Raw genomic sequence first — 115,343 nt, 5'->3', positions numbered from 1 at the left:
CGTATTTTATGTACCGGAATGCGCTTGCAGTGCGGCTAGCCTACCAAAAGAAGTGAAGAACCAAATTAGCCATCGCGCCAAGGCTTTGAAACAGCTATTCGCATCCTTTCAACAATCCTCTTTTTCACAACTAGGTAAGCCATTTTGAGCACTCAGTTACCACCGCTAAGTTTGTATATTCATTTACCTTGGTGCGTGCGTAAGTGTCCTTATTGCGACTTCAATTCTCATCAAGCAGACCGTTTTGAAGCCAATGGCAAACTGCCAGAAGACGCCTATTTGGCACAGCTTCTGGCTGATCTAGACGCCGATTTACCTTATGTCGCTGGACGAGAAATCCAAACCGCTTTTATTGGCGGTGGTACGCCAAGCTTGATGAGCGAAAACTTCTATTATCGTTTAATGGATGCCCTGCGCGAAAAGCTAACGTGGGCAGACAATGCCGAAATCACCATGGAAGCCAATCCAGGAACGTTTGAACAAGAAAAGTTTCGCCACTTTCGTCAGGCTGGCATTAATCGTTTGTCCATCGGTATCCAAAGTTTCCAGCCAAACCTGTTGAAAACCCTAGGAAGAATCCACAACCGTGAGGAAGCGATACACGCTGTGGATAAGTCTAGAGCCGCTGGCTTTGACAATATCAACCTCGATTTAATGCATGGCTTACCAGATCAGAGCCTAGAAATGGCGCTAGAAGACTTGTCTCTTGCCATCGAACTGAACCCTGAGCACTTGTCTTGGTATCAACTGACTATCGAGCCAAATACTGAGTTTTATCGTCGTCCACCAACGCTACCCGAAGACAACACCTTGTGGGGAATTCAAGACGCAGGACAAGAGCTGTTGACCAAACATGGTTATGCTCAGTACGAAGTTTCGGCTAATTCAAAAGAGAACCGTCGCGCGGCACACAACCTTAATTATTGGCGTTTCGGCGATTACATAGGAATTGGCGCTGGCGCTCATGGCAAGATCACATTGGTTAATGGTCAAATATTTCGTACACGAAAGACTCGCCATCCAAATCATTACTTAAACAACCTACCTGAAGCCTTGGTCATCAAAGAGGCCATCGAGCAAGAAGACCTACCGCTTGAATTCATGATGAACCGTCTACGCTTGTTCGAAACCTTTGATTTAAAGGATTACGAGCGCTTCACTTATCAAAGCGTGCCAAGTTCTCTGGTCAAAGCCTGTGAAATAGCACTAAAACAGGGTCTATTAGATACCGATGAATGGAAGAATCAGCGCGTCAAAACCACCGAAAAAGGAAAATTATTCCTCAACGAATTGCTTGAATTATTCCTCCCGTAGCACGCCATTTTATTTACTATAATTTGACATCTAAGCATTTAGATGTAACTCTTATTAGGTTAAGAACAAAAAAGGCCATCTTTGATGGCCTTTTTTGTTCTATTAGCAACATACAAACTAGTGGCTTTTTTAACAAAAACTATCTTTTTAAACGAAAGAAATAGCCCATCGTTTCGTTCTATTTCAACAATTTACGGCGCTCTATCCTCTCGCTCTCTTTGTTACTGAGATGCTAGAAGACTTTTATCTCGTCAGCATAACTGCCAACACGAGATTAAGCATAAATTGTGAAAACAGAACAAAATACGTCGTATTAAGAACAATCTAATAATGAGAATTCTTTTAGGGTGAAGTAGCGGAATTGTGTAAAAAAAAGCTCATGTTGATTTTCGTTTAAAAAGATTTGCACAGACCTTTATAAGTTCAGTTATCCAACAAAGGTCTTGGGGAAGTTTTCACTAATTCAGGAGAATGTTTATGAGTAATAAAGTACCTGACAGTGGTCGGGCAGAATACAACACGTCATACAAAGTAGGACAAGATAACATTCAGTTTCTTGGCCTTGACGTATTAAACCCAGTGTTTAGTACAAGCGCGCTTATTATTTTTGCATTCATCATTGGCAGTATCTTATTCCCTGCTGATGCGAGTTCCATTTTATCAGGTGCAAAGAACTGGTCGATCAATAATTTTGATTGGTTCTTTATGGTTGCTGGTAATATTTTCGTACTCTTTTGTTTGCTACTAATTCTCCTTCCTCTAGGCAGGATCCGCCTTGGTGGTACCGAAGCAAGAGCAGAACACTCCACTATTACTTGGTTTTCAATGCTCTTCGCAGCGGGCATGGGTATTGGTTTGATGTTCTGGAGTGTTGCTGAACCTGTTGGTTATTACACAGGTTGGTATGGCACGCCATTTGATGTGGTTAAAAACACGCCTGAAGCTCGTGATCTAGCGATGGGCGCAACCATGTTCCATTGGGGTCTTCATCCTTGGGCGATTTACGCGGTTGTTGGTCTGTCTTTGGCGTTCTTTGCATATAACAAAGGTTTACCTCTTACTATTCGTTCTGCTTTTTACCCATTATTTGGTGAGAAAGTCTGGGGCGGAATTGGTCACGTAATTGACGTTATTTCAGTTATTGCGACTATCTTTGGTTTGGCAACATCGCTTGGCTTTGGCGCACTGCAAGCAACAAGTGGTCTTAACTTCCTGTTTGATATTCCAAATACGCTAACCACACAAATCTTTGTGATCTGTGGTGTAACAGCCGTTGCCATCATATCGGTAGCACGTGGCCTAGAAGGTGGTGTGAAACTGCTGTCTAACGTCAACATGATCATCGCGGCTGTATTGGCAATCTTCATCGTAGTCGTTGGTAACACTGGCGCTATCTTTGCTGCAATGGGTTCTTACTTGTTGAACTACGTTGAAAACATCATTCCATTAAGTAACTGGATTGGTCGTGACGATACTACCTTCTACCACGGTTGGACTGTATTCTACTGGGCTTGGTGGATTTCTTGGTCACCATTTGTAGGTATGTTTATCGCTCGCGTTTCTCGTGGTCGTACTGTTCGTGAATTCCTAGTAGCAGTTCTATTAGTACCAACGGTTGTCTCTCTTGTATGGATGTCTATTTTTGGCGGATCGGCTTTAGATCAGTCAGCTAACGGTGTTGGTGCATTGGCAAACGGTATTACTGATTCTTCATTGGCTATGTTCCAAATGTTTGCGAGCCTACCATTGACGTCTTTGATCTCCTTCATTGGTATCATTCTTGTATTGGTATTCTTTGTAACGTCTTCTGACTCAGGCTCTTTGGTTATCGATGGTATTACCGCTGGCGGTAAAACTGATGCACCAATGATTCAACGTGTTTTCTGGGCGGTTCTAGAAGGTATCATCGCGATTGCTTTGCTTGTTGGTGGTGGTTCTGAAGCACTTGGTGCAATTCAAGCGGCTGCAATCACTATTGGCTTACCATTCACATTGCTCATGTTGATCATGTGTGTGAGCTTGTGGAAAGGTTTGCATAGCGATATGCATCTTTATAAAAAAGCATAGCGTTATAGCGACTTTATAGAGATTCATTGCTACTAAAAAACAACGCGAATGGCCGTAACTGGACGTTCGCGTTGTTTTCTTTTTGTAAATACTCTATTATCGGCGTCCTCTTAGGGGAGTAATCTTCTTTGCACTACACATATGTACTGCAAAGATTCTTTGTCAACATAATTGAGCCTCAAGCTCGTGGCAAAGAAGTCCTGATCCGATACAGTATCGACAGGGTTGATGAGACTTAAGACAATGACTTGGCTCAGGTGGGCTCAGGTTTGTTGTCTTTCGTTTATTGCCCACCTAGGACCTGTCAAATGGAAGCACTACTCACTTCTATCTCTACTGTTGCTCTTGCTGAAATGGGCGATAAAACCCAACTTTTAGCCTTATTCCTTGCTACTCGTTTCGCGTCTAAATCCTCTATTGTGCTTGGTATTCTTGCTGCGACATTGCTCAATCATGCGCTATCAGCATGGCTTGGCGTAGAAATCGCACAATGGATTCCAGAAAGTGCAATCAGTTGGATTGTTGGTCTAAGCTTTATCGCCGTAGGTTTATGGTTATTGATCCCAGATAAAGACGACAGTGAAGACAATAGTATGCTGAAGTATGGTGCGTTTGGTGCGACGTTTATTTTGTTTTTCCTTGCCGAAATTGGTGACAAAACTCAAATCGCAACCGTCTTATTAGGCGCTCACTATGGCAGTGTCTGGATGGTCTTGCTAGGCTCAACTATCGGTATGATGCTGGCGAACGTACCTGTTGTGTTTGCAGGTAACTGGATAATGGACAGAATCAATGCCGACCGCACACGTCAGCTTGCTTGTTTGCTTTTCCTCATTATGGGAATCGTGACAATAGCGGCGCCGCTGCTTAAATAAAGAGGCGGTTAACCAACCGGTTCGAAAAACTGCTTTTTAATAAACAGGAACAGAACAATGGATGTCGAATTAACCGAAATACTCGAAGCACTTTGTCAGCACGCGCCATTCAATGAGATTGCCGACGATCCGCAACTCAATGATATGACCAAAGAAATAGAGATTCAGTATGTTCGTGCTGGCGAGTGGGTTATCGCTCCAAGCGCACTGAACAATACCTTGTTCTTTATTCGCAGTGGTGCGATTGAAGTGCTTAGCAAAGAGGAAAAGTTAATTCGACGTATGAATGAAGGCGAGCTATTTGGCTACTTTTCTCTATTGCGAGGTGGCAAGTCTTCACAATCCATGCGAACCATCGAAGACAGCTTGCTGTATCGCATTCCGGCGCGCTGGTTTCTAAAGCTCTACGAAGAAAACGACAATTTTTCTGACTTCTTTGAACTCGCTCGCGAAGTGCGTTTGCGCGTTGCGATGGATTCACAAAACTCAGATGTATCGTTAATGACTTGTCCTGTTGTCAGCTTGTTGAGACGACCACCGATTAGCGCAGACATCAGCTCAGACATTCTGACTTCTGCGCAAATCATGGCGGAGCATCGTGTTTCAAGCTTGCTTATTACTGAAAATGACGAACTGATTGGCATTGTCACAGACCGAGATTTACGTACTCGTGCGGTTGCCAAAGGTCTTGCCTACAGCACCTCTATCGCAGATATAATGACCCGCGATCCCATTGTTATGGACAGCGGTGATTATGCATCTGAAGCCGTTTTAAAAATGATGGAGCGTAACGTTCACCATATTCCCATTGTCAAAAATGGTCGCCCTATCGGCGTGGTGAGCACCGGAGATATTATTCAAAAAGAAAGCCACGGCAGCGTCTATCTGATAAGCGATATTTATAAGCAAACCAGCATCGAAGGCTTGAAAAGTATCAGCCGCAAGATGACACATACGTTTACTCAGCTTGTGGTTGCAGATGCTAATACACAAATGATTGGTAACGCCATGTCCCACATAGGTACTGCCTTTGTGAAACGACTGCTGCAACTTGGTGAAGAGAAGTTCGGGCCACCACCTGTGCCATATTGTTTTATCGCGCTTGGTTCACAGGCAAGAGAAGAGCAAACCATTAAAACCGATCAAGATAATGCACTTGTCTTGAGTGACAAGTACGATAAAAAACTTCACGGCGAATATTTCGAAGCGCTGACAGATTGGGTTTGCCGTCATCTGGATGACTGCGGCTACACACTTTGTACTGGCGACATCATGGCATCCAATCCACGCTGGCGTCAGCCGCTAAGAGTTTGGAAAGAAAACTTCAGTGAGTGGATACAAAAACCCAAAGCCGAAGCTCTGCTACGACTGTCTATCTTCTTTGATTTACGCGGTATCTACGGCGATAAAACACTCGCCAAACAACTAAACCAACACATACGCCAAGAAGCTCTGCAGCACTCAGGCTTTCTAACCTTTATGGCGAGAAATGCCAATCAGCGTAAACCGCCATTGGGATTTTTTCGACAATTTGTTTTAGATGGCGAAGGTGAACAGTCACGCACTTTCAATCTCAAAGAGCGAGGAATCGCTCCGATTATCGATATCGTTCGTGTCCACGCCCTTGCCTGTGGCAGTGACAAACTCAACACTCTTGAGCGCATCGAAGACATTGAAGCGGCAGGATTATTACCGGAAGGCCGAGCTAAAGATCTTGCGCTGGCATTGGAAATGATAGGTATGGTGCGGATCAAACATCAGAAAGACCAGATCGAAGCAGGCGAAGATCCGAATAACCACGTTAACCCTGAGCACTTGTCGTCCTTTGAAAAACGCCATCTACGAGATGCTTTTCATATCGTTACTCGCCAACAGGAGTTCATTAAATTCCGTTACGCAGGGAAACGCAGCTAAATGGCAAAGTTATTATTGAAAAATAAATCCAAAGAAGGCATTCAAGATTGGCAAGCCATGTTTTCAGAATGGGCAGAAGAAGCGCCAGAAGGTCCTCTGAAACGCTATTATCAAGCGGGAATGATTGCACCGCAAACAGCATTGAAAGATACACCGTTGCTGGCCTTGGATCTAGAAACCACAGGACTTGACTCAAGCCAAGATGAAATAATCAGCCTCGGTTTAATCCCCCTCAGCCACAAAACCATTCGTTGCCAAGGTGCGCAATATTGGATGGCAAAACCAGAACGGTCGCTGAATGCAGAATCTGTCACTATCCATGAAATCACCCATTCGGAATTGGCTGAAGCACCGCGACTTCATGCCATTTTGGATGAGATTTTACTGGCACTCACACATCAAGTCATCGTTGTGCATTGTGTTGCCATCGAGCGTCAGTTTTTACTCGAAGCGTCGATGAAAATATATGGTTTCCCACTGTATTTTCCCGTGCTCGACACCATGGATATTGAGCGCCAAGCGACCTTTAAACCTTGGTGGAAACGCTTTGGCAGACAGCCTTCTTTACGCTTAGACGCTTGCCGTCAACGCTATAAACTACCGCGCTATAAAGCACACCATGCACTCACCGACGCGTTGTCATCGGCCGAATTATTGCAAGCGCAAATTTCCTATCATATGGACCCAAACGCAGATATATCAAACTATTGGGTGTGATGCTTTGCGGCCTGCTTCTGTCTTTTTTGCTGCTAACTCTTAAGCAAGTGCAGACTCGGCAAGAGCTGGTTCAGCATGCTCAGAAACTGAAGGGCAACTTTCGCGAATAACCAATTCGGTTTCTAACACCACGTCTTTGGCTTCTCGAAGCCCTAAAAACACTTCTGCAGCAACACGGCCTTTTTCCACTGTATGTTGATGTATGGTGGTGATCGAAGGGTGAATATTGGCACTTTCAGGGATGCCATCAAAACCAACCACTTGCAAATCTTCCGGCACACGCAAGCCTAAATGCAAGGCCGCTTGCACCGCCGCAATCGCTATACAATCACTCATGCACAATAATAATTGCGGACGCTTAGCCATAGTTAGAGCTTCACGAGCAGCCTGATAAGCCAGTTTATGATTGTTCTCGGGGATATTCCAAATATGCTCGGATGCGACCGACAACTGATGTTCTTCCAATGCTTGAAAGTAACCATACAAACGTTGGATCGAAATAGACGCCGCACGATCAAACAATTCGTCTTCGCGTATACGACACACTCGATCTGTCGCCAATAGACTCAAACCTAAAATAGCCACGGCGTCAGGCTTATGCTTTAAAGCGTGGCTGGCAATTCGATATGCGCCACTGTGGTTTTCGATGTTGACCGATGTGGTACCAGGAATGAAGCTATCCACTGTGATGATGTTCTTATTCGGCATCAACCAAGGCGCATTAATACATTGCTGTGGTTTATGACCATAAACGATAAAACCATCTACCATGGAAGATTGCATACGGCTTTGTGCATCTTGCTCAACTTGATCTGAAGACAGCAGCAGCATGTTGTATTCGTTGGCTTCAAAGACTTCCGCCATGCCTTTTAGAAACTGATTAGCTACAGGATCAGTTAAGCTGTAACTGAGGTCATCAGACAACACAATGCCAACGATTCCCGTGCGACCAGTGCGTAAACTACGAGCAGCTGCATTAGGGCCAAAATAACCCATTTTTTCGCATTCGCTCAGAATATTTTCACGCAATGTTGCCGACAATTGATCGGGGCGATTAAAGGCGTTTGAGATGGTTGCCGTGGAGACTTCTAATCGCTCAGCAACGTCTTTTAAAGTCAGTTTTTTTATGTTTTTTGTCATACTAACTACTCGCAAACCAAAAGAACTTCGACAAACAAGCCGATTCACGCAAAACGCAAATCGGCTTGAAGTGACAAAAGCTCAATTAAAAACTCAATTAACTACTTAATACGACTTAAGACAACTTAGCGTAGAACGCTTGATAAGCAGGTAAGGTCAACACCTCACCATCCAAAGTCGATTCAAAACCATGACCTTGCAATACTTCTGCAACATTCGCATTTAACGTCGCTTGCTGCTCTTCACTTGTCATGTTTAATACAACTAACAAACGCTCACCATCGTATTCACGAACCAAAGCAATCAATTGCTCATTATCCAAATTAAGCTGAGACAATTCGCCATTCACCAAAACAGGTTGTTGCTGACGCCAATGAATCAGCTGACGAACCTTATGCAACAAGGCATCAGGATTCGCTTCTTGCTCAGCAACACTTAGCGGTAAGTGATTTTTATCGACTGGCAACCAAGGTTCGATTGTTGAAAATCCGCCTAATGTCGACTTATCCCACACCATCGGTGTACGGCAGCCATCACGGCCTTTGAAAACTGGCCATAGCGGAATGCCATAAGGGTCTTGAATACGCTCAAACGGTACCTCAGCTTCAGGTAAGCCAAGTTCTTCACCTTGATACAAACAAACACTACCACGTAGAGACAAGATCAACGCCAAAGCAATCAGTGGATAAGCTTTGCCATCTTCGTCTGCGCCCCAACGAGTGCGAGAACGCACCACATCATGATTCGATAATGCCCAGCAAGGCCAACCATCACCCACGATGCTATTCATGTCCGCCAAGGTTTTGCGAATGTATTCTGGAGAATGAGGCGTGTTCAAAAAGTCGAAGGTGTAAGCCATATGCAACTTATCGCCACCAGACGTGTATTCCGCCATGCGTTTCAGAGGGAAATCGTCACCAATTTCACCCACCATGGTGCTGCCTGGAAACTCATTCATCATAACGCGTAAATCTTTTAAGAAATCCAAGTTTTCTGGACGGCTAAGATCGTACACATGACGCTGATAAGTATAAGGGTTATCGTGTGGCGCACCCATAGTTTTTGGCTCGCCAGCTGGTACAGGTGGGTTGTCTTCCAAGCCTTCGCTGTGGAAATAGAAGTTCACCGTATCCAAACGGAAACCATCCACACCAAGCTCTAGCCAAAAGCGCATATTATCCAAATGCGCCTGACGAACTTCAGGGTTATGGAAATTAAAATCTGGCTGAGACTCTAAGAAGTTATGCAAATAATACTGCAAACGACGGCTATCCCATTTCCAAGCACTGCCACCAAAAATAGACAACCAGTTATTTGGCGGTGAACCATCCGGCTTTGGATCAGACCAAACATACCAATCTGCTTTAGGGTTGATTTTGTCTTGACGGCTTTCTTCAAACCAAGGATGGACATCAGCCGAGTGACTAATCACCTGATCGATCATGACTTTCAGTCCCAGTTCATGGGAGCGGTCAACCAAGACTTTAAAATCCGCCAATGAACCGAACATAGGATCAATATCACAATAATCGGACACATCGTAGCCAAAATCTTTCATTGGGGAAGTAAAGATAGGCGAGAGCCAAATAGCATCTACACCAAGCGATGCAACGTAATCTAACTTACTTGTAATACCAGCTAAATCGCCAACGCCATCGCCATTTGCATCCATAAAACTACGTGGGTAAATTTGATAAATAATCCCACCTTTCCACCAATTCAGATTGGTTGTCATCAGACTCTCCAAAAAAGATAAAACGTGGGACAACGCCAAAGCATTGCCCCATTTAAATAACAATATTACTAACTGCTCATTAACATACTAGCCAGTTAGCCTTTGCGTAAGTAAGACTGCTCATGTTCATCAAACAAATGCATTTTTTCAGCCGGTGCGGACAAATACACTTTATCCCCACGCTTAATATTCAAGGTGCCAGCTTGCTTCGCAATCACCATCTCGTCTGCGCCAGGGATTTTCACATACAGTAAAGTCGCTTCGCCGAGAGATTCCACGAAGGATACTTCACCAGAGAAAAGGCTTTCTTGTTCCGCAGACACAACCACCAAATCTTCTGGACGAATGCCAAAGAAAGCAGGTTTCGCTTGTTCACTTGATTCCGTCACGATAGGCGTTTGAATGGAGGCAGAAGCCGACAAAGACACCAAGGTTTGTGCGCCAGTTTGCTCAATTCGGCAAGGCACAATATTCATCGCTGGCGAACCAATAAATTTCGCCACAAATACGTTCGCAGGATGCTCATAAAGATCCAATGGTGAACCCACTTGCTCAATATCACCACCAGATAACAACACAATGCGATCAGCCAACGTCATGGCTTCCACCTGATCATGGGTCACATAAATCATCGTAGAATCAGGCATGCTGTCTTTCAGGTTGGCAATTTCCATGCGTGTCGCAACACGAAGTGCCGCATCCAAGTTAGACAAAGGTTCATCAAACAAGAATACTTTAGGACGACGTACAATCGCACGACCAATCGCCACACGTTGACGTTGACCGCCAGAAAGCGCCTTTGGCAAACGATCTAAATACGGTGTTAGTTGCAGCATATCCGCGGCTTTACGAACTTGTTGATCGATATCTGCTTTGCTCACCTTAGCGATTTGTAAGCTGAACGCCATGTTGTCATACACCGTCATGTGCGGGTACAAAGCGTAGCTTTGGAACACCATAGCAATACCACGCAATGCAGGCGGCACGTCATTTACCACAACACCATCGATCTCTAACGTACCAGCGGAGATTTCCTCTAAACCAGAAATCATGCGCAATAACGTGGACTTACCACAACCGGATGGACCGACGAAAACAATGAATTCGCCCTGCTTGATATCTAGATTAATGTCTTTCAATACTTCAACATTATTCGAATAAATTTTCTTAACATTGGTGAGTTTTACATCAGCCATGATTTTACTGCCTCAATCTAAATTCATACCTTAGGTGAGGAGCAAACGCTCAACTCACCTGCCTAGGTTTTGTTATTTCACCGAGCCTGCTAGCAAACCGCGCACTAAATAGCGCTGTAGGCCAAAGAAGACACATAAAGGAATAATGATGGTAATAAACGCCGATGCCGTCAGAATTTCCCAGTTACCACCGCGAGAGCCAAGCAATTCACGAAGCTGACCTGTTAGCACCATGTGATCAGCATCATTACCTAGGAACACCATGGCAATCAGCAAATCATTCCATACCCAAAGGAACTGGAAGATGGCAAATGACGCTAATGCAGGGAAAGACAAAGGCAATACAATTTTACGGAAAATATCAAAATCTGAAGCGCCATCCACACGGGCGGATTCGATGATTTCTCTAGGCAATCCAACAATATAGTTGCGCAGCAAATAAATAGCCAACGGCAAACCAAACCCAGTATGCGCTAACCAAATCCCCACATAAGTTTTCGATCCGACACCAAAAAACTCGCCAATCATGTTGTAGCTTTTTAGCAACGGAATCAGTGACATTTGTAACGGAACGACTAACAAACCAACCACCGCAGCGACCAGCAATGCACGTCCAGGAAAACGCATCCAAGCCAGAGCATAAGCGGCAAACGCGGCCACTAGAATAGGAATAATGGTCGCAGGTATGGTCACGGTTAAAGAGTTAATAAAAGACTTACCCAAACCTTCCGCACTCAATACTTCACGATAGTTTTCTAAGGTGAAGCGTGGTGGAATCTCGGCTGTATAGAAAATACGGTCGCCACGGGAGCCCTTCCATTCCACAGGAGAAGAAAACGCATAATCGCCGTTTTCCATGACTTGCAAGGTCTCGCCTTTATTAAGTTCGGCCACTGTGCCTACTTCGAATTCATCGGGTCTTAATGAACTAGAACCAAACTTGGTAATTTCCCCCGCTGAACCTTCGAATAGGTTACCGCGAATAACAAAGCGATTACCCTCTTGAACTTGTTTTTTCGGTTCATGGGCTCGCGCCACGAGACGCTGCTCTGAGGTCGCTAATGCTGTCCACCAGCCAGACGTAGAAAGCTGATTTTTATCTCGAATAGAAGAGATAAACAAACCCGCTGTCGGGATCGTCCAAATGATCACAAGAAACAAGACAGTCGCATGTACCAAATAAGTTAACGGAGTGCGTTTAGATGACGTAATCATATTAACGCCCCTCCATTTCGGCATTAGCGCGGCGAATATTCCACACCATGATTGGGATAACCAGAACCATAATAACCAACGCAATCACCGCGCCACGACCAAAGTCGCCACCGCCATTAAACATCCAACTAAACATCTGATTGGCCAACACTTGTGTGCCCCATTGGGCATTCGTCATTGCCAATACGATATCGAATACTTTCAATACCAAGATGGTAATCGTGGTCCAAACCACCGCAATGGTTCCCCAAATTTGTGGCACCATAATTTTGTAGAAGATTTGAAAGCCATTGGCACCATCTAACACTGCTGCTTCAATGGTTTCATCTGGAATACCACGTAGCGCAGCAGACAAAATGACCATAGCAAAACCGGTTTGAATCCAAATCAGGATGACCATCAAGAAGAAATTGTTCCAAATTGGAATCGTCAGCCATGTCTGAGGTTCGCCACCGAAGAAGACAACCAAGGCATTCAGCAAGCCGATTTGGTCTTCACCGCCGGTACGAAAATCGTAAATGAATTTCCAAATAACCGACGCACCTACAAAGGAAATCGCCATCGGCATGAAGATTAGACTTTTTGCGATATTGCCCCACCAAATACGATCGGTCATAGTCGCGATAATCAAACCAAAAAATGTTGCCGCTGTTGGTACAACAATCAACCACAGCATGTTATTGCGGAAAGATTCATAGAACTCATCACTGCTAAATAGCCATTTGTAGTTCGCAAGACCAACAAAGTCTTCACCGCTGCGGCCATAAAAAGACAAGCGGATGGAATCAATAACAGGATAGAAAAGATAAAATGTCAGTAATAAAACTGCTGGCCCCAAAAACAGCCAAGGGCGAATATTGTTCGCCACACGTAAATTACGAGCAACTTCAGCAGCTGCGCCACTTTTGGTTGGAAAAATTTTATCTAAAAGGAAATTTGAGCCGTAGAAATACGCGGCACACCCCATAACACCTAGAATCATGGTAACTAACGCCGAGGCAAGCTGTCCCATAGAATCTCCAAAATATATCAATGCAGTGACAATTAAAACGGCAACCGCTTTACTTATAAAACAAATACAAAAAGCCCCAGAGTGAACAGTCACTCTAGGGCTTTACAAAGAATTACTTCAAGGCATCCCATGTTTTTTGGATGTCGTGAGCAACTTCTTTGGCATCTTTACCGCCAGTGTAGTCAACCATTCCTGTCCAGAAAGAACCGGCGCCGATTTTACCAGGCATCAAGTCAGATCCGTCAAAGCGGAAGGTTGTCGCGTAGCGTAAAATCTCGCCTTGTTTTTTCGCTGCTTCACTTGAGTAAACTTCAGGGTTTGCTTTCAAGTGAGCAGAGATAAAGCCAGTTTGCGCCATCCACAACTCATGAGCGATTGGCGAGCGAATGAAATCAATAAACGCACGAGCACCTTTAGAGTCATTCGTCACACTCATCAAGGTTCCAGCACCCAATACTGGGTTACCTAAATCTTTAGATGCATAAGATGGGAAGTAGAAGAAATCAGCGTCTAGACCCAACTTCGTTCCTTCAGGGAAGAAAGCAGGAATAAACGAAGCTTGACGATGTAAGTAACATTTAGGTGGAGACTGGAACAAGCCTTTTGGGCTGTCACGGAAATCGGTAGACGCTACAGCACCTGCGCCGCCATCAACGAACTTGTCATTACGAGCAAACCAACCAAACTCTTCGATGGCACCAACAATGCGTGGATCATCAAACTTAATTTCGTTAGTTACCCATTTATCGTAAACCGCTGCTGGCTGTGTACGAAGTAGTAAATCTTCAACCCAATCAGTTGCTGGCCAACCTGTAGCCGCACCGGAACCTAAACCGATACACCAAGGCGTACCACCATCAGCAACGATTTGCTTGGTTAAGGCTTTTAGATCTTCCATAGTTTCAGGAACTTCATAGCCTGCGTCTTCAAAGTTCTCTGGTGAGTACCAAACTAGTGACTTCAAATCTGCACGGTAAAAAACACCGTAGAATTCTTTCTGACCTTTTTGATCTTTAAACGTAGCTAGATCAACCCAAGACTGACCTGCTGCGTAATCCTTTTTCACGCCATCTTTTACAGTATCGCTAAGCGGTGTTAAAAAGCCCTTAGCGGCTAAATCTGCTGCCAAACCAGGTTGAGGGAAAACAGAAATATTTGGCGCGCTGCCAGCTTGAGTATCAATAACGATTTGCTGTTCAAAAGAATCAGAACCCGCGTATTTCACTTTAGCGCCAGTGGCTTGTTCAAAGTAAGCAGCAACTCGTTCGAAGTTGGTTTTTTCATCACCAGTCCAAGGACCAAAAATAGAGATGGTTTCACCAGATAGCTTATTCGATTTCAGAGCCTCATAGCTGCTCCAACTAAAACGAGAATCTTCACCAGGCTTAAACAAGAGGTCTGCTGCATGAACAGCATTTGCGGAAAGTGTCAGGGCGACTGCCATAGACAAAAGAGATTTTTTCATCATTGCTCCTTACAGGCCCGCTTGGGAAACCCCTAGCACGCCTTTGTTTTTATTATCGTAGGTCGAAACAAGGTAAACATGTCTTCTATAAGGATTAAGAAGGAATCCGATTATTAACAAACAAAACCCGCGCTTCAAGCACCTCGCTCCCTTAATATTGACTTAATTATTTTTTAAATTTAGTAGATCCTTCTAAAAATGCGAATCTTATTTATTCCACCGCATCTGTATAAAAAACCAACAATATAGGGTTTTTATCGTAAATTCAGCAAGTTAATGAACAATTTTCAATCATTAATTGTTCATTTTGTTCTCTATTTTTACTCATTTAGACCGCTTTTTTTAGGCATAAAAAAAGCGTGATCTAGCACGCTTTTCATTCTAACAAACAGGCTTAATACTTTCTTAACCGTTTAACAAAAGTATATTCTAAAAGTAAAATCATATTCTTAGAGCCTAAAACTGGCTTAACTGCGCCTCAGCTTCGCTCAACGAAGGCAAAGAAGGATAGGCACCCAACTTTGTCACAGAATCTGCGCCGCAAGCCGCAGCAAAGCGCACAATATCCACTAGCTGTTGTTGAGATAAAGCCGCTAACGCTGCGCGATCGCCACCTTGTTCTGCCAATTTATAAAGCAAGCCGCCAACAAACGCATCGCCTGCTGCTGTAGTGTCTTTTACCTCAACTTTTGGTGTAATCACTTCACTTACGCCATGAGTCGCCGTATAAAAACGAATCGGGTTGCCACCATCAGTTAATACAAACAAGGTCACGCCCGCAGTAAGAGACTGTTCGATAAGAGCAAATGGATCTTCTGCTAACACAGCCAATTCTTCTAGACTGGCTTTCACTACATCACCACTTTGCATCCAATCAATAACGCGCTTTGTATCCACTTGCCCATTCGGCCAAAGGTTCATACGCAAGTTCACATCAATACTAACGATCCAATTAGCCTTACGAGCCATGCTCACACCGGCCAAGGTGGCTTTGGTAATATCCGCATCGGTCAATGTATTTGAACAGGTATGGAACACACCTTGGCTATCAGCAAACCAGGTTGCATCAAAATCACTTTCGCGGAACAAAATATCCGCAGAAGGGCTACGGTAAAATTCAAAGCTACGCTCGCCAGTTTGATCCAAGCTTACAAACGCCAAGGCTGTTTTGGCTTCCTTGGTCATCAGCATATTGCTCGTATTCACGCCGTAACCATCAAGAGACTCTTTCAAAAAATGACCAAACGCATCGTCACCTACTTGGCCGACAAAATGACTATTGCCTCCTAAGCGGGCCACAGCCACAGCAACGTTTGCTGGCGCACCGCCAGGGAACTTAGTAAAAGATTCAAGCTCTCCTGCTTTGGTTGCTCCATTAGAAAGGAAATCGATCAAGGCTTCGCCGAACGCCATTACTTTTGTTGTCATTATTGTGTTCTCTTTTTGGTTTGCAGACATAATCTGCGCAGATCTAAATAAGGGTAGATGAAAAATTATGCAGGGGAGAAAGCATTAAATCAATTTAATTTATTTAAAGACTGTTCGTATCAAGCCTATATGAGCAATTGGTTCACTGTAAGTTTCTTGCTAGACTCGAAACCTACATAACAATTTTATAATAACTTTTTATAATAACTAACAGACCTCAACCTTCCACTGAGCAAGATAATGACCAACGCAAAATGTATCTATGTTGTAGACGATGACGACGAGATTCGCACCCTGCTCAAAACTTACCTAGAAAAGCACCAATTCACAGTGTTAACCGCTGATTCAGGTGAAGCGTTTTTAGCAAATTTCCGAGCAGAGCAAGAAGTTGATCTGGTGATTTTAGACATCATGCTTCCGGGACAAGATGGCTTTGCAGTTTGTCGTTCCCTACGAACGCAATCACAAGTTCCGGTGATTATGCTAACGGCAAACTCTGACGAAATGGATCGTATCATCGGTTTGGAAATTGGCGCTGATGATTATCTTGCGAAGCCCTTTAACCCGCGAGAGTTACTGGCGAGAATCAAAGCTATTTTGCGCCGTATGGAACACACAGAAGTTATAGAAATTGCACCGGTTGCCCATCGCTTCTATCGTTTTGCGCAATTTACTCTGGATACGCTGTCGCGTGAATTGCACTTTAAAGACGAAAAAGAGTCGTTATCCGGCGCAGATTACAATCTTTTAATGTTGTTCTTAACTCATCCTGGCGCTGTGCTCACTCGCGAACTTATCGCCGAAAATACGCGTGGACGCGATAGCGCTCCACTTGATCGTTTTATTGATGTGCATGTGAGCCGCTTACGCCAGCGTTTGCGCGAGGATGCTCGCCAGCCACAGTTGATCAAAACCATTCGTGGTCAAGGTTATATATTAACCGCTAGCGTCGAAGCCATTAGTGATGCCCGTTAATACACCGATCAGTAAACGCTCACGAATCAAGCGCTGGTCCCAGTCTCTGACAGGACAAATTCTGATCATTATGGCACTGGGCGTGGCCAGCGCTCAGTTCATTAGTTCATCCATTTGGTTGCGTCAACTCGAATCCGATACCGAAGAAAACGTACGTGAAGTGTCTAAACACATGGCGTTTCGTATTGCCGCCACTGTTAGCTACTTCACTTCTTTGCCAACCAATTATCGCCATATCGTCATTGATCAATTACAAGACATGGGCGGAACACGCTTCTTTGTGACGCTCAATAAAGAAGAAATTCTCATCAACAATATTCCCGACTCGCCGCTCAAAGACATTGTCAAAAACGAGGTTCAGTCGACGCTGATCAAACAGCTAGGCATTCACAACGCCAAGATTGCATTTTCCAGCCCAAGCGATTTGCACGTGATCAACAACCATACTCGCCTTGTGGATTTGCCCGAGCGCTGGGGACATCACAGCTTATTGGTGAAACCTCTTACACCACCGATTATCGTGATTCAAATCCCTATTAATGACAAAGACTGGCTGTATCTTGCCAGCTTGATGCCTGATCCGTACTTTTTGGATGGCACCACGGCACTCAGTGGGGATCGTTTGTTTTCCATGGCGATGTCGGTGATTACCGTGTTGCTGCTGAGCATTCTTATTTTGAGACGCGTAACACGACCACTGGCAACCTTGGCTCGTGCGGCGGAACGTTTTGGGCAAGGCGATTGGCAACCAATAAAAGAAGTCGGCAGTGTCGAAGTACGCAATACAGCCAAAGCTTTTAACGATATGCAGCGCCGCATTCAGCGTTATCTCAACGACCGAGAGAGGCTTTTTGCTTCCATCTCTCACGATTTAAAAACGCCTATCACGCGCTTACGATTACGCGCTGAGATGCTAGACGAAGATGATATCCGCGACGCCATGATCCGCGATTTAGAAGATCTAGATATGTTGCTAAAAGGCGCCTTACAAAGCGTAAAAGAAACCGATATTCATGAAAACCGTGTCGAAGTGAATATTTCAAGAATGCTCAGAGACATGCAATCTACCGCCAACTTACATGGTGTGAAACTGACTGTTGTCGGCGAATTACAACATCCGTTTATTGGTAAACCATTCGCCATAAAACGCTGCCTTGGCAACCTTGTCGATAACGCGTTGTATTATGGAAAAACTGCTATTGTGTACATCGAAGATGATGAAGACGAAGTCTGTATTCGTGTTTGTGACCAAGGCCCAGGTATTCCAATAGATAAAATGGATAAAGTTTTTCAGCCTTACACTCGTCTTACACCCGACCATTCCGGTCATCCTGGCGGCATGGGGTTAGGCTTGAGTATTGCGCGGAATATTGCACGTGCTCATGGTGGTGAAGTCACCTTAAGTAACCATATACAACAAGGCTTAGAAGCCAAACTCTGGCTGCCAAGACATTAATTTTTAGTGAGCTAAAGGTCTCTTTTAAACCCACTATAAAATGAAATAAATCGTCAATTAAAAAGCAAACAAAGGTCATTTCAAAACATCTTTTGCAAGACTTCGTTACAATAGGTTGCTCTACTTTACCCTCCCTTGTCAGATCCTTTGCTAAATTCTATAACTCGAATGTTCGCTTAAGCTGATCTTCAGATAGCGAAGTCGATACAAAAATAACGCAACATCAAAGTCTATAAAATGTCTTTGATTGGATGATATAACAATAACAAAGGTTCCTATCATGAAAAAAATTGCTTTCGGTTTAACCACAGTTGCACTTTCTCTAGCCGCGGCTACGGCTCACGCTGGTGAAGTAGAAGTTCTACATTGGTGGACATCAGGTGGCGAAGCCGCTGCGATCAATGTACTTAAAGAAGAAATGGTAGACGCTGGCCACACCTGGAAAGACTTCGCAGTCGCTGGTGGCGGTGGTGAATCTGCTATGACCGTTCTAAAATCTCGTGCCATTTCTGGCAACCCACCATCTGCAGCTCAAATCAAAGGCCCAACCATTCAAGAATGGGGTGACCTTGGCTTCCTAACAAATCTTGATGATGTTGCTAAAGCGGGCGAATGGGACGTTATCCTTCCTCAAGTTGTTAGTAACGTAATGAAGTACGACGGCCACTACGTAGCGGCTCCAGTAAACGTTCACCGTGTAAACTGGATGTGGGCTAACCCTGAAGTATTCCGTAAATCAGGCGCGTCTATCCCGACTACTTGGGAACAATTCATTGTTGAAGCGAAAAAGATCAAAGCAGCTGGTTTCACACCACTCGCTCATGGTGGTCAAAACTGGCAAGACGCAACCCTATTCGAAGCAATCGCTTTGGCTAAAGGCGCTAAATTCTACAACAGCGCGTTCATCGGCTTGTCTGACAAAACACTACGTAGCCAAGACATGATCGACGTATTTGATACTTTCAAACAAATGCGCGAATTCGTTGATCCAGGTTTCTCTGGTCGCGATTGGAACATCGCAACGTCTATGGTTATCAATGGTGATGCAGCTATGCAAATCATGGGTGACTGGGCGAAAGGCGAGTTTACAGCTGCAGGCAAAAAAGCAGGCATCGATTACGTTTGCTACCCAGCACCAGGCACAAGCGGTTCTTTCACTTTCAACATCGACTCTCTAGCAATGTTTAAAGTGGATGGCAAAGACAAACAAGCAGCTCAAAAAGATCTTGCTCGTTTGATTCTTGAACCTAAATTCCAAGAAACATTCAACTTGAATAAAGGCTCTATTCCAGTTCGCTTGAATATGCCTCGCGAGAAATTTGATACTTGTGCACATTCTTCAATGGATGCGTTCCTAGCAAGCTCAACGACTGGCAACCTAGTACCAAGTATGGCTCACGGCATGGCTGTGAACTCTATGGTTCAAGGCGCTATCTTTGACGTCGTGACTAACTTCTTCAATGACGAGTCTATGACGTCTAAAGAAGCGGTAGACAAGCTAGCTCGTGCTGTTAAAGCAAGTATGTAAGATCTAAATCTGCAAAGTCCTAATTTGCAGTAAACATAAGAGGCTGGTCACCTAGCCAGCCTCGTCTTAATACCTCCGAATAGTGAAGCATCAACTATGAATACTAAAGCCGCCAATTCTGGGTCAGGACAGACTCAGTCAGGACGTCCTGCGCGCCTAAGCTTGGCCGATTGGATGCCTAAAATCGTCATGGCACCAACGGTACTGGTTACCTTGGTGTGCATCTACGGCTATATGATTTGGACAGCCGTACTCTCTTTCACTGGTTCTCGCATGTTGCCGTCGTACAATTTTGTCGGCTTCGAACAATACGAGCGCCTATTCAATAACGACCGCTGGATGGTAGCCCTAACCAACCTTGGTATTTTCGGCGGCCTGTTTATTGGTATCTGTTTGTTCCTTGGCGTTACCTTGGCCATTTTCTTGGATCAAAAAATTCGTGCTGAAGGCGCGATCCGTACTATTTATCTTTACCCGATGGCGATTTCCTTCATAGTTACAGGTACCGCTTGGAAATGGTTACTTAACCCAACCAACGGTCTAGAAAAAATGATGGTCGACTTTGGTTTTGTAAACTTCAAATTCGATTGGTTGATTAACCCAGACATGGTTATTTACTGTTTGGTTATCGCGGCTGTTTGGCAAGCATCTGGTTTCGTCATGGCGCTATTTTTAGCTGGCCTGCGTGGGGTTGATGGTGATCTTATCAAAGCGGCACACCTTGATGGCGCGAGCACGTTTACCACTTACCGTCGTATTATTCTACCTTCTTTGAAGCCAGTATTCTTTAGTGCCTTGGTTGTTCTTTCGCACATTGCGATTAAGAGTTTCGACTTGGTCGCGGCTTTGACCAATGGCGGACCGGGTTATGCGTCTGATTTGCCAGCTAACTTCATGTACACCTACACCTTTACTCGTAGCCAAATCGGCTTAGGTTCGGCGTCTGCTATGGTGATGCTCGGCTGTGTGTTGGCGATTTTGGTTCCTTATTTGTACTCTGAATTGCGAGGTAAACGCCATGAGTAACCTTAATTCTACAAGTAAAAAAGCTGTTGGCCGTAAAACGTCTGGCCTAGACAAAGTATTGCGCGTTGCCTTGTACACAGTATTAATCGTCGTTGCAGCGTTTTATCTGATGCCGTTTATTGTCATGTTGATTACATCGCTAAAAGACGTTGAAGAAATTCGTACTGGTACGCTACTTTCTTTGCCTGCTTCCTTGCATTTCGACTCTTGGTCAAAAGCTTGGTCAAGCGCATGTACGGGTAGTAGTTGTGGTGGTATCTCACCTTACTTCATGAACTCGTTTCAAATCGTGTTACCGGCTGTGGCGATTTCTACTCTGGTAGGTGCTATTAACGGTTATGTTATTTCTCTATGGAAATTCCGTGGCAGTGACTTTTTCTTTGCGGCGATGCTAGTTGGCTGTTTCATTCCGTTCCAAGTGATCTTGTTGCCAATGGCGCAAACACTCGGCTGGTTAGGCATCGCCAATACCACCTCTGGTTTGGTCTTCGTGCACGTGGTTTACGGTGTGGCATTTACAACCTTGTTCTTCCGTAATTTCTACCAGTCCATTCCTGGCGAATTGGTAAAAGCGGCTCGCCTAGATGGCGCTGGCTTCTTTACGATTTTCTACCGCATCATTTTGCCCGTTTCTACACCTATTATCGTGGTAACGGTGATTTGGCAGTTTACGCAGATTTGGAATGACTTCTTATTTGGTGTGGCCTTCTCTGGTTTTGATACTCAGCCAGTAACGGTTGCCTTGAACAACTTGGTAAACACCAGCTTCGGCGGTAAGGAATACAACGTTGATATGGCCGCTGCCATTATCGCAGCTCTACCAACACTGGCGGTTTACGTGTTTGCAGGAAAATACTTCGTCCGTGGCTTAACAGCTGGTGCTGTAAAAGGCTAACAACGCTGCTAAGCAACCTAGCGAACATCGATAAAGACAAAATGCACTCGTGCCTTTTTACCTAACACAGCACGAGTGAACTAAAAAATTCGGAGTAATAACATGGCAAACCTAGTCATTGATAATGTTAAAAAACGCTACGGCGAGACTGAAATTTTAAAAGGCATCAATATTTCTATCAAAGCAGGTGAATTCCTGATTTTGGTTGGGCCATCTGGTTGTGGTAAATCCACGCTAATGAATTCAATTGCGGGTCTTGAAGACGTAACCGAAGGTCGCATTCTCATCGCCGACAAAGACGTGACTTACACTAGCCCAAAAGATCGTGATATCGCGATGGTGTTCCAGTCTTACGCCTTGTATCCAAATATGACCGTAGAACAAAACATCTCTTTCGGTTTGGAAATGCGCAAAGTACCAAAAGCAGAGCGTGACGTTGAAGTACAGCGCGTAGCGGAACTATTACAAATTAGTCATCTACTTGACCGTAAACCAGCGCAATTGTCTGGTGGTCAGCGTCAACGTGTTGCCATGGGTCGTGCCTTAGCGCGTCGCCCTCAGCTTTACTTGTTTGATGAGCCATTGTCTAACTTAGACGCCAAATTACGCGTAGAGATGCGTACAGAGATCAAGAAGCTGCATAAAAAGCTGGGCACAACCATTGTTTATGTAACGCACGATCAGATCGAAGCCATGACCTTGGCAGATCGCATCGCCGTAATGAAAGATGGACAAGTTCAACAGCTTGGTACACCACAAGAAATCTACGACAACCCAGCAAATTTGTTCGTTGCAGGTTTCATGGGTTCTCCAGCAATGAACTTCATTCCAACTAAGGTCGTCGAACAAGATGGCGTCCCTATGTTGGAACTGGCCACCAGCACAACCGTTGCTTTGCCATTCCCAAAACCAGAAGCATTAAAAGACTACATTGGTAAAACCATCCTACTTGGCTTGCGCCCTGAAATGATCACTGAACCTCAGCCGCACAAAGAAGGGCAGCCTTTTGTGACAACGACAGATGTCGAAGTCGAAGTGACTGAACCAATGGGTGCCGACACCATGATTCTGACTCGTGTTAACGATGCCGAGATCAACTGTCGTTCTAACCCAATGTACCCAGCTGACGCAGGTTCCATCATCAAAATGATGTTTGATACCTCCAAAGCAGTTGCTTTTGATAAAGAAACGGGACGACGTCTAGATCTCTAATTATTTATATTGCTAATGGTGTAACCGTTTAAGCAGCCTGCACAGAGTCTATCTCTCTGTCGCAGGCTTTTTTTTGGGAAAAACGTCAAGTTTTTGCACAAATGGTCAAAATTACTGCACAGTCTCTCGAACTTGTCACAAATTTGAGATACATTTTAGAACCGTAATCAAAAAAGCAACTCCATAGTGGCATTTGGTTATCTCGAATCGAAGAACTGCCGACTAATATCATGTAAAGGAATCAAACCATGAATTTTACCAAGCGTTTTATCACGCAACTGGCCATTACTGGTGTCGCATTATCTGTGACTGCGTGTTCTATGATGGGACCGCAAAAACCAGATTGGCAAGAAGACAAAGAATATCGAGTCACTATTTTGCACACTAATGACCATCACGGTCGTTTCTGGCAAAACGGCAATGGCGAATACGGCATGGCCGCTCGTAAAACCTTGATCGACAACATTCGTGAAGAAGTAGCGCTAGACGATGGTAATTCCCTATTGCTATCCGGAGGTGATATCAACACAGGTGTACCAGAATCAGATCTACAAGACGCGGAGCCAGATTTCCGCGGAATGAATATGCTGAAGTACGATGCGATGGCGCTGGGTAACCACGAATTCGACAACCCGCTTTCTGTACTGAAGAAGCAACAAGAATGGGCGGGCTTCCCTTTCCTTTCTGCGAACATTTTAGATGCAAAAACTGGCAAACCTTTGTTTGAAGCCTATAAAATCTTCCAAGTAAATGATCTTAAAATCGCTGTCGTTGGTTTCACTACAGACGATACAGCGAAACTGGGCAACCCTGAGTTCCTAGATGGCATCAAGATCGAATCACCTATTACTGTTGCTAAAAAATTGATCCCTGAACTGCGTAAAAAAGCTGACTTAGTCGTTGCGGTTACTCACATGGGTCACTACCAAGATGGTAACTACGGTGGCAATGCACCTGGCGATGTAACGCTAGCACGTACAGTTCCTGGTATTGATGTAATTGTGGGTGGCCATTCTCAAAACCCACTTTTCCAACCTGATGAGCAAAACGGTACGCTGATTCTGCAAGCGCATGAATGGGGTAAATACGTAGGTCGCCTAGACTTTGTCTACAAAAATGGCGCGATTGTTTGGTCTCAATACAAACTTATTCCGGTTAACTTGAAGAAAAAAGTCACTAATGCAGATGGCAAGTCTGAACGTGTTTTCATTGAAGACGAAATCGCCCAAGATCCAACCATGCTTGATATGTTAACGCCGTTCCAAGAAAAAGGTCAGAAAGAGCTTAATATCGAGATTGGCTTCTCTGACACAGACTTCGTTGGTGACCGCGATGTCGTTCGTAACCAAGAAACCAACTTAGGTAACTTGATTGCTCTAGCAATGAAGCAAAAAGTGAATGCGGATATCGGCGTTATGAACTCTGGTGGTATCCGTGACAACTTAGAAAAAGGTGTCGTTACTTATAAAAGCGTTTTGAAAGTTCAGCCTTTCGGCAACATGGTGTCGTATGTTGATTTCACTGCCAATGAGCTAACAGATTACCTTTCTGCAGCAGCAGCGAAACAAGCGGGAACTGGTGCATTTGCTCAATTCAGCGGTGTATCTTTGACACTTAAAGATGGCAAAGCGACTAACATCATGGTCAACGGTAAAGCGCTGGACGTTAGCAAAACTTACCGCATCGCGATGAACAACTACTCTGCTTCAGGTGGTGATGGTTACCCTAAAATCGTTGATCATCCAAACTACGTTAACTCAGGTTATGTAGATGCAGACGTTCTAGTGGAATACATTCAGAAGAACTCACCACTTGATGGCGCTAAATTTGCTCCAACAGGTGCCGTTAAGCGTTAATACCATTGATTTTTCACTAAAGTAACCAAGTAATTGGCTACTACTAAAAAGCCTCAATAGACATCAACCTATTGGGGCTTTTTCATGAATAAAATTCGCAGTGAATATTACTTCCCAGTAATGCTTATCTTTTATAAGTCAAAGACCAGGTCAAAGGCGTCGGTAGCTTTTCAGATTCTAATTTAACGGTGAACAGCAGCTCGTTCTCGCCAACTTGTTTCCAAGTATTAGTGCGCTTGCCTCGCTCAGATTCAAGCACTACAACCACTGCATCGCTAGTTTGCTGATACGTGCCAGAGATCTCAACGCCTTCTTCGTCTTTCTTGATCACTTCGCCATTAGCAGTAAGCGGTATGGTATCGGCTTTAGCATCGTCACACTGGAACTGGAACTGTGTGGCTTGCCAATCCAATAACCATTGCTGACAAATTTGCGTTTGCTTTTTCAATACAGGTCGCGCCAAAGCACGAATAAAAAAGTTCATCTCTTGCGCCACGTTTTCAACCGCCACGTCTAACTTGGCCTGAGTGCTATCTGCATCTTGCAACATCCACTTACCTGCTAAAACATCGCCTGATGCTTGCGCGCCAGAACTAAACACCATAGCGGCAACGATTCCAACACCAATCAGTTTCTTCACCTTGCTTCTCCTTATTTTTATTGTGAATAGATAATGGCAAAGAAGCACAATATTGTAAGGCGCAAAAACGCGCACAATGACTGACATTTAACGCCATTCTTGCTATTAAGCGTTTTGGTACTGCAATGGAAACGTGATATCGCCAGAGAGATATTGAGTTGCTGTGTCGGCTTTTACAGGTTTAGAGAAGAAATAACCCTGATATTTCGCGCAGCCCATGTTTTCTAGAATATATTTTTCTACCTCATGCTCTACGCCTTCAGCGAGTACTGACAAGTTCATGTGAGTCGCCATAGACACGATTGTATTAATGATGACATGACTCTGTGGATCACTAGTCAGATCTCGCACAAACGACTGATCAATTTTTAGCTGGTTAATAGGGAAATGCTGTAAATAACGCAGCGACGAATACCCAGTTCCAAAGTCATCGATAGAAAAACGAATATTATGCTCTTTGAGTCGCCACATTTTTTCAGCAACAGAAGCAATATTTTCGACCAACATACCTTCGGTGATTTCTAAATCGAGCAAGCTTGAATCAACTTGAGTCCGGCCGATCACATCGCAGACGCTTTCAACAAAGCTCTCCTTAGCAAACTGATACGGACTGATGTTTATCGCCACGCCTTTAAAAGTCGGCGGAAGGCCAATATCTTGCCACGCCTTTAATTGCTGACAGACATTTTCTAGAACCCAGTTTCCGACGTCGTAAATTAAACCAATTTCTTCCGCTATTGGGATAAAACGATTTGGTGGCACTAATCCTAGCTCTTCATTACTCCAGCGAATGAGCGCTTCAAAGCCTATCAATTGGCCATGCTCATTCACTTGAGGCTGATAAACTAAATAAAACTCATCGTTGCTAATCGCACGGTGTAGAGCTTTTTCTAACGCAGCTCGCTCGGCAACTTGCTGCTGCATTTCTTGTCGATAAAAACGGTATGCATTACGGCCGCTTTCTTTCGCTTCGTACATGGCAGTATCAGCTTGACGTAATATCTGCGCATCATTCGCACCATCAAAAGGAAACAAGCTAATACCAATACTCGCAGAGATAAATAAATCCGTTTGCTCTAAACGAAACACCTGGCATAGCTGTGACAGCAAGGTTTCTGCCAGTAAAGTGACTCTGCTTTGAGCTTCTTCGCCGTTACCTCCCAATACAGGAATCAATAACACAAATTCATCACCGCCCATGCGGACCGCAATATCAGCTTGTGACAAACAGGCTAGAATACGTTTTGAGGCTTCCACCAAAAGCGCATCACCAACGTGATGCCCCATGGAATCATTGATATTTTTAAAGCGATCCAAATCGATAAACAACAAACCACCAATATGGCCATTATTCTGTGCGGTGGTGATGACTTTTTCGATGTTCTGATTTAAAAATCGTCGATTAGGCAAATTGGTCAAAGCATCATAATAGGCCAAAAACTTAACTTGCTCTTGGTCTAATTTACGTTGCGTAATATCCCGAAAAGACGCCAAAAAATGCGCTTCATGGTCCAAAGTAATGATGTTCCCACACACCTCAACCGGAAAACTTACACCACTACTGCGACGATACTGCGCTTCGAATATTTTAGGGTCGCCCTGTGAATTATTCGTCCACTCTCTAAGTAAACTAGGTGTTTGCTCAGGATCAATTTCTTGAATGGTTAGCGTTAATAAAGTGGGCTTATCATAAGCTAATAAACGGCACGTCTCGCTGTTACAATCTAATATCTGGCCTTTCAAGTTCGTCAGCAACATACACTCACTGGACTGATGCAAAACCGCTTTAAAGTACGCCTCACTTTTTGCCAGCTCAGTTTCGACCTTCTTCCGTTTATGCCAAAGCGCGGTAATAGTGCGCGCTAAAATTCCTAATTCGTCTTCTCGAGCCGTTTGTTTAAATTTCAACTGGGCGGGATCATTATCTTCTCTTTCTAACTGGCCCAATTGATCAATTAGTCGTGATAGTGGATGCGATATCTGCACATAAAACAGCATAAACATCGCTGCACCTAGCAAAAAAGCCGACATTAGGGACGTAGTGATTAAACGAATATTTCGACGGATAAAACCATTGGTTACCGTACCACTGTCAATGGCTACCATAAGAGTTCCAACAGACAAATGGTTGTTACGCATTAACGGCAAACTAAAATGTTGTGGCAAGCCGCTAAACACCTTTTCAGATAACCAACGTAACGACAAAGGTTCTAAAGAACGATACGAGCTTGCTAATTCAGTACCTAAATCGTCTTCCAAGCGCGCCTTGTAAAAACTATTTGAACGCATTAAGCCTGTCAGTACTTTTTTAGCTAGCTCTTCATCTAAAGAATATGCCGCTTCCGTCGCGGCATTTTCGACAATATGTAAGGTCGACATGACTTGATTCTGAATAGTGGCTTTTTCATCCTGCCAATCAATAACAATTTGAAAAGTACTCATCGACAGACTAAGCAACAATATCAGCACTAATGCCCATTTAGCTTGTTTGTAAGATAGACGCTTGTGCAGTGGTAGCATAATCCCTCGCGGTGTATAGGCTGCTAATTAGGCAAGGAAGAAAATCCATATCGCTTGAATATTTCATCCCTTTTGCCGTTTTCATCCAACTCTTTCAAACCCTTATTTAATACATCACGCCATTTTTCAGCATCTGGATATTTTTTACTAAAACAGCCAGAGTAATAATCCAGTCCCAACTCAGCAACATCATAAAAACTAAGCTGATCTATTACACCCATGCGCTGGGCTGCAAAAATAGCACTGTCGCGTTCTGTCATGAAAATATCTTGGTTGCGTCGCAACACCAGATTAATCCCCTGATCCAATCCAGAGACTGAAGAATAAGGTATTTTTGCGCTGTCCAAGATATCGGTCTGAGACCAACCATTTACGGCAGATACATGGAATTTTTTTAAAACAGCCAAGGTCGAAACATCATCATCCAAGAAAGAACGACGAGTCACAAAGGCATTAGCAGAATCACTGAGAGGTGTTGAGAAAAAAGCGAATTTTTCGCGTATAGGGAGCGGTCTACAAGACACTGCGCCCAATATTAAACCCTCCTCAACGTCTCGCATAATACGCTTCCAAGGTGTTAACTCAATTCGTACCGTAACGCCTTGTGTTGCATAAGCTGCGCGCAACACATCCACATCAAAACCATATACAGCCTCCACTTTCCCAAAATCTGATGGCGGTGGTAATTCAGCAGAATCAATAATATGAGGCGGTAAATGTATAGTATGTAAAACAATTTCTTCGGCATAAATAGATGTGGCAGGCATTAACAAACAGCCCAAAGTACAAGAGATTAAAAAATGATTAGCTCCTTTCATTAAACTCTATTATCCTCTCTACTCTAGGGAAAGTTAGGCTGTCACAGCCTATTTTTTTATCGTTCAAATATGCAGCAGAATACAAAGTGACTCAAGCTTTATACATCGTCCAGCTTGCTTCGTTGCAAATTGTTACATTGCAAAAAACTAACCACCAAACCATATAACAGACAAAAAAAATCTAGCCGATGCTAGATTTTAGAAAACCGGAATATACGAGTCTCGATTTTTATTTATCGAACTCTTCTTTGTCCGTTCTTATTTATCAACTTTTATTTGTCGAACAAGGCCGCACGCTGTGCTTCCATAATTTCTGCAATGCCTTTACGAGCAACTGCCAACATGCCCATCATATGCTCGTCGCTGAATGCTTCGCCTTCTGCTGTACCTTGGATCTCAATGAAGCCACCTTTGTCGTTCATGATGACGTTCATGTCCGTTTCGGCATTAGAATCTTCTGGGTAATCCAAATCCAATACTGGAACGCCTTTGTAGACACCCACAGAAATCGCAGCAATTTGTGACACGATTGGATTCTCTTTTACTTTTTTGTTCTCAACCAATACACGCATAGCATCAGCCAAAGCAACAAAGCCGCCAGTTATAGATGCTGTACGAGTACCGCCGTCGGCTTGAATCACGTCACAGTCAATAGTGATCGTGTTCTCGCCCAATTTTTTAAGATCCACCGCCGCGCGTAAAGAGCGGCCAATCAAACGCTGAATCTCAACCGTACGGCCGCCTTGCTTACCGCGAGCCGCTTCACGATCCATACGGCTGTGTGTAGAACGAGGCAACATACCGTATTCCGCTGTGATCCAACCTTGGCCCTTGCCTTTCAAAAAACGCGGCACACCAGAAACCACAGTCGCAGTACAAATAACTTTCGTGTCGCCACATTCGATCAGCACCGAGCCTTCGGCATGTTTGGTAAAATTACGTGTGATTTTAAGTGGACGTAATTGATCTGCTTCTCTTCCGCTTGGACGCATACTTGCTCTCTCTGTCGATAAACCATCATAAAGGCGCAATTATAACGAACCCACACAAAATTGCGCCCCCAGCGACGGGAAAACATGACATTTAGCAAACCTGTCGAACACAGTCTCGTTAGGCTACAATATCGCCTTTGTTTTTCTCTCTCTATTTATTTTTTACTTAGGTATCCAACATGACAGCAAGCATGACAGCCTTCTCTCGCCAAGAAGCCGTATACGATTGGGGAACCATCAGCTGGGAAGTTCGCTCGGTGAATCAGCGCTACCTAGAACCTAGCTTTCGTCTACCAGAAAACTTCCGCGAGCTTGAATTTGCTTTTCGTGACGTGCTGCGCAAAAAAATAAACCGCGGCAAACTGGAATGCCAACTGCGTTTTCAAGGCGTAGACAAAGCGGCTACCAACTTAACCATTAATCCAAGCAACGCCCAAGCTTTGGCAAACGCCATCGATACACTCGGCACTTGGTTTAAAGATCTAGACCCGGCTAACCCACTCGACATTCTCAAATGGCCAGGCATTCTCAGTGACGAAGGCAGCGACTTTGAAATGATGAAAAAAGCCGTCGTAGAGCTCTTTAATAAATCTGTCGACGAAATGATCCAAGTTCGCCTACGTGAGGGCGCGCAGCTGAAAGATATCATCGAACAGCGCTTAGATGCCATCGATGCCATCGTCGTAGAAGTACAAGCAAAACTGCCTGAAATCATCGCCGCGCAGAAACAAAACTTACTCGATAAACTCGAAGCCGCCAAAGTCGACCTAGACCCAATGCGCGTCGAAGCCGAAATCGTCCTACTGGCACAAAAAGCCGACGTTGCCGAAGAACTGGATCGCCTAGCGACACACACCAAAGAAGTGCGCCGTCAGCTACAACAAAACGGTCCAATCGGCCGCCGCCTCGATTTCTTAATGCAAGAACTCAACCGTGAAGCCAACACGCTTTCATCTAAATCCATCGTCGTGGAAACTACACAAAGCGCCGTGGAATTGAAAGTTCTGATTGAACAAATGAGAGAACAGATCCAAAACATCGAATAATCATGCTCTGGGGAATATCATCTGAAATGCAGATATTCCCCATACCCTTCTTATTATCTTCTTAATAACAGCGCTACAAATCCAAACAATTCACACACGATCTTTTTTTGATCAATCGGTTAGAATGCATTTCTCAACGAACAATGCAAAACACAGCTCTCGTTACGGAAGATGATTCATGATGTTTAATCGCCCACTACTTTTTACTCGTTTATTTATAATGCTGTGGTGCGTTTTAGTCTCTGCTGTGGCTCTGGCTGATATTCCCACGCAAGTCATTCAAGGTTCATCTGTAAAATTAGAGCAATTTCAGATGGGATACTTTGTTGATAAAACAGAGAAAATGCTTTTCTCGGATGTACAAAAACAAGAGTTCCAGTTATCTCCAAATGGCGTGTCATTAGGCACAACATCAAGGATGACGTGGGCGAAAATCGAAATTGAGAACGAAAATACGACGCCAATTAAAGTGTATCTTCACCATCCTTATGCGTATCACAATCACAAAGTAGAACTTTATGAAGTAGTAAATGGCACGCTAACCCGTGAACGCGTGCTTGATATGGATAGAAAAGAAACACAACAGTGGATGTATCGTGGTAGCGCTGTGTTTGATATCACATTAGAGCCGAACCAGCACAAAACATTGTTTGTCAAAAGCCAGTCTTTTTCGCATCAATGGTTCACTCTTAATCTATACGATGAAGACCAGTCAAAAAGAGCCTTATTGGGTTTATACACAGACATCGCCTTGCTTGCCGGTATGTTATTGGCACTGATAATCTACAACTTCCTGCTATTCTTTTCTTCGCGTTTAAGAGAGCACTTCTTTTACGCCTGCTATCTAGTTGCTGGTGGTTTTTGGGTTGCGCTCTCTTATGGATTACTCGCTGACCTTTTTAATGTGTACGGCTCGATCACCTTAAAATGGCATTTATCGCTAGTGGCTATGCCTATATTCTTACTGCTTTTCATGATCAATATTTTTGAAACTAAGAAGAAATACCCCATAGAGCATTGGGCACTGCTTTCAATTCTTACCTTACTAATCTGTGACTTTGTTTATGGCCTGTTTGATATGATAACGGCCCTTAACTATTCCAGTACTTTGGCAGCTATCATGATGGTCGTCAGTATTTCTGTGACTATTTCTATGCTGATCCGAAAGCATCCTATCGCACCTTTCTTTTTGCTGGGTCACGGTCTATTCGCCATATTTAGCACCATGGCCGTGTTATTTTACAAAGGCAAAGCCGAATTTACTTATATCAATAGCCACGGCGTTGGCATCGGTATCATGCTTGAGGCGCTGGTATTATCTCTCATCATTGCGTATCGCATTCGTTCATTGGAAACCATGAAGGCCGCGCAAGATGAGCTGAAATTATTAGCGTCGACAGATTCACTCACTCAACTATTTAATCGACGTCACTTCAATACAGAAGCAGAATATCTATTGCAGCAAGCCAAACAGCTCCAGCAACCCGCAGCCATAGCGATGCTTGATATTGACCACTTTAAGAAAGTCAATGACACACATGGGCACAGCTTTGGTGACAAGGTCATTATTCAAGTGGCCAATACCTTAATGGCGGAATGTCGCCAACAAGATGTCTTAGCGCGTTATGGCGGCGAGGAATTTATTATCTTAATGACCAATACATCAATAGGTGAAGCATTCAACTTGGTTGAACAGATACGACAAGAACTAGCAAAAGCAACTGTAATACTAAATAACACTCAATCCGTTAACTTCACCATTAGCGCGGGTATTGCAGCTATAGATTTAGAAAACCCCATTCTAAAAAACAGCATAAACCAAGCTGACAAAGCCCTTTATCAAGCTAAAGAAAACGGCCGAAATCAATCTCTAGTATATGAGGTTTAGAGCCCCAACACGTTGAGAAAAGCGGCCTTACATCAAACATCCAATAAGTAGTAATAGCCTATAGGTTTAATTTGGCTCGCCTTCTTATTCCTGCGGTTTATTAATGTCTCGACGTAATGCCTTTAATTCGAGTTGGAGTTGTTGCATTTGCTCCAATAACTGCTGCTGTGTCGCTTTTTCAGCATCTAGCTCGTCTTTGATATCATCGTCATGCATAGTCTGAACAGCGTTGACGATGACGGCGATGAAAAGGTTGAGCATGGTAAAAGTGGCAATAAGTATAAAAGGAATAAAGAACGCCCAAGCGTAAGGGAAGGCTTCCATCACTGGTCGTGCAATACCCATGGACCAGCTTTCTAAGGTCATGACTTGGAACAGTGTATACAGTGAAGCGCCTAAGCTGCCAAACCACTCTGGAAAAGCCTCACCAAATAGCTTGGTTACCATCACCGCAGCCACGTAATACACAAGTCCCAACACCATGGCGATGGACAACATGCCATTCAGGGATTTGATTAAAGCACCGACAATTTTTCTCATTGATGGCACGAAAGTAAGTACGCGTAATACACGTAATACTCTGAGCGCGCGCAACACAGCAAAAGGACCGCTGGCTGGGACTAATGCGATCCCCACGACAATAAAATCAAATACATTCCAACCGTCTTTGAAAAAAGCAAAACGGTGCACAAGCAAACGAATAGTGAGCTCAATAACAAACACCGCCAATATGGCTTTATCCAATGCCATCAAAAACGAGCCCGCTGTTGTCATCACATCAGGCGAGGTTTCTAATCCGAGAATAACGGCATTGATTAAAATCAACGCCAATAAAATACGTTGTATTGTCGAGTTCTCAATAAACGTCTTTAAACGCTGACGCATGGAATTCGTTACAACCGCTGTTGAACTGGGCATCTATTACCTCAATACTAAATCATCCCCAAATAGGGCTAAATTGACGTCATTCTATGCTAGAGCCCAATAAGATCAATCTATTTTGATGTCAATAATTTTTCCTATAAGGTTTACAGTAAGCAGGGAATAGAAAACAGTCTGTAAAAAAACATATGTTCTAAGTTAAATCAAAATAGTGGACCATTCTTTACAAAACTTTTTGCTAATCTGTAATGACTCATATTAAAGAGAGGTTTAAACATGAAGCTTCCATTATTAGCAATTGCGGTAACACTGGTACTAGCTGGCTGCTCCAATACTTGGGAAGGTGTGAAAGAAGATTCCTCAAAAGCCTACGAAAGCACAAAAGAAACGATTCATGACGCCACTGAATAAGTCGTTCTTTTAAGTAAAGTCCCAAATTGAAAAGCCCGCTTCTACGCATAATAGTAGAAGCGGGCTTTTTCATCATCTACAGCACCAGCATGGTTTCATAAAGCAGCGGCTCAATGCTTTGTCGACTGTCCATCAAAGCAATCAGTACAACCTTGTTAGCCTCTTCATCGACTCGATAGATAATAAGATTTAAATGTCGTTTTAAACATTGGCGTGGCGATAACTTGGAAAGGCTTAGGCGTCAAATGCTTCGTCCAAGGACAGCTCGCCCTTTTGGTTCAAACTACGCTCAGAAAGGTTGATCAGCTTAAGTAAAGCAATGGTTTCTTGCGGCTCATAGTAAGCCTGCGAGGCCTGCACAACATACACCTCTTTGCCGTTCTGAGAGACGTGCAAAGGATCATCTAAAGAGAGATTATTCGCGTTTGCTTTTAGGTATGACACAGTTTGAATATTCATAAAAAGCTCCATAAGACTAATATATAAATCATTTATAGACCGATAATTTGCTTAAGCCTACACCACGTTTTCTCTAGCACTCTGGCAAAAATAGAATAACTCGCCTTTATATAGTCTAAGATTATAAATTTTATAAAATTAATAGCTTATATCGAATTTAAAGTTACCAAAATGATCACTATTATAAGTCTTACGACTCAGCCTTGTACGCAGCGATTAAGTTACGCTGGCCGTTAAGGTGAAAAAACCGGCTTTAGCCGGTTTTTTCACATCTAGGCTTAGGCGTCATGTTTTACTTATCCCCCGATCCTTCACTCTCAACCTTTTTGATCATCTTATCGAAGTCACTTTCAAATAAACGATCCTGTACGACTCGATACTTCTCAAATTCTGATTCCGCAAAGTCTTTGGCGATTTTTGCGCTGATTGATCCGGCATTAGTCAAAATATCTCTATCGTCAAACTCTAAGAACATATTCAACCGCTTCGACCAATCTTCCATCGTCATGGGAATATTGCGTCTTGCACGACTTTCCGCTAAATCAAGATACGTGTTGACGATCAGCCCTAACGACTGGAGCTCATCCTGACTGAGATAGTTTTTAGCTACGCCCACATCGGTTTTTAACACCTTTCCTTCTGGCCCTTTCGCCCAATGAGTCAGCCCCATATTTGGCTTACTGCTATCGGCTCTCGCTTTGATCAACTCGGCGGCAGTCTGTCCATGAATCGCAAAATGCAGTTTGTTTTGCACTGTCGCAAAAAAGGATTGAGTGGTTGGCGCATTTTTATTGTAATCAACACTGGTTGCGTAAATATCGGTGATCTTCTGATAAAAACGTCGTTCAGAAAGGCGAATTTCACGAATTTCTTCCAGCAAGCGCTCAAAGTAATCTTCACCCAGAAAGCTTCCGTTCTCCATGCGCTCTTTATCGATCACATAACCCTTGATAGAAAAATCTCGCAACACCTGAGTCGCCCACTGACGGAACTGAGTCGCTCGCACAGAATTCACGCGATAACCGACAGAGATAATGGCGTCTAGATTGTAATGCTGCGTATTATAATTTTTACCGTCAGAAGCAGTTATCCGGAATTTCCGGATAACTGCTTCTTCATTGAGTTCGGCTGATTGAAATATATTTTTGAAATGCTCACTGACCGTTCGGACATCAACATCGAACAGCTCAGCAATCAGCTTTTGGGAAAGCCAAATAGTGTCTTCTTCATAACGGGCCTCAATGCTCTGCTCACCAGATTGACCAGTAAAAATCAAAAACTCAGCCGTGCTATTGCGGATTAATTTGGTGATCATGGCTTTTCACTCTCTTACATTGCGTTTCAAAAACACTTTCTACCCCACAGCCAGTTTAGCCGCTTGTTTCCACATAAAGTTTGGTATGGCTTGCTGTAATCGCCATGTGATACTCATTGGTTGAGAACCCGTATGAGCAATATAATTCACTTCGCCAAAATTCACGAAACTCATTGTACGGCCATTTTCATCTTTGCTTTGTTCACGTACAAATAAGAAAACACGCTTGCTATTTTCATTCTGTTCGACATAGCCAAGTCCTTTTCCTTTATCTGGTCGCGCACTGTTTTGCGACTGCCAATGAAATAAGTGCTCGTTAATTGCGTAGTCGTGATACATGGTAGTAGGAGAAAATTGCTTTTCACTTTTATTCAGTGTGACAAATAAAATCTCTACATTATCTTCTTTGATTTCTAACACACCTTCACGAGCAGGCGAACGTTTTTCAAATGTTGACGCGCCAAAGCCGACCAAAATTTGCTCCCGAGTGTAGCGAGCATGTGACATTAGCGGATTAGATATCATATCTAACATAGGTAATTCTTGATGCTGAATACGGTTTATTAAAATCGTTAATACATCAACAAGCTCAGCTCGTAAATGCACATTATCAAGCGCTTTCAGACTCGCTTGCAGCGAAGAAAAACCCAACTCAATACCACTTTTTTGCCAAAAGTCATAATGGCACATGAGCGCCATTCGTTGATCCATATCGTCGCTCAATACAAACTTGCTCAAGCATAAGTCACGCAAAAAACTCAAATAGCTATAAGAGTCACAAACTAGAAATCGAGTATCAATTGCCCGTTTATAAATGTTTTGTAACTCAACATTATCGATCTCTCGAACTTCATTCGTATTGGTAGCATTGACTAGAGCACTCCAACTATCCGCTTTATAAATATCCTCTAAACTCACCTGCGGATAAATTTTAAGAAAATTAGACAGCGATAAATCTAATGTAGAATGCTGATCGAATCGACGAATCAGTCCTAACAATCGAGTACGAGTTACACTGGCTTGACGAATATTCTGCAGTACCATGTCTTGCGTGCGCCTTGTCAATTCAATACGACAACCAAGTGGTGCTTGAGGGAAGCCCTGTTTAACTTCATCACTAATCGCTCGATTACTTTTGCCGACTAACGCTCTGAACTTACTGGCAAAATCGTATTCTGGACGAGAGTTACCGACAAAATCCAAAACGGTGCAACATTCTTTACCATTAGCCAAGCGTAAACCACGGCCTAACTGCTGTAAAAAAATGGTTAGACTTTCCGTCGGTCGTAAAAACAACAAGGTATCGACTTCTGGGATATCAACTCCCTCATTAAAGATATCGACGACACACAACACATTAATTTCACCGGACCGAATTGCCTGTTGCTTCTGCTGACGCTCATTACTGTTATCACTGGTAAGTACGTCAGCCTTAACGCCTTTTAACAGCAATTGTCGCACCATGTAATTCGCATGATCACGGCTCACACAAAAGGCCAATGCCTTCATTTGGTTAAGATCCGTTACGATCTCCTGCAAACTCAGCAATATTTTATCAAAACGTGCTTGGTTATGTGTGTATAGGTTTGTCAGCTGAGCAATATCATAACGACCACGGCTCCACGAGATATTACGCAGATCAGTCTCGTCATCTATCCCAAAGTATTGAAAAGGAGAAAGGTGACGTTGATTAATCGCTTCTGGTAAGCGCAGCTCAGCGGCAATGACACCACCAAAATCAGCAAGAATATCACCGCCGTCATGACGTTCCGGCGTCGCTGTCAGACCTAATAGAATATCCGACTGAAAATAGTTTAATACTTTACGATAACTGCTCGCCGCAATGTGATGGACTTCATCAATCACAATGTAGTCATAAAAATCTGCGGTTAAGTTTGACTGCTCTAACTGACTGTTAAGAGTCTGAATAGAGACAAACAGTTGGCGGTAATGTTCCGGCGTGTGGCTGCCGACCCATAGTTCACCAAACGATCCATTTCGCAACACACCTCTATAAGCCGAACGCGCTTGTTTTAATATTTCCTCACGATGGGCAATAAATAGAAAGTTAGCGTTAGGTTTAGTCTTTAAAAACTGGGCAAAATCAAACGCAGAAATAAGCGTTTTTCCTGTTCCCGTAGCGGCTACAACAAGATTTCTAAAACGTTGATGAACACTACGCTCAACGGCTAACTGCTCTAAAATTTCGAGTTGATGTGGAAAAGGGGTGATGTCGAAAAAATGCGACTGACTAGTATCACTATCACCTCGCTGTTGCCTCAAAGCCCGTTTCAATTTCTCAGAACTGGTAGCATCACCATTAAACTCTTCAAACTCATTCGATGCCCAATAGGTTTCAAACGTACTCAGTGATTTATTGATAATGTGTGGGATTTCTTGCGACGTGATTTTTAAATTCCATTCAAGGCCATTGGTAAGTGCAGAATGAGACAGATTGGATGAGCCGATATAACCTGTATGAAAGCCTGTATCACGCAAGAACAGATAACTCTTAGCATGAAGCCGTTCTCGCTCGGTGTTATAGCTTAACTTTACTTCGGTATTAGGGAGACTAGCTAAATACTCTACCGCTTTAGCATCGGTGGCGCCCATGTATGAGGTCGTAATAATTTTTAACTCTCGACCACTTCGAGTAAATTCTTCAAGCTCTCGTCGAAAGATTCGAATACCAGCCCATTTTATAAAGGACACCAACCAGTAAATTTTATCGGCGGAAAGAATTTCTCTTTTCAGCTCAGACTCAAGCGATAAACCCGCATTGCTGCCACAAAAAAGCTCACTTTGAGTTAATCCAGTCAGAGGAAAAATATCTTTTACATATTGCTTTAAGTTCGCAGCAACAGGATTTTCTAACTCATACAACGCAGTAAGTATTCTACCTTGGCAATCCAGTAGGTTTTCATCAATAAAATCATCATCTTGCAGTCGCTCTTTGAGCCATAGCATTAGCTGGTTCGCAAAGTGGATTTGCTCTTGTAGCTGATCATCTCCAGACGGAATAGAGTTCACGGCAAACTCTAAAATACGACTCAAGAATCGGGAAAGCCAAACACCGGCTTCACTTGCCTCAAGCTGGCGCTCACCAATATAAAAAGATTGTTTATCTAATCGCGAAGAAATCAGTTGAGTAATCAACTGCTCGTAGATGCCAACTTGCTGCATGAGTGATTCATAATCCTTTGAATGAGGTGAGTATATCTAAACTATTAGACCAGGCAGACTTACAAAAGGAAACCATACATCCTTAAATGATCATCCGTATTAAAAGCCGCGGTGTTAATCACCATTATTCGCCATAGTTAAGCAAAAGCAGCTTTATATTAAACGTCCGATATGTATAAACTTTTATAAGACATATGCCGATGCCATCGACGTAACAAGCTTTCATGTCGAAATTATTCAATTTTTTCGACATGAAAGAACCAAATTCTTATGACATGTCTATTTTTCATGCTTTTTATATATAACCTAAAATCAGCCCAATAAACCTTTATTGTCTTGCCAGCAGGCATCCAGTTGTTTCTCTATCAGACGCACAGTATCGGCTTTCACACCTAGTGATAAAGCGGTATCACGAAAACCCGAAAGAGACTCTACCATTTCTTCTATTGCTTGTTGGGCTTGGTGCCAGTTCGCGAAGCTGGCGGTGGTGGCGAGTTTTTGAATGGCTTTTAACGGTGGTTTCTTTCCATAACCCATAAATGACGTGGCTTGTTCACTAAACGGATGTGGGCTGAAGGTAACGTCATAGAAAGGCGCCGGCTGCCAATTGCCAGCGTCATCTTGTAAGAAGGCCCAGTTTTTACTGTGGTCGTCTTGGTTACAGGCAAACAAGTTAAACATGGCTCGACGAAATTGCATTTGTCCGATCATAGGCGACTTACAAAGATGTCGACTCAGTTTGATTAAGTCTTCGTAGTCTAAACTTGGTACTCGAAAGTCAGCGTCTAATAAGCCACAAGCACTGTGCATATGTAAACGCCCCAAAGTCCCTTGTTTGTTTAGCACTCTGTCGAAGCGTTTTAAAGCCAGCCAATGGCTCGCTCCGGATTTCGCGGGCGCTTCTATTAGTTTCCATTCCTGCGGTTGAAGCCCTGCTTTTTCCGCCAAAGAAAGATAAGCGGCTTCACATAAGCCTTCTTCATGACCCAGTGCTAGGTTTTTTGAGGTGAACTTAACGAGCCAAGCTTCATCATTTTTTTGAGCTTGAGTCCGCCAATGAGCTGGGTTATTTGAATCAAGATACACTTGGGCTTTTGGTCTTGCGCCACCTGAGCTACCAGCAGCGACTAAAGCCATCAACACATCTTCTGCTTGTCCATCAAACACACTCTGTGCTTCCAAGCCTAGCGTATGAATATCTATATCAACGTCGTCATACTGTTTGAAATTCGATTCAGGGCTAAAAGAGAGCGCGCCCACCGCAGAATCGCCGACAAACGCTAGCCGATCCATTGCGGTAATTTGCGCAGGTAAAATATCATTCTGACGAAATATTCTATCTTGTAACAGCAACCCCCAACCATCAGGTAAGCTATCGCCAAATACTCCATGAATTCCGTGATGAGGCGCTTTTGGTGCCCGTTGTAAGTCTGTATTAGGCTTAAGAGTAATCGGAGATAAGTTACCAAATTGCTGAAGATAATCAGTGTTGTACTGAAAAAAAACGCCTTGTTGATTTTGCGCTAACATACCAACATCCATACTTTCTCCAGTTGAAAGTGTGCGTTGAACAAGCAATTTTTGGATCGGTTTAAAAGCCATTTTTCAACACCTCTTCAATAGACGTTGGCATACTAGATTGATTATTTGCTGTATTTTGAGTCAACGCAAAGAGCCGAGATAGATCATCGAGACTTTGCCAGAGCAGTAATAGCTGACGAAAGGAAATCTGCCCTGTCAGTTCGAACTTTTTGATGGTTGGAGCGGGGACGCCACTACGAGCGGCTAATGCATCGCGAGACAATTTCTCTTGTTCTCGCAAGCGACGTAGATGAGCGGCAAAGGCTTGCTGTACATCGCTATCATCAAGCAATAGGAAATGACTCATAGAAACACCTCTTCGCACAAATACAGATATAATAGTATCTAATTTAGACTAAAATAGGAATTTTTGGATATTATTATGTCTATTTTTAAAACTTCACTCCTTCCCCCATCTCTCTATCCGATATTGTCTTGGGGATTTGCCCAGTGCTTTTTTGAAGAAGGTGATGAAGGCGCTGACGGAGTCGTAGCCGAGTTCTTCGGAGATGGTTTGGATGGGCAGGTTGATGGCGAGCTTTTGCAAGGCCAAGACTATGTGCAGCTGACTGCGCCATTGACCAAAGGTAAGTTGTACGTGGCGTTTGATCATACGGGCTAAAGTGCGTTCGCTCATGGCGAAGTCGCTGGCCCATTCACCTAAGGTACGTTTTTCATTGGGCCTGGCGATGAGTTCCAACGCCAAGCGATTGAGGGTGGGTTCATCGGGAATGGGAAAATCAAACTCTTCGCGTTCTAGCTGAATAAGTTGATCGAGCAAGACATCGACCAGTCGATCGGTTGCCGGATCGGTTTTTTCGTAATCTTGTTGCGTATGCAGGTGGAGTATTAGCTCGCGTACAAAGGGTGTGATCGTCAAGGTACAAGCGATCTCTGGCAACGCTAAATCGGTGCTGTCGACAAAGAGCATACAGACATCGGCATGAGGCGAGATCTGGTTACGATGCATGACATTGCTGGGAATCCAAACTGCGCAACGCGGCGGCACGAGCCACATTTTGTCATCGATAAAACTGGTCACTACGCCAGTTAAAGGCAAGACAAGCTGGCCTTTTTGATGATGATGCCAAGGCGTTTCTTCACTGTGCGGTACCGATTGGGAACGCAATACCAAAACTCGATGCGGATAGTGATCAGCAAAGCAAAGGTCGGTCAGGGATTCAAAAATGGTTTTGTCTGTATTTCGCAATTTATTGTCCAAGTCTCTAAATTCAGCAAGCAGAGTAACTCATATAATAGCGAATCGACAATCTCTCCCGACATCACTCTTTTTCTGAATGGACACCATGAAACGATTACATAAACTAGCGCAACACGACGCAGCATTTTTACTTCTGTTTATTTTTTTGGTGGCATTGAGCTTACGCGGTCCAGTCACGGGCTTGCCGCCATTATTGGATCGAATCAGTACCGATCTGAATTTAAGCAGCTCACAATCCGGTTTGCTCACCAGCTTGCCCTTGTTAGCATTTGGTTTTTTTGCACCTGTGGCGTCTTGGCTGACTCGTCATTTTCGCATTGAGCGTATTTTGGCTTCGGGCGTAGGCTTGATCGCCATTGGTATGGTGATTCGTGCTTTTGGCTCGATCAGTACCTTGTATATTGGCGCTATTTTTATTGGCGCTGGGATTGCCATCGGTAACGTGTTGTTACCCAGTTTGCTGAAACGCGAGTTTCCTAATTACGTTGTTCAACTCACTGCGATTTATGTGCTGATGATGAGCATCGGCGGCTTTTTAATGTCGAGCCTTGCGGTGCCATTAAGCCTGTATGCGGAACAGCCCTCTTTTAACTTGCCGATGAGTGGTTGGTCGTTTGCTCTGGCTTGCCAAAGTGTGTTGATTTTGTTGCCTTTAGTGGTCTGGTTTAGCTGCAAAATAACTCAACATCAACCGCCGCAAACCGGCAATGTCGAGATATCTACATCCGTTTGGCGTTCCATCACTGCATGGCAAGTAGCAGGATTTCTAGCAGTCAACTCATTGATTAATTACATTGTGGTTGCTTGGGTGCCGGCCATTTTAATGAGCAATGGCTATACCGATTCAACAGCTGGTTTATACCAAGGATATTTGCAATTAGCTGGTGCGATGCCTTCATTGATTTTAGCGCCATTTATCAACCGTTTAGGAAGCCACAGACGATTATGTTTGTTTGCTACCGGACTAACTTCCTTGAGTTTAGCTGGCTTTTTGTTCATTCCAAGCTGGTCTGGGGTTTGGTCGGTGTCGTTTGGTTTTGGTGTCAGTATGGGCTTTATCTTGGGCTTGTCTTTTGTCAGCTTGCGAACCAATAACCCAAAACAAGCGGCCGCGCTATCCGGTATGGCACAGTTGATCGGTTATACGCTCGCAGCTATTGGTCCTGTGTTGATTGGTGCCCTTTACGATTGGCAGCAATCATGGACGGCATCGCTCTATGTCATGTTAAGCATTGGTTTAATCTGGATGGCATTGGGCTGGATGGCGAGCCCAAAGCCAGACCGTTAACGGCTTAAGGTGAAGAGTAAGCTTGAGTCGGACGGCTCAAGCGCCATAGCCTAACACTACGAGCAGCAAACACTCCGCTGAATACGCCATAAAGTAATGACAATCCATCAACAACGGATGACATAGTAAGAAAAGAGCTTTGCATTCCTTCCATCACGCCAACGGTGTATTTAATAGTAAAAATTCCCAAAATAAGAAACAGTGGTCGCCAGCTACCTTTTATAAAATAACATTGTATCGACTCATCAAAACGTGTCTGTTGCGATGGAAAAATTAATACGCCAACCAATAACGTCGCAATAAAGCTGACACTCCAAAACAGTAACGAATCAAAAGCGCCACCAAAGCTTGATATCACTCCATGCAATGAAAATACGATCATCACGATAGGTAGAATAAAGGCTTTGTTTTTCGGAACTTTGCGATCACGACTTTGTTTTACGCCCAAATAGAGCAGAAAGCTTAACAGCAACCAAACCCATATTGGGGTATGCGTAACAATGTCTAACATCTTTGACTCCTATGAAAAGTTCATTTTAGAGGTAAGTAAACATCCGTAATGAGTTCATGCTCTGCCACTTCGGGAAAATGGTTGTGATATTGAAAAAAGCATGGCGCATCTCTCGGCTCTTCTCCACTCTCTGGTAACCATTCCCCATAAAGGAAGTACAAACAGCGACTGATACTGTCATAAGGACCAAAGTGGCGAACTACGGCGTAGCGACCACCAGCTAAGGTACTGTTAATGACGCCGTACTCATTGTCGTCCACGTCGATCATCACTTCTGCTGCAATGTCACAGCGAAAATCTTCTGGGGCCACCACGGCGGGATCTTCATAAACAATGTTGAAAGTTCGACTTCTCGATATAGGCAATAAACCAGATGCTTTGCGCCATTTTCTAAATATTGCGACCGATTCCATGATTCGGCTCGGTGCCCCTCGGTGCTTTAGCAGTGCGATCTTTGTCGTATCGAAATGCACGACATCAACTGTCATGTCAGACTCTAGCTGCCTATCTAGCTTATGAAAGTGCAAACCTAATTTTTCTAAGTCTGGATGGCGACGAAAGTCACTTGGAGATTGTGAATAGGCTTTTTTGAAAGCCCTTGAGAAAGATTCTGGGTGATCGAATTTCGCGCTCATTGCAATATCAATGATGCGTTTTTCTTTAGTAAACACCAATTCATAAGAAGCCCGTTTCAAGCGTAAGATCTGCACAAATTTAAATACGCCAACACCCATGAAATGTGTGAACTGCCGATGAAAATGGTATTTAGAAAAACAGGCAACATCACATAAAGCTTCGACTGTTAAGTCTTCATCCAAATGCTTATAAATGTAATCACATACTGCTAGCATGCGTTTTTCGTAGTACTTTATCGATGCCACGCTCTTTGCTCGTTCCGTCAATTCATTAAGTATCGACAGAATAACCTGTTTACAACAAACGATGCATGACAGAAGTTGCTAAAATTCGTCAGCTCGCTGACTCATCATCTTCATGTTGTTTTAGGGGAATCGTTAGGGTAAATGTCGTTCCAACGCCTAGCTCGGACACAACATCTATCCGTCCATTCATTAATTTATTAATCCACTGACTAACTAGGTGTAACCCTAATCCCGTATGTTGCTTAGTTCTACCTGTAGTAAAAAAGGGTTCAAAAATATGCGCTTTAATTTCTGGAGAGAGACCTCTGCCATTGTCACTAATAACAAGTATGAGGTTCTCTTGTTCTTTTTTAGCCGTAAGGGTAATAACGCCTTTATCCAATCGCTGGAAAGCATGATCTAGTGCATTATCGATAAGGTTCTGAATGATCTGAGACATGGCTCCAGGGTAGCCCAGCATATCAATGTCTTCTGGGCATTCAACGTCAATACAAATACTAGGACGTTTTTTTAATATAGGTTTATAGGTAAATAAGATGTCATTGACGACATTATGAAAGAAAAAGGCCTGAACCTCCTGAGCGGTCCTATCAGACACAATACGCTTAAAACTAGAAACTACATCTAAAGCACGAACCAAATTTTTTTCCGCTATTAACAAGGAGTTCTGCATTTTTTCAAGCCCTTCGGAAGGCTGTTGCTTGGCTTCTTTATCTAACAAAACCTTACATGAAGATAAAGCCATTCTGACGCCACCAAGCGGCGTATGCATTTCATGAGCTAAACCAGCCACCATAAGTCCTAGTGAAGATAATTTACTGGTTTCTACTAACTCATCCTGAAGATCCACTAATCGCTTATTCGTTAGATTCAGTTTACGGTTAACCTGCTCTGCTTGTGCTTTTTCTTGCTGAACCAGTTGCAGTAATCGATAGGTCTCAAATTGAGCTGTAATTTGCCGCCAAACTAGCCACGCAATCACAAAAAAACTAATAACAGCGATACTAGCAATGGACAAGATCAAATTGGTCCGCCATGCCATAAAAGCATCAGAATTTGAGCGCGCAACAAAATACAGAGATGGTGTTTGTGAATTCTGGATATCCGTTTCTTCATCTATATACAGATTCAAGAGGCTCCATAAACGACGGCCATCAAAGACTCGTTCTAATCCATCCGCCGCATCCATTTGTCGCCAAATAGCAGGGAAATGCGTTTTGATATTAAAATTCAAGTCATCAGAATGTAGAATCCCGCCCCATTCAAGACTTCTATCCGCAGCCAACAACCAACTCCCATTAGTATCTAATATTTCTAAATATACGCCGTCACTACTAAAAGTACGCACTAGTTCAAACAACTTGCTCAAATCGTAATTCACCACCAAAAACCCAGGCATCTCACCATCAACTCTGACGACACCACGCACTGTTGGCTGAAAAGGACGGACAATTTCTTTATTTTCTATGTTCAAATCTAAAGAGGAGATGTATACATCATTGCTGTTAGTAGGTGCATTTTGTACATAATGCCTATCCGATTTGTTTTGCAGTTGTTCCTCTGGTACACGAGTAATGACACCAGCCTGAGAGTTGATTCGAATGTGCTCTTGGCCATCTGGCATAATCCAGCGAACTTGGGAAATAAGGCTAGATGTTCGAGCAAATTGATTAAATTCATCCACCACCTGAGCCTCCCAATCAGCGGGAATTGATTTTTCGTTCTGTGGTAATAACAAGCCTTGAACCGGGGCTGAGTTTTGAGAAGCGGCATTCTGAGAAGATAGGCGAGCATTAATGCTGTTGCGTAGCAGCAAAGTAACTCGCTTTATATGCCCCATCTCACGACTAAAAACGCTGGCACTACGAGACAATACTTCTGATTCATTCCATGCTAACTGACTAATTTTATTGTCTAAAAAGAATCGATAACTGCCCCAACTAAGCAAAGCTATAAAAATCAAAATACCCGACAAATAAATGCAAAATAATGATTTTTGTGACATCCGTTTACCAACAGCCATATTATTACAAACCTGCTTTAACCCAGCTGATCGTATCGTCTAATGACATAGGTTTGGCGAATAAATAACCTTGACCATCCTCACACCCCAGAGCTAGCAAATGCGTTTTTTGTTGCTCAGTCTCAATACCTTCAGCAATAACACTTAACCCCAAGAAATTTCCTAGTTCGATGATCATCTTCAATATTTCCCAATCTTTCTCGGATTCTTCCATGCGCCACACAAAGCTGTGATCAATTTTAATGGTTGAAACCGATAAAGTAGATAAATACGCTAAGGAAGAATAGCCCGTCCCAAAATCATCAATATTGACTCGTATACCTAATGTTTTGAGATTCGATAAATGCTTGTTAATATTAGTTTTTTCTTCAATGATTTGGGACTCAGTAATTTCTAACTCAATCATTTCATTCGAAACTCCTTCTTCCGCGAGCAGTCGTTTAAAGTTTTCGAAGTAGTTAGGACGAATAATTTCATTACCTGCAACGTTCACAGAAATAGGCACGTTAATACCTAAATTTTTAAGTGTATTAATCGCTTTACAAGACTGCCGCAACATTTGCTGATCCAATTTATCAATCAGACCACTGCTCTCAGCTAGTGCAATAAATTGATCAGGCGGAATAAACTGCCCATTTTTATGCACCCATCGCGCCAAGGCTTCAAATCCAATCAGCGTGTTATCTTTTAAGCTAAATTTAGGCTGGAAATAAGCGAGGATCTGATTATCTAAAATGGCTTCTCGTAGATCTTTTAATAACTCATAACGCCCAAACATCTCCGACGCAAGGGTTTCAGAAAAGGCCAAGTATGAAACACTTTCGTATTTTGCTCTTTCTAAGGTACTTTTTCCGACACTGACTAATTGCTCTGGTTCATAATTAGGAAAGTCTGAAAATTTCACCAAACTTACAGTCAAATCAAGAGAATGTAAGGAGTTTTCCACTTCAATGCTGGTATGAATAATGTTCTCGAGCGACGCTTCGTTGTAATCCTGATCGTCATACACAATCAACACCAGAGTATCTCTCTCAAGCAAGGCTATATCGACCGTTTTGTCAAAGAAGTGGTTCAAATAATCGTACAGAGAAAGCGTTAGTTGATCGCAATATTTAGACCCTAAAACAGACTCTGTATAAGCTAAATCTTCCACGTAAAGCATCAGCAAGGTAGCTTTTTCACGCTCCCACGAAAACATATTGCGTATTTCACGAACCAGCCAGTTTTTATTATGTATCCCTAAAGTAGGCTCAACATAAGCCAGTTCGGTTAGCTTATTATGCAAAGCGACATTGCGGAAACCGGCACTAATATTTTCACAAAATACCTGAAGTAAATTAATTTCATTGCCGGCAAGGTTTCGATCAAGCTTTACCACTACCATGTATTCTCGATCTTCCAACTCTTTATTCGAAAAATACAACACCGAAAAGCCATCCTGGAACACATGACTTTTCTGCGTATTAGCCAACTCTACAGCTTCTCTTAAAATACCGTCTTGAATTGCCGATAAAAAATATTGATGGATATGAGACGAGAACTCGCCACAAGCTGCCACAATTAAAGCTTTTTCTAGATGTTCTTCTTCTGGGTGAAAAAAGCACACAATTCCGCCACTGCTCATTTTTAGCAGCAACCCAATTTCTTCTAAAATAGAGTGTGTATAGTCAGTAATGTCGCTCTTTGAGGCGATTCGTTGACTTGAAGCCAACAACAGTTGCATACCATGACGGGCTTCTTTCATATCAGAAAGATGCTCCCAAGTACGCAAGTTACTTAGAACTATGGTTTGTAGGTGTGCCTGAGTAAGATCAGATTTACACCAATAGTCGTCGATATCGTATTGGCCAATAAGGTCATCCACTGGTGCCATACCCGGTTGACCAGTTAACAAGACAATACGCACCAAATCATTACCAATAACGTCACGAATAGTACGAATTAAGCGCAACCCTGCAACATCGGTTTCCATGACAACATCAAGAAAAATAACCGATATATCAGGATTGGCGGCGATAACTGTCGCCGCTTCACTAGCGGATGATGCAGTCAGAAACTCCACCTGTTTACCATCATAATTGAGCGCACTAAGGCCGTTCATTAGCGCTTCTTGGTAATCAGGGTCATCTTCAACGGATAAGACTTTGCAGTAGTTTCTTTTTTTGGAGATTGCTTTCAGTGATTTCTTTTCGTAGGGTAAATCCATTGCATTTCCCTTCCTTGTCTTCCATCATTTATCTGTTGAATGCTTATAATTAAAGCTTAGTCTTGTTTAAAAAAAATGCATCTAGAACAAAGAAAAACTTTGTAACGAATTATTACTATTCATCAAATCAATAGAATATTGTCAGTTAAATTCAAAACTCGGCTTGAACATTCAATAACATACCTGTCAAAAAACACTAATATCGACAATAATATCCAACTAATTAACAGGCATTTTGTTTGTGATATAGTAAAACGCAACAAAGTCAAAAAAGGCGGATTAAAAGAACCCCATGGACAAACATAAAGGCAATTTATTCATCTTATCAGCCCCTTCTGGTGCTGGTAAATCAACCTTATATAAGGCACTTCTAAGCCAAGACAATAACGTGCGGATTTCTATTTCTCATACCACACGTACGCCACGAACTGGCGAAGAACATGGCCGAGAATACTATTTTATCGATGATGAATCCTTCTTGGACATGATTGCTGAAGACGCTTTTTTCGAGCACGCTCAAGTTTTTGATAATTATTACGGCACATCAAAAGAGTCCATTTTTGGTATGCTAGAACAAGGCTTAGATGTGATTTTAGAAATAGACTGGCAAGGCGCTCGCCAAATACGTCAACTCTACCCTGAAGCCATCGGAATATTCATTTTACCGCCGTCATTACAAGCGCTAGAAGAACGTTTAAGAAAACGCGCCACAGACTCAGATGAAGTCATTCAGCGTCGTATGGCAAAGGCGGTTAATGAGATGTCGCATTATCACGAATATGATTTTGTTATTGTAAATGACGATTTTGATGAAGCACTTTCACAAATCTCGTCGGTTTTTACCGCAATGCGCTCCAAAACACCTGTTATGCAGGAAAAATATGGCAATCTTATAAATGATCTCTTGTCATTGTGAGAAGCCGTTAAGTAGAATTACCCTTGGAAAAATAGATAACCGAATACAGAGGTCAAAATGGCTCGAGTTACCGTAGAAGATTGTTTAGAAAACGTTGATAACCGCTTTGAATTAGTTATGGTCGCTTCAAAACGCGCCCGTCAACTTGCTACTGGTGGTGAAGACGCAAAAGTGCCTTTAGAAGGCGACAAAGTTACTGTAGTTGCACTACGTGAAATCGCGGAAAATTTGATCAACGCAAAAAATGTTGATCAGCAAAAACGCCCATTGCACGAGTTTTAATCTTTATGGTGTCGCTCATAGCACAGCTGTCGCGCTTCCTTTTTGCCTTAGTGAGGTGAGCGATGTATACCATTGAAGATTTAGCCCTGACCTTGAGTCAGTATTTACCTTATGAGCAAATTGCTAAGGTAAAACGCGCTTACTATTACGCCGAGCAAGCCCACGATGGGCAGCGACGTAAAAGTGGCGAGCCCTATGTCACCCATCCTCTCGCTGTCGCCGAAATTCTGTCGGAACTTCGAATGGATTGTGATGGATTGACAGCGGCACTTCTGCACGACGTTATTGAAGACACAGGCATTAGCCGTGAAGCGCTTACCGAACAATTTGGTGAAGGCGTTGCGGGACTTGTGGATGGTGTGAGTAAATTAACGCACCTTGAATTCAATAGCCAAATAGAAAAACAAGCCCATAACTTCCAAAAAATGGCCATGGCCATGGCCGATGATATTCGTGTCATCTTGGTTAAGTTAGCGGACAGATTGCATAACATGCGCACATTAGATGCCATGCCTGCCCACAAGAAACGCCGTATTGCCCGTGAAACATTAGACATTTATGCACCTATCGCAAACCGTCTAGGTATGTACAAGGTTCGGGTAGATTTAGAATCCCTCGCTTTTCAAGCTTATTACCCAATGCGCGCGCGTATGCTGCAACGAGCCATCCATAAAAAATATGGCCAGCAGCGCATTAAAGACACTCAAAAGCTTGAAGATACGATTCGATCGGAACTGGCTGCCGATTACATTGAAGCCAGCATCAGCGTTCGAGAAAAACACATTTACAGCATTTATCAAAAGATGGACAAAAAGCGCCGTTCTTTAGATGAAATCATGGACGTAATGGGCGTACGTATTGTTACGGACCGCCATGACAGCTGTTATCGTATTCTTGGCGTTATTCACGCTCTGTTTAAACCAATCGAAGGTCGTTTCAAAGATTACATCGCGGTTCCTAAATCCAATGGCTACCAATCTCTTCATACAACGGTATTAGGCACCAACGGCATTCCAATGGAAGTCCAAATACGCACTGAAGAAATGGATTTGGTTGCCAACAATGGTATTGCGGCTCATTGGGCTTACAAGGTCAGCGGCACTTCTAATATGCCAAGCAACCATGACCGCGCGACAAAATGGGTAAAAAGCTTATTAGAAATTCAACAAAAAGCACGCAACCCCGTGGAATTTGTTGATAACGTGAAAAGTGATTTGTTCCCTGATGAGGTGTATGTCTTTACGCCAAATGGCCAAATCATTGAATTGCCTTCTGGTGCGACGCCAGTCGATTTTGCTTATGGTGTCCACACAGAAATCGGCAACACCTGTATCTCTTGTCGAATTAACCGTCGTCTTGCACCACTAAGCACACAGCTAGAAAGCGGACAAACGGTTGAAATCATTACTGCGAAAAATGCACAACCAAATGTTGCTTGGTTAAGTTTTGCGATTACAGGTAAAGCACGTACCAACATTCGCCATTATTTGAAAGACAAACAACGCGAAAATGCGATATCTATCGGCCATCGTCTGTTAACTCGTTCATTAAATGCATTTAAAACCAACGTCGAAGAGCTGACTGCAGAGCAAATCGCACAAGTATTAGCAAACCACCAGCTAGAATCCATGGATGATTTATTAGAATCTATCGGCAAAGGCCGTCATGTTGGTTATCTGGTTGCTCGCGAGCTTTTCCCGAACATTGATGAAGATACCTTGGTTACGCCAAAATCTTTTAAGGTGAATGGCTCAGAAGGTATGCTTATTTCTTATGCTAAATGTTGTGCTCCAATTCCTGGCGACCCAATTGTTGGTTATGTTCAGGTTGATAAAGGAATCATCATTCACCACCTCAACTGCCCTAACGTTCAAGATCATTTATCTAACCCTGAACGCTTTATCCATATGGCATGGGGCAAAGAGATCGAAGAAGAGCTAAATATTAGCCTTATCGTCACCTACATCAACGAGCGTGGCGCTGTGGCGAAAATTGCCAGTTCTATCAGTGATACCGATTTCCAAGTGTCGAACCTCGATATCATTGAGCGAGGCCGAGTCAGTCGTTTACGGTTAAGCATTACTATTTCTAGTCGTATAGGGTTGGCTGATGTTATGCGCCGCATTAAAGCGGTTCGTTGTGTGGAAAAAGTCTCACGCGAAACCATTGTTGGGCGCTAATCAATTTTCACTTACCTATTTAACTTACTACTTCCAAGATAAAGGATACTTATTATGTCAAAGCAAGTGATTCACACTGAAAACGCACCAGCAGCGATTGGTCCATACTCACAAGCAGTACGCGCCGGCAACACTGTGTATTTGTCTGGTCAAATTCCTTTGGTTCCTGAAACCATGGAAGTTATCAGCGAAGACATCGTTGAACAAACAACACAAGTATTCAAAAACCTACAAGCAGTTTGCGAAGCGGCTGGCGGTTCTCTAGAGAACGTCGTTAAATTCAACATCTTCATGACTGACTTGGGCAACTTTGCCACAGTCAACGAAGTGATGATGCAATTCGTTAAACAGCCTTACCCAGCTCGTGCAGCAATGGGCGTTCGAGCATTGCCAAAAGGCGTTCAAGTAGAAATCGAAGGTATCATGGTACTAGAAGACTAATCTCTTCACTGTCATCTATACCCCATGAAAAAAGAGGCTGCGGCCTCTTTTTTCATGTCTATTTTTTATTTAGCGTTTATCGCTCAGCTGATTTATCGCAAAGCCTTAAACTCACGCAACAGCTCATGATAACCCGGCACATAACTTGGATACTGCAAACGCCAACCTTGTGACAACAAGTATTGTCCTTGAATGCGTTTCCCAGAAGTGGGAACAAAGCCTTCACCGCCACTCACAGCGACTTTGGCTTCAAGGCAAGTTGCCAGCCAAAGCTTTACTTCCCACATGGAAACAGGCGTTTGATCCGTCACGATCACATGTGCTGGTATGGCTTTCTTACTTAAAGCGCAGTTTGCCAGTAATACCAAAGCAGAAACAACGTCGTCTCGATGAATGCGATTAGTCCAGCTATTAGCTTCCCAATCTTTGCCACTTAAAACCGTTTCCAATAATCTATAACGCCCAGAGCCATAGATACCCGAGCAACGCACTGCCACACTGGAAAATGCAGCCGCTAATGATTGTTCTGTTTCCAGTAAAATATTGGCGGTGGCTGAGGTCGGTTGTGCTGGTGTGTTTTCATCAATCCACTCGCCTTGGCTTTGACCATAAACACTGGTGCTTGATACAAAAAATACTTTTGGCTGCTTAGCTATGTCTTTGTATCGACGAATTAACACCTGCGCCGTATCAAAGTATGCCGTGCGATACGCTTCTTCATTGCGGCCATTCGGCGTCATGATTAAAAACACCACATCTGCATCAGGCAAGGTGTCGTCGCTAATTTCAACAAGATCACCTGTTATGCCCATTACGCCATTCGGGAAATCATTTTTTGTGCGACGAATACCCGTGACCATATGGCCTTGCGCGACTAACTCGGTTGCCAAACCAGAACCCAAGTCACCACAACCAGCGATTAGAATCTTTGCCATTTATCCTCCCCAAATAACCTAAGACATTCTCAGTAACTAAAGAACGAGTATACTTTATCAAATTATGTATTATCATAGTTATTAACAATGAATCAGCCTAAGTAAAAGGTGTGCTATGACATTAACGGAATTGAAATACATTGTAATGCTAGCCGAAGAGAAACATTTTGGCCGAGCAGCAGATCGCTGCTATGTATCGCAACCAACGCTCAGTGTCGCTGTGAAGAAGCTAGAAGAAGAGCTTGGCACGGCCATTTTTGAGCGCAGCAAAAGCTCTGTTTATATCACACCACTAGGCGAGCAAATCATCACTCAGGCCAAGCGGGTGCTGGATCAAGCCAACATGATTAAAGAGCTGGCGACCTCTGGTAAAAATCAATTAAAAGGCCCTCTAAAGGTCGGTGCGATCTATACCATCGCCCCGTATTTGTTCCCTTTTATGATTCCTGCCTTGCATAGTGCAACATCTGGCATGCCATTGATCATTGAAGAAGATCTAACTGAAAACTTACGCCCTAAACTGCGTAACGGCGAGCTAGACGCCATCATTGTAGCGCTTCCGTTCCGTGAACCAGACGTGGTGACACAGCCGATTTACGAAGAAGAATTTGTGGTTCTTATGCCAAAGAATCATCCATGGACGAAGCTAACGCACATAGAAACCGACCAGCTTTCTACTGATAATCTGTTGTTACTTGGCAAAGGCCATTGCTTCAGTGAGCAAGTATTAGAAGCCTGCCCTCTGGTAACAGAAGGCGAATTTGGTGATGGTCGTACTATAGTCAATGGCAGTTCGTTAGAAACCATCCGTTATATGGTGGCATCTGGTTTAGGTGTGACAGTATTACCGAAATCCGCCGTAACCAATATTAATCACGATATGTTGGAAGTGCGCCCTTTCACCGAACCTGCACCCAAACGCACAGTGGCTTTAGCATGGCGAGCAAGCTTCCCGCGCCCAAAAGCCATTGAAGCCGTGAGCCAATCTATCCGTGATGCTTGCAAGCATCTGAATTTATAGAGAACAGTATGATCGACGGATTAGACACTCAGGATGTTCGTGAGCTAAAAGGTGTTGGTGATGCGATGGCCGAAAAGCTGGCCAAGCTCCATTTAAATACAGTACAAGATTTGCTGTTTCATTTGCCGATTCGCTATCAGGACAGAACGCGCGTTGTTCCAATCGGAATGCTGCGCTTTGGTGACGAAGCCGTTATCGAAGGCCAAGTCACGGGTGCTGAAATCAAAATGGGCAAACGTCGTAGTTTACTGTGTCGTATCAAAGATCACACTGGCACCTTGTGTTTACGCTTCTTTCATTTTTCAGCTGCGCAAAAGAAGCAGCTGGAATCAGGTAAGCGCGTTCGCTGTTTTGGTGAAATCCGTCGTGGCAGTACTGGGTTTGAAATATATCACCCAGAATACAAAGTTATTGGTGAAGACGAAACACAAGAAGAAACAGCGCAACTTACGCCCATTTATCCGCTGACTGATGGATTAACGCAAACCAAGATTCGACAACTGTGCGAACAAGCATTAGAGCGTTTAACACCCTACAATCTGCAAGAGTGGCTACCGGATGAAATCCGCACCCAATTCAGTTTGCCACCGCTGAGCGATGCCATTCATTTTCTGCATCACCCATCGCGAGAGGCCAATCTCGAATTACTAAGATCAGGTACTCACCCGGCGCAATATCGTTTATCTTTTGAAGAGCTTATGGCGCATCAGCTTTCGCTAATTGGTAAACGCATGAAGGCCAAGCAGGATGCCGCGATCAAAGTTCAAGCCGCCGGCGAATTAAGCCAACGACTCTTACAACAATTGCCATTTTCACCAACCAATGCGCAAAGTCGAGTGTTTCAGGAAATCCTTAACGATCTCGGCACAGGTCACCCTATGCTACGTTTAGTGCAAGGTGACGTAGGATCAGGAAAAACCTTGGTTGCGGCGTTAGCTGCGGCGTCTGTCGTACAGGCTGGCTATCAAGTTGCCATCATGGCACCGACCGAAATCCTCGCCGAGCAGCATTATATTAACTTCACCCAATGGTTTGAGCCGCTTGGCTTAAAAGTCGCATGGATGATCGGCAAACTTAAAGGTAAAACCCGCGAGAAAGAGCTTGCTGATATAGCTTCTGGCGCCGCGAATATTGTCGTCGGCACCCATGCATTATTTCAGGACACTGTTGAGTTTGATCGTTTAGCGCTCGCCATTATCGACGAGCAACATCGCTTTGGTGTGCATCAGCGTATGGCGTTGCGTGAAAAAGGCATGAAGCACGGTTTCCAGCCCCATCAGCTCATTATGACTGCTACACCAATTCCCCGAACCTTAGCCATGTCTGCCTATGCAGATTTGGATTGCTCCGTCATTGACGAGCTACCACCAGGTCGAACGCCAGTTAATACTATTGTGGTATCGGATCAGCGCCGACAAGAAGTGATTGATCGAGTGAAAAGCGCCTGTGAAGAAGGCAAACAAGCCTACTGGGTCTGTACCTTGATTGAAGAGTCTGAGGCTTTACAGTGCCAAGCCGCAGAAGACACGGCAATATTACTACAAGAGCAATTGGGTAATTTATCCATTGGTTTAGTGCATGGTCGACTTAAAGCTCAAGAAAAAGCCGACATTATGGCCAGATTTAAAGCCGGTGAGATTCAGCTCTTGGTCGCCACAACCGTCATCGAAGTCGGTGTAGATGTGCCAAACTCCAGTTTAATGGTGATAGAAAACCCAGAGCGTCTTGGTCTTGCTCAGCTTCACCAGTTACGTGGTCGTGTCGGGCGAGGCCAAACCGCCAGTCATTGTGTGCTGCTTTATAAAGCCCCATTAGGACAACAAGGCAAAGAACGACTTTCTACCATGCGAGAAACCAGCGATGGTTTTAAAATTGCTGAGAAAGATCTCGAATTACGGGGTCCTGGTGAGCTACTCGGCACCAGACAAACCGGCCTTTGGGAATTCAAAGTAGCAGATTTACAGCGCGATAAAAACTTGCTGGATGATGTTCAAAAAGCCGCTTCGCTGCTGCACAGTCGTTATCCTGATCGTGTATCGCCTCTTTTATCTCGATGGCTGCCTAATCACGATCAATATTTAAACGTCTAAATACTCTTTTCATCTAAATAAACGGTATTTGCTTGCACATGTGCAAAATTTAATCAAAAATTCCATAAGCTAAAACGCCCTACTTAATCGATTCGCAAGAAGGAACTGACATGAATGCTTCCAATCAAGCACATCTAACGATCCAAGGCTGCGGCTACCGAATCGAAAATGACAGAGTCATCATTTCCATTCAGCGCATTGCTAATGATAGAGACGAAGGAAATCTAAGTGGCACGTTGCAACTACAGTTGTGTGCATTTCATCAAGGTATTGGGGATTCAGAAAAAATAGTCCTCGCGTCAACTATTATTGGTGAAATGAAAGGGCAGCATTTTCTTTCCGATTGCTACTACGATTTGTTTTTTCAACCACCACAGGTTGGCTCTTGGCAATTAGCATTGCAACTTAGCGAATGGAACGTAGTAGATTACACCTTGTGTGACTCAGCTTATTTCGACACAGCTTATCAAGTTGAAGCACCATCCAATCCCTCTGTCCCAGCGATGCAAGTTGACGAACTAGAGAACGAAAAAGCAGCATCTACGCCGAAAATAGCAACAGAGCACCCCACCGTAAAAAAGCCGAAAGAAGTAAAAAAAAACGCCACTGGTTACGCCGATGGCTATCTCGCCATTAATAAATCAAAAGTGGACAAGCTTCTAAAGGTGAAAGGCGTACCGAAAAAAGTACTAGAAAAGTTGATAGCAGAGCGTCCTTTTCAATCAGAAAAAGCCGTTCTTAATATCAAAGGGATGGGGCCGGTTATGATGGAAAAAATACTTGCTGAATTAACAAAATAAGTAGCATTAAGCCTGCGTAAGCAGGCCATTCACTAACCTTATTCTTTAAGGGATATTAACCACAGTAGTATTCTTCACCTCTTCCATAGCTACATAAGTACGAGATTCTCGAACATGTGGCAGCGTCAGTAGGGTTTCTCCAAGCAAAAGGCGGTAAGAGTCCATGTTGGATACGCGTGCTTTTAGCAGGTACTCAAAATCACCAGCTATCAAGTGACACTCCAAAATTTCAGGGATTTCAGTAACCGCTGTTTTGAATTCATTAAAACCTTCTGGAGACGTTGTCTTTAGACGAATCTCGACAAAAACAAGCAATCCTGCGTCCACTTTCTTTGGATTAACCAAAGCACAATAGCCCGTAATGTAACCATTACGTTCCAAGCGGCGCACTCGCTCCAAACAAGGAGTAGCACTTAGCCCTACTCGACTAGCCAACTCTACATTCGATAAACGGCCATTAATCTGCAGTTCTCGAAGAATTTTTTTGTCTAAGCGATCAAGCGGTTTTGCTGAGTTATCCATCTGATGTGGATCTCCTTACATGGCTTCAATTGATGCTTAAGTCTACCATGCAGATTACAAATTATGGAAAGCGCTTTATTCAATATATTGCGTATGGGTATTCAAATTAAGCACAACAAAGCACATGAAAGCACCAAAATGATGCAAAAATTTCATCTAGCACAAAATAGATCCATCACCTTTGTGTTATGCCCTATATTTGTGCAAAAAAATAGACCCTATTATCTCACAGAGCCTTGTTTTCTCTAGCTTTAATAAAAGAGGATATTCAACTAAGCTGATTAGAAAGTATCTCGTTTCAAACTCAAAAAGTGCAAAAAACTAGCATTCCACACATCTTTCCTGACATTTTATCCTTGACTACTCCTCAAAAGAGTAATTCTATAGGGGTATGTGATGATCTTTTAGAGGAATCGTCTACATATACCTAACAACAAGAATAATTAAATGTTGGCACTAACTTTGCTAGTTTCAAAACACGGATTTTAAAATCTGAAATATAGAATCAAGCAAGATAACAACATATATAAAAACGCCTGGGAGGCTCAATATAATGAAATCGAATGTTTGTAAATTACTTTCGACCGCTGCAATCGCCGCAACTATCAGCGCTGGCGCTGCTGCGTCAACACTTGAAGATGTTAAAGCAAAAGGCTTCGTTCAATGTGGTGTCAGTACTGGTGTTCCAGGTTTCTCCAATGCTGATGATAAAGGCAACTGGACTGGCATAGACGTTGATGCTTGTCGCGCTGTTGCTTCCGCTATTTTTGGCGATGCTCAAAAAGTTAAATTCACTCCCCTTTCTGCGAAAGAACGTTTCACTGCTCTACAATCTGGTGAAATCGATATCCTTGCTCGTAACACAACTTGGACTTACACCCGTGACGCGTCTTTGGGTCTAGACTTCACTGCAGTTAACTTTTACGACGGTCAAGGCTTCATGGTTCGTAAAGACCTAGGCGTAAAATCTGCGATGGATCTTGATGGTGCAACGGTTTGTACTGAGCAAGGCACAACGACAGAATTGAACATGGCGGATTTCTTCCGTAAAAACAAACTGTCTTACGTTCCAGTTGTAGTACAAAAAGCAGACGAAGCGTTAGCAGCTTACGACTCAGGCCGTTGTGACGTATACACTACGGATAAATCAGGTCTAGCGGCTCACCGTACTAAACTAGCTGATCCATCTGCTCACGTTATTCTTCCAGAAACGATTTCTAAAGAACCACTAGGTCCAGTTGTTCGCCATGGCGACAACCAATGGAAAGATATCGTAACTTGGTCTATGTATGTTCAAGTTAACGCGGAAGAAATGGATATTTCATCTAAAAACGTTGCTAAGATCAAAAGTGAAACCAATGATCCAGGCATCAAACGTCTACTAGGTGTTGAAGGTGATATGGGTGCTCAACTAGAGCTTCCTGCTGATTGGGCTTACAACATCATCGCTAACGTAGGTAACTACGGTGAAGTGTTTGAGCGTAACGTTGGTCCATCTACTCCTGTTGATCTACCACGTGGTCTTAATGCTCTATGGACTGAAGCTGGCGGCATCATGTACGCGCCACCAGTTCGTTAATACCTAAAGCAAAAAAACTGCTTGGGTATTTACCCAGCGACTAGAGAGTCGCTGGGTTTCTCCCCCCTTTCTTACACATCTGACGAGCATTTCATTGCCTGAACCAAGATGAGCGATAAAACAACTCCGAGCAATAACAGCTTTTTGAACGACGCGGGTAATCGTGCCTTAATTTTTCAAATTTTGCTGCTAGCGATGGTGGTCTTTGCGGGTTATTACTTATTTAGTAACCTTCAAGCCAACCTCGATAACCGAGGGATTTCCACTGGTTTCTCATTTTTTAATGAGCCTGCTGGTTTTCCAATTCTTATTCACCTTATTGAATACACCGAAGCTAATACTTACGGACGAGCGTTTGTTGTTGCTTTAATCAACACCTTCGTAATCTCTCTATTAGGTATAATATTAGCCACTATTATTGGTGTAATAATGGGCCTAGCCCGTTTATCAAAAAACTGGTTAGTGGCACGTTTAGCAACTGTCTATATTGAAACATTGCGTAACATTCCATTATTGTTGCAGATGTTCTTTTGGTATTTTGCGGTACTTGCTGCGCTACCAGCACCTGCTCAAAGTTATGAGTTTGCCGATTTTTTACTTAACAAACGCGGCATCTACTCACCAAACCCAATAACCCAAGATGGCTTTGGATTGGTAATCGTCGGTTTCATCCTATCGATTGTCGCATCTATCGGCGTCATCGTTTGGGCCAAAAAACGCCAAACTAGAACAGGATTATGGTTTCCTGCTTATTGGGCTTCATTGGGTGTCATTGTTGGTATTACCTTTATCTTTCTTGCCATGGCAGGGTTTCCAATAGAGTTTGATTTACCAACAAAAAGTCGCTTTAACGTGACTGGTGGTATGGTGCTACCGCCTGAATTTGTTGCGGTATTAGTTGCCCTATCAACTTACACTGGCGCTTTTATTGCCGAGATCGTTCGCGCTGGTATTTTGTCCGTAAACTGGGGACAAACCGAGGCAGCTCGCTCTTTAGGCTTACGTGATAGCATGACACAGCGTCTAATTGTCTTGCCTCAAGCGTTGCGCGTTATTATTCCGCCACTAACAAGCCAATACCTTAACTTAGCGAAAAACTCTTCTTTAGGGGCTGCTATTGCATACCCTGAATTGGTAGCTGTCGTGATGGGTACAACGCTGAACCAAACAGGTCAAGCGATTGAAACCATTGGTCTTTGTATGTTGGTTTACGGTTCATTGAGTCTATCGATTTCGGTATTCATGAACTGGTACAACAACAAAATGTCATTAATTGAGCGCTAGGAGGCAGATCATGGCTATTATCTTTAAACCATCACCAAGCCTCCCACCACCGGTTACATCGGTTGGTGCCGTGGCATGGGTACGTCAGAATTTATTTTCGTCCCCGCTTAATATTTTTCTAACGTTCTTTAGTATCTACATATTGTATTTACTACTTCCACCCGTTGTTGAGTGGGCTTTAATTAATGCTACTTGGGAAGGTTCATCTAAAGCGGCCTGTACTGCTGGCGGTGCTTGTTGGGCTTTCATCGGTGTGTATTTTGATCAGTTCATGTACGGTTTGTATCCAGAAGCAGAAACATGGCGTATTAATTTAGCCGTGATTCTATTAGTGGTTATGGTTGGTGCTTTTGCCATTAAGACGATTAACAAACTGTATCTTTCTATCGCTATTATCGTTGCTTACCCCATTGTGGCTTACTTCTTGTTTGCGGGTGGTGTATTTGGTCTAGAAGTAGTAGAAACCTCTTTATGGGGTGGCCTTTTCCTTACTGTATTACTTGGTGTTATCGGTATTGTGGCATCTTTCCCATTAGGGATAGTGCTGGCTCTTGGTAGACGCTCAGAGATGCCAATTGCGAAGTCTGTTTGTGTGGTCTTTATCGAAACCATTCGGGCTGTACCACTAATCACTATCTTGTTCATGGCATCTGTAATGATTCCATTGTTCTTGCCGGAAGGTTTGAACTTCAACAAGTTATTACGTGTTCTGATTGGTATTACTTTATTCTCTGCAGCCTATATGGCCGAAGTGGTTCGTGGTGGTCTACAGGCAATTCCTAAAGGCCAATATGAAGCTGCTGACGCAATGGGTTTAACCTACTGGCAGTCAATGATTCTGGTTATTTTGCCACAGGCACTAAAACTAGTTATTCCAGGCATAGTGAACTCCTTTATAGCTTTGTTTAAAGACACAACCTTGGTGTATATCGTTGGTATGTTTGACTTCTTGGGTCGAATTCAGGCCGCTAACCATGATTCAAACTGGTTAGGAACTACCATTGAAGGTTATGCCTTCGCAGCCTTGATTTATTGGGTTATCTGCTTTGGTATGTCACGTTATAGTATGGCACTAGAGCGTAAGTTAGAAACTGGGCACAAGCGAAATTAGTTAGGAATTTGAGGTCTTTATCATGACAAATACAAATATGGCTCGTGCCCAACTTGCGCAGGGCGAAGAAGCAATCATCGAATTTAACGATGTAAACAAGTGGTACGGTGATTTTCACGTACTAAAAAATATAAACTTCAGTATCAAGAAAGGCGAGCGCATCGTTGTGTGTGGCCCTTCCGGTTCTGGTAAGTCAACCATGACGCGTTGCATCAATCGTCTAGAAGAACACCAGAAAGGAACGATTCTGGTTGATGGCGTTGAGATGAACAACAACCTAAAGAACATCGAAGCGATCCGTAAAGACGTGGGCATGGTGTTTCAACACTTTAACTTGTTCCCTCACTTAACCATTTTAGAAAACCTGACTTTGGCGCCAATCTGGGTTCGTAAAACGCCTAAGAAACAAGCAGAAGAAATGGCTATGCATTACTTGGAGCGAGTAAAAATCGCTAACCAAGCGCTGAAATATCCAGGTCAGTTATCTGGTGGTCAGCAACAACGTGTAGCGATTGCGCGTGGTTTATGTATGCAGCCTCGTATCATGCTTTTTGATGAGCCAACATCAGCACTTGATCCTGAAATGATCAAAGAAGTATTGGACGTAATGGTTCAGTTAGCAGAAGAAGGCATGACCATGGTGTGTGTAACACACGAAATGGGCTTTGCTAAAACCGTTGCTGACCGTGTTGTTTTCATGGATGCCGGCGAAATCGTAGAAGCTAACGAGCCTCACGAATTCTTCGACAATCCTCAACATGACCGTACGCAAATGTTCTTAAGTCAGATTTTGAATCACTAATCACTTACTATTCAGAACTAGTACTTAAAATCTGTTATATTGACAAAGCCCCTTATCGGGGCTTTTTTATGTCAGCCATTTTAGCAGGAAAATGTATGGAATCTTCCGTAGACCTTCAGCCAAACCAAAGATTACGGGTGGTACATTTAGCTGATCATACAGGCCGTCTTCAGGTTATTTTTCCTGACAGCAACATGCTGGATATTTCTGCGGTTTCCCGTATTACTAAGCGTCGTTTTGAACCCGTCAGCAATTTTCAAAGCTCAGGCGACCCGCTGATCAAGCCAAACAGTATAACGACCATTCTAGAAGCTAGCATGCTAAAGGATGCTATGTTTTCGATACGAACTAAAGTAGATGGCCAATATCATGATATTAGCTCTGTAGAGTTAGCCGAGATGTTCTCTGGCCCATTGAACCGTTTTGAAGCTATTTCCATCAATACACAGCTCATAAAGCGTCCTGTCGATAATCACGAAAACGACGAAGAACAGATTCTCCATGCACTTGGGCGATTTCAGTCCATTCGACTCAAGCAGCGTATCGAAGAGACATTAGAAATCCCGCCTCTGCCTGCGTCATCTCACCGCATTATTCGCCTGTCAGCAGATAAAACAGCGGGAACAGATGAACTGTGTGAGGTCATTGCACTAGACCCAAGTCTGGCAGCTCAAGTTATCAGTTGGGCGTCATCCGCCTATTATGGTGCACCGGGCACCATAGAATCGGTAGAGGATGCGATCATTCGAGTGTTAGGTTTTGATATGGTGATGAATTTGGCCCTTGGGCTGTCGATGGGCAATGCGTTTCAAGCCCCTCAAGACGGCCCGCGTCACTATGAAGACTTTTGGCTCGATTCCGTATCAAATGCCGTATTGATGGAATCCTTAGTAAAAACTATGCCAGTTCCGAACCGTCCAAAGCTAGGCCATGCCTACCTTGCTGGTTTGCTACACAACTTTGGTTACTTGGCGATTAGCACTATTTTACCACCGCATTTTTCGATTCTGTCACGTTATCAAGAAGCTAACGCTCACTTGTCTTCTGAATTAATAGAAATGCAAATACTGCACTTTACCAAGGAGCAATTAGGCTCTTGGCTATTGCGCTATTGGAGTTTGCCTGACAACATTTGGACGGCCATTCGCTATAGTAAAAAACCTCATTATTATGGTGAGCACGCCATTTTGGCAAGACTGCTGTATGTGTCATCTCAGCTGCGTAATAACGCAGCCATTGAGCCATCAGTGTTGTTAGAAATTGGATTGACTCAAGAAGAAGCCGAAAACTGTAGAGATAATATTTACCAAAAATCTACCGAGCTCCATAAAATGGTCGCTTTAATTAATAAAATGAATACCTAGTTAATTATGACGTTAATGAACTCTTCTGCCGCGCAGCAATTTGACTATCGTTGGTCACCTGTAGATCAGATTAATAAGGTAAAAGTACCTAAAAATCTATGGCCTTGGCTTATTACTGAAGATTCCTTGACGGCAAAACTTAAAAGCCTAGGAACATTAACAGTTGATGTACTTGAAGATACTTGGGGAACCCCAACTGCGAGAGAACGAAAACGCCTAAAGTTGCGGCCAAGAGAAGCCGCACGTATTCGTACCGTCTTGCTCAAAGTCGACAACGAAGCCGTGATTTATGCTCGCTCGATCATTCCTGCCAGGTCTTTAAAAGGCCATTGGCGACAAGTAAAACATTTAAAAGACAAGCCATTGGGCGGCTACTTATTTCAACATAAAGGGCTATCTAGGAGTTGTATTGAAGTCACTCAGCTGCCAAAACGTATGTTTCCAAACCAACCTAGTGCGTTATGGGCAAGGCGCTCTGTGTTCCACCAGTTTGGCCCTGGAATATTGGTCAATGAAGCTTTCTTTGATGAAATTAACCAACTAAAAACGCCGTTTGGATTGTTATGAACAAACTTAAAGACTACGCAGAATTAACTCGATTCAACCGCCCTATCGGCTCATTTTTGCTGATGTGGCCAACATTGTGGGCGCTATGGCTGGCAGCCGATGGTATGCCTCAATGGCATTTGGTGATTATCTTTATTTTAGGTGTTTTCAGCATGCGCTCAGCGGGCTGTGTCATTAACGACTACGCGGATAGAAAAATCGATGGTTTTGTTGATCGCACCAAAAATCGCCCTTTGCCTTCTGGTCGAGTATCCGAAAAAGAAGCACTGATGCTGTTTTGTGCTTTATCGATTTTAAGTTTTATCCTAGTGCTATTTACCGATCTGAGGACTATTTTACTGTCGTTTGCAGGTTTGGGCCTTGCTGCACTGTATCCATTTATGAAACGATATACTCATCTGCCTCAGCTTTTCCTTGGTTTGGCCTTTTCTTGGGCGATCCCTATGGCCTACAGCGCCCAAGGTGGGGACTTAACAGATCCCGAATTATGGATGTTGTTTGTCGCGAATTGCTTTTGGACCATTGCTTATGACACGTATTATGCAATGACAGACCGTCCAGATGATCTCAAAATAGGCGTCAAATCCACCGCAATCTTATTTGGGCAATACGATTTATTTGTCATTGTTTGCCTGCAAGGGCTAACCTTATCTTTATTGACGTGGATTGGCCTACTAGCAGGACTACATTGGCTATACTTTGTATCACTAATCGTTTGTGTCGGACTCTTTTATCAACAATTTAAACAAGCAAAAGAACGCGACCGCCAAGCTTACTTCCGATCTTTTTTAGATAACAACCGCGTTGGTTACTGTGTCTTCATTGGTCTAGTCGCAAGCTATTTTATGTAATATATGGCAAAGTTGTGACAATGTAACCGAATTGTCACATTAGATCGCTTTAATGAAACCGTTCCTGAGATGAGGATAAATCCTGTGACCGGTAAAAAAGTATTAATTATTGACGACGAATCTTCCATACGCGAAATGATCGCCATCGCTCTTGAAATGGCAGGCTACGAGTATTTGGAAGCAGAAAACATTCAGCAAGCGCATGAAATCATTGTGGACCACCGTCCAGATCTAATTCTTGTAGATTGGATGATGCCCGGCGGTAGCGGTATTGAGCTTACTCGCAGATTGAAAAAAGACACTACGACGGCTGAAATTCCGGTCATTATGCTGACCGCGAAAAGTGAAGAAGACAATAAGATCCAAGGTTTAGAAGTTGGCGCGGATGATTACATCACCAAGCCTTTCTCACCTCGTGAATTAGTTGCACGACTCAAAGCTGTCTTGCGCCGCGCGACACCTCAAGGGGTTGATGAGCCAATCGAAATCGAAGGCCTAACCCTTGATCCAATTAGTCAACGAGTTACCATAGGCAGCCGTCCTTTAGATATGGGGCCGACAGAATACCGTCTATTAAAGTTTCTCATGACCCATCAAGAGCGTGCCTATTCAAGAGCACAATTGTTGGATCAAGTATGGGGTGGAAATGTCTACGTTGAAGAACGTACCGTTGACGTCCATATACGTCGTTTACGCAAAGCCATTGGTAGTACTCATGATTTCTTGATACAAACTGTACGAGGAACAGGCTACCGCTTCTCAGCAAAAAGGTCCGTATGAAAACAGTTTGGCGAAACACCATTATTACTTGGCTCGCGGGGCTCGCAGCCTGCATTGTCATAGGCCTAGTCATTGGTCAGTTGTTGGGTGTTTTGCTGCTGTACGTTTTAGGCTCTTTGTACTGGCAACTTTATCAGCTATATCAATTCCATAATTGGCTGCGTCATTCTGGTCGTGCAGCACCGCCAGAAGCCAGTGGAATTTGGGGTGAAGTATTCGATGCAGTCTATCGATTGCATAAGAAACAGCGCAAATCCAAACGTCGCATGCGCCAAGCCCTAACAAGAATTGAAAGCTCTACAACCGCCTTAAAAGAAGGCGTTATCATGGCTGATAACCAAGGCAACTTGGAATGGTGGAATAACTCGGCAGCACATTTTCTTGGATTAATGCGTCCTGTCGATCGCGGCCAAGTGATTACCAATATTGTCCGTAGTCCTGAGTTTTTCCGATACTTCAGCCAAAAACGCTTCGGTGAACCTTTGGTCATCAAGTCTCCAGCCAAAGATGGCGTGTATTTAGAAATTCAAACCACGCTGTACGATAAAAACGATCACTTGATTTTCGTTCGTGATGTGACCCGCTTACACTTGCTAGAGCAGATGCGTAAAGACTTTGTCGCTAACGCATCACATGAGCTGAAAACGCCGCTAACGGTCATTAAAGGCTATTTAGAAACCCTAGACATGTTTAAGGACAGCCTGCCCAAAAGCATGCAAAAAGGCATTGTGAATATGTCAGAGCAGTCTGAGCGGATGGAACAACTTATCGAGGATCTGTTACTGCTGTCTCGATTAGAAAGTAATGACAAGCGTGAAGAAAACCAATGGCATAAGGTCTCAGACCTAGTAAAAACCATTACCAATGCGACCACGCCTATCTTGACTGACAAACATACTCTTGTCTTGGATATCCCTGTGGAAGCTCGACTGTACGGCTCTTATAAAGAGCTATACAGTGCTTTTTCGAATCTAATTTTTAACGCCATAAAATACTCACCAGATGGTGGCGAAATCGCTATTAAATGGGAATCCAGTGAGTTTAACGGTGTATTTTCGGTGAAAGATTCCGGACTGGGCATAGAACCAAGATACATTCCTCGACTCACAGAACGGTTTTTCCGCGTCGATAAAGGAAGAGGATCGAAAACTGGCGGTACAGGTCTTGGCTTAGCCATCGTAAAGCACGTGTTATTGCATCACGATGCCAAACTACAAATCCGTAGTCAGCCAGGTTTCGGCAGCACGTTTTCTTGCCACTTCCCAGCGAATCGCACCAGAAACGATACAATTCCGGCGATAGCATTTAATACCGACGACACACCGCCAACAGACCAATAATAAAAAAGGGACACATGGCATTCATGCGTCCCTTTTTTCATCATTCAAATCAAACCAAAAAATACTTATAAGCTATCAAACAACTGGCTAATAAACGCCTCTTTCTCGCTATCCTGATCGATTAAACTCAAGATAACCGTCAAAAAAGTAGAGTCGTGTTTTTTCTCTGTGGTAGCGACGGATTGAACATAATAATTCAAACGATTCATCGCGCCCTTATGTTCCAGATCCAATACCGCCTGCCCCAAGACTTGTGGCACAACATCATCACTCTTTATAAACATCGTTGCTTCAGTTTTACTAAACTGAATAATCATGCAGCGAAATTGTTTTCCCTCAAAACGTACTTGAGTTGGAATTTTAACGTCTTTAACTGTCACAACTGGTGCGTCTGGATTCGTAAACTTGGTAGCCTTCACAGGAGTGCTTTTGCCTGCTCCCATTAATACATCCAGCGATGCCGAACTGACGCCACCAGGCGAGACAGATTCACGGGCTTTTTGAGACGTCAGCTTCTTTTCAAGTCCATGCTTTTTCGCAGCCGATATGACTTTGTTAGCGAGCTGTTCACTAGAAAATGGTTTGCCTAGATAATCCGTCACACCTGATTGAACAGCTTCCACCACATGGCTTTTATCACCACGGCTAGTAATCATCACAAATGGCACGTCTTCTTTTTTGTATTTCGGTTGTTCTCGGCACCACTTAAGCAGCTCAACGCCTGTCATTTCAGGCATTTCCCAATCGCACAACACCATATCAAACTGAATTTTATTTAACATTTGTTGTGCTTTACGTCCATTCACCGCCTCTTCAATTTCAACCGCAGGAAACTGCTTACGCAATGTGCGCCGAATCAAGTCACGTGTAAAAGAGGCATCATCTACTACCAAAATTTTTAACGACATCACAAAGTTCCATTAGTACGATCTAACAAGGCAGAAAAATCCCCATGTTGTGATCTGAAAACCGAAATCCACAATAATGTGGCAGCTACAACAGCAATCGGCATAACGAATAGGTTAAAGAAAGGAATCGTCAAACCAACCATTACTATGCCGCCAAATGTCCAACATAACAAAGGTTTGGAGCGTAATGCCATTCTCATGTCATGAAATTTAACCTTATTATTATCAAAAGCATAATCCATATATTGCAGGGATAACATCCAAGCCGAAAACAATAGTAATAATACTGGAGCAATAACATTAACAAGAGGGATAAAAGACAATAACAGTAACAAAATAAAACGAGGTAAAAAATACAATATTTTCTGGAATTCTCGCTGTAAACTGCGACCAACTATCGCGATAAGAACGCCAGCCGTCAGCGTTTCATCAAAAACCTTCCCTGTTTCCTTTTCTTCTACTTTTTCTGCTAGAAACGCCATAAAAGGCGCCGCCAAAATATTCACACCTACTGAAAAACTATAGAACAAAAGTACACTAATAATAGCGGCAAATATCAAATAAAACAGCCAATTTAAAAAGGAAACCCACTCAGGTAGATATCCCATTGCCGAGTCCATTAAGGTCTGAAAATAGCTAAAAGCGACCATATATAATAAGCCGACTAAAACAAAATTCGCCAACAAAGGAGCCAATATAAACAGTCTTAAGTCTTTCGAAAAAACCAAGGGAAACGCTTTTAAAAAAGCCCCAGCGGCTTTAAATGGGTGTGTGATCACGATGCTGTATTACTCCTGAATTTAAACCTTTTCATCAAATTTATCTAAGAACCACAGAATATCATGACGACTTTCGCGGCTCCACAAAGCCTTTCAAATTGAAGGTTCATAAACTGAAACAGCAACGCCTTCAAGCCTTATAGACACCAAACATGCAATTTTCACCGCTCTTTTATAAAGCTTACATTTATTAGACGCATGACCTGATACGCAATTTCGATTGTGACCTTTAGCGAATTGGTGAACTATGAAACCGTAAGACGAATACGAACCAGTGCAGGTATCGCGTCTGAATATAAAAAGCACATACACAAAAGCTAACTCACAAGGGACAATATAAAAATGAAAATGACATTACTCGCCAGTGCTATTATGGCTACATCTATCTTCACTCTAGAAGCTCAAGCTGCTGACGTACCAGCAGGCGTAGAATTAGCGGCTAAACAAGAACTTGTTCGTGGTGGTGGTGCAGAACCCGCAACCCTTGATCCACAAAAAATGGAAGGCACACCAGCTTCTATTCGTTCTAAAGATCTTTTTGAAGGTTTATACAACCAAGATGGTGACGGTAACCAAGTACCAGGTGTCGCAGAAAGCTATGACGTAAACGCCGACAACACTCAATACACCTTCCACCTCCGTAAAGATGCCAAATGGTCTAATGGCGACCCAGTCACAGCAGAGGATTTTGTTTACGCTTTTACTCGTGCTGTTGACCCTGCACTTGCTTCTCCATACGCATGGTTCATGGAAATTCCATCTATTGTTAATGCGACTAAGATCATCGCCGGAGAAGCCGCCCCTTCTACTCTTGGCGTTAAAGCACTAGACGACCATACTTTCCAAGTGACGCTTGAGCGTCCAGTGCCTTACTTTGTAAAAATGACCTCTCATCAAACAATGTTCCCTGTACCGAAAAAAGTGGTCGAGAAATGGGGGGATAATTGGACAAAACCAGAGCATATGGTGTCTAACGGCGCGTATAAAATGGACGAATGGGTCGTGAACGAAAAAATGGTTTTCACCCGCAATACGAACTATTGGAATGATGCCAAAACAATCATCAACAAGGTTACCTATTTACCAATTGAATCACCTAATGCTGAGCTAAAACGCTTCCAAGCGGGTCAAATGGATCTTAGCTACGAGATACCAAATGACCACTTCAGACAGCTCATGCGAGACATTCCTGATGAAGTTGTCGTTACGCCAAAACTAGGCACCTATTACTACCAATTCAACGTAACAAAAGCACCATACAACGATGTTCGAGTACGTAAAGCTTTGTCCTATGCCATTGATCGTAACGTAATCACAAAGTTTGTAACGGGCACTGGTGAATTACCTGCGTATTCTTTCACACCAGAAGTAGTAAACGACTTCTCTCCAGCAACACCTGAGTACGCAACTTGGTCACAAAAAGAACGTGACGATAAAGCCAAGGCTCTATTAGAAGAAGCCGGATACACTCAAAGCAACCCTCTGTCTTTCAGCTTGCTTTACAACACCAACGAAAACCATAAGAAAATCGCCATTGCGATTGCTTCTATGTGGAAAAAAACCTTGGGCGTTAACGTTACCCTGGAAAACCAAGAGTGGAAAACTTACCTAGAAACGAAAAAGCATCAACAATTTGATATTGCACGTGCGGGTTGGATTGGTGACTACAACGAAGCCTCTACTATGTTAGATCTTCTAACAACAACTCACGGTAATAACGACGGTAAGTACAGCAACGCAGAATACGACAAGCTTTTGCACGATGCCCGTACCATGCAGCACCCTACCGAGAACTACAACAAAGCAGAAGAAATCGCCATTGAACAAGACATGGCAGTTGCTCCTATTTATCAATATACCGAAAAACGTTTAGTAAAAAGCTACTTAGGCGGTTACATGCCTAATCCAGAAGATAACGTTTACGTGCGAGATATGTACATCATCAAGCACTAAGGCGCTGTTTATAGATTGAATAGTACTTAAAAATTAAAAAGTACTTTGTGTTAAACCATGCCCAGTGCTTTAGCGCTGGGCATCTCTTGAATTCCCTACAGGTTCCTAGCATTAGTCGCCATTTATAGCGCCTAGTCCGGTAATTTTTATGCTGACATTTATTTCAAAACGCATTTTAGAAGCCATTCCAACATTATTAATTTTGATTACGGTTTCTTTTTTCTTAATGCACTCTGCTCCAGGCAGCCCATTCTCCAGCGAGCGTACTTTGCCACCAGAAGTATTAGCAAACATTAACGCCAAATACCATTTAGATGAGCCGGTCATTAATCAATATTTTTATTACCTTGGTGGCTTACTTCAAGGCGATCTAGGACCTTCTTTTCGCTATAAAGATTTCACCATTAACGAACTGATTGCACAGAGTTTTCCTGTCTCTGCTGAAATCGGCATTTGGTCTTTTCTTGTCGCTCTGCTCATTGGTGTGGGCTGTGGCATTATCGCAGCACTGCGCCAGAACTCTTGGTTAGACTACGGAGTCATGGGCTTTGCAAACCTTGGGATCGTGCTGCCGAATTTTGTTTTGGCTCCTTTGTGTATCCTGTTTTTCTCTATTTATAACCATTGGTTACCGCCCGGTGGCTGGAATGGAGGGGCTTGGCCTTATTTGGTGATGCCTGTTATTGCCATGTCCACCAGCTATATTGCGCAGATCGCACGTATTACTCGCGGTAGCATGATAGAAACCATGCACTCCAACTTTATCCGTACCGCACGAGCAAAAGGCCTACCGAAGTATCGCATAATCTTTCAGCATGCTTTGCGCCCCGCCATGCTGCCTGTTGTTTCCTATCTTGGGCCTGCGTTTGTCGGCATCGTGACAGGTTCTGTGATTGTAGATGTGTATTTTGGCACCGGCGGTATTGGTCAGCACTTTATTAATGGCGCACTGAATCGCGACTATTCCATGGTCATGGGTGTCACCATTTTGGTCGGTACATTAACGATTCTATTCAATGCCATCGTCGATATTTTATACGCTGTTATTGATCCGAAAATTCGCTACTAAGGCCTCCTATTATGATTACTACAAAAGACAAAATTCAGGCCGTCGAACAGTTCGCCGAAAAAGTGGTGGAAGTCGAAGGTCGCAGTTTATGGCAAGACGCTCGTCGTCGCTTTTTTTCTAACCATGCCGCTGTCACCAGCTTAATTGTACTGACTATTATTACGGCAATTGCTTTGCTAGGCCCGTTTTTCAGCCAATGGAATTACGACGATATCGACTGGGAAGCACTATCTGATATTTCTACTTTGGGCCGCCCAAACATTGAAAACGGTCATTATTTTGGTACCGACACTCTAGGCCGCGATATTTTTGTTCGTACCATGCAAGGCGGACAAATCTCGCTATTGGTCGGCATCATGGGCAGCGCGGTAGCTATTGTAATAGGTACGCTTTACGGCGCGGCATCGGGTTACATAGGCGGTCGCGTTGACAGTGTCATGATGCGTTTCTTGGAAATTCTTAACTCTTTCCCTTTCATGTTTTTCGTGATCATTTTGATGACCTTGTTTGGTCGCCATATCTTCTTGATCTTTGTCGCCATTGGCGCGATCTCTTGGCTCGACATGGCGCGGATTGTTCGCGGCCAAACATTGAGCCTAAAAAACAAAGAATACATCGAAGCGGCTTACGCTTGCGGCGTGTCTACACCAAAAATCATCTTGCGCCACATTGTGCCAAACGTACTCGGTATCGTGGTCGTTTACGCTACTTTATTAGTGCCGAATATGATCTTGCTTGAGTCTTTTATCAGCTTCTTAGGACTCGGTGTTCAAGAACCAATGACAAGCTGGGGCGCATTGATTTCTGAAGGTGCTCAGAATATGGAAATAGCTATATGGCAATTGGCTTGGCCGCTTAGTTTCCTTGTCGTTACTCTGTTTTGTTTTAACTTCCTCGGCGATGGCTTACGCGATGCGCTTGATCCAAAAGACCGCTAAGGAGACCTTATGAGCTTATCAAATACAAAAAATTTGCTAGAAGTTAATAATTTACGAGTTAACTTCAGAACCCCAGATGGTTTTGTTACCGCAGTGAATGATCTGAACTTCACACTGGCACAAGGGGAAACCCTCGGCATCGTGGGTGAATCTGGTTCTGGTAAAAGCCAAACCGCTTTCGCTCTTATGGGATTGCTAGCCGGCAATGGTGTCATTGAAGGGGAAGCGCGCTTTAACGAGCAAAATATTCTTACCCTGAATGAAAAAGCCATGAACCGCATCCGCTCCAAAGAAATTGCGATGATTTTCCAAGATCCAATGACTTCATTGAATCCTTATATGAAAGTCGGTAAGCAGCTAATGGAAGTCTTAATGCTACACAAAGGCATGAGCAAAGCCGAAGCCTTTGAAGCCTCGGTCAAAATGCTCGACGCGGTGAAAATGCCCGAAGCGCGCAAACGTATGAACATGTACCCGCACGAATTTTCTGGCGGCATGAGACAGCGCGTGATGATCGCTATGGCCTTGTTATGCCAACCTAAGCTGTTAATCGCTGATGAGCCAACCACCGCCCTAGACGTAACCGTACAAGCTCAGATTCTGACCTTGCTAAACGAATTAAAAGACGACTTCAACACCTCCATCATCATGATCACTCATGATTTGGGCGTGGTCGCTGGCTTATGTGACAAAGTGTTGGTGATGTACGCCGGACAAACGATGGAATATGGCACCGCAGAAGATGTGTTTTATCGCCCTACGCATCCGTATACGCAAGGTTTATTAAAAGCCATTCCACGCCTAGATGCCGATGACGAAAAACTATCGACCATTCCAGGCAATCCACCAAACTTATTGCATATGCCATCTGGCTGTCCGTTCCAAACGCGCTGTGAATTTGCTAAAGAGCGCTGTGGAGAAAGCATGCCTGAGCTAAAAGAGTTTGCACCGGGTCAACTACGAGCTTGTCATAAATCCGTTGATGGATGGATCGCCTAATGAACACTTCAAATAACGTATTAATGGAAGTGAATAACTTAAAAGTCCACTTCAACATAAAGTCAGACAATGCATGGCCATGGGAAAAAGGCCAATCACTAAAAGCAGTAGATGGCGTTAATTTAACTATTTATGCTGGGGAAACTCTCGGTGTGGTAGGCGAATCTGGTTGTGGTAAATCCACGCTCGCGCGAGCTTTACTGCGTCTTGTGCCAATCACCGAAGGTAATGTGGTTTGGCTAGGTCAAGACCTAACGGATCTGGACAAAAAACAAATGCGCAGCAAGCGCCAAGAACTGCAAATGATCTTTCAAGATCCATTGGCGTCTCTTGATCCTCGTATGACAGTGGGCGATATCATCGCCGAACCGCTTAGAACCTTTCGTCCAGAACTATCAAAAGAAGCAGTAAAAGCTGAAGTTCGTAACATAATGGATCGCGTGGGTTTATTACCTAACGTGATTAACCGTTATCCTCATGAGTTTTCCGGTGGCCAGTGCCAGCGTATCGGTATTGCTCGCGCTTTGATCCTCAAACCAAAATTAGTTGTATGTGACGAGCCTGTTTCAGCGTTGGACGTTTCCATCCAAGCTCAAGTGGTCAATCTGTTAAAAGAGTTGCAAGCGGAAATGGGCTTGTCTTTGGTGTTTATCGCTCACGATTTAAGTGTGGTAAAACACATTTCAGACCGTGTATTGGTGATGTACTTGGGCAATGCAGTTGAATTAGCCAGCAAACGAGCGCTTTATGAAAACCCTCAGCACCCATACACCAAAGCCTTGATGTCTGCTGTGCCTGTACCGGACCCAAAAGTAGAGCGTGGTAAGAAAATTCAGCTCTTGACGGGGGATTTACCCTCTCCGATAAGTCCGCCGTCTGGTTGTGTTTTCCGTACGCGTTGCCCCCATGCAAATGAAGGTTGCGCGCAACAAAAACCTATCTTGCAAGTGTTATCAAATGAGCACCAAGCCGCCTGCTCGCGTCTTGCTGACATAACTTAATACATCTATTAAGTACGAAGAAGATACAGGCAAAACCAATTAAGCCGTTTTGAGGTTTCTCAATTAAGAGTACCAAAAACGGCTTAATTGTCTCTAAAACCCGCTATTCTTTCATTTCAAAGCGAGTATTCATCACACAAGCTCGCTATTTTTGTCTATCATAGAGTAAAAATCAGTCAAGCAACTAAGTTAGGCTCTTATTCATGCGTTTATGCTCTTCTTATACAAATCTAAATCCTCTTGTATTACTGTTTTTAGGTGTTATTTCTATTGCGTCCTACGCAGCAGATAAACCGAAAGGTAGAGTAATACTGACTGTATCTGGGGCGATTAATACCTCAAATTCAGAACAAGAATCGGCTTTTGATTTAGCCATGTTAGAGACCTTGCCACAACATTTCATTACTACCCATAATCCATGGACAAAAGGCATTCACACTTACCAAGGTTTTTCTGCCGCGGACCTATTAAAACAGTTAGGTAGTACAGCTACATTTTTACAAGTCACAGCTCTTAATGAGTACATGACTGAAATCCCCCTTAGTGACTTTACGGAAAACGGCGCGATTTTAGCAACTCATCTAGACGGAAAGCCGATGAGTGTTAGAAATCTCGGTCCCATTATGGTGATCTATCCATTCGATGAGCGTGAAGAGCTCAAATCAGAAATATTTTATGGTCGCTCCATCTGGCAAATTGATCGCATCAAAGCAATTGTGGTAACGGAGTAAAAATGGAGCGCTTGTTTAAAGGGAATACTTGGCTATCCAAATTCAAGCTATGGGTACTGTATGGTTTTATAGCTTTTATTATTGCCATCACCATTGCTGTATTCGGCATTATCACTTACACCAGTGATAGCTCAAAAAACAACAGTCGGCGCGTTTTTGAAAGCTCTTTATGGAACACTCTACAACTACAAATACAATCATATCGTTTTCTTAATTACTTAATAGCATTAGAAGATAGCGATTACCCTCTGAACGGCAATGCCTTCTTTGAATATGACTTGCTAATGAGTCGAGTAGACTTGCTTAGACAAGGAGATGTTGGCTCTCTGATTCGCACTTTCGAAGGAGGACGTACAACTAGGCTATTGAATATTATTAACGGTGAGTTAGAGCTACTCAGTTTCAATTTATCTAAAATAGAAAATGGCGATACTTCCTATCTACCCGACTTAATTGAACGTATTCAACGTATCGAAGATCAAATCAACGAATTTGTCACTTTAGTAAACAAAGGCAGCAATGAGTTCATCAGTAACCAACATAGAACCTTGCAGAAAAACTTAGATGATATTCAACTGCTCTCAATGGCACTGTTAGCCTGTTTACTGTGTTTATGCTTTTTTACAGTAAAAGGATTAACTGAACTTAAAAATGTCATTAGGCGTAACAAAGATCTTAAGCTAGGCATCCAAACAATTAACGAAGATAAAGCCAATTTACTCTCCTTCGTGAATCAAGAAATACGCTCTCCTATAAATGCTATTCTAGGAACGGCTAAAACACTAAATTGTACGACGTCAAAAAATGACATAAAGGTGCTATCAAAACATATTGACGAATCAGGTCATCAATTACTTCAAACCATAGAAATGCTCTCTGACTTAGCATTAATTGATGCCAAGCAGCTAACACTTAACCCAACGATCGAGTATCTCCAAAATAGTGTTGAGGATTGCCTTGCTATTTTTGAGCCTCAGATGGCGCGGAAAAACTTACAAAGCATCCTCTATATTGACCCTCTTTTGCCCAAAGATATCAGCCTAGATTTTATTAGGACGAAAGAAATCATTGTTGCGCTGCTGCAAAATGCCATCACACATACGCCATCAGGTAGCATTAGTTTGCAAATTAGACCCTCAGCACTAAGTGCGCCTCAAATGCCACTAGCTACAGACACAAAAGAAATCCGAGTACTACAAATTGCCCTTAGAGACACTGGGCTAGGCATGCCAAATGAGTTACAACAAAATTTAAGAGTAAACCCGTATTTACCTATGCAAAAAGAAGGACCTCTACCCAGTAAAGTCGGCTTGAGTCTGGCGTTATGCCACAAATTAGTTTATCTAATGCAAGGTGAGATGCATTTTTCCTGCGCACCGCAAAAAGGCTGTGAATTTTGGGTAGATATACCTTTTTATGTACCCAACGATTGCCCGTCGACAAAACAGCTAAACTTTCAATGCCCAGATCAAACGCAAGCATTGATCATTGAAACAGACATACACCTAGCTAAAATTATTAGTTTGCAGCTAGCAGCATTTAATATCGACGCAGTTATTTCAAAAGATGGTAGCCTGCAAGAATACAAAAACTACGATATGGTTATTCTGGGTAATACTCCTAGATTCGAACGCGATGGCTATGATGCACTACAACAATGGAAAACAAAGTCATGCCCTATTCTTGGCTATCACCCTCAAGCGGTTAACAACTCAGAATACCCAATCATGCCTTTACAATTTCCACTTACTCAGACCCAACTAGAGCCACTTATTGCGAGCCTCTTTTCATATCAAATAACAGCATCCCAAGAAACATCGTCAAAGGCCCATAAAAATGATTGATCACGCCCATCTAGATTCTCTTATTCAGCTACTAGGAAAGGACACAATTAACACAATACGCTTGGAGTTTGTTGACGACAGCAATGAGAAAATGGCCCAGCTCATGCAAGCTTGGGAAAAAAGAGACCATCAAGAATTGAAGCAAGTGAGTCATTCACTCAAGTCCGCCAGTTTAAATATGGCTATGCAGATATTTGCTAAACAATGCCAGTTAATAGAAACAGCAGCAACACAGCATAGTGAGCAAGGAATGCAAACCATCATCGATGGCCTGCCCGCCATTCATCAAGCATCACTAGACGAGCTTGAAGCGTACTTTTTATAACAAAAAATTAACACAGTTAAATTGACCAGCTAAAATCTGTAGCTTCAATAAAAGTCGCTACAAAAGACTCTAGACCGGCTTGGTCAACATCAGAGAATCGACCTACTTTTGGGCTATCCATATCAAACACAGCCATTAGCTGACCTCCCACCACAACAGGAATGACGACCTCGCTCGCCGATGCAGCATCACAGGCAATATGGCCGTCAAATGCGTGAACATCTTCAATACGTTGAGTCTGCAAAGTAAGTGCTGCCTTACCGCATACTCCGCGACCGAATGGAATACGAGTACAAGCCACCTTACCCACATAAGGCCCGAGTACTAATTCCTCGCCACGAGCAAAATAGAAACCCGACCAATTCAGATCCGTTACAGTTTGCATAACAAACGCTGAAAATTGCGCGGCATTACAGATAAAATCGCGCTCTCCGCTTAGCAAAGCAGCTAACTGAGCGTTGAGCTCTTGATAAAACTCTTCAGAAGAGCCAGTAGAATGAGTTTCTATGGTAAACATCGTATTTCACACCAGTTAAAACGAAAAACTGATGATAACAAAGTCAATGAAAAGAAGAAGGTAGGAAAGACAATAATAAAAAATGGAAGGACCAGAAAAACTCGATCTCTTGGCTCATGAAGAGGACCAAGAGATCGACAATAACACTTATTTTTTATTCATATCGGCAGAAAGGTCATTCACATTCACATGACGAACATCGACACCTTTTACCATGAAGATCAAATGCTGACAGGTATGACGAGCATGATCGCCAATACGCTCCAAAGAACGTAATACCCAAATCACGTTAATCACACGAGAAATACTACGTGGATCTTCCATCATATAGGTCACCAAAGAACGCATTGCAGTATTGTATTCTTGATCCACAGTACGATCTTGTTTAGCAACCTTAATAGCCGCTTCAATGTCTAAACGCGCATAGGCATCTAAAGAATCATGAATCATGCGTGACACCATTTGACCGATACGATTGATCTCTACGTAACCACGAGGAGACTCACCTTCATTGATCAGGTTTAATGTCAGATTAGCAATTTTCTTCGCTTCATCGCCAATACGCTCTAGCTCACTTACCGCTTTACTAATCGACAAAACCATACGCAAATCAGATGCTGCAGGTTGGCGCTTAGCCAAGATACGACGACACTCTTCGTCAATCAAACCATCTAACTGATTTACCGTAGCATCTTGGTTTTTCACGTCTTCTGCCAAAGAGCCGTTCGCGTCTAATAAAGCCTGTACCGCGTCTTGCACTTGGTTTTCAACAACACCACCCATGGTCAAAAAGTGTTGGCGAAGCAATTCCAGCTCATTGTTAAACTGCTGGGAAATATGATCCGTTGTTAATTCTTTCATAATGCGTCCTCCGCCTAGCCGTAGCGGCCCGTGATGTAGTCTTCTGTTTGTTGTTTGCTCGGGTTAGTGAACAAAGTGTTCGTGTCGCCAAACTCAATCAAATCACCCATATACATAAACGCTGTGTAATCAGATACGCGCGCTGCTTGCTGCATGTTGTGTGTCACAATCGCGATAGTGAACTCGTTTTTCAACTCATGGATCAACTCTTCGATCTTCAACGTTGAAATAGGGTCCAACGCCGATGCAGGCTCATCCAGCAATAACACTTCCGGTTTTACCGCAACCGTACGAGCGATAACCAAACGTTGCTGCTGACCACCAGACATACCCAAAGCGCTTTCGTGTAGACGATCTTTTACTTCGTCCCACAAAGCCGCTGAGCGCAATGCCCATTCAACCGTTTCATCAAGCAAACGTTTTTTGTTAATGCCCTGAATACGAAGGCCGTAGGCGACGTTTTCATAAATGCTTTTTGGAAACGGGTTTGGCTTCTGAAATACCATGCCAACACGGCGACGTAGCTCAGCAACATCTGTGCCCTTAGCGTAGATATTCTCATCACGTAAGTTGAGTTCACCTGTAATACGGCAACCATCTACCAAATCATTCATGCGGTTAAAACAACGCAATAATGTCGATTTACCGCAACCAGAAGGCCCGATAAACGCTGTTACCTTTTTTTCTGGAATGACCATGTTTACGCCTTTCAGCGCTTCTTTTTCACCGTAATACAGGTGCAAATCGTTTACAGATAGGCAAACGGTTTCATCTTCAATGCGCAACGCCTGTTGGCTACGCTGCATTGCTGAAATATCAATTGAGTGTGTTTTAACGTCGCTCATAATAATCTCTTCTCCGCCGCTTACATTTCCAGCGATTTGTATTTTTCACGTAAATGATTTCGGATCGTTACTGCTGACAAATTCAGCAAAGCAATAACCACCACAAGCAATAAGGCTGTTGCGTACACAAGAGGTCGTGCCGCTTCCACGTTAGGACTTTGGAAACCAACGTCATAAATATGGAAGCCTAGGTGCATGAATTTTTGATCTAAATGGATGTAAGGGTAATTACCATCCAATGGCAATGATGGCGCTAGTTTCACTACCCCAACCAACATCAATGGCGCCACTTCGCCTGCCGCACGAGCGACCGCCAAAATAACCCCAGTCATGATAGCCGGACTCGCCATTGGCAAGACCACTCGCCATAAGGTTTCCGCTTTCGTTGCACCCAATGCCAAGCTGCCTTCACGAACGTTGCGAGGAATACGCGACAAACCTTCTTCGGTTGCTACAATCACTACAGGTACAGTCAATAGCGCTAACGTGATAGACGCCCACATCAAACCACCGGTACCAAAGGTTGGAGATGGCAAGGCTTCTGGGAAGAACGCTTGGTCAATACCGGAACCTAAAAAGTAAATAAAGAAACCTAAACCAAACACACCGTAAACGATAGAAGGTACACCTGCTAAATTGTTTACCGCGATACGAATAATACGAGTTACCCAACCTTGAGACGCGTATTCACGAAGATAAACCGCCGCAACCACACCAAATGGTGTCACCAGAACCGTCATCAGCAGAACCATCATGACAGTACCGAAAATGGCTGGGAACACACCACCTTCCGTGTTGGCTTCACGCGGCTCGTCTGACAAGAATTCCCACAATTTAGTGAAGTAAAAACTCATCTTCTGAGGCACGCCCATCGCGTTAGCACGGTAAGCGTGAACAATCTTGGCTACCGGCATTTCATGCACAGAGCCGTCCATCACTTGCACAACAAAGGTATCGCGGTTGATTTTGGCATAAAGGTCGATCAGGCTTTGCTGAAGGCCTTTGTACTCTTCATCGTATTGACCACGTTCTGCTGCAAGATCTGCCGCTGCCGCTGGTGTTAGCTTGTTTTCTAGTTCTAAACGACGTTGCTCAAGACGAATACGCTCCAATGCGTAGTTGATCTTACCAATGTCTTTTTTCTCAATTTCATGGATCTCATCGAAAAGAACGGCTGCACGTTCAATGCTCTTCTCAAACGCATTCCATGTCGCCATAGCCGAATCAGTTGGCGTCAAGTCTGTGGTTTCAGAAACGATCTTGCCATCTTCTTTCACTGCTTTAAGGTAACCATATAAGTTACCCCATTCACGACGCTCAGCGGTGAATAACATTTCTGGACGTTTAGTATCGGTTAGATATTCATCGATAACCCAACGAAAATCCGAACCGTACACATCACGGTTACCGGTTTTCATGAGAGTACGTTGCATCAACTGATGTTGATCTGGAATAGCAATTCCCGCTTCACGTAACTGGGCCGCAGGAACTTCCACGCTTTCAACTCGTTCTGCAACAAGATTGTATTCAGATTCACCTGGCAAAGCGTAATGTGTTTCTACCACATCCGCAGGCCAAAAATGCCCTAAACCACGCACTGCAATAAGCAGTAACAAACCTACAACCATGATGACTGAAATAGCTACTGCGCCTGCGTTTAGCCACACCCATGGATCACCAGACTTGACCCATTCAGATACGGATTTTTTCTTCATTTTCATTTGAGTACTCATTATAGCGACCCGTATTTTTTGCGTAGGTGCTGACGCACGGTTTCAGCGATTGTGTTCACCACAAAGGTGAAGATAAAGAGCACAAACGCCGCTAAGAACAAGATACGATAGTGAGAACTTCCCACCTCAGACTCTGGTACTTCTACCGCCAAGTTGGCTGCTAAAGTCCTCATACCTTCAAAGATGTTGAAATCCATAATCGGCGTATTACCCGTTGCCATCAATACAATCATGGTTTCGCCCACCGCACGGCCCATACCAATCATTACCGCGGAGAAAATACCAGGGCTTGCTGTTGGCAATACCACACGAGTCATGGTTTGCCAGTAAGTCGCACCCAACGCCAATGAACCTTGAGTTAAGGCTTTTGGCACACTAAAGATGGCATCTTCAGTAATAGAGAAAATAGTCGGGATAACCGCAAAGCCCATGGCAAAACCAACCACCAGCGCGTTACGTTGGTCAAAGGTAATACCAAGATCATGAGTAATCCAGCCGCGAATGTTGCCACCAAAGAAGTTCAATTCAATGATTGGACTCATCGCCAAACAGAACCAAGCTAAAAATACGATAACTGGAATAAGCAACAATGGCTGCCAGCCATCAGGCACCAACCAGCGAATTTGCTGAGGTAAACGTGACCAAATATAAGCAAATAGTAGAATACCAACCGGCAGAACGACGAAAATACTGAACGTTGCTGCTAGGTTTTCTTCTAAGAAGGGCGCGAAGAACAAACCCGCTAAGAAGCCCAAAATTACCGTTGGTAGGGCTTCCATCAATTCGATCACAGGTTTGATCTTACGACGTAATGCAGGCGCCATGAAGTAAGCTGTATAGATAGCACCACAAATCGCCAAAGGCACCGCCATTAACATCGCATAGAATGCTGCTTTCAAGGTACCAAATGCTAATGGCATCAAGCTGTATTTAGGTTCGAAGTCATTGTTCGCCGCAGAAGACTGCCAAGTGTAAGTCGGCTCTTGGTAACCTTCGTACCACACCTTGCCCCACAAAGAGGACCAAGATACTTCTGGGTGTTCGTTGTCTACGTGGAAGAAATGCACACCTTTGCTGTCTTCTAACAACAAACCGTTTGCTCGTGGTGCAAAGCTGATTAGGCGAGCGGTTTTATCACTCAGTTTTTCATTCAAAACTTGGCGAGTAGATGTTGCATTATAGATAGCAACCAAGCCACGCTCATCCAAGGTAGCAAAACCTTTACGACGTTGCTCCATTGCCAAATCGACTAAGGCAACAGGTTGTTTAACATCGCGAATAAAAGTGAGTTTTTCTTCGTTGGTATCATCGTTACGAACGTTAAACCACTGGCTCACTCGACCAGAAGAGTCCGCTACCATGATAGAAGACTTACCCAATAGGTAGGTCATCGAAATAAGTTTGGTACTAGCGTCTTTGAGCAGTGACATTTCATTTTTAAGCTCGATATTATCGAAATCTCGCAGATCAAACTCACTCATGGCACCAGAACGCGTCGCCACATATAGGTAACGCTGATCACCACTCAGTAGCATGCTGGCTACATCAGGAACGAAAGGTAATGGCTCGCTCTGCTCGCTCAATTCCACTTCATCAGTGATAAAGTTAACGTCTTTCGTTACTTTAGTGATGGCGCTGCTTGAATCACCAATCGCCGCCATGGTTAAACTGTCGCTGCCATCACGAAGCGCTAGCTTCTTGATCGCGAAATCCGCCACATCAACAGGTTCTTCACCATATGGGTATTCAACCACTGGCGTAATTTTACGCTCGCCACCAGGATAAGAAGTCTTGTAATCATGTTTTACAATCAGCGCTTTACCGTCTTCGTAACCAAACGCCATTAAATGGCTAGTATCTGATTCAATAGCAAAGGCGGTGACTTTTTCAGTACGAAGATTTTTGACAATATTGATCACGCTGCCATCAGCAACAGAGAAGAAGACAATACTACCATTACTCGCCACTCGCATACCGATTTCAGCTTGCTCTTCGGTAGTTAAGTAAAGGCTTTCACCTTGATCCTGTGCAGGCAAGGTGTAGCTCGCCTTAGGATCAATACTAGCGCTAGAAAACAATGGCGCCACTTCATAAAGTAAATAGAAGCAAATCAGCAGCACAGCCAAAATAACACTGCTGCCACCCACGGCAATACCCATTCCAGCCATACGGTCTTTCAGGGCGCGAATTTTACGATGACGCTTTAAAGCTGGCGTATTGAAATCCAGCTCAGGCATCTGATGGTCAGTTGATTTAGTCATCCGCATTCATCTTTGTTGTGTGACATTTTTTTATGTGACAGTAGTGTGACAGCCTACTGCACAGAGAAAAGTAGGAGAGCGTTTCGGCCCTCCTACTTTAAGCATCTAATCCGTAGCTCACTACAGCGCTGCTTAGTTAATACCTAGATCTTTCAGATATTTACTAGCTACTTTCGCTGGAAGAGGTACATAACCGTCTTTTACGACAACCTCTTGGCCCATTTTAGAAAGAACCATTTTCACGAACTCACGTTGTAGTGGTTCAAGCGGCTTATTAGGCGCTTTGTTTACGTAAACGTAAAGGAAACGAGACAGTGGGTATTTGCCAGTCGCTGCATTTTCAATCGTTGCATCAACAAACTCGCCACCGTCTTTCTTAGTCAAAGGTACGGCACGTACAGAAGACGTTTTGTAACCGATGCCAGAGTAACCAATACCGTTAAGAGAAGTTGATACAGACTGAACAACAGAAGCAGAACCAGGTTGCTCATTTACACTGTTTTTGAAGTCACCTTTAAAAAGCGCGTGCTCTTTGAAGTAACCGTAAGTACCAGATACTGAGTTACGACCAAATAATTGAATGTCGCGTTTAGCCCAAGCACCGTCTAGGCCAGCTTTACCCCAGTTAGTGATGTCTTCGCTGTGGCCACCCTTACGAGTAGAAGAGAAAATCGCATCTACTTCAGGAAGAGACAAACCTTTGATTGGGTTATCTTTATGTACGAATACCGCTAGAGCATCGATAGCCACTGGGATAGCTGTTGGCTTGTAGCCGTACTTTTTCTCAAACGCTGCGATTTCTTTGTCTTTCATTGTACGAGACATAGGGCCGAAGTTTGAAGTACCTTCAGTCAAAGCTGGTGGCGCAGTAGAAGAACCAGCCGCTTGAATTTGGATGTTTACATTTGGGTATAGACGTTTAAAGTCTTCTGCCCACAATGTCATCAAGTTTGCTAGGGTGTCAGAGCCAACACTTGAAATATTGCCAGAAACGCCACTTGCTTTGCTGTAAGACATCAAATTTGAATCAACATCTGCAAAAGCGTTAACAGAAACGCTTACTGCCGCTGTCATCGCTAAACCTGCAACTAGTTTTTTCATCACATAAACCTCAGTGGTTGTAGTCAAATATTTATGAGCAACTGCCCATAGCTCGTTCGATGCTTTGTACTATAGGAAAGATATGTGACAGAAATGTTAAACAATGAAATATTTCAAAAATAAATTATGAGTCTTTACAAAACCAATAGGAAATCGTCACGAGCAAACAGCAAGTTTCTTTGTCCATACGATTTTAATCGCTGTAACATATTCCAACACTACGCCATTGAAAGGGCCCACTAAGTTGCTCAAACGTCAAAATAAACGCTTATCTAATCGTTACTTATTATTGTCCCTAGTAGTAGCGCTCGTGCCATTATTGGTTTTTTCCGGACTCTATGACACTTATCTGAATCAGCTAGTTATAAAAATATCGAGTGAACAATTAAGTACTCGCGTTGCGACTGTTCAGAATGAATTTCAGGCTAATCTTCGTGAGCGACTTTATCAGCTTGATGTCCTAGCCGATGAATTAGACAACCCCAAAATTTATACGCTTGATGGAGCTCAGTCGTTGTCGTCTGAATTGCAAACCTTGCTAAGAATTCAAACAGACTTACAAAATGTCTATGGCATTGCATTTTTTGATGAGCACAAACAATACTTGTGGAGCTTTCCTGAATACGCCTACTCGCAAAACCGCTACAATCAATCCTTGATCTATCCTGTTACACAATTTGAAGACGCTGGCATTTATGGTCCAGAAACCTATTCATTTGATCGACCCTCTTCCGTCTTATTATTAAAACAAATCAACACCAGCAGTTTTGCCATCGAACATGCGCCATACATCGGCATTATTCTGCGCTTTAATTCGCTCGCTTCTATACCCAAGATACTCGGTGTCGATGGTATTTATACACCATTATTAGATGTTCCTGGTGATCGTTTATTTGATATCGTCGGTCAGCCTGTGGACAAAGATACAAGCATTAACACCAGTTATGATTTGCTGCCCAACTGGTCACTAAAGCTGCGTCAAAACAAAGATCTTTCTAGCCCACCAAGTGCAGAAATGCGTTACTGGCTGATTCTCTTGGTACTATTTACCGCCGCAGGCCTATTACTGCTGCATTGGTATATTTCAAAACGCTTAAACCGACAACTGGATAAACTCATTGATCGCGTCGAAAGTATTGCTGCTGGCGATTTAGACTCACCAGTGCCATTGCAACCAGGAACAGAATTAAAACGGTTAACCTTAGCCATTGATCGCATGCGCTTACAACTACATCACGTAATTCAAGCATCAGTAGAAATGGAGAGACAAGCCTCATTAGGACAACTGGCGGCGGGATTAGCTCATGACATTCGAAATCCGCTGACCATTATCCGTATGACGATACAAACTTTAATTAAGCGAGAATCCAACCCGCAACATAATGAAATGCTGGTGATGGTTGAAGAAGAAATAGAGCGCGTTAATCGAGTCATTGAAAACTTGCTAAACTTCGCTCGACCGACACAACCAAAATTAGAGAAAATAAGCTTGCTAGAACTGCTAGAAGGTATTCGAGCACTGGTAAACGCGTCAGCCAGAAAACAAAATGTTGGGATTGCGCTAGACTGTGACCCTTTACTTGAGATAACTGCCGATTTGTCTCATATTCGACAGATTTTAATGAACTTAATACTCAATGCGATTCAGGCAATGCCAACAGAAGGTGGGCAAATCACCTTGCTTGGCTCAAAGAAAGATGGGCAAATTATTTTATCCGTAATCGACAATGGTAAAGGCATTCCAGCATCACTCATGCCACGAGTATCGGAACCTTTCTTTACTACTAAGTCTGCGGGCACAGGATTAGGATTAGCAATCTGTCATGTATTAGCCAAGTCCAACCATGCTGAACTTTCCATCGAAAGTCAGGAGAATACAGGCACTAAAGTTCAACTATGTTTTCAAAACGACCGAATAGAAGAAGATAAATATGAGTAGCCTAACTGTTTTGGTAATAGATGATGAACCCAACTTGGTTCGCAGCATCCAGTTCTCCCTTATTGACCAAAACATGGATCTCCACGCGGCGTATTCTGGAACCGAGGGTATAAAAACATTTACAACCTTAGTTCCAGACGTCGTGTTATTGGATTTAGGCCTACCAGACATGTCCGGCTTAGACGTATTAACTCAGTTAAAAAGCCTATCTGCTGACACGCCAGTCATCATGATTTCCGCACATGGTGATACTAGAACCGCAGTAAAAGCAGTAAAAGAAGGCGCGCTCGACTACATCACCAAACCGTTTGATATCGATGAGTTAGAACTTTTAATTCGTCGCTGTGGTGAACAGCAGAGGCTATCAAAAGAACTGCGCTTTTTGCGCTCTAAGCAAATCCATACGCATCGTATTATTGGCAATAGCCATAACACCCAACAGCTCCGTGACATGATAGAACAAGTAGGTAGTAGTGCTGCTAAAACCATTTTGATCTCAGGCCAATCCGGAACAGGGAAAGCCTTAATTGCGCGCAGCTTGCACGATGTTCGTTTTGATAATGCCCCTTTTATCGAAATAAATTGTGCCGCCCTACCTGAACAGCTTATCGAGGCAGAGCTATTTGGTGCAGAACGCGGTGCCTATACTGGCGCGGTACAAAAGCGAGATGGTCTTATTTCATTGGCAGATAATGGCACATTATTTTTAGATGAAATTGGCGAAATGCCATTAGCCATTCAAGCAAAATTACTGACGTTTCTAGAGAATCGCGTTTATCGCTCCATTGGTGGAGGAAAAGAACGCAAAGCCAATGTCGTGGTCATTGCTGCCACCAACAAAGACCTTAAAGAGGCCGTTGATGCCGGTACTTTCCGCGCCGATTTGTACTACCGACTCAATGTGGTACCAATTAATGCCCCAGCGCTAAGTGAGAGAACGGAAGACATTGCTTTATTAGTAAGTTTCTTCAGTGAGCAATTTGCAAAACAAGAAGGCTGTAACCCACCAATTTGGAGCGATGACGTTATTTTCCAACTTAAAGCCTACTCGTGGCCGGGTAACATTCGGGAACTCAAAAACTTAGTCGAACGCATTACTATTTTGTATCCAGGCCAAGCAGCCATGCCAAAACATTTACCAAGCGAATATCGACAAGGCCCACTGCAGCCTAAAATAGAGGACTCAAATTACTCTTCGTCAGTAGAAAACAAAGAACGAGAGCTAATCCTAAGTGCTTTAAGCAAATGTGGCGGCAGAAAAGGCCTTGCTGCCGAACAACTCGGCATATCTAGGCACGCTTTAAAACGCAGAATACAAAGACTTCATATAGATCTTTAAACTCAGAAAAAATAACAATAAGAATGCCCTTATGAAAAAATTAACTTGGTTACTCACCCTATTAGGATGTTTCACAGCAACAAACAGCCAAGCCGAAATAGTGCTAGGCAATCAAGACAAAGCTGACATAAATGTTGGCTGCCTTTTTCCGCTTACTGGACGTGGCGGTTTATATGGCGAAGACAGTAAAATTGGCATTCAGCTAGCACTGGAACAGTTGGCAAACAAAACTGATCACTATCCTAGTTTAAAAATCATTATTGAGGATTCTAGATCGAAAGCCTCACGAGCCACACGTTTAGTAAAAGAATTGGTAAGAGATCATCAAACACGCTTCATTTGTGGCGTGGTGAATTCATCTATTGCGTGGCAAGTTGCCCAAGTTGCAGAGCAAGAAAACGCCTTTTTTATTGGCACTGATCACGCTTCATCTCGCATGACAGATACAGGCAAGCGCCCTTTATATTTTCGAGTCAGTAATAACACCCAACAAAGTATGCTGGCAGGGGCCAAATACATTCGTGAGCATTTTCCGTCTTCCGCCAGCACACCCATTAAAATTTCCTATATTGGCCCAGACTACGAGTACGGCTACACCATGTGGGATGATTTAGAACATGCTCTTAAACAGCAACAAGTTAACTATGAAGTCGTCACTACTTTATGGCCCAAACTTTATGAACCAAACTACTTTACCTTTATTCAGGCACTCCTAGAGAAGCCAACAGATTTGATCGTAAATGCCATGTGGGGTGGCGATCTTGTCACCTTTATTCAACAAGCCAATAGCGCTAAGCTTTTCCAACATGCACGTTTTGCTAATTTCGACACTGGCGCCAACTTTGAAGTCCTTGCAGCATTAGGCGAAGACATGCCCGAAGGACTCATTTTGGCATCTCGTCATCACAATAACTGGCCAGACACAGCATTCAATCAATGGTTTGTATCACGCTTCCATGAGTTAAGCGGACGCTATCCTTCTTATGCTGCCGAAGGTGCGTACTCAGGAATAATGGCCATTGCTGAAGCCGTTCACCTTGCGGGTGTCGATGCAACTAACGAAGAGTTGCAAACTGTACTCGAAAACTTAGTGATTAAACTACCAGAAGATCCCACAGGTTTTTCGTCCTACATGGACGCAAACACTCACCAACTTCAGCAAGTTATTTCCATCGGAACCTCGACTAAAGACACCTCCCTTCCCCCAGCAGCACGTTTGCTGCATAACTGGTCGGTTTACTACCCTGATCGTCGTCAATCGCACTAATTTTTTGAGCGGATACCGATCATAAAATGGCGATCATCATGATCGGTAACCGCTCAAAACATCCATATAGACATACCTAAAAAAACACTTTTTTATATTAATCAAATAGATAGATGTTATTACAAAACTGGCATCCTGCTTGCTCTTATCTAAGAAGCAACATTGTTCTTAGTAAAAAAATAATAAGAGCGCGCATTAATACAAATGCCATCCTATCTCATAAGACCTCCCAGCGACTTGAGTGGCTTCTTATTTATTATTTCTTTTGAGCAATGACGTGTTCGTCATCTGTTTATGGCTCCTTTGTGATCCTAGCAACGACAAAAACAGAGCGTCTTAAAATAACCAATATAAAGGTGATACTCATGTTAAAAGACATGTCTCTTCTAAAAACTCACTGCTTAGTCAATGGCGAGTGGGTCGAAGCCAAAGCAAAAACCACACACCCTGTCACTAATCCTGCTACAGGTGAAGTCATCGCTGAAATTCCTCATCTTTCACCAGAGGAAATCCCTGCCGTCATCGAAGCGTCTCGCATTGCACAAAAAAAATGGGCGGCACTCACCGCTAAAGAGCGCTCTGTAATATTAAGACGCTGGTTTGAGCTAATGATCGAGAATACCGACGACCTAGCCCTATTGATGACTACAGAACAAGGCAAACCGTTAGCCGAAGCAAAAGGCGAAATTGGCTACGCTGCATCTTTCATTGAATGGTTTGCTGAAGAAGCAAAACGCATTTATGGCGACACGATTCCAGCACCTCGCGCAGACCAAAGACTGACCGTTATCCGTCAACCGATCGGTGTTACGGCAGCGATTACGCCATGGAATTTTCCAGCCGCGATGATTACACGCAAAGCCGCGCCAGCACTGGCAGCAGGATGCTCAATGATCGTTCGTCCTGCGGACTTAACGCCGCTTACTGCGTTAGCCATTGGCGAATTAGCACAACGTGCTGGTATTCCTGCTGGCGTTTTTCAAGTCATCACGGGCTCTGCTAGCAAACTAGGCAAGGTTCTTACCGACAGCCAAGTCGTTAGCAAGCTGTCTTTCACAGGATCAACGGAAGTCGGTCGTTTATTAATGGCGCAATGCGCGCAAACCATCAAAAAAGTCTCTTTGGAACTTGGCGGCAACGCGCCCTTTATCGTCTTTGATGATGCGGATCTTGATAAAGCTGTTGAAGGCGCTATGGCTTCTAAATATCGTAACGCGGGACAAACCTGTGTTTGCGCAAACCGTATTTTGGTTCAGCGCGGTGTTTACGAAGAATTTACTGCGAAACTGACCGAAAAAGTCAAAGCTTTAAAAGTAGGTAGCGGTGTTGAAACTGGTACCGACATTGGACCAATGATCGAAGAGAAAGCCATCGCTAAAGTAGAAGATCATATCCAAGACGCCGTCAGCAAAGGCGCCAAACTGGTCTTTGGTGGCGAACGTTTGGGTGGACTTTTCTTACAGCCAGCGATTTTGACTGGTGTCACTGCTGACATGAAAGTCGCACAAGAAGAAACCTTTGGTCCGATGGCGCCGTTGTTTGCGTTTGATACCGAAGAAGAAGCCATCGCCATGGCAAACGATACGATTTTTGGACTCGCCGCGTATTTCTATACTCGCGATCACGGCCGCATGATCCGCGTATCAGAAGCGCTTGAATACGGCATGGTCGGTCACAACACTGGATTAATTTCAAACGAAGTCGCGCCTTTCGGTGGCGTCAAACAGTCAGGTCTTGGACGCGAAGGCTCTAAGTATGGCATCGAAGAATATCTCGAAATGAAATACGTTTGCAGTGCCCTATAAGCCAACAACAGTAGCCAAAAACAATAAATTGGAGATCATTATGACTAACGGCATCAAACCTTTTTCTTTTAATACGCCCGGCTCTATGCACCTTGAATGGGGCGGCGCAAAGCGTCTTGGTGAACTGCTTAGTGAGTGGTTCAAAGAACGTAACTTATTAATCGTCACTGACAAATTTTTGAATGAAAGCGGTCTATTGGAACAAACCAAAGACTCGCTAAAAAAACACGGTTTCACGGTAACTGTATTTGACGATGTGGTCGCTGATCCACCAGAACACGTGCTAATGGAATGTGTCGAGCAAGGCAAAAAAAGCCATGCGGATATCGTTCTAGGCTTGGGTGGCGGCTCTTCTATGGACATAGCCAAATTAGTTGCTGTCATGCTTACATCTGAACAACCACTATCTGAACTGTACGGCATTGGTAAAATCACTGGCACCAGAACGCCATTGGTACAAGTTCCTACTACGGCAGGCACAGGTTCGGAAGTGACCAACATCACAATTCTTACTACTGGCGAAACCACCAAAATGGGCGTGGTATCGCAGCAGTTGTACGCAGATCGCGTCTTGTTGGATGCAGAGTTAACTGTTGGTCTGCCAGCGTTACCAACTGCAGCAACAGGCATTGATGCTATGGTTCATGCTATTGAAGCCTACACTTCGGTTCATCTTAAGAATCCGTTGTCAGATGCATTGGCAAAAGAAGCCTTGCGTCTCTTGAGCCAAAACCTAGTTACTGCGTGCCAAGATGGACAAAACCGCGCGGCCCGTGAAGCTATGTTGTTAGGTGCAAATTTAGCGGGCCAAGCCTTCTCTAATAGCCCAGTGGCAGCGGTACACGCCCTTGCTTATCCGTTAGGTGGTCATTATCACCTACCTCATGGCTTAACGAACGCTCTCATGCTTGGTCCAGTCTTACGCTACAACATGGCAGTTGCTGCGCCATTGTATGCGGAACTTGCCGATGTCGTTCTGGGTTATTCAGATGAAGAGATGGAAATACGCTCAGCGAAATTCGTCGATTTCATGCAAAAACTGATGAACGAATCTGGCGCACCGCAGCGCCTACAAGATGTTGGTGTCACCGAAGAAAGCCTACCAACACTTGCCAAAGACGCCATGCTACAAACTCGCCTGTTAGGCAACAACCCTGTTCCAGTAACTGAAGAAGATGCATTGGCTTTGTATCAAGCTGCTTTCTGATTCTAAGCAACCTTGCCCCATGAAGGTGGGGCTAATAACTAAAAAAATAAAAGGAAATAACCATGAGAGAAGAACGCATTGATGGCCAAGAAACACCCTATTGGAAAATGGGGCCTTTTAAAGTCAGGCTACCTTTTGTCCATTATCGTTTCGAATGGCCGGATTACTTTCAGGGCCTACTAATGTGTGCGGTCGACTTAGCCGCCATTCCGTTAATGACAGAACTACTCGGGATGCCATTTGAAGTCGCATTGGCAGTAGTCATGCTTAATGGCTTGTTCTATTTGTTACACCATTTGTTAGGCGACCCTGTCGTACCTGGTTGGATCACGCCAGCGATTCCACTACTTATGGCATATTGCTCAACCTTCCCTGAAGGGCCTGAACGAATACATGCTCTCGTATCATTCCAGTTACTCTTAGGGGTATTTGCGATTTTCATTGGTGCCTCGGGATTAGCTCAGAGGGTCGTTTCTCTCATACCACAGGCAATAAAATCTGGCATTATCATAGGTGCCGGTATTGCTGCTGTCATGGCGGTATTTAAAGTAGACGGACGCTTTGATACTTATCCTGTGACCATTACGCTTGCGGTTGGCGTGGCGTTCTATGTGATATTTTCGCGTCATTTTGCAGAACTAAAGCAAAACAATGCCTTGTTTAATCTTATTGGTAAGCTGGGCATCTTCCCTATCATAGTTTTAGCAATTCTCATTGCACCAACTGTTGGTGAAACCTCTTGGCCGACAATTCAGTGGGGATTCTCATCTCCAGACTTTGTTACTCTTTGGAAAGAGTACACAGTATTCGGTCTCGGTATGCCGCCAATTATGATGTTTATTACCGCAATACCAACCGTCCTTGCAGCCTACATTGTGTTGTTTGGCGACGTATTACAAAGTAAAGCGATTTTAGATGAAGCCGATCTAATTCGTACCGACGAAAAAATTGATTACAGTCCAGACCGTGCACACTTGATTTTTGGCGCAAGAAACTCAGCAATGTCGATTCTTGGCCCAGATGTAACAATGTGTGGACCATTGTGGGCTGCTATGCACGTAGTAATAACAGAGCGTTTCAGCCAAGGTAAAAAAGCCATGAACTCCATCTTTGGGGGCGCGGGCTCTTTCCGCTGGGGAACCAATACTGGTTTGCTATTCATGCCTATCGTCACACTGGTTCAACCTATTCTGGGTGTAGCTTTGGCACTTACTTTGCTGATTCAAGGCTATGTATCAGTGAAAATCGGTATCATGGAGGCTAGATCTCAACGTGACCTTGGTATCGCAGGTATCGTTGCCGCTGTTCTGGCGACTCGTGGTGCAACATGGGCATTCGCTGTTGGCGTAGTATTATGCCTTCTAGTCTACGGTCGTGATTTCTTCAAGGGTGAAAAAGACACCACTTTTGTAAAAGATCAAACAAAATAAAGATCCAATCAACAGACACGGCTCCGTCGTGTCTGTTTTCGAAAAACCAGAACCGTTTCCTCCTCGTTATTGACTAACTCAAAAACAAAAGTACTTACTTAAAAAAACAGGCACTCTCTCGTTCTCAATATTTTATTATCAATAAACCACCTAATTTCCGTTATATGCCTTCTAACTTGCCTTTCACGCCGTCTGGAATATTCCCAAGCGTAGCGTTATCCAATAGACTAACCGTCCGGATTTTCTGGGCTTTAAGGCCTTACTAAACTTCCGATAATAATGATTAAAACTGTGGGTATTTTAATGTTAAACAAACTGGTCAGTTCGGCTGAGGCGATTTCCCATTACATGGGAAGATGCGTTGCTTGGCTTACGTTAGCGATGATGCTGCTTACCTGCCTCATCGTGCTGTTGCGTTATGGCTTTGATATTGGTGCGATAGCGCTGCAAGAGTCCGTGCTTTATATGCATGCCATGGTCTTTATGTTGGGTGCGGCGTACACCTTTAAAGACGATGAACATGTTCGCGTTGATGTTTTTTATCGTGACTTTTCTGTCACTAAAAAAGCGTGGGTAAATATCATTGGCGGTCTTTTCTTTCTTTTGCCATTCACGCTTTACACCGCATATTTGAGCTTTGATTACGTGAGTGCTTCTTGGCGAGTATTAGAAACCTCCCCTGAACCTGGCGGTTTGCCTTTCGTGTATCTGCTAAAAACACTTATTCCCATCATGATGATTAGCCTGATCATTCAAGGTACGGCTGATATTTTGAAGAATATTGGCGTTGTGACTGCGGCTCGCTCTCTCATTAATAAACAGGCTAAAGGACAAAACTAATGGCTGAATTTATTCCTTTATGGCTGTTTGCCGGCGTTTGTGTCTGCTTGCTTTTTGGTTACCCTGTGGCGTTTTCTTTGGGCGGCACCGCGTTGATTTTTGCCGCGGTTGGTTCTATGTTCGGCACCTTTGATAGTGTTTTCTTAGAAGCCTTGCCAAACCGTTTATTTGGTATCGTCGGCAATGAAACCTTGATCGCAGTACCACTGTTTGTCTTGATGGGCGTTTTGCTCGAAAAATCCAAACTAGCTGAAAAACTACTCGACTCCATGGCCATGCTGTTTGGCACCTTACGTGGTGGTTTAGGCATTTCAGTTATTTTGGTGGGTATGTTACTGGCGGCGAGTACCGGTATTGTTGGTGCAACAGTGGTTACCATGGGCATGATCTCGTTACCAACCATGTTGCGTCGTGGCTACGATCCTGCGTTAGCCGCTGGTACTATTTGTGCGACAGGTACTTTGGGACAAATCATACCACCCTCCATCGCTTTGGTTCTATTGGGCGATGTTATGTCCAATGCTTATCAAAAAGCACAATTGGAAATGGGGATCTTCTCGCCTAAAACCATCTCTGTGGGAGATTTGTTTGTTGGTGCGCTGATTCCTGGCTTAATCTTGGTTGGGCTTTATATCCTTTACGTCATCATGGTAGCTTGGTTGCAGCCGAACAAAGCACCTGCTGTGCCTCGTGAAGAATTACGTAATGGCTCAAACGAATCCCTAGCCGTTCAGCTATTTAAAGGATTGGTGCCGCCTTTAGTACTTATCTTCGCCGTATTGGGTTCTATTCTTAGCGGGATTGCGACACCAACCGAAGCTGCGGGCGTTGGTGCACTAGGCGCTGCGCTATTAGCGTTAGGCAGCGGTAAACTGAACTTGCCCACCTTAAAAGACGCGGTATATTCGACTGCAAAAGTCACCTGCATGGTGTTTATGATCTTAATCGGCGCCTCTTTATTTTCGTTGGTGTTCCGTGGCTTTGGTGGCGAAGAGTTGATTCAAGACTTCTTCTCGCAACTTCCTGGTGGCGTTGTTGGCGCAATGATCGTCGTGATGCTGCTAATGTTTTTCCTTGGCTTCATCCTAGACTTCATTGAAATCACCTTTGTGGTTGTGCCAATTGTTGCACCTGTATTGTTAGCAATGGGCTTAGATCCAGTGTGGTTGGGTATTATGATGGCAATCAATTTACAGACATCATTCCTCACTCCACCATTCGGATTCGCGCTGTTTTACTTGCGTGGCGTAGCGCCTCCAGAGCTTAAAACTCAGTCTATTTATAAAGGCGTAATACCTTTTATTCTTATTCAGGTTTCTGTGTTGATCATGTTATCTATCTGGCCAGATCTAGCAACTTGGCTACCTGAACAAGTCTATGCCGACTAGGGACCTCAATATGAAAGCAATGCAAATAAAAGACTACGGCCCAGCCAGCGATTTATCGCTAGTTGATGCTCAAAAGCCAAGCATCAATGAGGACCAAATTTTGGTTCAAGTTGGTGCTGCTGGTGTGAATCCTGTGGACACTTACATTCGCTCAGGCACCAATAATTATTCAGCTAATTTTCCACACACTCCTGGCTCTGATGGCGCTGGGACGATTGCTGAACTAGGCGCTAACGTTGTTGGCTTCGAGGTTGGTCAGCGTGTTTATTTTAGTCGTAACCTAACCGGTTCTTCTGCTGAATTTGCCGCCTGCGCAGCAACCCACACCTATCCGCTGGCTGATGCTTTGTCTTTCGAAGAAGGCGCTTGTGTCGGTATTCCTTACACAACTGCTCATCGTGCCTTGTTTGGTCGCGCTAACGGCAAAGCCGGCGATAAGGTATTGGTACATGGTGCAACAGGCGCAGTCGGCATTGCCACGGTGCAATTAGCCTTAGCAGCGGGAATGGAAGTAGTTGCCAGTTCTGGCACCGCAGCTGGCGCCGATTTATTACGCCAGCAAGGTGTGACTAACATCATTATGCACAATGAAGCAGACCATCTTGCGCCTTATCAGTCGTTAGAGACGGGTTTTGATATCGTTATCGAGATGCTTGCCAATCACAACTTAGATCAAGACTTAAAAGCCTTAGCCTTTGGTGGTTGCGTTGCGGTCGTGGGGAACCGCGGCACGATAGAAATTAATCCTCGTGACTTGATGGCTCGAGATGCTTCTGTCATAGGTGTAGCATTAGCTAATGTGAAGCCTGCCGAACTTGCCTTGATTGCAAAATCCTTACGCCCGCTGTTTGAAAAAGGCGTACTCAAGCCTGTTATTCGTTATAGCTACCCGCTTACCGAATTAGCGCAAGCACACGAAGATGTCTTAAAATCTGGTGCGCTAGGTAACCTTGTTATTCGTATAAACTAGAATAAATCAATACAACTCAAACATGGCGCTTCATAAGCTTTTTTATAGGCTTTTTATAAGTTCTAAAAAAAGGAAAGCGTCGTGTTTTTTTTCACCTTCAATCTGCCTATATATGCACTCCAAGCCTCCATTTATGCAGTAAAATACGACATCTTCAAAAAAATACGCTACTAAAGCCACCTTAAGGTAGCTATACTTTCTCACTTATGTTTATGCAAAAGGCACATTTTGACTCAGTCTGATTCCGATGTTTTCAGTCTGCCTAACGAAGCGGACGCCCACGATCATGATTACCATCAACTGGTGGTTGTGCTAGATGGCAATACCGATTTCGATATAGAAGGTAAAGGCAAGCAGTTGCACACTGGCGAAGGTTGTATTCTTCCGTCAGAGAACAGCCATGCGTTTGCGGGTCTGGGGGAAAATCGCATCATGGTGGTCAATCTGCCTATCCCGCCGCAAAAAGGTATTACCGACGAAGAATACGAAGTCGTATCGCGTTTGTTTGACCAAGCAGCGTATTTTCAGCTTAATCCGCGTTTACAGATATTGGCCTCGGCTCTATCTGGTGAATTACAGCAATATCCGAATGATATGATTCTGGCTCGTGCTTGCGGCAATACTTTGTTGAGCGCCATTCGCCATCAAATCAACAATAAAGATGTTCGTTCTCGTGGCAACCATCTTGATATCGATAAACTAGATCAGTTTATCGAGCTGAATTTATCTCGTCGTGTTCATATCGATCAGTTGGCAAACTTCTGCTTTTTGAGTGTCAGCCAATTTCACGAGCGCTTCAAAGACCGCACCGGCATGACACCGCATCAATATCTAATGCGTAAACGCTTAGAGCGTGCCCAAAGCTTACTCGCTGAAGGCTTCCCGCCCATTCAAGTGGCCGAAATGTGTGGTTTCTCTAGCCAAAGTGCCATGACCAATGTGTTTTCTCAAACCCTTGGCATTACGCCATTAAAATACCAAAAGCAATTTGGTAATCGCTAATTCTCTTTCTTCCTAAAACACCATAAAACGCCCTATTTATAAGCATTTCGATAATTTCCTCAAATCTTCTGCACAAGAATGAATATATGTCCCATTTATTCTTATCCAGTCGGACTTTCTTATAAAAAAAAACGATTTTTTCGAAAGACAATTTATCCCTTCTGTCACTAAAGTGTCAGCATTATCCAGACATGCATTTTTTTGATTATGCAGAGTGAAAAGTAGTCAAAAAAGCGCTTAATGCTCTATAACAATATGCGGCCTTAATAAAAAATCATTTGGTTTTTTATGTTAACGCGGGAGAATCCAACCATGTTTAAAGCGATTGAGGTGTTACAGCCTAACTTCATTCAGCGTCCACTCAATGAATTGTGGCAGCTTATTTCCCCTCTTTATAATATGGATGAAGAGAAGTGGTTAAATGAGTTATTACCTTTGGCAAAACCCACTGAAGGTGAGCTAGAAACCCAAACCAATGCCGCTGCAAACTTGATTGCCGAAGTACGCAAAGACGACGATAGCATGTCGATGATTGACGCTTTGCTACTAGAATATAGCTTAGACACCAAAGAAGGCATTTTGCTGATGTGTTTGGCAGAAGCGCTAATGCGCGTGCCAGATAAAGAAACTGCCGACGCCTTCATCAAGGACCGCTTGAGCGTTGCCGATTGGGCATCTCACGCTAAAAACTCTGACTCTTTCTTCGTTAACGCTTCTACTTGGGGCTTATTGTTGACGGGTAAAATCGTCACTATGGACGAGAAAAAAGACGGTACGCCAGCTAACTTGGTAAACCGTATGGTAAACCGTGTTTCTGAGCCGGTGATTCGTAAAGCGATGAACCAAGCGATGAAAATCATGGGACATCAGTTTGTTCTAGGCCGCAGCATTGAAGAAGCTTTGTCTCGTGGTAAAGGCTACCGCGACAAAGGTTACACCTACTCTTTCGATATGCTTGGTGAAGCGGCATTGACTGCTGCCGATGCTGACAAATACCTAAAATCTTACATGCAAGCGGTTGAGTCTGTAGGCAAAGACACCTACAGCAAGGGTCACCGCCCAACGATCTCTATCAAACTGTCAGCTCTTCACCCACGTTATGAAGTCGGTTGTGAGGACCGCGTGATGACAGAGCTTTTCGACAGCGTTAAAGGCTTGATCATCAAGGCACGCTCGTTGAACGTCGGCATCACCATCGATGCTGAAGAAGCAGATCGTTTAGAACTTTCTTTGCATTTGTTTGAAAAGCTTTACCGCGACGAATCTACTACAGGCTGGGGGTTATTTGGCCTTGTGGTTCAGGCTTACTCAAAACGCGCTCTGCCGGTTTTAGTTTGGTTGGCTGCACTATCTAAAGAACAAGGCGATCGCATCCCTGTGCGTCTTGTGAAAGGCGCCTACTGGGATTCTGAAATCAAGATGTGCCAACAACGCGGCATCAGTGGTTACCCAGTTTACACTCGTAAAGAGTCGACCGACGTTTCTTACTTGGCTTGCGCTCACTTCTTATTGAGCGAACACACTCGTGCGAATATCTTCCCGCAGTTTGCGAGCCATAACGCACACACTATCGCGACGATTAGCTGTTTAGCTAAGCAATTAGGCGCGACAACACAAGAATTTGAATTCCAACGTCTACACGGTATGGGCGATGCGCTTTACAACCGTTTGATCAAAGACAGCGACATCTGTGTACGTATTTACGCGCCAGTCGGTAGCCATAAAGACTTGCTTCCATACTTGGTTCGTCGTCTACTCGAAAACGGAGCAAACAGCTCGTTCGTTCACCGTTTGATCGATGCTAGCTACCCGATTTCTGAGTTGATAGGTCATCCAGTTACTACGCTAGAAAGTCGTAAAACTCTAGCGAACCCGCATATCAGCTTGCCTTCTGGTTTGTTTGACGACCGTAAGAACTCATTCGGCCCGAACATCGAGATTGATTCTGAATGGGCGCCTTTCAAAGCCAAAATCGATGCTTTCATGGGACAAGACACCCAATGGCGTGCCTTCCCTATCGTTGGTGGCGAGAAAGTAGCAACAGGTCAAACGCATTCTATTGAAAGCCCTTACGACCACAGTCAAACTGCAGGTCAAATTGACTGGGCAGACGCAGCGACCGTTACCAAGGCAATTGACCTTGCCGAAGCCGCTTTTCCTGCATGGTCAGCACGTCCAGCGACTGAACGTGCTGACTGTCTAGATAAAATGGCCGACTTGATGGAAGAAAACTACGCAGAATTGATGGCACTTTGCCACCGTGAAGCTGGTAAAACCATTCAAGACAGCATCGACGAAGTACGTGAAGCCGTGGATTTCTGTCGCTACTATGCTCAACAAGCTCGTAGCCACTTTGCCAATCCAACCAGCTACACAGATTTCTTAGGTCAAGAAAAACAAGCCAAGCTAAACGGCCGCGGTGTGTTCACTTGTATCAGCCCGTGGAACTTCCCATTGGCAATCTTTACAGGCCAAGTGGTTGCCGCTCTTGTAGTTGGTAACACAGTGGTTGCGAAACCGGCTGAACAAACAAGCCTAATCGCATTCCGCGCCATTGAAATGCTACACCAAGCAGGCGTTCCAACTGACGTACTTCACTTGTTACCAGGTGACGGCGCGACAGTTGGTGCTCCACTTACTAGCGACAAACGTATTGCCGGTCTTGCCTTCACAGGTTCCACTGGTACAGCACAATTGATCAACCGTACCCTTGCAGCTCGTGGCGTTGCGCCAGTGCCAGTGATTGCGGAAACAGGCGGTCAAAACGCTATGTTGGTTGATTCAACTTCTTTGCCTGAGCAAGTAGTTCGCGATGCGGTACGCTCAGCGTTTGCGTCTGCTGGACAACGTTGTTCTGCATTACGTGTATTGTTCGTACAAGCCGATATTGCAGATCGTGTTATTCCGATGATCAAAGGTGCCATGGCTGAACAAAGCGTTGGCTTGCCTTATCTACACAGCACAGATGTGGGTCCGGTTATCGATAAAAAAGCACAGAAAATGCTACTAGATCATATCGAATACATGAAAGCGGAAAGCAAATTGATCGCTCAAACGGAGCTTCCAGATTTCGCTAAAAACGGAACCTTCGTGGCGCCAACAGCGTTTGAAATTGCCAGCATTGATCAGCTAACGGATGAAAAATTTGGTCCTATTCTTCACGTTGTACGCTACAAAGCACGCGACTTAGATAAGATCATCGATACTATCAATAACTCAGGCTTTGGTTTGACTATGGGTGTTCACAGCCGTAACGAAACCACTTGTGCACGCATTGCTAGTCGCGCTCGCGTTGGTAACCTTTACATCAACCGCGACCAAGTCGGTGCAGTAGTTGGTGTTCAGCCTTTCGGCGGACAAGGTTTATCCGGCACAGGGCCAAAAGCTGGCGGTCCACATTACCTTCAACGCTTCGCCATTGAGCAAGACCTTTAAGGGGAGACATTACTATGACAATCGTACAACCTATCCAAATTCAGGTCGCTCAAAAAGTCTTCGAAGCATGGGACAAGTTTGGCGTAAACGGTCGTGCAGAGAAACTGCAGAAAGCTCTTAACACCTTCCCTAACGAACAAAGAAAAATGGCTGCTTGGCAAATCAATAATGCTAAACAATCTATTGCAGAGACACGCGTTATGCCTGGGCCAACTGGCGAACGTAATGAGCTATCAAACCAAGGCCGTGGTGTATTTCTTTGTATGTCTTTTATCGAAGGCGATAAGGCAAAAGTCGGTTTAGTAGGCCAAATATTTGCTGCGCTTATTGCTGGTAACCCAGTGATTACTGTTGGTCCAATAGGCCAAGAAATAATGGATATGATCTCTCCATTCGTGGCTGAAGGTGTCGTGCAGAACATTGCAGAATCAGCGCAAGATTCTTTGATCGAAGCCAATCACCTAGCTGGTATCGCAACGCTTTGCGACCCTATGCAAGCGCAGCAGCTTAGCCAACGTCTTGCAGCGAAAGGCGGCCTAATCTGCCAATTGGTTGAAGAAACCGATGCGGAAAATTTAAGTGTCATTGCCAAACCGCATTACGTGCTGCGCTTTGTCACTGAACGCACTGTGTCTAACAACACAACCGCAATCGGCGGCAACGCGACACTGCTTGAATTGGGCAGCATGAACGACTAATACTCGTTCGATATGCAGATGTCTAAAACTCGAAACAGCCCTCCTTGGAAATAAGAAGGGCTGTTTTTGTATTACTCAGAACTTGATGGTAACAACGCATTTTCCCACGCTTTAATGAAACGTCGGCGCTTTGAATCATCGAGATACACCATCAAGGCTGGCCCTAACGGAATGGGATGAAAATTAATCGTCTGATCTTGTACATTTTGCTGGGACACCAAACCATCAATATCTGGAAATAAAGCCACCAGCTCACTTTTCTCCGCAATCACATCCTGCCCTTCCTTAGATATCAAGAAATTCACAAAGCGCTGGGCATTGGAAACATGCTTAGCTTGTTTGGAAATAAACGCTGCACGACTCACTACTAAAGCATAGTCCTGAGGAATCACTACACCAATACGGTTGTCTCGTTTCTCACGGGCAAATGAGTACGATCCTAAAAGGTTGTAGCCAAAGATCAGCTTGCCAGAGGCAATATCATCTAATAAGCTCGCTGTTTGGCCATAAACCTTAGTACGAGCACGCCCCAAGCTTTCTTGTAAACGGCCACTAATGCTTGATGTAACTTCATCTTGCGTTGCAACCAAATAGCCAATGCCAGAACGACGAGCATCATAAGAGCCAACTCTATGGGCGAAAAATCCATCTTCAATACGCATGGTGCTTGCCAATGACTCATGGGTAAGAGGAACTGCTTTATCCTTAAAAGCCAGCTTGTTGTAAACAAAGACGATTGGCTCATAGGTAAATCCAATCACTTCATTACGCCAATTAGCCCAGCCAGGTAAGTCTGTAATGGCTTCACCTAATACTGGCTGCGCATAACCATCATTGATCAATCGGACTTGTAGATCCATGGCAGAGCTAATCACCACATCAGGCTGATCTTCTAGAGATTTGGCCCTGATGGCACGATCTAATTCTTGAGTATTAAACTCACGATATTCGAGTTTTATATTTGGGTTTTGTGCTTTAAAAGCCTCCAATACAGGGGAGATAGCTTCTAAATCTGTTGCACTGTATATGGTTAATCTGTCTGCTTCCAGTTCGGTTGGTAATATGGGACTTTCAGCAATAAGCCTGCCCGTCATCATGATCACGATGATCGATAAAAAGCTCATTCGCTTCAACATAATCCCTCCTCTTTTGGCAAATGTATTCTTGCTCGAAGTCCACCTAACGGACTGTCTTCTAAGAAAAAATCACCTCCATGGGCTTCTACTACACTGGTCACAATCGATAAGCCAAGACCTGAGCCACTGAGTCCATTTTCCAAACGCTGAAAACGCTCTAAGGCTTTCTCTCTCAATTCAATAGAAATACCAGAACCTGCATCGTCAATAATAATATCGATACCAGTGGAATCCGCTTGTAGGCAAATCTCAATTTGGTTCTGCTCTGGACCGTAATAAACCGCGTTATCCAAAAGGTTGCGTACGGCTTCTCGTAAACTAATAGAATCGCCCATAAACATAGGCAATGCCTGCTCGCATTGGTAAGAAAAATCTATCGGGCGATGAGCATTGTCTCGCACGCATTCTGTTAATAGTTGCTTCATAACACCTTCGATATCCATTTGCTCGGTGACCGCAGTATCGCCACGATGAACAACCATGGCGTGAGTGAGCAGCTGGTTGGTCAAACGGGTCAAGCGCTCATGTTCTGTGCGAATTTTACGTAAATGCTCAGGTAAATCGGCTAGGTTTTGGCTTTGGCTGGCAATGTCTAATTGAGCTTGAGTAGCGCTTTGTGCAGTACGAATTTGATGACTGGCATCGGCGATAAAACGCTTCATTACGGCGAGGTTAGATAATAATTGCGCTTGGTAATCATTGATCGCACTAACTAACGGCGAGACTTCTTGAATGGGCGTTGCTTGAACTGGTTCAGCCGATACCAATGAATGTGACGCGAGACTTTTTGAAATCAAGCTCAGTGGTTCAAGCGCACGATTAATCGCTACCCACAAGACAATCATCACACAGGCCATAATTCCAAAGAGTACCGCAAAACTTCGGTATAAAATGTCATTCATCATCTTATGACGCGCTCTAAGCGTTTGCGCCAACACCACGGTTACCCAACCTGATACAGCCGGTTCTGATAGCCTTTTGTGGCGAATTACAACCCTAACTTCTTCAGATAAATAATGTGCATTATAAAAACTGATAGCTGACTCTACATTAACTTTTGCTGGCAAAGGCATGTCAGGATAGCCAGTAATCAGCTCTCCTTGGGTACCTAAAGCCTGATAGAACACCTTGTCCTCATCAGCAAGTTGCATCATTTCAAACGCGGCGTAAGGTAAATCTAGATCCACTTGTTTACCGTAAACGTGTAAGCCTTCCATGATGGACAAGCTAGCGCTGTTGAGTAGTCGATCATAGGAATAATTGGCTGACTGGCGAGCATAATGCCAAACACCAAGACTCAAAATAAGAAAAATAGACAGCAATAACAAAGCTGAACGGCCTAACATTCGCGTGCGGATTGAATAGCTTTTCTCAGTCATCGACATGGGCCAAATACCCTAAACCACGAATAGTTTTAATGATTAAAGTCGAGCCGTCTAACTGCTTTCTTAAGCGTGTCAGAGTTTGTTCAATGGCATTGGGAGTATAGGCTTCATCGTAATTGTAGAGACGATTGGAGATGTCATCTTTGGTGAGTACACGATCTAGATTTTTCAGAAAAAGCTCTAATAATTGCAGCTCTCTTGGTCGCAAATCTAAGGTTACACCATTCACTTTGGCGGAGTGAGCAGCCAAGTCATAAACCAAATTACCACATTGTATTTCATTACTAGCCCCCCCTCTCTCTCGACGGTAAAGCGCACGACAACGAGCCGCCAACTCACGAAAGTCAAAGGGCTTTGCTAAATAATCATCGGCACCAAAGTCTAATGAACTGACTCTGTCATCAACCTCAGTTCGAGCGGTTAGCACCAAAACAGGAATACGATTGCCTTGACTACGTAGACTCTGCAATAACTGAAAGCCACTCTTGCCGGGCAAGTTGATATCTAAAATCAATAAATCGAAATCATCAAAAGATAGACTGGCTTCGGCTTTTTCAACTGAACCGATCCAATCAATAGGGTGACCTAAGTTCCTAAAATACACACGAATCGAGTCGGCCAAACTCTCATTGTCTTCAATCAATAACATACGCATGACGGAACCCTATATCTTTTTCTTGTCAGGTTAGTGTCAGTTTAAAGGAGTAACTTTGCCTGCTCCTGTGCAACCTTGTACAGCAAAATAAAACAAAAAGAAATTTGGAGAATAAAAAATGAAATCCAATCTTGCCTCATTGTTACTTGTTGGTGGTCTTACTGCTGCGCTAAACGTCAGCGCCTTTGAACCTTCCAAACCAAGCTGTATCGCCCCTGCTAAACCAGGTGGAGGTTTCGATTTAACCTGCCGTATTTTATCAACTGGTTTTGCCAAAGCTGATATCACTAAGATCCCAATGGCCGTTACCTTTATGCCAGGCGGTGTTGGTGCAGTTGCTTATAATTACATCAATTCCACAACACCAGACGACCCAAATAAATTAGTCGCTTTTAGCTCTGGTTCATTGTTAAACCTAGCTCAGGGCAAATTCGGTAAAGGCTTAGACGAAAACAATGCTCGCTGGGTTGGTACTGCAGGTGTCGACTATGGTGCGATCATGGTTCGAGCTGATGCGCCATGGAACACTTTGGGTGAATTGGTCGACGATATCAAAAAAGACCCAAGCAAATTTGTACTAGGTGCTGGCGGTGGTGTTGGTAGCCAAGACTGGATGAAAGCAGCAATCCTAATGAAGTCTTCTGGCGTTGACCCGAAGAAAATGCGCTACGTTGCCTATGAAGGCGGCGGTGAAGCTTTAGCTGCACTACTTGGTGGACACATTAAAGTGTACCCAGGTGATGTGGGCGAAATGAAAGGCCTAGTTGAATCTGGCAAAGTGAAAGTACTTGGCATCATGTCTCCTGAGCGTTTGAAAGGCGAATTCTCCAATTACCCAACAGCAATTGAACAAGGTTACGACGCAGAATGGACCATTCTTCGCGGTTACTATTTAGGGCCTAAGGTTTCAGACGAAGCCTATAACTACTGGGCTGATCAATTTCAAAAAGCCTATAAAAACCCAGCTTTTGAAAAAGTAGTTGTCGATCAAAACCTTGTGCCATTCACCATGTCTGGCGAGGCTTTAGACAGCTACATTAAAGAGCGTGTTGCCTTTATGCGCGGCTTGGCACAAGAAGCTGGCTTAATTAAGTAGCCCATTAATGAGTCGTGAATTGAGGCAATAACATGTTATATGACCGCATTTTTGCGGGCACATTATTGGTACTGTCCGGGCTTATCGCCTGGACAGCTTTCCATTTTGATGTCCCGTTTCAGTATGAACCATTAGGGCCAAAAGCCTTCCCTATTATCTTATCTATTGTTTTAGCTGCATGTTGCGTTTGGATGATAGTAAAACCCGACAAAAATTCTTGGCATCCGACTAAAGAGATTGTAACCAAGATCGTCATTGGCCTAGTGATAATGGTGGTGTATGCCGCCCTATTTGAAGAAGCGGGCTTCATTATTGCCACAACCATAGTGGGTGCCATTTTTAGCTGGTTATTTGGTGAAAAGCCTCTTAAAGCCTTCTTGTATGCCCTCGCTCTAAGCTTAATAAGCTATTTCTTATTAGCTGATTTAATGGAGCTTAATGTCCCAACTGGCCTACTTCTCGGAGACTTATAATGGACGTTTTACATTATTTATCGATTGGCTTCTCTGTCGCCCTAACACCGCTTAATTTAGGTTTAGTGTTAGCTGGATGCTTTATCGGCACATTAATTGGTTCATTGCCTGGTATTGGTCCAATCAATGGCGTGGCTATTTTATTGCCATTAGCTTATTCCGTCGGCTTACCGCCAGAGTCTGCCTTGATTCTATTGGCGGGTGTTTATTACGGCGCAGAATATGGCGGCCGGATCTCCAGTATTTTGCTTAACGTCCCAGGTGACGCTGGCGCAATAATGACAACCTTAGATGGTTACCCTATGGCCAAACGTGGCGAAGGCGGTCGAGCACTTGCTTTATCTGCTGTATCCTCTTTCTTTGGCAGCATGGGAGCCTTACTGTTAATGGTAATTTTTGCGCCATTACTTAGCAAATTAGCAATTCAATTTGGTCCTTCAGAATACGTTTGGTTGATGATTTTCGCCTTCACCTGCTTGGCAACTATGGTGGGTAAACGTCCAATAAAAACAGTCGTTGGCGTGATCATTGGTCTACTTTTCGCGACAGTTGGCATTGATTCTGGTACCGGTATTTTGCGCTTCACTATGGGTATACCAAACTTATTTGATGGCGTGGATTTTCTGGTAGTTGTGATCGGAATGTTTGCCATTAGCGAAGTGCTCATCCTGCTAGAAAGCTGGGCACGTAATGATTTGAAACTCACGCCAGTAGGAAAAAGCTTTATTAGCTTTTCAGACATCATGGCGGTGAAATGGGTGATTTTGCGCTCAACTCTGTCTGGTTTCTTGATTGGTGTTTTACCGGGAACTGGCGCTTCTATTGCGAGTGCCGTTGCCTACGGCACTGAAAAACGTTTTGCTGAAGGAAAAGATGATCATTTTGGCGATGGCGATATTCGCGGCCTTGCTGCACCAGAAGCCGCAAACAATGCATCAGCAGCAGGCTCGATGGTGCCTATGTTGACATTAGGGATTCCAGGCAGCGGCACGACAGCCATCCTATTGGGTGCACTATTAATGTTTAACATCACACCTGGTCCGCTATTGTTTGAACAACAACCTAATATTGCTTGGGGTCTAATCGCTTCTATGTTCATTGGTAATATTGCCTTGTTAGTAATGAACTTACCGCTGATAGGCTTATTTGTTCGACTACTCTCTATCAAACAGTCTTACCTCGTGCCTATCATTGTGATGCTGACATTCGTCGGAATCTACTCCATTCATGGCGACACGTTTGACCTGTTCTTCATGATTGTATTAGGTGTGTTTGCCTTCATCTTACGCAAATTAGGCTTCTCTCTTGCACCGGTTATTTTGGGCTTGGTATTAGGAGAAGTATTAGAAGAGAACTTGCGTCGAGCATTGTCTATCAGTGGCGGTGATTGGTCTATCTTACTAAATGGCACCATGACTTATGTCTTGGCTTTCGCAACCGTTGCGGCACTAACTGCTCCTAGAATACTAAAAGCACTGAAGAAATGAACGTCATAGACTAACTCGTCTTAACAAAAAGCCTTCATGATCAATCTGGCCATGAAGGCTTTTTAGTTTTATACCACTCAGTTATAAAAGTTTAGTTTACTCAAGTTCACGAGCATTAATAAAAGCCCGCTCAGAGATTTCATGCCACGCTCTAACTTTAGTATTGAACTCTTTAAATGAGTTATAGACCTTTTGACTCATTGGATCCGCGGCAGCCACTTCATCTAATGTTTCAGCTGCGGCTTTTTTCAATGCTACCAACACCTCTTTTGGAAATGGTTTCAAAACCACGTGATGCTCATTTACTAAGGTTTCTAACGCGGCGTTGTTACGCGCGGTAAATTCATCCAACATATCAGCATTCACTTGGCGAGTTGCTGCTCGGACAATCAGCTGAAGATCGTTTGGCAAAGCTTCAAACGCTTCCTTATTGTAGATCGCTTCCATGGTCGAACCCGGCTCATGCCAACCAGGGTAGTAGTAGAATTTAGCTGCTTTGTACAAGCCAAATGCTAGGTCGTTGTATGGACCAACCCATTCTGTCGCATCAATGGTGCCGGTTTGAAGTGCGGTGAAGATTTCACTGCCTGGCAAGTTAACAGGCGTACCACCGACCTTTTTCAACACTTCACCACCTAAGCCAGGAAGACGCATTTTTAGGCCTTGGAAGTCAGCAAGGGAATTGATCTCTTTATTGAACCAACCTCCCATCTGTACCCCAGTATTACCTGCTGCCATCGGAATAAGATTAAAAGGTGCGTAAGTCTCTTCCCACAATTTCAGGCCGCCACCATAGTGGAGCCATGAGTTCATTTCCTGTGCGGTAAAGCCAAACGGTACGGCGGAGAAAAACTGTGCCGCTGGAGCTTTGCCTTTCCAGTAGAAAGCACCACCATGACCTACTTGAGCAGTGCCACGTGATACAGCATCAAACACTTCCAACGCGGGTACTAGTTCGCCTGCAGCGTACACTTTTACCACTAAACGCCCATTCGACATTGCGGTAATATTTTCCGCTAGATGTTCTGCCGCCGTACCTAAACCCGGAAAGTTTTTCGGCCATGTTGTGACCATTTTCCAATGAATGACATCCGCCGCTTTCTCAACCTTTGCCGTTGCTTTCTCTTCTGATTCACCACAAGCCACCAAGCTCGCCGCCGTCAAACCGACTAATGCCAGTTTTCCCCACATTTTTATTGTTCTCATTGTTTATCCCTAAAAGACTGAATGACTTTATTTTTATAAAAGCTTTGCTTGATGCTACAAACCAAGCAAAGGCGAGTCGACAACCAACTCTATAGCCATAGCTTATGCGCTAAGTGTTTTTGATAGTATTAATTGCAATATCAAGGCTCAAGACTTTTTTGGTTTTATTTTTAAGTAGTATTTATCAGTCGAATGAGTAAGTCCTATAAATAAAAAAGCTCCGTTATCTTTGATAACGGAGCTTTTAACTGTGCTAATCGACTATCAAGCAGAAACGTTTAGAAGCTTAATCGTCTGCGCGTGCATTAATGTAAGCGCGCTCAGAAATATCATGCCATTCACTCACAGGTGCTAAAAAGCTTTTGAAAGAGTCATAGACTTTTTGACTCTCAGGATCATTCGCAGCCACTTCTTCTAGAGTCTCAGTAGACGCTTTCTTAAGTGCTTCCAACAAGTCTCGAGGGAAAGGCTTAAGAATCACATGATGCTCATTTACCAAGGTTTGCAGCGCAGCATTATTAAGCGCAGTAAACTCGTTGATCATGTCTAAGTTAGCTTGTTGAACCGCAGAGCGTACAATGGCTTTTAAATCTTTTGGCAAGGCTTCAAAAGCGTCTTTATTAAAGATAGCTTCAACAGCAGAACCTGGCTCATGCCAGCCTGGATAATAATAATATTTCGCTGCTTTATACAAACCAAACGCAAGATCATTATAAGGCCCAACCCATTCTGTAGCATCGATTGTCCCAGTTTGAAGCGCGGTGAAAACTTCGCTAGCAGGTAAAGTAATAGGCGATGCACCGACTTTTTTCAGTACTTCTCCACCTAACCCTGGCATACGCATTTTCAAGCCTTGGAAATCGGCTAACGAGTTAATCTCTTTATTAAACCAACCGCCCATTTGCACGCCAGCATTACCAGCTACCATAGGAATTAAGTTAAACGGAGCGTAGATTTCTTCCCACAGCTGTAAACCACCGCCATAGGCAATCCAAGCGTTAAATTCTTGCGCGTTAAAACCAAAAGGAACCGTAGAGAAAAACTGCGCTGCTGGCACTTTTCCTTTCCAGTAATACGCAGTGCCGTGGCCCATTTGCGCTGTGCCACGAGATACCGCATCAAATACCTCTAATGCTGGAACAAGTTCACCTGCAGCATAGACTTTAATGTCCAAACGGCCGTTGGACATTTCTTTAATATTATTCGCCAGCGCTTGTGCACCTGTGCCCATTCCAGGCGTATTTTTCGGCCAAGTTGTTACCATTTTCCAATGAATGACATCAACTTTTTGCTCTACCTTTGCGGTTTCTTTTTCTTCAGATCCACCACAGGCAACCAAAGTAGCTGTTATTACACCGACAAGTGCTACTTTTGCCCATATTTTTATTTTGTTCATTCACTTTATCCATTAAGAGACGAATTACATTTATAACTAGCACTTTGCTCGATACGCTTTATCCAATACAACGAGCAAAACCAACGTGATAAATTAAGCCCTGTTACCAATCGATAGCAGGGCTTAATTGTATCGCTAGCTCTTTATTCCATTAATAACAAACTAATTAATCTGTAGCGCGAGCGTTAATAAATGCACGCTCAGAAATATCATGCCACTCACTAACAGACGTTAAGAAACTAGTGAAGGAGTCATAGACTTTTTGGCTCATAGGATCGTTAGCAGCCACTTCTTTTAGTGTTTCATCAGACGCTACACGCAATGCTTCCAAAAGGTCTTTTGGGAACTTTTTCAAAATAACATGATGTTCATCGACCAAAGTCTTCAAGGCAGCGTTGTTACGAGCTGTTAGTTCACTCAACATATTCAAATTAGCTTGTTGTGCAGCTGAACGAACAATCTCTTGTAGGTCTTCTGGTAATGCATTGAAAGCGTCTTTGTTAATAAGAGCCTCAACTGCAGAACCTGGCTCTTGCCAACCTGGGTAATAGTAGTATTTCGCTGCTTTGTACAAGCCAAACGCTAGGTCATTGTAAGGACCTACCCACTCAGTGGCATCGATAGTGCCAGTTTGAAGAGCGGTAAACATTTCACTGCCTGGAAGGTTAACCGTCACAGCACCAACTTTCTTCAGTACTTCGCCACCAAGACCTGGCATACGCATTTTTAAGCCTTGGAAATCAGCTAAAGAGTTAATCTCTTTATTGAACCAACCACCCATTTGCGCGCCTGTGTTACCAGCAGCCATCGGAATGATATTAAACGGTGCGTAAACTTCTTCCCACAGTTGTAAACCACCGCCATAAGTAATCCAAGAGTTAAACTCTTGTGCCGTCATACCAAAAGGCACAGACGAGAAAAATTGTACCGCTGGCGCTTTGCCTTTCCAATAATACGCAGAGCTGTGACCCATTTCTGCAGTGCCACGAGATACAGCATCAAACACTTCCAACGCAGGAACAAGCTCACCTGCGGCATAAACTTTAATATCCAAACGACCGTTAGACATTTTAGTAATATTTTTCGCTAGCTCTTCAGCACTTGTGCCCAAGCCAGGAAAGTTTTTGGGCCAAGTCGTGACCATTTTCCAGTGAATTGTTTCTACTTTCTTTTCTACTTTAGCCGTTTCTTCCGCTTTCTCTGATCCGCCACAAGCGACCAAAGACAAAGCAAACAAACCAGCAAACGCCAATTTGCCCAATACCATTAAATTACGCATTATTTTCCCTCAGAGAGCCAGTTACTTGATTACTATGAAACCCATGGTCTCAATAGAATCTATCTGTGATATGAAAATAGAGGCAATTAAAACATCGGTTAAATGCCACCTATTTCTGTATTTTTATAATAAATCAGACAGAAAATTGCCCTTAAAATGCATAAAACATTAAAAGGGCAAAAGATGATAAGAATTGTAGGAATCTTGCTCAACTCTTTTTTACAATTTCTCGCGACTAATTCACTTAACAGAGAAATTAGGCGTATAACCCCAAGACATACGCTGACCACTTTCAGCAGACTGCTCCGCCAAACAGATCAAGTAAATCAACTGACAAGCCTGCTCCATCGCAACCGGAGCCTCACCTTTACCCAGAATCGCATCGCGTAATTGCGCATAGAAAGCTGCATAATCGCCTTGTGTTGCAGCCTCTTGAATGCTTTCTATATCATCTTGAGAATGCGCGACAAAACGAGTAATTTTTTGCTGGGCGGCTTTCGAAGGAAACTCATCCTGCCATGGCATTTGCCCAGCTCGCAGCGCTTCTTCTTGAGGATCTAAACCCACACATTGCCAGCTGCCTTTAGTAAATCTTGCATTAAAGCGGCGCATGTCACCTGCTTCAAATGGCGTCGACGCTAAACGCACGCGTTTGTCATCATAGCCCAACTCCACTTCAAACCAATCATGCGTTTGGCTACCGTCGCGTAACTTATCGATACTTGCATGCAGCCACTTCGGCGGCCCAAATAAACTCAATGCCTGATCTAGAATATGCGGCCCTAAATCCCAAAAAATCCCCGTACCAACACCTGGCTCTTCGCGCCAACGGGCTTGTGCCGTCGGACGAAAACGGTCAAAGCGAGAATCTAAATGCTTCAACTCACCCAACTCAGCGCTTTCAATTAATGTTTTAAGACGCAAAAAATCGCCATCAAAACGACGATTCTGATAAACACAAAACACCAAGCCTTTTTGCTTCGCCAAAGCACACAACGCCTCTATCTGAGATAAACGAGTGACAGAGGGCTTTTCCAACAAAACATGCTTACCGTTTTCCAACGCCAGCTTTGCCTGATCAAAATGCAACGCGTTCGGCGTCGTGATCACCACCAAATCCACGTCCGGCGCCGCAAACACAGATTCAGCAGACGACACCACCGACACATCAGGCAGAACCGCCCTCACCTCATCCGCCTTCGAACTGCAAACATACGCCATCGTCATGCCAGGATCATTCATCACAAAAGGCGCATGAAACACCCGCCCAGACAAACCAAAACCAATCAAACCAACACGAATCGCCATGCCACACTCCTTTTCAACTAAATCATTACAACTCTAAACAGTTTACAACCAATTGAAAAAAATTGCCGCAATTAAAAACATTTACTAGATTACAATCGACCAAAACAGAGAAATGGGAAAAGCAGAACAATGGAATCTACAAAGCCAAACACTAAAGAGTGGCAGCAAACACTCGATGCTTTAGAGTCAGTCGCCAAAGGCAAGGTTATCGCAGCAAAAGAAGTACATGAATGGCTAAATAGCTGGGGAACAGGTAATGAACTTAAAGCCCCAACATTCAAAAAAGACGATGTTAGGACAACTATACAAAGGTAAGCTGAGTCTTATTCCTGCTGACGCACTAACCCGCTTTGCTACAGGCTAAGCAGTTTAATTTAAAGGACGCTGGTATTATTCCTGCTGACGCGCTGAGCTTGCGAAGCAGGCGCAAAGGAATAAGACTCAGCGTCCTTATTAGCAAATATCTACACCAAAGCTACAAAACTTCCAATTTAGCAAACGACAACACCAGCCACTTTGTGCCTTCGTCGTCGAAGTTGACCTGTACTCGTGCTTGTGGGCCTTGGCCTTCGTAATTGATCACTAAGCCTTCACCAAACACGGGGTGATTGACTCGATCGCCCATGTTGACGGTGATTTCTGGCGCTTTGTAATTGTTTAACACGCTGCTGTTTTGCAGTTTGTTCTTTTCAAAGTTGTAATCAGGGCGCTGCAAAGAAACAGGACGGCTTACTTGTGAGCGAAGACGCACTTCTTCCAAACATTCCGGTGGCAATTCTTTAATAAAGCGCGATGGACTGTTAAAAGACTCACTACCAAACAAACGACGAGATTCCGCGTAAGTAATGTAAAGCTTTTCCATTGCTCGAGTAATGCCCACGTAGCAAAGACGACGTTCTTCTGCGAGTCGTCCCGGTTCTTCGAAAGACATCTTGCTTGGAAAAATATTCTCTTCCACGCCCGTTAGGAACACCAATGGG

97 protein-coding genes and 1 riboswitch (2 of these 98 only partly in view) are annotated in these 115,343 nt (G+C 43.7%); of the genes, 57 read left to right on the top strand and 40 right to left on the bottom strand.

The genetic code is table 11. From position 1 onward, the window contains the following. The 6 genes from rdgB to CCS02_RS07820 all read left to right on the top strand — a co-directional run. Positions 1–148 carry the 3' portion of an RdgB/HAM1 family non-canonical purine NTP pyrophosphatase gene (rdgB, locus tag CCS02_RS07845; RefSeq protein WP_100636277.1) on the top strand. The gene continues 476 nt to the left of window position 1, outside the view, so only the last 148 of its 624 coding nucleotides appear in the window; its start codon lies beyond the left edge, outside the window; the stop codon is at positions 146–148. Next, positions 145–1,314 (top strand): radical SAM family heme chaperone HemW, encoded by a 1,170-nt coding sequence (gene hemW, locus CCS02_RS07840; protein WP_072839441.1) that lies wholly within the window; start codon positions 145–147, stop codon positions 1,312–1,314. The genes rdgB and hemW overlap by 4 nt, the downstream gene beginning before the upstream one ends. 477 nt (positions 1,315–1,791) lie before the next feature. Next, positions 1,792–3,381, top strand: a complete 1,590-nt coding sequence (locus CCS02_RS07835) for a BCCT family transporter (RefSeq protein WP_072839440.1) — start codon at positions 1,792–1,794, stop codon at positions 3,379–3,381. 106 nt (positions 3,382–3,487) lie between these two features. Further along, positions 3,488–3,683, top strand: a riboswitch (yybP-ykoY riboswitch). Positions 3,684–3,689: 6 nt separating this feature from the next. Continuing rightward, positions 3,690–4,256 (top strand): TMEM165/GDT1 family protein, encoded by a 567-nt coding sequence (locus CCS02_RS07830; RefSeq protein WP_072839439.1) that lies wholly within the window; start codon positions 3,690–3,692, stop codon positions 4,254–4,256. A 57-nt stretch (positions 4,257–4,313) separates the two neighbouring features. Then, positions 4,314–6,170, top strand: coding sequence for a DUF294 nucleotidyltransferase-like domain-containing protein (locus CCS02_RS07825; protein ID WP_100636276.1), 1,857 nt, complete (start codon positions 4,314–4,316; stop codon positions 6,168–6,170). Beyond that, the gene (locus CCS02_RS07820) at positions 6,171–6,887 is read left to right on the top strand and encodes a 3'-5' exonuclease (protein WP_072839437.1); all 717 of its coding nucleotides are present in this window, start codon (positions 6,171–6,173) and stop codon (positions 6,885–6,887) included. A 39-nt stretch (positions 6,888–6,926) separates the two neighbouring features. Here CCS02_RS07820 and CCS02_RS07815 read toward each other — a convergent pair whose 3' ends face one another. The 7 genes from CCS02_RS07815 to CCS02_RS07785 form a co-directional block, all read right to left on the bottom strand. Continuing rightward, entirely contained in the window at positions 6,927–8,027 is a 1,101-nt protein-coding gene (locus CCS02_RS07815; protein WP_072839436.1) for a LacI family DNA-binding transcriptional regulator, read from the bottom strand. Between the two features lie 115 nt (positions 8,028–8,142). Further along, positions 8,143–9,762, bottom strand: coding sequence for an alpha-glucosidase family protein (locus tag CCS02_RS07810; RefSeq protein WP_100636275.1), 1,620 nt, complete (start codon positions 9,760–9,762; stop codon positions 8,143–8,145). A gap of 95 nt (positions 9,763–9,857) precedes the next feature. Continuing rightward, positions 9,858–10,958, bottom strand: coding sequence for an ABC transporter ATP-binding protein (locus CCS02_RS07805; RefSeq protein WP_100188348.1), 1,101 nt, complete (start codon positions 10,956–10,958; stop codon positions 9,858–9,860). Positions 10,959–11,030: 72 nt separating this feature from the next. Beyond that, positions 11,031–12,173 (bottom strand): carbohydrate ABC transporter permease, encoded by a 1,143-nt coding sequence (locus tag CCS02_RS07800; protein WP_072839433.1) that lies wholly within the window; start codon positions 12,171–12,173, stop codon positions 11,031–11,033. Between the two features lies 1 nt (position 12,174). Further along, entirely contained in the window at positions 12,175–13,185 is a 1,011-nt protein-coding gene (locus tag CCS02_RS07795; protein ID WP_072839432.1) for a carbohydrate ABC transporter permease, read from the bottom strand. A 112-nt stretch (positions 13,186–13,297) separates the two neighbouring features. Beyond that, positions 13,298–14,650 carry an ABC transporter substrate-binding protein gene (locus CCS02_RS07790; RefSeq protein WP_072839431.1) on the bottom strand — a complete coding sequence of 451 codons (1,353 nt, stop codon included), beginning with the start codon at positions 14,648–14,650 and terminating at the stop codon, positions 13,298–13,300. Positions 14,651–15,106: 456 nt separating this feature from the next. Continuing rightward, the gene (locus CCS02_RS07785; protein WP_072839430.1) at positions 15,107–16,078 is read right to left on the bottom strand and encodes a carbohydrate kinase family protein; all 972 of its coding nucleotides are present in this window, start codon (positions 16,076–16,078) and stop codon (positions 15,107–15,109) included. A gap of 240 nt (positions 16,079–16,318) precedes the next feature. Between CCS02_RS07785 and CCS02_RS07780 the strand changes: the two genes are divergently transcribed. From CCS02_RS07780 to ushA, 7 genes are all read left to right on the top strand, one after another. After that, positions 16,319–17,053 (top strand): response regulator, encoded by a 735-nt coding sequence (locus CCS02_RS07780; RefSeq protein WP_072839429.1) that lies wholly within the window; start codon positions 16,319–16,321, stop codon positions 17,051–17,053. Continuing rightward, positions 17,043–18,509, top strand: coding sequence for an ATP-binding protein (locus tag CCS02_RS07775; protein WP_100188346.1), 1,467 nt, complete (start codon positions 17,043–17,045; stop codon positions 18,507–18,509). Before CCS02_RS07780 ends, CCS02_RS07775 begins: the two co-directional genes overlap by 11 nt. A gap of 280 nt (positions 18,510–18,789) precedes the next feature. Continuing rightward, entirely contained in the window at positions 18,790–20,037 is a 1,248-nt protein-coding gene (locus CCS02_RS07770) for an ABC transporter substrate-binding protein (RefSeq protein WP_072839427.1), read from the top strand. 96 nt (positions 20,038–20,133) lie between these two features. Then, positions 20,134–21,063: a carbohydrate ABC transporter permease gene (locus CCS02_RS07765; RefSeq protein WP_100188344.1), complete on the top strand. Its 930-nt coding sequence runs from the start codon at positions 20,134–20,136 to the stop codon at positions 21,061–21,063. After that, complete coding sequence (locus CCS02_RS07760) at positions 21,056–21,958, top strand: carbohydrate ABC transporter permease (protein WP_100188343.1); 903 nt, start codon at positions 21,056–21,058, stop codon at positions 21,956–21,958. The genes CCS02_RS07765 and CCS02_RS07760 overlap by 8 nt, the downstream gene beginning before the upstream one ends. A 102-nt stretch (positions 21,959–22,060) precedes the next feature. Continuing rightward, positions 22,061–23,170, top strand: a complete 1,110-nt coding sequence (locus CCS02_RS07755) for an ABC transporter ATP-binding protein (protein WP_100188342.1) — start codon at positions 22,061–22,063, stop codon at positions 23,168–23,170. Between the two features lie 248 nt (positions 23,171–23,418). Continuing rightward, entirely contained in the window at positions 23,419–25,026 is a 1,608-nt protein-coding gene (gene ushA, locus CCS02_RS07750) for a bifunctional UDP-sugar hydrolase/5'-nucleotidase UshA (protein ID WP_100188341.1), read from the top strand. 124 nt (positions 25,027–25,150) lie between these two features. Here ushA and CCS02_RS07745 read toward each other — a convergent pair whose 3' ends face one another. The 4 genes from CCS02_RS07745 to rph all read right to left on the bottom strand — a co-directional run bounded on the left by CCS02_RS07745 (position 25,151) and on the right by rph (position 29,996). After that, entirely contained in the window at positions 25,151–25,666 is a 516-nt protein-coding gene (locus CCS02_RS07745; protein WP_072839422.1) for a hypothetical protein, read from the bottom strand. 105 nt (positions 25,667–25,771) lie between these two features. Then, the gene (locus CCS02_RS07740; protein WP_100636274.1) at positions 25,772–28,186 is read right to left on the bottom strand and encodes a sensor domain-containing protein; all 2,415 of its coding nucleotides are present in this window, start codon (positions 28,184–28,186) and stop codon (positions 25,772–25,774) included. Positions 28,187–28,209: 23 nt separating this feature from the next. Continuing rightward, entirely contained in the window at positions 28,210–29,004 is a 795-nt protein-coding gene (locus CCS02_RS07735) for a substrate-binding periplasmic protein (protein ID WP_100188339.1), read from the bottom strand. 272 nt (positions 29,005–29,276) lie between these two features. After that, positions 29,277–29,996 carry a ribonuclease PH gene (gene rph, locus CCS02_RS07730; protein ID WP_012072021.1) on the bottom strand — a complete coding sequence of 240 codons (720 nt, stop codon included), beginning with the start codon at positions 29,994–29,996 and terminating at the stop codon, positions 29,277–29,279. 179 nt (positions 29,997–30,175) lie between these two features. Between rph and CCS02_RS07725 the strand changes: the two genes are divergently transcribed. Both CCS02_RS07725 and CCS02_RS07720 read left to right on the top strand, forming a co-directional pair. After that, entirely contained in the window at positions 30,176–31,042 is an 867-nt protein-coding gene (locus CCS02_RS07725; RefSeq protein WP_100636273.1) for a YicC/YloC family endoribonuclease, read from the top strand. Between the two features lie 178 nt (positions 31,043–31,220). After that, positions 31,221–32,930: a diguanylate cyclase gene (locus tag CCS02_RS07720; RefSeq protein ID WP_100636272.1), complete on the top strand. Its 1,710-nt coding sequence runs from the start codon at positions 31,221–31,223 to the stop codon at positions 32,928–32,930. Positions 32,931–33,014: 84 nt separating this feature from the next. Here CCS02_RS07720 and CCS02_RS07715 read toward each other — a convergent pair whose 3' ends face one another. Beyond that, positions 33,015–33,848, bottom strand: a complete 834-nt coding sequence (locus CCS02_RS07715) for an ion transporter (RefSeq protein ID WP_100636271.1) — start codon at positions 33,846–33,848, stop codon at positions 33,015–33,017. A gap of 240 nt (positions 33,849–34,088) precedes the next feature. Here CCS02_RS07715 and CCS02_RS22465 point away from each other — a divergent pair, with 240 nt between their 5' ends. Beyond that, positions 34,089–34,223 carry a hypothetical protein gene (locus tag CCS02_RS22465; RefSeq protein WP_048814164.1) on the top strand — a complete coding sequence of 45 codons (135 nt, stop codon included), beginning with the start codon at positions 34,089–34,091 and terminating at the stop codon, positions 34,221–34,223. A gap of 234 nt (positions 34,224–34,457) precedes the next feature. Here CCS02_RS22465 and CCS02_RS07705 read toward each other — a convergent pair whose 3' ends face one another. The 6 genes from CCS02_RS07705 to CCS02_RS07680 all read right to left on the bottom strand — a co-directional run bounded on the left by CCS02_RS07705 (position 34,458) and on the right by CCS02_RS07680 (position 41,971). Next, positions 34,458–34,682, bottom strand: coding sequence for a prevent-host-death protein (locus CCS02_RS07705; protein WP_072839403.1), 225 nt, complete (start codon positions 34,680–34,682; stop codon positions 34,458–34,460). A gap of 292 nt (positions 34,683–34,974) precedes the next feature. After that, positions 34,975–35,997 (bottom strand): virulence RhuM family protein, encoded by a 1,023-nt coding sequence (locus CCS02_RS07700; RefSeq protein WP_100636270.1) that lies wholly within the window; start codon positions 35,995–35,997, stop codon positions 34,975–34,977. A 39-nt stretch (positions 35,998–36,036) separates the two neighbouring features. Beyond that, a complete protein-coding gene (locus CCS02_RS07695; protein ID WP_072839401.1) occupies positions 36,037–39,180 on the bottom strand; it encodes a DEAD/DEAH box helicase in 3,144 nt (1,047 codons plus the stop codon). Between the two features lie 312 nt (positions 39,181–39,492). Continuing rightward, complete coding sequence (locus tag CCS02_RS07690; RefSeq protein ID WP_100636269.1) at positions 39,493–40,782, bottom strand: type II toxin-antitoxin system HipA family toxin; 1,290 nt, start codon at positions 40,780–40,782, stop codon at positions 39,493–39,495. Further along, the gene (locus CCS02_RS07685) at positions 40,772–41,068 is read right to left on the bottom strand and encodes a helix-turn-helix domain-containing protein (protein ID WP_072839399.1); all 297 of its coding nucleotides are present in this window, start codon (positions 41,066–41,068) and stop codon (positions 40,772–40,774) included. The genes CCS02_RS07690 and CCS02_RS07685 overlap by 11 nt, the downstream gene beginning before the upstream one ends. Before the next feature lie 93 nt (positions 41,069–41,161). After that, positions 41,162–41,971: an AraC family transcriptional regulator gene (locus tag CCS02_RS07680; RefSeq protein WP_232728843.1), complete on the bottom strand. Its 810-nt coding sequence runs from the start codon at positions 41,969–41,971 to the stop codon at positions 41,162–41,164. Positions 41,972–42,068: 97 nt separating this feature from the next. On the opposite strand from CCS02_RS07680, the gene CCS02_RS07675 reads away from it, so the two are divergent. After that, the gene (locus tag CCS02_RS07675; RefSeq protein ID WP_232728842.1) at positions 42,069–43,271 is read left to right on the top strand and encodes an MFS transporter; all 1,203 of its coding nucleotides are present in this window, start codon (positions 42,069–42,071) and stop codon (positions 43,269–43,271) included. Positions 43,272–43,275: 4 nt separating this feature from the next. Here CCS02_RS07675 and CCS02_RS07670 read toward each other — a convergent pair whose 3' ends face one another. The 4 genes from CCS02_RS07670 to CCS02_RS07655 form a co-directional block, all read right to left on the bottom strand. Next, on the bottom strand, positions 43,276–43,782 hold the full coding sequence (locus CCS02_RS07670; protein WP_072839397.1) for a DUF6622 family protein: 507 nt from the start codon (positions 43,780–43,782) through the stop codon (positions 43,276–43,278). A gap of 20 nt (positions 43,783–43,802) precedes the next feature. Further along, positions 43,803–44,663 carry an AraC family transcriptional regulator gene (locus CCS02_RS07665; protein WP_198515344.1) on the bottom strand — a complete coding sequence of 287 codons (861 nt, stop codon included), beginning with the start codon at positions 44,661–44,663 and terminating at the stop codon, positions 43,803–43,805. A gap of 88 nt (positions 44,664–44,751) precedes the next feature. Beyond that, positions 44,752–46,686 carry a sensor histidine kinase gene (locus tag CCS02_RS07660; RefSeq protein ID WP_100636266.1) on the bottom strand — a complete coding sequence of 645 codons (1,935 nt, stop codon included), beginning with the start codon at positions 46,684–46,686 and terminating at the stop codon, positions 44,752–44,754. 4 nt (positions 46,687–46,690) lie between these two features. Continuing rightward, positions 46,691–48,892, bottom strand: a complete 2,202-nt coding sequence (locus tag CCS02_RS07655) for a bifunctional diguanylate cyclase/phosphodiesterase (protein ID WP_100636265.1) — start codon at positions 48,890–48,892, stop codon at positions 46,691–46,693. Positions 48,893–49,184: 292 nt separating this feature from the next. Here CCS02_RS07655 and gmk point away from each other — a divergent pair, with 292 nt between their 5' ends. From gmk to CCS02_RS07635, 4 genes are all read left to right on the top strand, one after another. Then, positions 49,185–49,808: a guanylate kinase gene (gene gmk, locus CCS02_RS07650; RefSeq protein ID WP_072839393.1), complete on the top strand. Its 624-nt coding sequence runs from the start codon at positions 49,185–49,187 to the stop codon at positions 49,806–49,808. Between the two features lie 57 nt (positions 49,809–49,865). Next, entirely contained in the window at positions 49,866–50,090 is a 225-nt protein-coding gene (gene rpoZ, locus CCS02_RS07645) for a DNA-directed RNA polymerase subunit omega (protein ID WP_012072045.1), read from the top strand. A gap of 62 nt (positions 50,091–50,152) precedes the next feature. Beyond that, positions 50,153–52,270, top strand: coding sequence for a RelA/SpoT family protein (locus CCS02_RS07640; protein WP_072839392.1), 2,118 nt, complete (start codon positions 50,153–50,155; stop codon positions 52,268–52,270). Positions 52,271–52,324: 54 nt separating this feature from the next. After that, entirely contained in the window at positions 52,325–52,711 is a 387-nt protein-coding gene (locus tag CCS02_RS07635) for a RidA family protein (RefSeq protein ID WP_072839391.1), read from the top strand. Between the two features lie 92 nt (positions 52,712–52,803). Here the strand turns inward: CCS02_RS07635 and CCS02_RS07630 are convergent, their stop codons facing one another. Next, positions 52,804–53,646 carry an NAD-dependent epimerase/dehydratase family protein gene (locus tag CCS02_RS07630; protein WP_072839390.1) on the bottom strand — a complete coding sequence of 281 codons (843 nt, stop codon included), beginning with the start codon at positions 53,644–53,646 and terminating at the stop codon, positions 52,804–52,806. Positions 53,647–53,761: 115 nt separating this feature from the next. Here CCS02_RS07630 and CCS02_RS07625 point away from each other — a divergent pair, with 115 nt between their 5' ends. From CCS02_RS07625 to CCS02_RS07615, 3 genes are all read left to right on the top strand, one after another. Then, complete coding sequence (locus CCS02_RS07625; RefSeq protein ID WP_072839389.1) at positions 53,762–54,667, top strand: hydrogen peroxide-inducible genes activator; 906 nt, start codon at positions 53,762–53,764, stop codon at positions 54,665–54,667. Positions 54,668–54,675: 8 nt separating this feature from the next. After that, complete coding sequence (gene recG / locus CCS02_RS07620; RefSeq protein WP_072839388.1) at positions 54,676–56,757, top strand: ATP-dependent DNA helicase RecG; 2,082 nt, start codon at positions 54,676–54,678, stop codon at positions 56,755–56,757. A 110-nt stretch (positions 56,758–56,867) separates the two neighbouring features. Further along, the gene (locus CCS02_RS07615) at positions 56,868–57,557 is read left to right on the top strand and encodes a helix-hairpin-helix domain-containing protein (RefSeq protein ID WP_100636264.1); all 690 of its coding nucleotides are present in this window, start codon (positions 56,868–56,870) and stop codon (positions 57,555–57,557) included. Between the two features lie 45 nt (positions 57,558–57,602). Here the strand turns inward: CCS02_RS07615 and lrp are convergent, their stop codons facing one another. Further along, positions 57,603–58,079 carry a leucine-responsive transcriptional regulator Lrp gene (gene lrp, locus CCS02_RS07610; RefSeq protein WP_012072052.1) on the bottom strand — a complete coding sequence of 159 codons (477 nt, stop codon included), beginning with the start codon at positions 58,077–58,079 and terminating at the stop codon, positions 57,603–57,605. 553 nt (positions 58,080–58,632) lie between these two features. Between lrp and CCS02_RS07605 the strand changes: the two genes are divergently transcribed. From CCS02_RS07605 to phoR, 9 genes are all read left to right on the top strand, one after another. Next, the gene (locus CCS02_RS07605; protein WP_072839386.1) at positions 58,633–59,658 is read left to right on the top strand and encodes an amino acid ABC transporter substrate-binding protein; all 1,026 of its coding nucleotides are present in this window, start codon (positions 58,633–58,635) and stop codon (positions 59,656–59,658) included. Positions 59,659–59,766: 108 nt separating this feature from the next. Beyond that, positions 59,767–60,942, top strand: coding sequence for an amino acid ABC transporter permease (locus CCS02_RS07600; protein WP_072839385.1), 1,176 nt, complete (start codon positions 59,767–59,769; stop codon positions 60,940–60,942). 10 nt (positions 60,943–60,952) lie between these two features. Further along, positions 60,953–62,053, top strand: a complete 1,101-nt coding sequence (locus tag CCS02_RS07595; protein ID WP_072839384.1) for an amino acid ABC transporter permease — start codon at positions 60,953–60,955, stop codon at positions 62,051–62,053. A gap of 22 nt (positions 62,054–62,075) precedes the next feature. Further along, positions 62,076–62,855, top strand: a complete 780-nt coding sequence (locus tag CCS02_RS07590; RefSeq protein ID WP_012072056.1) for an amino acid ABC transporter ATP-binding protein — start codon at positions 62,076–62,078, stop codon at positions 62,853–62,855. A 95-nt stretch (positions 62,856–62,950) separates the two neighbouring features. Beyond that, the gene (locus CCS02_RS07585) at positions 62,951–64,219 is read left to right on the top strand and encodes an HDOD domain-containing protein (RefSeq protein ID WP_072839383.1); all 1,269 of its coding nucleotides are present in this window, start codon (positions 62,951–62,953) and stop codon (positions 64,217–64,219) included. A 6-nt stretch (positions 64,220–64,225) separates the two neighbouring features. Further along, a complete protein-coding gene (locus tag CCS02_RS07580) occupies positions 64,226–64,786 on the top strand; it encodes a chorismate--pyruvate lyase family protein (RefSeq protein ID WP_072839382.1) in 561 nt (186 codons plus the stop codon). Beyond that, entirely contained in the window at positions 64,783–65,637 is an 855-nt protein-coding gene (ubiA, locus tag CCS02_RS07575) for a 4-hydroxybenzoate octaprenyltransferase (protein ID WP_100636263.1), read from the top strand. The genes CCS02_RS07580 and ubiA overlap by 4 nt, the downstream gene beginning before the upstream one ends. A gap of 84 nt (positions 65,638–65,721) precedes the next feature. Then, on the top strand, positions 65,722–66,417 hold the full coding sequence (gene phoB / locus CCS02_RS07570; RefSeq protein WP_048814168.1) for a phosphate regulon transcriptional regulator PhoB: 696 nt from the start codon (positions 65,722–65,724) through the stop codon (positions 66,415–66,417). Then, positions 66,414–67,757 (top strand): phosphate regulon sensor histidine kinase PhoR, encoded by a 1,344-nt coding sequence (gene phoR, locus CCS02_RS07565; protein ID WP_072839380.1) that lies wholly within the window; start codon positions 66,414–66,416, stop codon positions 67,755–67,757. Before phoB ends, phoR begins: the two co-directional genes overlap by 4 nt. A gap of 65 nt (positions 67,758–67,822) precedes the next feature. Here phoR and CCS02_RS07560 read toward each other — a convergent pair whose 3' ends face one another. Further along, the gene (locus tag CCS02_RS07560) at positions 67,823–68,665 is read right to left on the bottom strand and encodes a response regulator (protein ID WP_012072062.1); all 843 of its coding nucleotides are present in this window, start codon (positions 68,663–68,665) and stop codon (positions 67,823–67,825) included. After that, entirely contained in the window at positions 68,665–69,444 is a 780-nt protein-coding gene (cysZ, locus tag CCS02_RS07555; protein ID WP_012072063.1) for a sulfate transporter CysZ, read from the bottom strand. Before cysZ ends, CCS02_RS07560 begins: the two co-directional genes overlap by 1 nt. A gap of 342 nt (positions 69,445–69,786) precedes the next feature. On the opposite strand from cysZ, the gene CCS02_RS07550 reads away from it, so the two are divergent. From CCS02_RS07550 to CCS02_RS07515, 8 genes are all read left to right on the top strand, one after another. After that, positions 69,787–71,397, top strand: coding sequence for a peptide ABC transporter substrate-binding protein (locus tag CCS02_RS07550; RefSeq protein ID WP_100636262.1), 1,611 nt, complete (start codon positions 69,787–69,789; stop codon positions 71,395–71,397). 148 nt (positions 71,398–71,545) lie between these two features. Then, positions 71,546–72,466, top strand: a complete 921-nt coding sequence (oppB, locus tag CCS02_RS07545; RefSeq protein WP_072839378.1) for an oligopeptide ABC transporter permease OppB — start codon at positions 71,546–71,548, stop codon at positions 72,464–72,466. Between the two features lie 11 nt (positions 72,467–72,477). Next, positions 72,478–73,404, top strand: coding sequence for an oligopeptide ABC transporter permease OppC (gene oppC, locus CCS02_RS07540; RefSeq protein ID WP_072839377.1), 927 nt, complete (start codon positions 72,478–72,480; stop codon positions 73,402–73,404). Positions 73,405–73,413: 9 nt separating this feature from the next. Next, complete coding sequence (locus CCS02_RS07535) at positions 73,414–74,403, top strand: ABC transporter ATP-binding protein (protein ID WP_072839376.1); 990 nt, start codon at positions 73,414–73,416, stop codon at positions 74,401–74,403. Further along, the gene (oppF, locus tag CCS02_RS07530) at positions 74,403–75,404 is read left to right on the top strand and encodes a murein tripeptide/oligopeptide ABC transporter ATP binding protein OppF (RefSeq protein ID WP_072839375.1); all 1,002 of its coding nucleotides are present in this window, start codon (positions 74,403–74,405) and stop codon (positions 75,402–75,404) included. The genes CCS02_RS07535 and oppF overlap by 1 nt, the downstream gene beginning before the upstream one ends. Before the next feature lie 203 nt (positions 75,405–75,607). Further along, a complete protein-coding gene (locus CCS02_RS07525) occupies positions 75,608–76,135 on the top strand; it encodes a molybdopterin-dependent oxidoreductase (protein WP_100187272.1) in 528 nt (175 codons plus the stop codon). Positions 76,136–76,137: 2 nt separating this feature from the next. Continuing rightward, positions 76,138–77,979, top strand: a complete 1,842-nt coding sequence (locus CCS02_RS07520) for a sensor histidine kinase (protein WP_100187271.1) — start codon at positions 76,138–76,140, stop codon at positions 77,977–77,979. Continuing rightward, entirely contained in the window at positions 77,972–78,304 is a 333-nt protein-coding gene (locus tag CCS02_RS07515) for an Hpt domain-containing protein (protein ID WP_100636261.1), read from the top strand. Before CCS02_RS07520 ends, CCS02_RS07515 begins: the two co-directional genes overlap by 8 nt. Before the next feature lie 16 nt (positions 78,305–78,320). Here the strand turns inward: CCS02_RS07515 and CCS02_RS07510 are convergent, their stop codons facing one another. The 6 genes from CCS02_RS07510 to CCS02_RS07485 form a co-directional block, all read right to left on the bottom strand. Then, positions 78,321–78,821, bottom strand: coding sequence for a GAF domain-containing protein (locus CCS02_RS07510; RefSeq protein ID WP_100187269.1), 501 nt, complete (start codon positions 78,819–78,821; stop codon positions 78,321–78,323). Positions 78,822–78,968: 147 nt separating this feature from the next. Beyond that, the gene (phoU, locus tag CCS02_RS07505; protein WP_100187268.1) at positions 78,969–79,682 is read right to left on the bottom strand and encodes a phosphate signaling complex protein PhoU; all 714 of its coding nucleotides are present in this window, start codon (positions 79,680–79,682) and stop codon (positions 78,969–78,971) included. 14 nt (positions 79,683–79,696) lie between these two features. Next, a complete protein-coding gene (gene pstB / locus CCS02_RS07500) occupies positions 79,697–80,527 on the bottom strand; it encodes a phosphate ABC transporter ATP-binding protein PstB (RefSeq protein ID WP_100187267.1) in 831 nt (276 codons plus the stop codon). A 20-nt stretch (positions 80,528–80,547) separates the two neighbouring features. After that, positions 80,548–82,248 (bottom strand): phosphate ABC transporter permease PstA, encoded by a 1,701-nt coding sequence (gene pstA, locus CCS02_RS07495; protein ID WP_100636260.1) that lies wholly within the window; start codon positions 82,246–82,248, stop codon positions 80,548–80,550. 11 nt (positions 82,249–82,259) lie between these two features. After that, positions 82,260–84,521, bottom strand: coding sequence for an ABC transporter permease subunit (locus tag CCS02_RS07490; protein ID WP_198515343.1), 2,262 nt, complete (start codon positions 84,519–84,521; stop codon positions 82,260–82,262). A gap of 132 nt (positions 84,522–84,653) precedes the next feature. Beyond that, positions 84,654–85,622: a PstS family phosphate ABC transporter substrate-binding protein gene (locus CCS02_RS07485; protein WP_100187264.1), complete on the bottom strand. Its 969-nt coding sequence runs from the start codon at positions 85,620–85,622 to the stop codon at positions 84,654–84,656. 244 nt (positions 85,623–85,866) lie between these two features. Between CCS02_RS07485 and CCS02_RS07480 the strand changes: the two genes are divergently transcribed. The 12 genes from CCS02_RS07480 (at position 85,867) to CCS02_RS07425 (ending at position 102,942) form a co-directional block, all read left to right on the top strand. Further along, positions 85,867–87,561, top strand: coding sequence for a sensor histidine kinase (locus CCS02_RS07480; RefSeq protein ID WP_100636258.1), 1,695 nt, complete (start codon positions 85,867–85,869; stop codon positions 87,559–87,561). After that, positions 87,554–88,900, top strand: a complete 1,347-nt coding sequence (locus CCS02_RS07475) for a sigma-54-dependent transcriptional regulator (RefSeq protein ID WP_100636257.1) — start codon at positions 87,554–87,556, stop codon at positions 88,898–88,900. Before CCS02_RS07480 ends, CCS02_RS07475 begins: the two co-directional genes overlap by 8 nt. A gap of 31 nt (positions 88,901–88,931) precedes the next feature. Further along, positions 88,932–90,167, top strand: coding sequence for an ABC transporter substrate-binding protein (locus CCS02_RS07470; protein WP_100636256.1), 1,236 nt, complete (start codon positions 88,932–88,934; stop codon positions 90,165–90,167). 365 nt (positions 90,168–90,532) lie between these two features. Continuing rightward, on the top strand, positions 90,533–91,972 hold the full coding sequence (locus CCS02_RS07465) for an NAD-dependent succinate-semialdehyde dehydrogenase (RefSeq protein ID WP_198515342.1): 1,440 nt from the start codon (positions 90,533–90,535) through the stop codon (positions 91,970–91,972). 40 nt (positions 91,973–92,012) lie between these two features. Next, the gene (locus tag CCS02_RS07460) at positions 92,013–93,179 is read left to right on the top strand and encodes an iron-containing alcohol dehydrogenase (RefSeq protein ID WP_100636255.1); all 1,167 of its coding nucleotides are present in this window, start codon (positions 92,013–92,015) and stop codon (positions 93,177–93,179) included. A 62-nt stretch (positions 93,180–93,241) separates the two neighbouring features. Next, positions 93,242–94,609 carry a hypothetical protein gene (locus tag CCS02_RS07455; protein ID WP_072839361.1) on the top strand — a complete coding sequence of 456 codons (1,368 nt, stop codon included), beginning with the start codon at positions 93,242–93,244 and terminating at the stop codon, positions 94,607–94,609. Positions 94,610–94,912: 303 nt separating this feature from the next. Further along, positions 94,913–95,449, top strand: a complete 537-nt coding sequence (locus CCS02_RS07450; protein WP_100636296.1) for a TRAP transporter small permease subunit — start codon at positions 94,913–94,915, stop codon at positions 95,447–95,449. Next, positions 95,449–96,837, top strand: coding sequence for a TRAP transporter large permease (locus CCS02_RS07445; protein ID WP_100636254.1), 1,389 nt, complete (start codon positions 95,449–95,451; stop codon positions 96,835–96,837). The genes CCS02_RS07450 and CCS02_RS07445 overlap by 1 nt, the downstream gene beginning before the upstream one ends. Before the next feature lie 10 nt (positions 96,838–96,847). Next, complete coding sequence (locus CCS02_RS07440; protein ID WP_100636253.1) at positions 96,848–97,807, top strand: NADPH:quinone reductase; 960 nt, start codon at positions 96,848–96,850, stop codon at positions 97,805–97,807. 228 nt (positions 97,808–98,035) lie between these two features. Further along, the gene (locus CCS02_RS07435; protein ID WP_072839358.1) at positions 98,036–98,809 is read left to right on the top strand and encodes a helix-turn-helix domain-containing protein; all 774 of its coding nucleotides are present in this window, start codon (positions 98,036–98,038) and stop codon (positions 98,807–98,809) included. A 312-nt stretch (positions 98,810–99,121) separates the two neighbouring features. Continuing rightward, complete coding sequence (gene putA / locus CCS02_RS07430) at positions 99,122–102,244, top strand: bifunctional proline dehydrogenase/L-glutamate gamma-semialdehyde dehydrogenase PutA (RefSeq protein ID WP_100636252.1); 3,123 nt, start codon at positions 99,122–99,124, stop codon at positions 102,242–102,244. 14 nt (positions 102,245–102,258) lie between these two features. Further along, positions 102,259–102,942, top strand: coding sequence for a 1-pyrroline-5-carboxylate dehydrogenase (locus CCS02_RS07425; protein ID WP_100636251.1), 684 nt, complete (start codon positions 102,259–102,261; stop codon positions 102,940–102,942). A gap of 71 nt (positions 102,943–103,013) precedes the next feature. Here CCS02_RS07425 and CCS02_RS07420 read toward each other — a convergent pair whose 3' ends face one another. The 3 genes from CCS02_RS07420 to CCS02_RS07410 are packed head-to-tail and all read right to left on the bottom strand — an operon-like array spanning position 103,014 to position 106,118. Beyond that, positions 103,014–104,078, bottom strand: a complete 1,065-nt coding sequence (locus CCS02_RS07420) for an ABC transporter substrate-binding protein (RefSeq protein WP_232728840.1) — start codon at positions 104,076–104,078, stop codon at positions 103,014–103,016. Then, complete coding sequence (locus CCS02_RS07415; RefSeq protein ID WP_100636250.1) at positions 104,072–105,463, bottom strand: sensor histidine kinase; 1,392 nt, start codon at positions 105,461–105,463, stop codon at positions 104,072–104,074. The genes CCS02_RS07420 and CCS02_RS07415 overlap by 7 nt, the downstream gene beginning before the upstream one ends. After that, positions 105,450–106,118 (bottom strand): response regulator transcription factor, encoded by a 669-nt coding sequence (locus tag CCS02_RS07410; protein WP_100636249.1) that lies wholly within the window; start codon positions 106,116–106,118, stop codon positions 105,450–105,452. Before CCS02_RS07410 ends, CCS02_RS07415 begins: the two co-directional genes overlap by 14 nt. Before the next feature lie 118 nt (positions 106,119–106,236). On the opposite strand from CCS02_RS07410, the gene CCS02_RS07405 reads away from it, so the two are divergent. From CCS02_RS07405 to CCS02_RS07395, 3 genes are read left to right on the top strand one after another with little or no spacing between them, the layout of a single operon-like run. Beyond that, positions 106,237–107,214: a Bug family tripartite tricarboxylate transporter substrate binding protein gene (locus tag CCS02_RS07405; protein WP_100636248.1), complete on the top strand. Its 978-nt coding sequence runs from the start codon at positions 106,237–106,239 to the stop codon at positions 107,212–107,214. Positions 107,215–107,246: 32 nt separating this feature from the next. Then, complete coding sequence (locus CCS02_RS07400) at positions 107,247–107,687, top strand: tripartite tricarboxylate transporter TctB family protein (RefSeq protein WP_100636247.1); 441 nt, start codon at positions 107,247–107,249, stop codon at positions 107,685–107,687. After that, positions 107,687–109,174, top strand: coding sequence for a tripartite tricarboxylate transporter permease (locus CCS02_RS07395; protein ID WP_100636246.1), 1,488 nt, complete (start codon positions 107,687–107,689; stop codon positions 109,172–109,174). Before CCS02_RS07400 ends, CCS02_RS07395 begins: the two co-directional genes overlap by 1 nt. A 96-nt stretch (positions 109,175–109,270) precedes the next feature. Here CCS02_RS07395 and CCS02_RS07390 read toward each other — a convergent pair whose 3' ends face one another. The 4 genes from CCS02_RS07390 to CCS02_RS07375 form a co-directional block, all read right to left on the bottom strand. Next, the gene (locus CCS02_RS07390; protein ID WP_100636245.1) at positions 109,271–110,380 is read right to left on the bottom strand and encodes a TRAP transporter substrate-binding protein; all 1,110 of its coding nucleotides are present in this window, start codon (positions 110,378–110,380) and stop codon (positions 109,271–109,273) included. A 286-nt stretch (positions 110,381–110,666) separates the two neighbouring features. Further along, the gene (locus CCS02_RS07385) at positions 110,667–111,776 is read right to left on the bottom strand and encodes a TRAP transporter substrate-binding protein (protein ID WP_100636244.1); all 1,110 of its coding nucleotides are present in this window, start codon (positions 111,774–111,776) and stop codon (positions 110,667–110,669) included. Between the two features lie 166 nt (positions 111,777–111,942). Then, on the bottom strand, positions 111,943–113,055 hold the full coding sequence (locus CCS02_RS07380; RefSeq protein WP_100636243.1) for a TRAP transporter substrate-binding protein: 1,113 nt from the start codon (positions 113,053–113,055) through the stop codon (positions 111,943–111,945). A 240-nt stretch (positions 113,056–113,295) separates the two neighbouring features. Beyond that, complete coding sequence (locus CCS02_RS07375) at positions 113,296–114,363, bottom strand: oxidoreductase (RefSeq protein ID WP_100636242.1); 1,068 nt, start codon at positions 114,361–114,363, stop codon at positions 113,296–113,298. A 129-nt stretch (positions 114,364–114,492) separates the two neighbouring features. On the opposite strand from CCS02_RS07375, the gene CCS02_RS22245 reads away from it, so the two are divergent. Further along, positions 114,493–114,678, top strand: coding sequence for a hypothetical protein (locus tag CCS02_RS22245; protein ID WP_198515341.1), 186 nt, complete (start codon positions 114,493–114,495; stop codon positions 114,676–114,678). A 160-nt stretch (positions 114,679–114,838) separates the two neighbouring features. On the opposite strand, the gene uvrD is transcribed toward CCS02_RS22245, so the two are convergent. Next, a protein-coding gene (gene uvrD, locus CCS02_RS07365) for a DNA helicase II (RefSeq protein ID WP_100636241.1) crosses the window boundary here: on the bottom strand, positions 114,839–115,343 show its final stretch. The gene runs 1,709 nt beyond the window's last position; the window shows 505 of its 2,214 coding nt (coding positions 1,710–2,214); the start codon falls outside the window, past its right edge — the gene reads right to left on this strand; its stop codon occupies positions 114,839–114,841.

It is taken from the genome of Marinomonas sp. ef1, assembly GCF_002806845.1.
Taxonomy (GTDB): Bacteria; Pseudomonadota; Gammaproteobacteria; order Pseudomonadales; family Marinomonadaceae; genus Marinomonas; species Marinomonas polaris.
Note: the sequence above shows the minus strand (reverse complement) of the source record. Positions and strands in the feature narration are given on the sequence as shown.

Excerpts from the sequence above, each read along its gene's own strand:
- CCS02_RS07835 (WP_072839440.1), top strand. The coding sequence starts at position 1,792 with ATGAGTAATAAAGTACCTGACAGTGGTCGGGCAGAATACAACACGTCA.
- CCS02_RS07830 (WP_072839439.1), top strand. The coding sequence starts at position 3,690 with ATGGAAGCACTACTCACTTCTATCTCTACTGTTGCTCTTGCTGAAATG.
- CCS02_RS07825 (WP_100636276.1), top strand. The coding sequence starts at position 4,314 with ATGGATGTCGAATTAACCGAAATACTCGAAGCACTTTGTCAGCACGCG.
- CCS02_RS07820 (WP_072839437.1), top strand. The coding sequence starts at position 6,171 with ATGGCAAAGTTATTATTGAAAAATAAATCCAAAGAAGGCATTCAAGAT.
- CCS02_RS07815 (WP_072839436.1), bottom strand. The coding sequence starts at position 8,027 with ATGACAAAAAACATAAAAAAACTGACTTTAAAAGACGTTGCTGAGCGA.
- CCS02_RS07810 (WP_100636275.1), bottom strand. The coding sequence starts at position 9,762 with ATGACAACCAATCTGAATTGGTGGAAAGGTGGGATTATTTATCAAATT.
- CCS02_RS07805 (WP_100188348.1), bottom strand. The coding sequence starts at position 10,958 with ATGGCTGATGTAAAACTCACCAATGTTAAGAAAATTTATTCGAATAAT.
- CCS02_RS07800 (WP_072839433.1), bottom strand. The coding sequence starts at position 12,173 with ATGATTACGTCATCTAAACGCACTCCGTTAACTTATTTGGTACATGCG.
- CCS02_RS07795 (WP_072839432.1), bottom strand. The coding sequence starts at position 13,185 with ATGGGACAGCTTGCCTCGGCGTTAGTTACCATGATTCTAGGTGTTATG.
- CCS02_RS07790 (WP_072839431.1), bottom strand. The coding sequence starts at position 14,650 with ATGAAAAAATCTCTTTTGTCTATGGCAGTCGCCCTGACACTTTCCGCA.
- CCS02_RS07785 (WP_072839430.1), bottom strand. The coding sequence starts at position 16,078 with ATGACAACAAAAGTAATGGCGTTCGGCGAAGCCTTGATCGATTTCCTT.
- CCS02_RS07780 (WP_072839429.1), top strand. The coding sequence starts at position 16,319 with ATGACCAACGCAAAATGTATCTATGTTGTAGACGATGACGACGAGATT.
- CCS02_RS07775 (WP_100188346.1), top strand. The coding sequence starts at position 17,043 with ATGCCCGTTAATACACCGATCAGTAAACGCTCACGAATCAAGCGCTGG.
- CCS02_RS07770 (WP_072839427.1), top strand. The coding sequence starts at position 18,790 with ATGAAAAAAATTGCTTTCGGTTTAACCACAGTTGCACTTTCTCTAGCC.
- CCS02_RS07765 (WP_100188344.1), top strand. The coding sequence starts at position 20,134 with ATGAATACTAAAGCCGCCAATTCTGGGTCAGGACAGACTCAGTCAGGA.
- CCS02_RS07760 (WP_100188343.1), top strand. The coding sequence starts at position 21,056 with ATGAGTAACCTTAATTCTACAAGTAAAAAAGCTGTTGGCCGTAAAACG.
- CCS02_RS07755 (WP_100188342.1), top strand. The coding sequence starts at position 22,061 with ATGGCAAACCTAGTCATTGATAATGTTAAAAAACGCTACGGCGAGACT.
- ushA (WP_100188341.1), top strand. The coding sequence starts at position 23,419 with ATGAATTTTACCAAGCGTTTTATCACGCAACTGGCCATTACTGGTGTC.
- CCS02_RS07740 (WP_100636274.1), bottom strand. The coding sequence starts at position 28,186 with ATGCTACCACTGCACAAGCGTCTATCTTACAAACAAGCTAAATGGGCA.
- CCS02_RS07735 (WP_100188339.1), bottom strand. The coding sequence starts at position 29,004 with ATGAAAGGAGCTAATCATTTTTTAATCTCTTGTACTTTGGGCTGTTTG.
- rph (WP_012072021.1), bottom strand. The coding sequence starts at position 29,996 with ATGCGTCCAAGCGGAAGAGAAGCAGATCAATTACGTCCACTTAAAATC.
- CCS02_RS07725 (WP_100636273.1), top strand. The coding sequence starts at position 30,176 with ATGACAGCAAGCATGACAGCCTTCTCTCGCCAAGAAGCCGTATACGAT.
- CCS02_RS07720 (WP_100636272.1), top strand. The coding sequence starts at position 31,221 with ATGATGTTTAATCGCCCACTACTTTTTACTCGTTTATTTATAATGCTG.
- CCS02_RS07715 (WP_100636271.1), bottom strand. The coding sequence starts at position 33,848 with ATGCCCAGTTCAACAGCGGTTGTAACGAATTCCATGCGTCAGCGTTTA.
- CCS02_RS22465 (WP_048814164.1), top strand. The coding sequence starts at position 34,089 with ATGAAGCTTCCATTATTAGCAATTGCGGTAACACTGGTACTAGCTGGC.
- CCS02_RS07705 (WP_072839403.1), bottom strand. The coding sequence starts at position 34,682 with ATGAATATTCAAACTGTGTCATACCTAAAAGCAAACGCGAATAATCTC.
- CCS02_RS07700 (WP_100636270.1), bottom strand. The coding sequence starts at position 35,997 with ATGATCACCAAATTAATCCGCAATAGCACGGCTGAGTTTTTGATTTTT.
- CCS02_RS07695 (WP_072839401.1), bottom strand. The coding sequence starts at position 39,180 with ATGCAGCAAGTTGGCATCTACGAGCAGTTGATTACTCAACTGATTTCT.
- CCS02_RS07690 (WP_100636269.1), bottom strand. The coding sequence starts at position 40,782 with ATGGCTTTTAAACCGATCCAAAAATTGCTTGTTCAACGCACACTTTCA.
- CCS02_RS07685 (WP_072839399.1), bottom strand. The coding sequence starts at position 41,068 with ATGAGTCATTTCCTATTGCTTGATGATAGCGATGTACAGCAAGCCTTT.
- CCS02_RS07675 (WP_232728842.1), top strand. The coding sequence starts at position 42,069 with ATGAAACGATTACATAAACTAGCGCAACACGACGCAGCATTTTTACTT.
- CCS02_RS07670 (WP_072839397.1), bottom strand. The coding sequence starts at position 43,782 with ATGTTAGACATTGTTACGCATACCCCAATATGGGTTTGGTTGCTGTTA.
- CCS02_RS07660 (WP_100636266.1), bottom strand. The coding sequence starts at position 46,686 with ATGGCTGTTGGTAAACGGATGTCACAAAAATCATTATTTTGCATTTAT.
- CCS02_RS07655 (WP_100636265.1), bottom strand. The coding sequence starts at position 48,892 with ATGGATTTACCCTACGAAAAGAAATCACTGAAAGCAATCTCCAAAAAA.
- gmk (WP_072839393.1), top strand. The coding sequence starts at position 49,185 with ATGGACAAACATAAAGGCAATTTATTCATCTTATCAGCCCCTTCTGGT.
- rpoZ (WP_012072045.1), top strand. The coding sequence starts at position 49,866 with ATGGCTCGAGTTACCGTAGAAGATTGTTTAGAAAACGTTGATAACCGC.
- CCS02_RS07640 (WP_072839392.1), top strand. The coding sequence starts at position 50,153 with ATGTATACCATTGAAGATTTAGCCCTGACCTTGAGTCAGTATTTACCT.
- CCS02_RS07635 (WP_072839391.1), top strand. The coding sequence starts at position 52,325 with ATGTCAAAGCAAGTGATTCACACTGAAAACGCACCAGCAGCGATTGGT.
- CCS02_RS07630 (WP_072839390.1), bottom strand. The coding sequence starts at position 53,646 with ATGGCAAAGATTCTAATCGCTGGTTGTGGTGACTTGGGTTCTGGTTTG.
- CCS02_RS07625 (WP_072839389.1), top strand. The coding sequence starts at position 53,762 with ATGACATTAACGGAATTGAAATACATTGTAATGCTAGCCGAAGAGAAA.
- recG (WP_072839388.1), top strand. The coding sequence starts at position 54,676 with ATGATCGACGGATTAGACACTCAGGATGTTCGTGAGCTAAAAGGTGTT.
- CCS02_RS07615 (WP_100636264.1), top strand. The coding sequence starts at position 56,868 with ATGAATGCTTCCAATCAAGCACATCTAACGATCCAAGGCTGCGGCTAC.
- lrp (WP_012072052.1), bottom strand. The coding sequence starts at position 58,079 with ATGGATAACTCAGCAAAACCGCTTGATCGCTTAGACAAAAAAATTCTT.
- CCS02_RS07605 (WP_072839386.1), top strand. The coding sequence starts at position 58,633 with ATGAAATCGAATGTTTGTAAATTACTTTCGACCGCTGCAATCGCCGCA.
- CCS02_RS07600 (WP_072839385.1), top strand. The coding sequence starts at position 59,767 with ATGAGCGATAAAACAACTCCGAGCAATAACAGCTTTTTGAACGACGCG.
- CCS02_RS07595 (WP_072839384.1), top strand. The coding sequence starts at position 60,953 with ATGGCTATTATCTTTAAACCATCACCAAGCCTCCCACCACCGGTTACA.
- CCS02_RS07590 (WP_012072056.1), top strand. The coding sequence starts at position 62,076 with ATGACAAATACAAATATGGCTCGTGCCCAACTTGCGCAGGGCGAAGAA.
- CCS02_RS07585 (WP_072839383.1), top strand. The coding sequence starts at position 62,951 with ATGGAATCTTCCGTAGACCTTCAGCCAAACCAAAGATTACGGGTGGTA.
- CCS02_RS07580 (WP_072839382.1), top strand. The coding sequence starts at position 64,226 with ATGACGTTAATGAACTCTTCTGCCGCGCAGCAATTTGACTATCGTTGG.
- ubiA (WP_100636263.1), top strand. The coding sequence starts at position 64,783 with ATGAACAAACTTAAAGACTACGCAGAATTAACTCGATTCAACCGCCCT.
- phoR (WP_072839380.1), top strand. The coding sequence starts at position 66,414 with ATGAAAACAGTTTGGCGAAACACCATTATTACTTGGCTCGCGGGGCTC.
- CCS02_RS07560 (WP_012072062.1), bottom strand. The coding sequence starts at position 68,665 with ATGTCGTTAAAAATTTTGGTAGTAGATGATGCCTCTTTTACACGTGAC.
- CCS02_RS07550 (WP_100636262.1), top strand. The coding sequence starts at position 69,787 with ATGAAAATGACATTACTCGCCAGTGCTATTATGGCTACATCTATCTTC.
- oppB (WP_072839378.1), top strand. The coding sequence starts at position 71,546 with ATGCTGACATTTATTTCAAAACGCATTTTAGAAGCCATTCCAACATTA.
- oppC (WP_072839377.1), top strand. The coding sequence starts at position 72,478 with ATGATTACTACAAAAGACAAAATTCAGGCCGTCGAACAGTTCGCCGAA.
- CCS02_RS07535 (WP_072839376.1), top strand. The coding sequence starts at position 73,414 with ATGAGCTTATCAAATACAAAAAATTTGCTAGAAGTTAATAATTTACGA.
- oppF (WP_072839375.1), top strand. The coding sequence starts at position 74,403 with ATGAACACTTCAAATAACGTATTAATGGAAGTGAATAACTTAAAAGTC.
- CCS02_RS07525 (WP_100187272.1), top strand. The coding sequence starts at position 75,608 with ATGCGTTTATGCTCTTCTTATACAAATCTAAATCCTCTTGTATTACTG.
- CCS02_RS07520 (WP_100187271.1), top strand. The coding sequence starts at position 76,138 with ATGGAGCGCTTGTTTAAAGGGAATACTTGGCTATCCAAATTCAAGCTA.
- CCS02_RS07515 (WP_100636261.1), top strand. The coding sequence starts at position 77,972 with ATGATTGATCACGCCCATCTAGATTCTCTTATTCAGCTACTAGGAAAG.
- CCS02_RS07510 (WP_100187269.1), bottom strand. The coding sequence starts at position 78,821 with ATGTTTACCATAGAAACTCATTCTACTGGCTCTTCTGAAGAGTTTTAT.
- phoU (WP_100187268.1), bottom strand. The coding sequence starts at position 79,682 with ATGAAAGAATTAACAACGGATCATATTTCCCAGCAGTTTAACAATGAG.
- pstB (WP_100187267.1), bottom strand. The coding sequence starts at position 80,527 with ATGAGCGACGTTAAAACACACTCAATTGATATTTCAGCAATGCAGCGT.
- pstA (WP_100636260.1), bottom strand. The coding sequence starts at position 82,248 with ATGAAAATGAAGAAAAAATCCGTATCTGAATGGGTCAAGTCTGGTGAT.
- CCS02_RS07490 (WP_198515343.1), bottom strand. The coding sequence starts at position 84,521 with ATGACTAAATCAACTGACCATCAGATGCCTGAGCTGGATTTCAATACG.
- CCS02_RS07485 (WP_100187264.1), bottom strand. The coding sequence starts at position 85,622 with ATGAAAAAACTAGTTGCAGGTTTAGCGATGACAGCGGCAGTAAGCGTT.
- CCS02_RS07475 (WP_100636257.1), top strand. The coding sequence starts at position 87,554 with ATGAGTAGCCTAACTGTTTTGGTAATAGATGATGAACCCAACTTGGTT.
- CCS02_RS07470 (WP_100636256.1), top strand. The coding sequence starts at position 88,932 with ATGAAAAAATTAACTTGGTTACTCACCCTATTAGGATGTTTCACAGCA.
- CCS02_RS07465 (WP_198515342.1), top strand. The coding sequence starts at position 90,533 with ATGTTAAAAGACATGTCTCTTCTAAAAACTCACTGCTTAGTCAATGGC.
- CCS02_RS07460 (WP_100636255.1), top strand. The coding sequence starts at position 92,013 with ATGACTAACGGCATCAAACCTTTTTCTTTTAATACGCCCGGCTCTATG.
- CCS02_RS07455 (WP_072839361.1), top strand. The coding sequence starts at position 93,242 with ATGAGAGAAGAACGCATTGATGGCCAAGAAACACCCTATTGGAAAATG.
- CCS02_RS07450 (WP_100636296.1), top strand. The coding sequence starts at position 94,913 with ATGTTAAACAAACTGGTCAGTTCGGCTGAGGCGATTTCCCATTACATG.
- CCS02_RS07445 (WP_100636254.1), top strand. The coding sequence starts at position 95,449 with ATGGCTGAATTTATTCCTTTATGGCTGTTTGCCGGCGTTTGTGTCTGC.
- CCS02_RS07440 (WP_100636253.1), top strand. The coding sequence starts at position 96,848 with ATGAAAGCAATGCAAATAAAAGACTACGGCCCAGCCAGCGATTTATCG.
- putA (WP_100636252.1), top strand. The coding sequence starts at position 99,122 with ATGTTTAAAGCGATTGAGGTGTTACAGCCTAACTTCATTCAGCGTCCA.
- CCS02_RS07425 (WP_100636251.1), top strand. The coding sequence starts at position 102,259 with ATGACAATCGTACAACCTATCCAAATTCAGGTCGCTCAAAAAGTCTTC.
- CCS02_RS07420 (WP_232728840.1), bottom strand. The coding sequence starts at position 104,078 with ATGTTGAAGCGAATGAGCTTTTTATCGATCATCGTGATCATGATGACG.
- CCS02_RS07415 (WP_100636250.1), bottom strand. The coding sequence starts at position 105,463 with ATGTCGATGACTGAGAAAAGCTATTCAATCCGCACGCGAATGTTAGGC.
- CCS02_RS07410 (WP_100636249.1), bottom strand. The coding sequence starts at position 106,118 with ATGCGTATGTTATTGATTGAAGACAATGAGAGTTTGGCCGACTCGATT.
- CCS02_RS07405 (WP_100636248.1), top strand. The coding sequence starts at position 106,237 with ATGAAATCCAATCTTGCCTCATTGTTACTTGTTGGTGGTCTTACTGCT.
- CCS02_RS07400 (WP_100636247.1), top strand. The coding sequence starts at position 107,247 with ATGTTATATGACCGCATTTTTGCGGGCACATTATTGGTACTGTCCGGG.
- CCS02_RS07395 (WP_100636246.1), top strand. The coding sequence starts at position 107,687 with ATGGACGTTTTACATTATTTATCGATTGGCTTCTCTGTCGCCCTAACA.
- CCS02_RS07390 (WP_100636245.1), bottom strand. The coding sequence starts at position 110,380 with ATGAGAACAATAAAAATGTGGGGAAAACTGGCATTAGTCGGTTTGACG.
- CCS02_RS07385 (WP_100636244.1), bottom strand. The coding sequence starts at position 111,776 with ATGAACAAAATAAAAATATGGGCAAAAGTAGCACTTGTCGGTGTAATA.
- CCS02_RS07380 (WP_100636243.1), bottom strand. The coding sequence starts at position 113,055 with ATGCGTAATTTAATGGTATTGGGCAAATTGGCGTTTGCTGGTTTGTTT.
- CCS02_RS07375 (WP_100636242.1), bottom strand. The coding sequence starts at position 114,363 with ATGGCGATTCGTGTTGGTTTGATTGGTTTTGGTTTGTCTGGGCGGGTG.
- CCS02_RS22245 (WP_198515341.1), top strand. The coding sequence starts at position 114,493 with ATGGAATCTACAAAGCCAAACACTAAAGAGTGGCAGCAAACACTCGAT.